This is a genomic window from Streptomyces sp. NBRC 110035, assembly GCF_000829695.1.
Taxonomy (GTDB): Bacteria; Actinomycetota; Actinomycetes; order Streptomycetales; family Streptomycetaceae; genus Streptomyces.
This window is the reverse complement of sequence record NZ_BBNN01000018.1, coordinates 286370-400048: the sequence shown is the minus strand read 5'-3', so window position 1 is coordinate 400048 and position 113679 is coordinate 286370. Positions and strand designations below refer to the sequence as shown.

Sequence of the window (113679 nt, the reverse complement as noted above, 5' to 3'; positions counted from 1 at the left end):
GCTGCTCATTCGCCGAGACCGGCCAGGTCCCGCAGTCGGCGGCCCTGGGCCGCGCGCTCGGCGGCCCGCTGCTCCTCGTACGTACGCCCCGTGGCACCGCTCAGCAGCGCCTTCGTCTCGATCACGGCGTCCCGGGGCGCGGCGAGCAGTGCCGCCGCGAGGTCCCGTACCGCCGCGTCCAGTTCGCCGCCGGGCACGGCGATGTTGGCGAGTCCGGTGTGCACGGCCTCCTCGGCGGTGACGAACCGCCCGGTCACGCAGATCTCCAGCGCGCGGGCGTACCCGACGAGCCCGACCAGCGGATGCGTGCCGGTCAGGTCCGGGACCAGCCCCAGACCGGTCTCGCGCATGGCGAACTGGACGTCGTCGGCGACGACCCGCAGGTCGCAGGCGAGGGCCAGCTGGAAACCGGCCCCGATGGCATGCCCCTGCACGGCCGCGACGGACACGATGTCGCTGCGCCGCCACCAGGTGAACGCCTCCTGGTAGGAGGCGATGGTCGCGTCGAGATCGGCCTCACTGCCGCGCGCCATCTCGACGAACGACGGGTCGCCCTCGATTCCCTCGGGGGTGAGCATCTGGCGGTCGAGCCCGGCGGAGAAGGACTTGCCCTCGCCACGGAGCACCACGACACGCACGGAGCCCGGCAGCAGCCGGCCCGCCTCGGTCAGCGCACGCCACAGAGCGGGGCTCTGCGCGTTGCGCTTGGCCGGGTTGGTCAGCGTCACCGTGGCGATCGCGTCGTCGACGGTGAGCCGTACGCCGTCCTTGTCGAGTACGGGACCAAGGTCCTGGGCGGGCGAAGCCATGGAGCGCCTCCGATGGGTGCGGTCGTCCTCCGTGCCGTACGGCGGGACCGGGCCCGCCCTGCGGCACAGCTAAGTGACTGCACAGTAACCACCCGCCCGGCCGGTCGGCCGACCGGGTGGCCACCTCGGGTCGCGGGCGCCCGGAGGGTCAGGCCGAAGCGGCCTTCTTGCCCCGGGTCGCCCCGCCACGCCCTCGGAGCGTGACACCCGACTCACTGAGCATGCGGTGCACAAAGCCATACGAGCGGCCGGTCTCCTCGGCCAACGCCCGGATGCTCGCACCGGCGTCGTACTTCTTCTTCAGGTCTGCCGCGAGCTTGTCGCGCGCGGCGCCGGTCACCCGGCTGCCCTTCTTCAGAGTCTCGGCCACCCGTGCCTCCTCATGGGAAGTGCGCTCTGGTCCCCTCATGATCACCCCTCTGGGGCCCGATGGCCACCCATTCGGCAAGGCCCGTGCGACAAGGTGGTGACGACAGGAGCACATCCCCACATACGGAATGACGTATTCCACGGGGTGCCGCGCACACCACCGGACGGGTTCCGCAGTGAAGTGCCAGGTCAGAACGGTGTCGTGGCCGAGCCCCGGACGATCAGGGACTCGGCCACGACATCGGTGCAGGACACACCTGGGTACGAGGAGATCTCACACGAATGATGGATCACCGATGGGCCGAATGATCCATACGCGGTGAATCACGCCGACGACCGGTCCCCACCGGGGCCCGGCGGCCCGGGAACCGCTCAGGCGAGGGCGACGAGGTCCGCGTAGTCGGCGCCCCACAGGTCCTCGATGCCGTCCGGCAGCAGGATGATCCGCTCCGGCTGGAGCGCCTCGACGGCACCCTCGTCGTGCGTGACCAGGACGACGGCGCCCTTGTAGGTGCGCAGCGCGCCGAGGATCTCCTCACGGCTGGCCGGGTCGAGGTTGTTGGTGGGCTCGTCGAGGAGGAGCACGTTCGCCGAGGAGACCACGAGGGTCGCGAGCGCCAGGCGGGTCTTCTCGCCGCCGGAGAGGACGCCGGCGGGCTTGTCGACGTCGTCACCGGAGAACAGGAACGAACCGAGCACCTTGCGGACCTCGACGAGATCCATGTCGGGCGCGGCGGAGCGCATGTTCTCCAGCACCGTGCGGTCCCGGTCGAGGGTCTCGTGCTCCTGGGCGTAGTAGCCGAGCTTGAGCCCGTGGCCGGGTACGACCGTGCCGGTGTCGGGCTGCTCCACTCCGCCGAGGAGGCGCAGCAGGGTGGTCTTGCCGGCGCCGTTGAGACCGAGGATGACGACGCGGGACCCCTTGTCGATGGCCAGGTCGACATCGGTGAAGATCTCGAGCGAGCCGTACGACTTCGACAGGCCCTCGGCGGTCAGCGGGGTCCTGCCGCAGGGGGACGGCTCGGGGAAGCGCAGCTTGGCGACCTTGTCGGCCTGGCGGACGCCTTCGAGGCCGGACAGCAGGCGCTCCGCACGGCGGGCCATGTTCTGCGCGGCGACGGTCTTGGTGGCCTTGGCGCGCATCTTGTCGGCCTGGGCGTTGAGGGCGGCGGCCTTCTTCTCGGCGTTCTGCCGCTCGCGCTTGCGGCGCTTCTCGTCGGCCTCGCGCTGCTGCTGGTAGAGCTTCCAGCCCATGTTGTAGATGTCGATCGTGGAGCGGTTGGCGTCCAGGTAGAACACCTTGTTCACGACCGTCTCGACCAGGTCGACGTCGTGGGAGATGACGATGAAGCCGCCGCGGTAGGTCTTGAGGTAGTCGCGCAGCCAGACGATCGAGTCGGCGTCGAGGTGGTTGGTCGGCTCGTCGAGCAGCAGTGTGTCCGCGTCGGAGAACAGGATGCGGGCCAGCTCGATACGGCGGCGCTGACCGCCGGAGAGCGTGTGCAGCGGCTGGCCGAGCACCCGGTCGGGCAGGTTGAGCGCGGCGGCGATGGTGGCGGCCTCGGCCTCGGCGGCGTACCCGCCCTTGGTGAGGAACTCGGTCTCCTGGCGCTCGTACTGCCTCAGCGCCTTGTCGCGGGTGGCGCCCTGGCCGTTGGCGATGCGCTGCTCGTTCTCGCGCATCTTGCGGATCAGGGTGTCCAGGCCGCGGGCGGACAGGACACGGTCGCGGGCGAGCACGTCGAGGTCGCCGGTGCGGGGGTCCTGGGGGAGGTAGCCGACCTCGCCGGAGCGGGTGACGTTGCCGGCGGCGGGGACGCCCTGGCCGGCGAGGACCTTGGTGAGGGTGGTCTTGCCGGCGCCGTTGCGACCGACCAGGCCGATGCGGTCGCCCTTGGCGATGCGGAAGGTGGCGCTCTCGACGAGGACACGGGCACCGGCGCGCAGCTCGATGCCGGAGGCGGAGATCACGGACAGGCTCCAGGGCGTTGGGTGGCGGTGGGCGGCTGAGGGCGTTCCCGCCGTCTAATGCGCGAGGAGAATGGCCATGGGAGCCATTCTAACGGGGCCGCGCAACCTCTTTTCCGGCGCGCGGATGTGCGGTGCGGGCGGCCCGCCGGGCCGGGGCGTTGTCGGTGGGGGGGTGCCAGACTGGGCGGCAGGTCGAATTTCTGGCGATCTTCCGGTGATTGTCCGGTTGTGGGACACAAGGGGTGATGCCCATGGCAGGCACGGGCGACGGGCGTCCGAGCGTCTTTCCGACCCTGCTGTACGCGGACGCGAAGGCGGCGATCCGGCAGCTCACCGAGGCCTTCGGGTTCACCGAACTGTCGGTGTACGAGGACGAGGGCGGCGGTGTGGCCCACGCCGAACTGGTGCAGGGCAACGGCGCGGTGATGCTGGGCTCCAAGGGCACCGGCAGCGCGTTCGACAAGGCGATGGAGGGCTCGGGCCCGGTCGGGGTCTACGTCGTCGTGGACGACGTGGACGCGCATCACCGCCGGGCGGTGGAGCAGGGCGCGGAGATCCTGATGCCCCCGACGGACCAGGACTACGGCTCGCGGGACTACATGGCCCGCGACATCGAGGGCACCATCTGGAGCTTCGGCACGTACGCGCCCGAGACGGGGGCGTGAGCGGGGAGGGCTGCGCGGGCGAGGGCCGCGCCGAGGGGCGGGGAGCGTCGGGACGGCCGACGTCCCGCAGGACCGCGCGGGCGGTCCTGCGGGACGCGCGGGGTGCCGGTGTCAGCTTCCGGTGTGCACCTGGAAGGCGGCCCGGCGGACGGCCTTGGCCAGGGCCGGATCGGGGTGCGCGGCGGCCAGGGCGACCAGGACCTGGACGGTGCGCGGGTGTCCGACGGCACGCACCTCGTTCAGCAGCGCGGGGACCGTGGGCTGGACCGCGGACTCCAGATGCCGTACCAGCAGCGGAGCCTCCCCGTGGTCGGCGACCGCCGCGGCGGTGTCCACCCACAGCCAGGTGGCCTCCGACCGGGTGAGGACCTCGTGGGCCTCCTCGGGGTCGGCGCCGTCGTGCTCGGCGAGCCACAGCAGGGCGTAGGGCCGCAGGGTCGGCTCGTCGTGGACGGCGCGGACCTCGGGTTCGGCGGGGGCACCGACGACCCGCAGCGCCTCGAAGGCGAGGCCGCGCAGCAGGGCGTCCTCACCGCGGGCGGCGTCGAGCAGCTCGGTGACGGCGCTGCCCACCGGCCGGGCGGCGAGCCAGGCGCGGTACTCGGCGCGGGCGGCGTTGGGACGCAGCTGGGCGCAGCCGCGGAGCATGTCCTCGGCACCCTGCTCGATGTTTCCGGCGGGGCTCTGGGCGGCGACGCAGATCTGCTCCAGCTTGACCCACACCGCCCAGCTGCCGAGCGGGGTGAGGGTGGCCTGTCCCTCGCCGTAGGTGAGAGCGCCCACGGCGGCGAGGGCGCGCAGGGCCCAGTCGAGGAGCGGGGCAAGCGCGGCGGCGTCGGCACCCGGCCCGGTGGGGGCGGAGGCGGGCGCGAGGGCGGGCGCCGCCGGTCCGAGCCGGGGCTCGGGCGACGGCTCGGGGTGGGCGGGGCCGGAGGAGCGGGGCCCGTAGTCGACCTCGCAGCGTTCCGTACGCAGTTCGGTGACCCGCTGCTGCAGGAGGTCGAGAAGCTGCGGGACGGGAACCGGGCCGGCCGACAGCTGGAGGAAGGAGAGCACCTGCGGCATGGCCGAGACGACCTCGCTCACGGCGGCGGGCTCATGGCCCTCGGGCTCCGGGTGGGCGAGCGACCAGGCGTCGAACAGAGCGACCCAGCCACGCAGCACGGCGCTGTCGTCGCGGTTCCAGGCGCGCAGCCGCCAGCCGGGACGGGCGGTGTCGCCGTGCACCTCGACCAGGCCGGCGAGCCGGGCCGTGTCCCAGTCGGCGCGGACCTGAGCCGGGGTCAGGCCCAACTCGTCGGCCGCCCATTCGGCGGTCGCGTCGGAGAGGATGGCCTGGCCGGCGGCGGTGGCGCTGCCCCGGCCGGGGCCCAGGGCCGCGTCGGCCCAGCGGGCGACGCGGGCGGCACCGGCCAGACCGGAGCGCGCCATGCGGGCCAGCTCCGCAGGGGCCGGTGTGCCTTCCGGCGGGCGTGGCGCGGGGCGGCGCGAGCGTTGCTGGTTCATCGCCCTGGGGGCGGCGGCCAGGGGTCGCGGGCGGACAAGTCGAAGTCTGGAGTCGCGCGGGATACGGGACGTCACGGGTGCAGTCTCGCGGTTGACGGTCCGAAAACCCAAACGGAATGTCATACGCGGCGAAGGGGAAGGCCGACGCACCGGGGCGCACGGGCGGTCGGAGGAGGGAAACGGGCCGGGAGAGGCCGGGGACACGCCGCGGAGCGGAATCCCGGCGGTGGCCCGCGGGAGCGGCGGCCACGGCCGTCCCGCGGGCCGGCGCCGGGGTGGCCGGCGCGGTGCGCGGCGGTCACATGAAAGGGGTGAGGAAGCGGCGCAGCGCCTCTTCGTAGGCGTGCGGGTCGGCGTTCCACATCGCGCCGTGCGGAGCGTTGTCGACCGGGTGCAGGGTGACCGTGTTGGGCTGGGTGGCGGCCAGACGGCGGGAGGGCAGCCAGGGGGCCACCGTGTCGCCGGGGCCGTGGACGATCAGCGTGGGAACGCCGACGCGCTCCGGCCCCGGGGTGCCCGGGTGATGACCACCGTGGTGGTGGCCGAGATGGCCGGTGCGGCCCTGGGCTGCGCGGACCGCCAGCGGCAGCAGCGCGCCGGGCGTACGGCGGGCGGTGGCGAGGGCCCGGAGGGTCGATTCCCAGCTGAGCACCGGGGAGTCGAGGACCAGCCCGGCGACGTGGTCGCGCAGCCCGGAGCGGGCGGCGGCGCGCAGCGCCATGGTCGCGCCGGTGGACCAGCCGAGCAGGACGACCTGCCGGGCACCGGCGTCCACCGCGTACCTGATCGCCGCGTCGAGGTCGCGCCACTCGGTCTCGCCGAGGTGGCTGAGGCCGTCGGGCGAGCGCGGCGCACCCCGGTCGCCCCGGTAGGCGGGGGCGAGCACCGGGAAGTGGTGCCGGTGCAGGAACTCCATGAGGTTCATGGTGTGTTCCCGGGTGGTGCCGAGCCCGTGCACCGCCAGCACCCAGGTGTCCCGGACGCCCGGCACGAACCAGGCGGGGAGAGGGCCGAGTTCGCCGGGGACGTCCACGTCGGTGTGGTCCAGGCCCAGGGCGGTCCCCGGGTCGCCGACGTAGAGGTTCGGGGTGAACCAGACCCGGTCGCCGGGCTCGAGTGTGCCCCGTACGACGCGTTCGACCCGGCGTACGACGGTGTCGGCGGAGGACGGAACGCCGTCCAGGACGGGTCCGACGACCGCGTGTGCGCTATCACCGGCGAGGCCGTAGCGGCCGGGCCGCAGCGCGGCGAGGTGCCGGGTGAGGGTGACCTGTCCGGCGGCGATGCCGTGCACGGTGAGCCGGGGCTCGGTGGGCAGGGGTCTGCCCGGCGGCGCTTTGAGGGCTGCGTCGCTGGCAAGCCTGCCGACCGCCACCGCGGCGGCGGCGGAGGCCCCTATCACGGCGGTGACGGCAGCGGCCGTCGCTCTGACAGTACGCACCCACTCAGTGTCCCGGCGGACCGGCCGCCCGGCCACCCCGGCGGTTGCACGGGACCGGACGGCCGGGTGCGCCGAGACACCGGGCCGGGCGGCAACCGGGGTGCCCGGACGCCGGGTCGCCGAGCTGCCGAGGGCTCGGTCACGCGGTCGACGCGGTCGACGCGGTCGACGCGGTCGACGCGGTCGACGCGGTCGACGGACACTACGCCCGGAAGCCGTCGCCGGTGGCGGCCGGCCGCTCCGGGCGACACCACCACCGCCCTCCGGCACCGGCCGGTCCGGCCTCACTGCCCGGGAACCCGTGAACCCGTGGACGGTCCGGGACTTCCACCGGCCGACAGGACCGGAACCCACCCACCCGACCGGTGGACGCCCCACCCGGTGGACTCCCCACCGCGGGAGACGCCACCGGTGGCGGCCGGCCGGTCCGGGCGACACCACCGCCGCCCGGCGCCAGCCGGTCAGCCGTACTGGCCGTAGCTCTGCAGGCGGTTCGTGACCTCTGCGAGCCGGTCGGCCGACAGGAGGTTCGGGGAGCGGCCGGGGACGGACGAGGCGGTCAGCCAGAGCCTGCACATCCACTCGAGCTGGGCGGTGCGGTCGTAGGCCTGGTCGAGGGTCGTGCCGTGGGTGACGGTGCCGTGGTTCTGGAGGAGGCAGCCGGTGCGGTCCTCGAGGGCGCGCAGCATGTTCTCGGCCAGTTCGTCGGTGCCGTAGGTCGCGTACGGGGCCACCCGTACGGGACCGCCGAGCGCGGCGGTCATGTAGTGGATCGGCGGGAGTTCGTCGACGAGGGTGGAGACGGCCGTCGCGTGCACGGCGTGGGTGTGCACCACCGCGCGGGCGCCGGTCGTGCGGTACACCGCGAGATGCATGGGCAGCTCGCTGGTCGGGACCAGGGTGCCGAGGACCTGCCGGCCGGCGAGGTCGACGCCGGTGACGTCGTCCGGCGTCAGCCGGTCGTAGGGCACGCCGGAGGGGGTGACCAGCACGGTCTCCCCCACCCGCAGGGAGACGTTGCCGGAGGTCCCGACGACGAGCCCGTCCGCGACGGTCCTGCGGGCCGCCCCGACGAGGACGGTCCAGGCGCGGGCCTCCTCGTCGCTCGCCTGCCGCCCCCGCCGCTTCCCCGCGCCCCGTCGGTCGACCTGTCGCTCAGCCATGCCGTGATCCTGCCGGGTGACCGGAATCTCTTCAACGGCACGCCTTCTGCCCCCGGCCGTCCCCCCGCCCCCGACTGCCCGTCCGCAACCGCCTCCGGCCGGCTATGGAGCCGTCGGATTCGTCACAGTCACCCCAATGCCCATCCCAGTTCATCTTCCGTTCATCCAGGTTGCCTACGTTCAACGCGCCAATGACTTCGAACGATTGCCTGGGTAAATGGAAAGCTTCTCGCTGATCCTCGCGATTGTGGTGGTAACCGCACTCGCGTTCGATTTCACGAACGGTTTCCACGACACCGCGAACGCGATGGCGACGACCATTTCGACCGGTGCTCTCAAGCCCAAGGTGGCGGTGGCCATGTCCGCCGTACTCAACCTGGTGGGCGCCTTCCTCTCCGTGGAGGTCGCCAACACGATCTCCAAGGGCCTCGTCGACGAGGCCGGCATCCGTCCCGAGGTCATCTTCGCCGCACTGGTCGGCGCGATCCTCTGGAACCTCCTGACCTGGCTGGTCGGTCTGCCGTCCAGTTCCTCGCACGCCCTGATGGGCGGCCTGATCGGCGCCACCGTCGCCTCGGCGGGCTTCGGCGCGGTGCACGGCGACGTCCTGGTCACCAAGGTACTGATCCCCGCGATCGCCGCGCCGCTGGTCGCCGGTCTGGCCGCGATGTTCGCGACCCGGCTGACCTACCGCATGGGCCGCCGGTCGGCCGACAGCAAGTCCTCCGAGAAGGGCTACCGGGCCGGACAGATCGCCTCGGCCGGCCTGGTCTCCCTGGCCCACGGCACCAACGACGCCCAGAAGACCATGGGCATCATCACCCTGGCCCTGGTCGCCGGCGGCACCCTCGCCCCGGACTCCGACCCGCCGATGTGGGTCATCCTCTCCGCGGGCATCGCCATCGCGCTCGGCACCTACCTCGGCGGCTGGCGCATCATCCGCACCATGGGCAAGGGCCTGACCGACCTCCAGCCGCAGCAGGGCTTCGCCGCCCAGACGAGCGCCGCGACCGTCATCCTGGCCTCCTCCCACCTCGGTTTCTCCCTGTCCACCACGCACTCGGTCTCCGGTTCGGTGATGGGTGCGGGCCTGGGCCGCAAGGGCGGTGTCGTCCGCTGGTCGACGGCCACCCGGATGTTCGTCGCCTGGGGTCTGACGCTGCCGGCGGCGGCCCTGGTCGCGGCGATCGCCGAGTGGGTCTGCGGCTTCGGCAGCTGGGGCACCGCCCTCGTCGCCGTCTTCCTGGTCGGATCCAGCGCGGCGATCTGGAAGATCTCCCGGCGCGAGGTCATCGACCACACCAACGTGAACGGCACCGACGAGACGGACGAGGAGCAGAGCGGCGTCGTGACCGCGGCCATGGCCGCGGTGGCCACCCCGCCGGCGGGCCACGTGAGCGACGAGCTCTCGGCCACCATCCCGGCCCCCACCGACCCGACGGCCCCTCCGGCCAGGACCACGGTCTGACCCCGCAGCAGGACGCGAAGGAAGAAGAGCACCATGAAGATCGACTGGGCCGCCCTCGGTTCCGTCTTCGGCGTCAGCCTCGTGGTCACCGTGGCTCTGGTGGCCCTGTTCACCCTGGGCATCACCGGCCTGTCCCGCCGTGAACGGACCGCCGCCCAGGGCGGGTCCGCGGTCCTCGCGGTCACCGGCGCCTACGCCTGCTTCGCGGCATGCGCGGCGGCGGTGGCGTACGGGATCTACCTGATCATGGCCTGACGGTCCGTCCGACGGGCGGTGCGGGGCGCGTCGCCTCCGTACCGCCCGTTCGCCGTGCCCGTGCCGCTTTCGGGGTTCACCCCCCGGAAGCCCTCTGTGGGCCTCAGCACACTTCAGCCCCGCAGGTCAACGGCAAGTTGACGGTTCTTCCGGACCGTGGTGAACTGCCGGAGCCAATACGGGCGGCAGGAGAGGAAGCCGGTGCGATTCCGGCGCGGTCCCGCCACTGTCACCGGGGTGAACCACCCCGGGAGCCAGGAACTCTCGCCGCCGGTCTCGTCGAACCAGGGCGCGGACACCCTGAGTGAGGACATATCACCATGCCCGGCTGCCTGTCGAGGTCGACCAGCGACACCCCGCCCCCGCTCGGGGCGACCGCCCGCACCGGATCCCTCCCCGGCTGAACCCATGGGTGCCGATCGCGCGTTCGCGTACGGCGCCGCTGCCGGCCTCCTCGGCGACCTCCTGCTCGGCGATCCCCGCCGCGGGCATCCGGTCGCCGCTTTCGGACGGGCCGCGGCTGCCGTGGAACACATGCTGTGGCGGGACGACCGGGGCCGGGGCGCGCTGCACACCGCCGTCTGCGTCGGCGGGGCCGTCGCTCTGGGGACCCTGGCCGCCCGCTGCGTACGCTCCTCCCCCGCCGCCTCGGTCGCCCTGACCGGCGCGGCCACCTGGGCCGTCGTCGGAGGGACGTCACTGGCCCGGGAGGCCCGCGCCGTCGGGCGTGCCCTGGAGTCCGGGGACCTCGCGGCGGCACGGGCACGGCTGCCGCACCTGTGCGGGCGGGACCCGCAGGCGCTGGACGCCGACGGGATCGCCCGCGCGGTCGTGGAGTCCGTCGCCGAGAACACCTCCGACGCCGTGGTGGGCGCCCTGGTGTGGGGGGCCGTCGCCGGCGTGCCGGGGCTGCTCGGGTTCCGGGCCGTCAACACCCTGGACGCCATGGTCGGCCACAGGTCCCCCCGCCACCTGCGGTACGGCTGGGCCTCCGCGCGCCTCGACGACGTCGCCGGGTGGCCCGGAGCGCGACTGACCGCCGTCCTCGCCTCGGCCGCCGGGCCGGACCCCCGGGGTGCGGTGCGGGCCTGGCACGCGGATGCCGCCCGTCATCCGAGTCCCAACGCCGGGCCCGTGGAGGCGTCCTTCGCGGGCGCGCTCGGCGTGCGGCTCGGCGGGACGCTGTCCTACGCCGGGCGGGTCGAGCACCGGCCCGTCCTCAACGGCGGCGGCCGTGCCGTGACCGTGGCGGACATCGACCGCGCGGTCCGGCTCTCGCGCCGCGTCGGCTGGCTGGCGCTCGGTGCCGGCGCCGTCGCACGGCCCGCGGTGCGAGCGGTGACGCGGTCGGTGATGCGGACGGCACGCCGTGGGAAGCGTGGGAAGGGACGTACGTCATGAGCGGTGGGGGTTTGCTGGTCGCCGGTACGACATCGGACGCCGGCAAGAGCGTGGTGACCGCCGGGATCTGCCGGTGGCTCGTACGGCAGGGCGTCAAGGTCGCGCCGTTCAAGGCACAGAACATGTCGCTGAACTCGTTCGTGACGCGGGAGGGCGCCGAGATCGGCCGGGCACAGGCCATGCAGGCCCAGGCCTGCCGGGTGGAGCCGCACGCGCTGATGAACCCGGTGCTGCTCAAGCCCGGCGGGGAACGGAGCAGCCAGGTGGTCCTGCTGGGCCGGGCGGTCGGCGAGCTGAGCGCGCGCGGCTACCACGGCGGGCGGCAACAGCAGCTCCTGGGCACGGTGCTGGACTGTCTCGCGCAGTTGCGGGGCACGTATGACGCGGTGATCTGTGAAGGGGCCGGCAGCCCGGCCGAGATAAATCTGCGGCGCACCGACATCGTCAACATGGGGATCGCCAGGAACGCCGGGCTCCCCGTCCTCGTCGTCGGCGACATCGACCGCGGCGGTGTCTTCGCCTCCTTCTTCGGCACCGTCGCGCTGCTGTCCCCCGAGGACCAGGAACTGGTCGCCGGGTTCCTGGTGAACAAGTTCCGGGGCGACGTGTCGCTCCTCGAACCGGGCCTGGACATGCTGCACGGTCTGACCGGGCGGCACACCTACGGTGTGCTGCCCTTCCGCCACGGGCTCGGCATCGACGAGGAGGACGGGCTGGCCGTGTCCCTGCGGGGCGCCGTGCGGGAGTCCGCGGTCACCGCGCCGGTCGGCGAGGACGTGCTGCGGGTCGCCGTGTGCGCGGTGCCGCTGATGTCCAACTTCACGGACGTGGACGCGCTGGCCGCCGAACCGGGCGTCGTGGTCCGCTTCGTGGACCGGCCCGAGGAACTGGCCGACGCCGACCTCGTGGTGGTGCCGGGCACACGCGGCACCGTACGGGCGCTTCAGTGGCTGCGGGAGCGCGGACTCGCCGACGCGCTGGGACGGCGGGCGGCCGAGGGCCGGCCCGTGCTCGGGATCTGCGGCGGCTTCCAGATCCTCGGCGAGCGCATCGAGGACGACGTGGAGAGCCGCGCCGGCCGGGTCGACGGGCTCGGCATCCTGCCCGTACGGGTCCGGTTCGCGCGGGAGAAGACGCTCGCACGGCCCGTCGGGCAGGCCCTCGGGGAGCCCGTGGAGGGCTACGAGATCCATCACGGGGTCGCCGACGTACGGGGAGGTGAGGTGTTCCTCTCCGACGAGCGAGGACACGGCCTGGACGGCTGCCGGGTCGAGGCGGCCTGGGGCACGCACTGGCACGGCTCGCTGGAGTCGGACGGTTTCCGCAGGGCCTTCCTGCGCGAGGTGGCCGCCGCCGCGGGACGCCGTTTCGTGCCGGCCCCCGACACCTCGTTCGCCGCGCTGCGCGAGGAGCAGCTCGACCGGCTCGGCGACCTGATCGAACAGCACGCGGACACGGACGCGCTGTGGCGGCTCATCGAGTCCGGCGCGCCACAAGGACTGCCTTTCATTCCACCGGGAGCGCCCGCATGAGCACAGTGTTGTTGTTGTCGACCGCCGACACCGATCTGCTGGCGGCACGCGCCGCCACCGGCGCGTCCTACCGGATCGGCAACCCGACCCGCGTGGACGTGACGGCCGGGCTGCCCGCGCTGCTGGACGGCGCGGACCTCGCCGTCGTACGGCTGCTGGGCGGCAGGCGTGCCTGGGAGGACGGGCTCGCGGCGCTCAGGGCGTCCGGGATCCCGACGGTGCTGCTCGGCGGGGAGGCCGTGCCGGACGCGGAGCTGATGGCCGAGTCGTCGGTGCCCGCCGGTGTCGTGGCGGAGGCGCTGAAGTACCTCGTGGAGGGCGGCCCGGACAACCTGACCGAGCTGGCCCGGTTCCTGTCGGACACCGTCCTGCTCACCGGCGAGGGGTTCGAACAGCCGCAGAAGATGCCGGAGTACGGCGTCCACGGCGCCCGCGCCGTACGGGAGGGCCGCCCGACCGTCGGCGTGCTCTTCTACCGGGCCCATGAACTGAGCGGCAACACCGCCTTCGTGGACACCCTGTGCGACGCGATCGAGGCGTGCGGCGCCAACGCCCTGCCGGTGTACTGCGGTTCGCTGCGCGGCGCCGACGCCGGACTGTACGAGATCCTCGGGCGGGCGGACACACTGGTCGCCACGGTGCTCGCGGCCGGCGGCACGCACGCCTCGCAGGCGTCGGCGGGCGGCGACGAGGAGGCCTGGGACATCGGTGCCCTCGCCGACCTGGACGTGCCGGTGCTGCAGGGGCTGTGCCTGACCTCGTCGCGGGCCGCCTGGGAGGCGTCGGACGCCGCCCTCTCCCCCATGGACGCGGCGATGCAGGTCGCCATCCCGGAGTTCGACGGCCGCCTGGTCACGGTCCCGTTCTCCTTCAAGGAGCAGGGACCCGAAGACGTCCCGGTCTACGTCGCCGACCCCGAGCGGGCCGCACGCGTCGCCGGGATCGCCGTGCGGCACGCGGCGCTGAAGCACAAGGCGAACGCCGAGAAGAAGCTCGCGCTGGTCTTCACCGCGTACCCGACCAAGCACTCGCGCGTCGGCAACGCCGTCGGCCTGGACACCCCCGCCTCGGCGGTGCGGGTGCTGGACGCGCTGCGGGACGCCGGGTACGCGCTCACCGACTACCCCTCCGGCGGCGACGAGCTGATCCACCGGCTCATCGCGGCGGGCGGCCACGACGTCGAGTGGCTGACGGAGGACCAGCTGGCGGCCGCGCCCGCGCGGGTGCCGCTGGCGGACTACCGGGCGTGGTTCCGGACGCTGGACCCGGCGCTGCGGGACGCGATGACCGAGACGTGGGGCGAGCCGCCGGGCTCGCTGTACGTCGACGGCGAGGACATCGTGCTGGCCTCGCTGCGGTTCGGGAACGTCGTGGTGATGATCCAGCCGCCGCGCGGCTTCGGCGAGAACCCCATCGCGATCTACCACGACCCCGACATGCCTCCGTCGCACCACTACCTGGCCGCCTACCGCTGGCTGGAGAACAGTTTCGGCGCCGACGCGATCGTGCACATGGGCAAGCACGGCACGATGGAGTGGCTGCCCGGCAAGGGCCTCGGGCTGAGCGCGGGCTGCGCTCCGGACGCCGTCCTCGGCGACCTCCCGCTGATCTACCCCTTCATCGTCAACGACCCCGGTGAGGGCACCCAGGCCAAGCGGCGCGGGCACGCGACGGTGGTCGATCACCTCGTCCCGCCGATGGCGCGTGCCGACACCTACGGCGACCTGGCGAAACTGGAGCAGCTCCTCGACGAGTACGCGCTGGTCTCCGACCTGGACCCGGAGAAGGCTCCGGCGGTACGGGCGCAGATCTGGACCCTGGTCAAGGCCGCCGAGCTCCACCACGACCTGCATGTGGACGACCAGCCGGACGACGACGACTTCGACTCGTTCGTCATGCACATCGACGGCTATCTGTGCGAGATCAAGGACGTGCAGATCCGCGACGGACTGCACGTCCTCGGCGGCGGGCCGGTCGGCGAGCCGCGCGTCAACCTGGTGCTCGCCGTGCTGCGCGCCTCCCAGGTGTGGGGCGGGCAGGCGAACGCGCTGCCGGGCCTGCGGGCCTCGCTCGCCGAGCACTTCGGGCTGGTGGAGAAGGAGCTGCTGGCCGAGCCCGGCGCCCCGGTGAAGGTACCGGTGGAGCTGACGGAACGGGTGGACGGCCCGGCCCGCTCGGCCGCCGACGCGGTCGACCTGCTGGAGCAGCTGTGCCGGCGGATCGCGGAGGGCATGGAGGAACGCGGCTGGGCGGTCGAGGAGGGCGGGCCGCTGGTGCGCGAGGTGCTGGGCGCCGAACTCCCGGACGCGGTGGCCGTGGTGGAGTTCGCCTGCACCGAGGTCGTGCCGCGGCTCGCCCGGACGACCGACGAGATCGGGCACATCCTGCGCGCGCTGGACGGCGGTTACGTCCCGGCGGGCCCGTCCGGTTCACCGACGCGCGGGCTGGTCAACGTCCTGCCGACCGGCCGGAACTTCTACTCCGTCGACCCCAAGGCGATCCCGTCCCGGCTGAGCTGGGAGGTCGGCCAGTCGCTGGCGGACTCGCTGGTCCAGCGGTATCTGCAGGACACCGGCGCGTACCCGAAGTCGGTCGGCCTGACGGTGTGGGGCACGTCCGCGATGCGTACCCAGGGCGACGACATCGCCGAGATCCTGGCACTGCTGGGCTGCCGTCCGGTGTGGGACGACGCGTCGCGCCGGGTGACCGGCTTCGAGGTGGTCCCCCTCGAGGAGCTGGGCCGGCCGCGCATCGACGTCACGGTCCGCATCTCCGGGTTCTTCCGGGACGCCTTCCCGCACGTGGTCGGGCTGATCGACGACGCGGTACGGGCGGTGGCCGAGCTGGACGAGGCCGCGGAGTCGAATTTCGTGAAGGCGCACGCCGACGCGGACACCGCCGAGCACGGCGACCGGCGCCGGGCCACCGCCCGCATCTTCGGCTCCAAGCCGGGCGCCTACGGTGCCGGCCTGCTGCCGCTGATCGACGCCCGCAACTGGCGTTCCGACGCGGACCTCGCCGAGGTGTACGCGGTGTGGGGCGGTTACGCCTACGGGCGCGGGCTCGACGGGCGGGCGGCGCGCGGCGACATGGAGACGGCGTTCAAGCGGATCGCGGTCGCGGCGAAGAACGTCGACACGCGCGAGCACGATCTCGTCGACGCGGACGACTACTTCCAGTACCACGGCGGCATGGTCGCGATGGTGCGGCACCTGACGGGCGCGAGCCCGGAGGCGTACGTCGGCGACTCGGCGACCCCGGACCAGGTGAGGACCCGGACCCTGGGCGAGGAGACGCACCGGGTTTTCCGTGCCCGAGTGGTCAATCCCCGCTGGATGAGTGCCATGCGAAGGCACGGCTACAAGGGTGCTTTCGAGATGGCGGCCACCGTTGACTACCTCTTCGGCTACGACGCCACGGCAGGCGTCGTGGACGACTGGATGTACGAGCGACTTGCGGTGGAGTACGTGTTCTCGGCGGAGAACCAGGACTTCATGAGGAAGTCCAACCCCTGGGCTCTGCGGGGCATCACCGAACGCCTGCTGGAGGCAGCCGACCGAGGGCTGTGGGCGGAGCCGGACCAGGAGACCCTGGACCGGCTCCGGGCGACCTACCTCGAACTTGAGGGCGACCTGGAGGGAGAGCAGTGATCCCCGTCCAGTCGCCGCGTGGGCGGGGAGCAGGCAGGCGTCGTCCACGACCGGACGGGCGGGACCGGACCGCCCCCACAGGGGCGGGGAGCATGCCTGCATCCCCACCTCGCACTGATCGACTGATCGGCACGACACCTACAGACCACTCGAAGGGGTGAATTCGACGTGAGCACGCCCTATCCGTTCACCGCCGTTGTCGGCCAGAACGACCTACGGCTCGCGCTGCTACTCAACGCCGTGTCGCCGCAGGTCGGTGGCGTACTGGTCCGCGGTGAAAAAGGAACCGCCAAGTCCACGGCCGTGCGTGCCCTTTCAGCACTGTTGCCGACGGTGGACGTCGTCTCCGGGTGCCGTTTCTCCTGCGCCCCCGGCTCCCCCGACCCCGGGTGCCCGGACGGGCCGCACGAGCAGGGGGCGTTCGAGTCGAGGCCGGCGCGGATGGTCGAACTGCCCGTCGGTGCCTCCGAGGACCGGCTGGTGGGGGCGCTCGACATCGAGCGGGCGCTCTCGGAGGGCGTGAAGGCTTTCGAACCGGGTCTGCTCGCCGACGCGCATCGCGGGATCCTTTACGTCGACGAGGTCAACCTCCTGCACGACCACCTCGTGGACCTCCTGTTGGACGCCGCTGCCATGGGCGCCTCGTACGTCGAGCGCGAGGGTGTCTCCGTGCGGCACGCGGCCCGTTTCCTGCTCGTCGGGACCATGAACCCCGAGGAGGGCGAGCTGCGGCCCCAGTTGCTGGACCGTTTCGGGCTCACCGTGGAGGTCTCCGCCTCGCGCGAGCCCGACCAGCGGGTGGAGGTGGTCCGGCGGCGGCTCGCCCACGACGACGACCCGGCCGGCTTCGCCGCCCGCTGGGCCGACGAGGAGGCCGCCGTACGGGCCCGGATCGTGGCGGCGCGGGAACTGCTGCCGTCGGTGCGCCTCGGCGACGGGGCGCTGCGGCAGATCGCGGCGACCTGTGCGGCGTTCGAGGTCGACGGCATGCGGGCCGACATCGTGATGGCCCGGACCGCGACCGCGCTGGCGGCCTGGGCCGGGCGGACCGATGTGCTCGCCGAGGACGTGCGGCAGGCCGCGCTGCTGGCCCTGCCGCACCGCAGGCGCCGTTCGCCCTTCGACGCGCCCGGCCTGGACGAGGACAAGCTCGACGAGACGCTGGAGGAGTTCGGCGGCCCCGGTGAGGGCGGGGACGAGGGCGAGGGCGACGACGATCCCGACCCGGGACCCGACGGCGGCCCCGGCGGCCCCGGCGGGCAGCCGGAGCCCGACGACGGCCCGCGGAGCGACGGTGACACCGCCGCGCGGCCCGAGGCCGGGGAGGACGGCGAGCCGCAGCCGGGTTCCGGTGGCGGCGCGGGCGAGCAGACCCCGGCGCGTGCCGCCGAGCCCTTCCGTACGAAGGTGCTGAGCGTGCCCGGGCTCGGTGAGGGTGCCGCCGGGCGGCGCTCGCGGGCGCGGGCCGAGCGCGGGCGGACCACAGGGGCCCGGCGGCCCCGGGGTGCGCTGACCAGGCTGCACCTGGCGGCCACCGTGCAGGCCGCCGCGCCGCATCAGCGGGCGCGGGGGCGCAGCGGCCCGGGGCTGGTGGTCCGGCGGGACGATCTCAGGCAGGCGGTGCGTGAGGGGCGCGAGTCCAATCTCGTGCTGTTCGTCGTGGACGCCTCCGGTTCGATGGCGGCGCGGCAGCGGATGAGCGCCGTCAAGGGTGCCGTGCTGTCGCTGCTGCTCGACGCCTACCAGCGGCGGGACAAGGTGGGACTGGTGACCTTCCGGGGGTCGGCGGCCGAGGTCGTGCTGCCGCCGACGTCGTCGGTGGACGCGGCGGCGGTGCGGCTGGAGTCGCTGCCGACCGGTGGGCGTACGCCGCTGGCGGCCGGGCTGCTCAAGGCGCACGACGTGCTGCGGGTGGAGCGGCTGCGCGACCCCGCGCGGCGGGCGCTGGTGGTCGTGGTGACGGACGGACGGGCCACCGGTGGCCCGGAGCCGGTCGCCCTCGCCGGGCGGGCGGCGCGGCTGTTCGCCGCCGAGGGGACGGCCTGCGTGGTCGTGGACTGCGAGTCGGGGCCGGTGCGGCTGGGGCTCGCCGGGCAGCTCGCGGGTGAGCTGGGCGGCTCGGCGGTGACGCTGGACGAGCTGCGGGCCGACTCGATCGCCGGGCTGGTCAGGGACGTGCAGGGGGCCACCGGGGCGAGGAGGGCCGCGTAATGCCGAAGGGACAGCCGAGTGTCGTGCCGGACGACGGGATGACGACCCGTCAGCGGCGTAATCGTCCGCTGGTCGTCGTGCACACGGGCATCGGGAAGGGCAAGTCGACGGCCGCCTTCGGGCTGGCGCTGCGGGCCTGGAACCAGGGCTGGCCGATCGGGGTGTTCCAGTTCGTCAAGTCGGCGAAGTGGAAGGTCGGCGAGGAGAACGCGCTGCGGGTGCTCGGCGCCTCCGGCGAGGGCGGCAGCGTCAGCTGGCACAAGATGGGTGAGGGCTGGTCCTGGGTGCAGCGGGACGCCCAGATGGACAACGAGGAGAAGGCCCGGGAGGGCTGGGAGCAGGTCAAGCGGGACCTGGCCGCCGAGACGTACCGGCTGTACGTGCTCGACGAGTTCGCGTACCCGATGCACTGGGGGTGGATCGACACCGACGAGGTCGTCGAGGTGCTGCGCGGGCGGCCCGGGACCCAGCATGTCGTGATCACGGGGCGCAACGCGCCGGAGAAGCTGGTGGACCTCGCCGACCTGGTGACCGACATGTCCAAGGTCAAGCATCCGATGGACGCGGGGCAGAAGGGGCAGAGGGGCATCGAGTGGTGAGGGCGTCGGTGCCCCGGCTGGTCGTCGCCGCGCCCTCCTCGGGCAGCGGCAAGACCACCGTGGCCACGGGGTTGATGGCCGCGCTCACCGCGCGGGGGCTCGCCGTGTCCCCGCACAAGGTCGGGCCGGACTACATCGACCCCGGGTATCACGCGCTCGCCACCGGGCGCGTGGGGCGCAACCTGGACGCGTACCTGTGCGGGCCCGAGCTGATCGGGCCGTTGTTCCTGCACGGGGCGCGCGGGTGTGACATCGCGGTCGTCGAGGGCGTGATGGGGCTGTACGACGGGGCCGCGGGCGAAGGGGAGCTGGCGTCCACGGCCCAGGTGGCGAAGCTGCTGCGGGCGCCGGTGGTGCTGGTCGTGGACGCGTCGTCGCAGTCGCGGTCGGTGGCGGCGCTGGTGCACGGGTTCGTGTCCTGGGATCCGGAGGTGCGGATCGGGGGCGTGATCCTCAACAAGGTCGCCTCGGACCGGCACGAGGCGTTGCTGCGGGAGGCACTCGACCCCGTCGGCGTGCCCGTGCTGGGTGTTCTGCGGCGGGCCGCCCAGGTCGAGACGCCGGCTCGGCATCTGGGACTGGTGCCGGTGGCCGAGCGGCGGGCCGGGGCGGTCGACGCGGTCGGTGCGATGGCCGCGCAGGTGGCCGAGGGCTGTGACCTGGAGGTGTTGGTCTCCCTGGCCCGGGGGGCCGGGGCGTTGTCGTGTGCGGGGTGGGACGCGGGTGCGGCTCTGACTTCCTCGTCCCCGCCGCCCCTTCCCTCCCCGGCCCCGGGGGCCGCGCCCCCGGACCCCCGCCTCCGGCCTGAACGGCCTCGTCCTCAGGCTTCCCCGAGTTCTTCGAGCAGGGAGGTGCCCCCGGACGGGCTGCCGGTGGTCGCCGTGGCCGGTGGGGCCGCGTTCACCTTCTCCTATGCCGAGCAGGCCGAGTTGCTTGCCGCCGCCGGGGCCGACGTCGTCGTCTTCGATCCGTTGCGGGACGAGGAGCTGCCCGACGGGGCCCGCGGGTTGGTGGTCGGTGGCGGGTTTCCCGAGGTGTACGCCTCCGAGCTGTCCGCCAACGAACGGCTCAGGAAGGCCGTGGGCGCCCTCGCGGAGAGGGGTGCGCCGGTCGCCGCCGAGTGTGCGGGACTGCTGTACCTGTGCCGGGAGCTGGACGGGCTGTCCATGTGCGGGGTGCTGGACGCCTCCGCGCGGATGACCGGGCGGCTCACCCTGGGCTACCGGGACGCCGTGGCGGTGTCCGACAGTGTGCTGGCCGGGGCCGGGGCGCGGATGCGGGGACACGAGTTCCACCGCACCGTCGTCGAACCCGGTGCGGGGGGCGCTCCCGCGTGGGGGGTGCGGACACCGGCGCCGCGCGTCGAAGGCTTCGTACAGCGCGGTGTGCACGCGAGCTATCTGCACACGCACTGGGCGTCCGAGCCCGGTGTGGCCCGTCGGTTCGTCGAGAGGTGCCGGACGTCATGAGCGGCAGGAACAGGCTGATCGGGGTCGGGGTCGGCCCCGGTGATCCGGAACTGGTGACCGTGAAGGGGGTGAACGCCCTGCGCGCGGCCGGCGTCGTCGTCGTGCCCGTGATGGCGGCACCCGACGGGAAGGACGGCGGGGAGCGGGGGCGGGCCGAGGCCACCGTGCTGCACTACGTGCCCCGGGAGAAGGTCGTCCGGGTGGTGTTCGCGCTGAACGAGCGCACCGACCGGGCGCGGCGCGAGGCCGCCTGGGACGCGGCCGGTGAGCGGGTGGCCGGGCTGCTGCGGGAGAGCGGTCACGTCGCGTTCGCGACCATCGGTGATCCCAACGTGTACTCGACGTTCACGTATCTCGCCCAGACCGTCGCGGAGTCGGTGCCGGGGACGGTCGTCGAGACCGTGCCGGGGATCACTGCGATGCAGGACCTGGCGGCGCGTTCCGGTGCCGTGCTCACCGAGGGGACCGAGCCGCTCACGCTGGTGCCGGTGACCGCCGGGTCCGCCGTGCTCAAGGACGCGCTGGCCGGGCCCGGCACGGTCGTCGCCTACAAGTTCGGGCGGCGGGCGGGCGAGGTGGCCGAGGCGCTGAGGGAGAGCGGGCGGCTCGGGGACGCCGTGTGGGGGGCGGCGCTCGGGCTGCCGGAGGAGTTCGTCCGGCCGGCCGCCGAGCTGGACGGGGCGCCCCTGCCCTATCTGTCGACGCTCATCGCTCCGCCCCGGCGGGACGGCGGGCGGGGCGGCAAGTTGTGAGCGCGGTCCCAGGACCCGCAGGACCCGCAGGACCCGCAAAAACCTCAGAAACCTCAGAAACCTCAGAAACCTCAGGAGAGGATCGTTTCCCCATGGCCGACGCCCCCACCGGCAAGGTGACCTTCGTCGGTGCCGGCCCCGGTGCCGCCGATCTGCTGACGCTGCGCGCCGCGCGCGTGATCGCCGAGGCCGATGTCGTGGTCTGGGCCGCCAGCCTGGTCCAGGCGGAGGTCCTCGACCACGCGCGGGAGGACGCCGAGATCCTGGACTCGGCCACGATGTCCCTGGAGGACGTCGTGGCCGTGTACGAACGGGCCCTCTCCCAGGGGCTGAGGGTGGCCAGGATCCACTCCGGTGACCCCTCGCTCTGGGGCGGCACGCAGGAGCAGCTCGACCGGTGTGCCGAGCTGGGCATCGCCACCGAGATCGTGCCCGGTGTGTCGTCCTTCTCGGCCGTCGCGGCGCTCGCGCAGCGGGAGCTGACCATTCCCGAGGTGGCGCAGTCCGTGGTGCTGACCCGGCTGGGCGGCGGCAAGACGCCGATGCCGCCCGGTGAGGAGGTCCGGGAGTTCGCACGGCACGGCACCACCATGGCGGTCTTCCTGTCGGCGGCGCGCAGCGGTCAGCTGGTGCGGGAGCTGCTGGAGGGCGGCTACCCGACCGGTACGCCGGTCGTCGTCGCGTACCAGGCGACCTGGCCGGAGGAGCTGGTCGTGAAGTGCACGATCGGCACGCTGGAGGAGACGGTCAAGGAGCACAAGCTCTGGAAGCACACCCTGTTCCTCGTCGGCCCGGCGCTCGACGCGAGCGGCACCCGCTCGCACCTGTATCACCCCGGTCACTTCCACGGTTACCGCAAGGCCGACCCGAAGGCCCGCAGGGCGTTGCGCAGTAAGGGCGCGAGCACGTGATCACCGTCGTGGGCACCGGAACCGGGGTGCCTCCGGACGGGGCCGTCCTCGCCGGGGCGGAGCTGGTCGTGGGCGGGCGGCGGCACCTGGACGCCGTGCGGCTGCCCGAGGGGGCCGAGCAGGTCGTCCTCGGGCCGTTGGCGCCGGCGCTGGAGACCGTGGAGAAGTACGTCGCCGAGGAGCGCCGGACCGTCGTGCTGGCGTCCGGGGACCCCGGGTTCCTGGGGATCGTGCGGGCGCTGGCCGAGCGGTTCGGGCCGGAGCTGCTGGACGTGCGGCCGGGTGTCTCCTCGGTGGCCGCCGCCTTCGCACGGGTCGGGCTGCCCTGGGACGACGCGGTCGTGGTCAGCGCGCACGGCAGGGACCCGCGTACGGCCGTGAACCTGTGCCGCGCGCATCCGAAGGTCGCCGTGCTGACCGGGCCGGGCGCCGGACCGGCGGAGCTGGGGGCCGCGCTGGCCCGGCACTGCCCGGACCGCGTTCTGGTCGTCGCCTCCTCGCTGGGCGATCCGGAGCGTGAGCGGATCGAGCGGGTCGCACCCGCCCGGGCGGCGGCGCGGGACTGGGGGAACGCGGTGAGCGTCGTGCTGTGCCTGGACGAGCCGCGGGCCCTCGGTCCGGTGCGGACCGTCGCGGGCGGGGCCGCCGGCCGGCCGGGCGGCTGGGCGCTGGAGGAGACCGCGTTCGCCCACCGGGACTCGATGATCACCAAGTTCGAGGTGCGGGCACTGGCGCTGGCACGACTCGGGCCGCGCCCCGGCGAGTCGGTGTGGGACGTCGGCGCGGGTTCGGGGTCCGTCGCCGTGGAGTGCGCCCGGTTGGGCGCCGCCGTCACCGCGGTGGAGAAGACCGCGGACGGAGTGGGGCGGATCCGCGCCAACGCCCTCGCGCACGGGGTGGACGTACGCGTGGTGCACGGGGCGGCGCCGACCGTGCTGTCCGATCTCGACGATCCCGACGCGGTGTTCGTCGGCGGGGGCGGGCGGGACCTGCCCGTCGTCGTCACCGCGTGCGCGCGGCGGGCACGGCGCACGGTCGTCGTCGCCCTGGCCGCGCTGGACCGGGTGCCGGCCGTGCGTGAGGCGCTGACCGGGGCCGGTTTCACCTGCGGCGGGGTGCTGCTGCAGTCGTCGCGTCTCGCGCCGCTGCCCGGGGACGTGACCCGGCTGGCGGCGACCAACCCCGTCTTCCTGCTGTGGGGCGTACGGCCCCCGGCGGAGACCGGCAACGGTTTCGACGGCATCGACAGAGAAGGAGTTGCCCAGTGATCGGCCTCATTTCCGCCACCGCGGCGGGAGCCGCCGCGCGGGACCGGCTGGCCGCCGCGTGGCCGGACCGTACCCGCGTGTACGAGGGTCCCGTCGGGGACGCCGTGCGGGCGGCGTTCGCGCAGTGCGAGCGGATCGTGTGCTTCCTGGCCACGGGCGCGGTGGTGCGGCTGGTGGCACCGCTGCTGGAGGACAAGGCGAGCGACCCGGGCGTGGTGTGCGTCGACGAGGCGGGCCGGTTCGCGGTGTCGCTGGTGGGCGGGCACGGCGGCGGTGCGAACGAGCTCGCGCGCGAGGTCGGCGAGGTGCTGGGCGCCGAGCCGGTGGTGACCACGGCGACCGATGCCGTGGGGCTGGCCGGCCTGGACACCCTGGGTCTGCCGGTGGAGGGCGACGTGGCCGCCGTGTCGCGCGCGCTGCTGGACGGCGAGGCGGTGGCGCTGCGCGCCGACGTGACCTGGCCGCTGCCGCCGCTGCCGCTCTCCGGCGAGGGGGCGTACACGGTCCGGCTCACGGACCGTGTGGTCGGACCTCGCGCAGGAGAGGTCGTCCTCCGGCCGCCGACCCTCGTCGTCGGGGTCGGCGCCTCCAGGGGCGCGCCGGCCGAGGAGGTGCTCGCGCTGGTCGAGGGCGCGCTGCGCGACGCCGGGTTGTCGGCCGCGTCGCTCGCCCGCCTGGCCACCGTGGACACGAAGGCCGGGGAGCCCGGCATCGTGGAGGCGGCCCGGCGGCTCGCGGTGCCGCTGGTGACGTACGCCGCCGAGGAGTTGGCGCGCGTGGGCGTGCCGAACCCCTCCGGCGCGCCGCTCGCCGCCGTCGGCACCCCGTCGGTGGCGGAGGCCGCCGCGCTGGCGGGCGGGGGCGAGCTCCTCGTGCCCAAGCGCAAGTCGGAACGCGGGGACGGGCGGCCCGCGATGGCGACCTGTGCCGTCGTGCGGCGGCCGGGGCGCGGGCGGCTCGCGGTGGTCGGGCTCGGGCCGGGCGCCCGGGACCTGCTCACCCCGCGTGCGAAGGCGGAGCTGCGGGGCGCGTCCGTGCTGGTGGGTCTCGACCAGTACGTCGACCAGATCCGCGATCTGCTGCGGCCCGGCACCCTGGTCCTGGAGTCGGGGCTCGGTGCGGAGGAGGAGCGGGCGCGCACGGCCGTCGAACAGGCCCGCCGGGGGCGGGCGGTCGCGCTGGTCGGCAGCGGGGACGCGGGCGTGTACGCCATGGCCTCCCCGGCGCTCGCCGAGGCGTCCGACGACATCGACGTGGTCGGCGTGCCCGGCGTGACGGCGGCGCTGGCGGCCGGGGCGGTCCTCGGCGCGCCGCTGGGCCACGACCATGTGTCGATCAGCCTGTCCGACCTGCACACGCCGTGGGAGGTCATCGAACGGCGGGTGCGGGCCTCGGCCGAGGCCGACCTCGTCGTGACGTTCTACAACCCGCGCAGCCGGGGCCGTGACTGGCAGCTGCCCAAGGCCCTCGCGATCCTCGCGGAGCACCGGCGGCCGACGACGCCGGTCGGTGTCGTGCGGAACGCCTCGCGGCCGGACGAGTCGAGCCGGCTGACGACGCTGGCCGCGCTGGACCCGGTGACCGTCGACATGATGACGGTGGTGACCGTGGGCAACACGGCGACCCGCGAGGTCGCGGGCCGGATGGTCACCCCGCGCGGCTACCGCTGGCAGGCGGCATCGACGAGCGGCTCCGCCGCGGGCCGGGAGGAGTCCCGGTGAACCGTGTCGTCCACCCCATCGAGCAGGAGTCCTTCCGGCGGCTGCGGTCCCGGCTGGACACCTCGCACTTCCCGCCGCTGACCCGGGCGGTCGTCGAGCGGGTCGTCCACTCGGCGGCCGACCTGGACTACGCGTCCGATCTCGTGCTGGACGAGGCGGAGCTGGCGGCGGCCCACGCCGCGCTGCATGCCGGGGCGCCGGTCGTCGCGGACGTGGAGATGGTCGCGGCGGGGATCACCCGCCGCGAGACCGTGTGCCGGCTCAAGGACGCCAGGTCCGGGCCCGGTCTGACGCGTTCCGCGCACGCGGTGCGGCTGGCGTACGACGAGGTGGGGCCCGGTGCCCTGTGGGTAATCGGCTGCGCGCCGACCGCCCTCGAGGAGCTGCTGACCCTGGACGCCTCGCCCGCGCTCGTCATCGGGCTGCCCGTCGGTTTCGTCGGAGCGTCCGAGTCCAAGGCCGCGTTGCGCGAAAGCGGGCTGCCCGCCGTGAGCAACGTGTCCGAGAAGGGCGGTTCGGCGGTCGCCGCAGCCGCGCTCAACGCCCTTTTGTACCACCCCACTTCGTCTGAGGAGAACGACCTGTGACCACCCAGCCCGCGCTGCTCATCGCCGGCCACGGCACCCGGGACGACGCCGGAGCACAGGCGTTCCGGGACTTCGTACGGGAGCTGGGGCGCCGGAACCCCGAACTGCCCGTCGCCGGCGGCTTCATCGAGCTGTCCCCGCCGCCGCTGGGCGAGGCCGTCGCCGAGCTGGTGGAGCGGGGCGTACGGCGGTTCGCGGCGGTCCCGCTGATGCTGGTGTCCGCCGGACACGCCAAGGGCGACATTCCGGCGGCGCTGGCCCGGGAGAAGGAACGCCACCCCGGCCTCTCCTACACGTACGGCCGTCCGCTGGGCCCGCACCCCGCCCTGCTGAGCGTGCTGGAGCGGCGGCTGGCCCAGGCGGTGGATCCCTCCTGGGACCCCGCCGAGGTGACCGTGCTGCTGGTGGGGCGCGGGTCGACGGACCCGGACGCCAACGCCGAGGTGTTCAAGGCGGCGCGGCTGCTGTGGGAGGGGCGCGGGTACGGGGCCTTGGAGACGGCGTTCGTGTCGCTGGCCGCGCCGGACGTGCCGGGCGGGCTGGACCGGTGCGTGCGGCTCGGCGCCCGGCGGATCGTGGTCCTGCCGTACTTCCTGTTCACCGGCATCCTGCCGGACCGGGTACGGCGGCAGACGGAGGAGTGGGCGGCGGCGCACCCGGAGACACAGGTGCGGTCGGCGGACGTCATCGGTCCCGAGCCGGAGCTGCTGGACCTGGTGATGGAGCGGTACGCGGAGGCGGTGAAGGGCGACCTGCGGATGAACTGCGACAGCTGCGTGTACCGGATCGCGCTGCCGGGCTTCGAGGACAAGGTGGGGATGGCGCAGCAGCCCCACTTCCACCCGGACGACGACGGCCACCACCATCACGGCCACGACCACGGTCACACGCACTCCCATGCGCACTGACTCCGCCGCCCCCAGGGCAGTCGGGCACGACCTGCGGCACCACGGGGACGCCGAGGTCCGCGACGACGGTGCCGCACTGGTCGACCTGGCCGTGAACGTCCGCGCGGACACTCCCCCGGCGTGGCTGCGCGAGCGCATCGCCGGATCGCTGGCCGGCCTCGCCGCCTACCCGGACGGGCGGGCGGCGCGGGCCGCGGTGGCGGCGCGGCACGGGCTGCCGGTGGAGCGGGTGCTGCTGACTGCGGGGGCGGCGGAGGCGTTCGTGCTGCTGGCGCGGGCGCTGAGGGTGCGCCGGCCGGTGGTGGTGCATCCGCAGTTCACGGAGCCGGAGGCGGCGCTGCGGGAGGCGGGGCACACGGTCGACCGGGTGCTGCTGCGGGAGGAGGACGGTTTCCGGCTGGACCCCGAGGCGGTTCCCGGGTCCGCGGACCTGGTGGTGATCGGCAACCCGACGAATCCGACGTCCGTCCTGCACCCGGCCGCCGCCGTCGCCCGGCTCGCCCGGCCCGGGCGGACGCTGGTCGTGGACGAGGCGTTCCTGGACGCGGTGCCCGGTGAGCGGGAGACGCTGGCCGGGCGGACGGACGTGCCGGGGCTGGTGGTGCTGCGCAGCCTCACCAAGACGTGGGGCCTGGCGGGGCTGCGCATCGGGTACGTGCTGGCCGGGCCGGAGACGGTCGAGCGGCTGGCGCGGGCGCAGCCCCTGTGGCCGGTGTCCACGCCCGCGCTGGCCGCGGCGCAGGCGTGCGTCGGGCCCGGGGCCCTGGCGGAGGCGGCCGAGGCGGCCCGCCGCGTCGCCGCGGACCGCTCCCGTCTCCTCACCGGGCTCGGGGAGTTCGCCGGCCGCGGGGTACGGGTCGTGGAAGGCGCCGAGGGTCCCTTCGTCCTCCTGCGGCTCCCGCGCGCGGCGGCGGTACGGGAGCGCCTGCGCGCCCTGGGCTTCGCGGTACGACGCGGGGACACGTTCCCGGGCCTCGACGAACGCTGGCTGCGCGTCGCGGTACGCGACCGCGCGACGACGGACGCGTTCCTGAAGGCCCTGGGCCGGGCCCTGGACACGGTCTGACCCGAGCCGGGCCGCGTAGCCTCGTACCGGCAAAGCCCTGGCCCCGCGCCCGTTCCGGGCGCCGCCGGCCGGCGACACCACGCCCCGCCGGCCCCGTGCCGACGACCGAGACCCCGGTGCCGGGGAGGCCAGGCCTCGGGGACGTGGCGGCGGGGCTTCTCACACGCGGCGCCCCCGCGGGACGGCAGGCGGCCCGCCGTCCCCGTCGCCCGTACCGCACAGGGAGGACGGGCAACCGCCCGTACGGGCCGGCCCCCGCCGGTGGAAACACCAGGCCCACCCCACCGGCACCACCCTGCCATGCCCCCCTGCCGGTTCCGGCGCCCCCCGCAGGACAGCAGGACCGCCGCGCCGCCCGCCGCGAGGAGGGCGGGGGCGCCCGTCCGCGACGCAGGGAGTCGTCGAGTCGCCGCCCGTGTGTCACACGGTGGGCCGGTTCCAGCCGCCGAGCCGTGACCTGCGGGCCGTGTCCGCCGGGCTGCGGCCCGCGGGCCGCGCCGTCCTACGCGACCACCCGCCCGTTCAGCACCACCCGGCGCGGGTCCGCCAGCACCCGTACGTCCGCGCGCGGGTCGGAGGCGTAGACGACGAGGTCGGCCGGGGCCCCCTCGTCCAGTGCGGGGCGTCCGAGCCAGGCGCGGGCCGCCCAGGTGCCGGCCGCGAGGGCGTCGACGGGCGGGATGCCGGCAGCGACGAGTTCGGCGACCTCGGCCGCCGCGAGGCCGTGCGGGAGGCTGCCGCCCGCGTCCGTACCGACGAAGACGGGAAGGCCGGCGTCGTAGGCGGAGCGCACGGTGTCGTAGCGGCGCTCGTGGAGCCGGCGCATATGGGCCGACCAGCGCGGGAACCGGGACTCGCCGCCGTCGGCGAGGGCCGGGAAGGTGGCGATGTTGACGAGGGTCGGGACGATCGCCACGCCCCGTTCGGCGAACAGCGGGATGGTCTCGTCGGTCAGGCCCGTCGCGTGCTCGACGCAGTCGATGCCGGCCTCGACCAGGTCCCGCAGGGAGTCCTCGGCGAAGCAGTGCGCGGTGACCCGGGCGCCCAGCCGGTGCGCCTCGGCGATCGCCGCCTCGACGGCGCCGCGCGGCCAGCAGGCCGACAGGTCGCCGAGGTCGCGGTCGATCCAGTCGCCGACGAGCTTCACCCAGCCGTCGCCGCGCCGGGCCTCCCGGGCGACGTACGCGACGAGGTCCTCGGGTTCGACCTCCCAGGCGTAGCCCCGGATGTAGCGGCGGGTGCGGGCGATGTGCCGGCCGGCCCGGACGATCTTCGGGAGGTCGTCGCGGTCGTCGGTCCAGCGGGTGTCGGAGGGTGATCCCGCGTCCCGCAGCAGCAGGGCCCCGGCGTCCCGGTCGGTGAGCGCCTGCTTCTCGGCGACGTCCTCGGGCACCGCGCCGTGCCGGTCGAGGCCCACATGGCAGTGGGCGTCGACCAGTCCGGGCAGCACCCAGCCCTCGACGGCCGTCACGTCGCGGGCGCCGGCGGGACGGTCGTAGGAGATCCGGCCGTCGACCACCCACAGTTCGTCGCGGACCTGGTCCTCGTCCGGTCCGACGAGGACCCGCCCCTTCACGTGCAGCACCGCGCGTTCGCTCATGCGCAGCACTGTAGTGAGCCGCTACGGGGAGGTGCCGGTCCGGTCGGAGGTCTCCTTCTCCACGTCCGCCATGGCGGGGTCGAGGAGCCGGGAGAGGAAGTGGCGGGTGCGTTCGTGCCGTGGGGCGCCGATGACCTGCTCGGGGGTGCCGTCCTCGACGATCACCCCGCCGTCCATGAAGACGACCCGGTCGGCGACCTCGCGGGCGAAGGTCATCTCGTGGGTGACGACCATCATCGTCATGCCCTCGTCGGCGAGCATCCGCATCACCGCGAGGACGTCGCCGACCAGCTCGGGGTCGAGCGCCGAGGTCGGCTCGTCGAACAGCATCACCTCGGGCCCCATCGCCAGCGCGCGGGCGATGGCGACGCGCTGCTGCTGGCCGCCGGAGAGGGAGGACGGGTAGGCGTCCGCCTTCTCCGCGAGGCCGACCCGCTCCAGGTTCGCGGCGGCGGTCCGGGCGGCCTGCGCCTTGCCCCGCCTCAGTACCCGGCGCTGCGGCAGGGTGAGGTTCTCGGTGACGGTGAGGTGCGGGAACAGGTTGAACTGCTGGAAGACCATGCCGATCCGGCGGCGGGCGGCGTCGATGTCGACGTCCGGGTCGGTGAGTTCCGTACCGCCGACGTACACCTGGCCCTCGGTGGGCTCCTCGAGCAGGTTCACGCACCGGAGCAGGGTCGACTTGCCCGAGCCGGACGGCCCGATCACGCAGACGACCTCGCCCCGGCGGATCTCCAGGTCGATGCCGCGCAGCACCTCGTTGCTGCCGAACGACTTGTGCAGCCCGCCGACCAGGATCTCCGGATTACCGGGCCGGCCCTTCGGCTGCTCGCCGGGCTGCTTGTCCGGTCGGCTCATGTGACGGCCTCCTGGGCCTTGGCCTCCATACGGCGTACGACGAAGCCGAGCGGGATGGTGATCAGCAGGTAGCACAGGCCGGCGACCAGGATCGGGGTGGAGTTGGCGGTCTGGCTGGCCAGGTCGCGGCCGTACTTGGACAGTTCGCGCTCCTCCAGCGTGACACCGAGGAACAGCACCAGCGAGGAGTCCTTGAAGAGCAGGACGAGTTCGTTGGTGAGCGGCGGCAGGATGATCCGGAACGCCTGCGGGATGATGATCGAGACCATGGCCCGCGCGGGCGAGAAGCCCAGTGAACGGGCCGCCTCCATCTGCCCCTTGGGCACCGCCTGGATGCCCGCGCGGATCGTCTCGGCCATGTAGGCGGCGGCCACCAGGCCGAGCGCGAGGGCGACCTTGCCGTAGGTGCCGCCGATGATCTCGGTGCCGGGGAAGGCGAGCGGCACGGCCACGCCGATGAAGATGAAGATCAGCAGGGCGGGCAGACCGCGGAAGATCTCGATGTAGATGCCCGCCAGCCAGCGGTACGGGCCGACCGACGACAGCCGCATCAGCGCGACGACCATGCCGAGGGCCAGCCCGACGGCGAAGCCGGTCACCGTGTAGAGCACCGTGTTCTTCAGTGCCAGGGTGATGATCTCCGGGAACATCCGCTCGGCGATGTCGGCCTGCGCGAACTGGTTCTGCAGCCTGCCCCAGTCCGCCGAGACCGCGAAGACGATCACGGCGGCGGCGAAGACGACGTACTGGGCGCCGCGCGACAGCCGGCGCTTCTGGCTCCGGGTGAGCCCCTTCTTCCTCAGCTCCGGGGGCACCTTCGTGTCGGCCATCGGATCAGGATGCGGCCGGCGAGGCGGCGGACTCGTCGTACGGGCCGATCCACTGCTCGTACAGCTTCTTGTACGTGCCGTCCTCCTTGGCGTCCGAGAGCGCCTTGTTGATGGCCTTCTGCAGCGCGGCGTTGCCCTTCTTCACCGTGAAGCCGTACTGCTCGCCGGTGTCGAGGTTGTCGACGACCTCGTAGGCGTCGGCGGTGGCCTTGTCCTTGAGCCAGCCCTGGACCACCGGGAAGTCGATGACGACGGCCTTCACCTGGCCGGCGCGCAGGCCGTTGAGGACGGCGTCGGAGGACTCGAAGGAGACCGGGTCGAAGCCCTCCCCCTTGACGTAGTCCTCGCCGGTGGTCTGCGCCTGGGCGCCGAGCTCGACGTTCTTCGACTTCACGTCGGCGAGCGAGGTGACGCCGGCCGACTTGTCGACGAGGACGGCCTGGGTGGCGTTGAAGTACGGGTCCGAGAAGTCGACGTTCTTCTTGCGCTCGTCGGTGATGGTCATACCGGCCGCGGCCAGGTCGCACTCACCGGAGTTGAGGAAGGCGCCGGTCTTGAAGTTCTCGAACGGCGTGTCGAGGATCTCCTGCTTCACTTCCAGGTCCTCGGCGACGAGGTCGACCAGGGCCACGTCGAAGCCCTGCACCTTGCCGTCGATCTCCGACTGGAAGGGCGGGTACGGGAGGTGGGTGCAGGTGGTGAGCTGCCCCGCCCTGGCGAGTTCGACGCCGCCGGCCACGGTCCTGGAGGCGCTGCCGTCCCCGTCGTCGGTGGAGGTGCAGGCGGTCAGGAGCACCAGCCCGGCCGTCGCGGTGGTGGCGGCCAGGACGCGGGTCCTGCGGCCGAGGAGCGTCTTCACTGAGGCCTCCTGGTAGGGAACAGGCGAGGTTCCGATTATAAGGAGAAGTTTGGGTTCCTCAAACCAAACCGATGGCTACGGCATCGCCCGGCCTGGGAACCGGGCGTCGGGCCGGGCCCTCGGACGCCGGGCCGGGCTGCCCTCCGGGGGGCCGGATACGCTCGAGCCCGTCGGAACCCGTAGAGCCGCGATCTGGAGAGCACCCCCGTGAGCACCCACCCCTTCCTCGGTCTGGCCCCGCTGAGCACCGCACACTTCGCCTCGATCGAGGACGGTGTGGCGCGGCTGCTGAACACCACGCAGGACGTCGTGATCATGCAGGGCGAGGCGTTGCTGCCGCTGGAGGGCGCGATCCGCGCGGCCGCCGGACCCGGCACGACCGCGCTGAACGTCGTCACGGGCCCGTACGGGCAGACCTTCGGCGACTGGCTGCGGGACTGCGGCGCCACGGTGATCGACCTGACGGTGCCGTTCCACACGGCGGTGACGGCCGGGCAAATCCGCGAGGCCTTCGCCGCGCACCCGGAGATCGACTTCGTCTCCCTGGTGCACGCGGAGGCGGCCACCGGCAACACCAACCCGGTCGCGGAGATCGGCGAGGCGGTGCGGGCGCACGGGGCGCTGTTCTACCTGGACGCGGTGGCGTCGATCGGGGCGGAGCCGGTGCTCCCGGACGCGTGGGGTGTGGATCTGTGCGTGATCGGGGCCCAGAAGGCGATGGGCGGCCCGGCCGGCGTGTCGGCGGTGTCGGTGAGCGGGCGGGCATGGGCCCGGATGGCGGCGAACCCGCGGGCACCGCGTCACTCGTACCTGTCCCTGCTGGACTGGAAGCAGCGCTGGATCGACGGGGGCCGCACGGCGTTGCCGCACGCGCCGGCGCAACTGGAGATGCTGGCGCTGGAGGCGTGCGTGGAGCGTATCGAGGCCGTGGGCCTGGACGCGGTGACGGCACGGCACGCGGCGGCCGCGGCGGCGACCCGGGCGGGTGCACTCGCACTGGGCGGCGGCCTGGAGCCGTACGTCCACGACGCGGCCCAGGCGGCCCCGGTCGCCACGACCCTGCGGGCCCCGTCGGGCTCGGTGGCCTCCGGTCTGGTGGCGCGCGCCCTGGCCGTGGACCCTGCGCCGCCCCTGGCCGCGGGGGGCGGGGCACTGGCCGGCGAGATGATCCGCGTCAACCACTACGGCCCCGACGCGACCCGGGGTGCGGTCCGGGCGAGCCTGACGGCCCTGGGCACGGCGCTGGCGGATCAGGGCCTGACGGTGGACGTACCCGGGGCCCTGCGGGCCGCCGACCGCGGCTGGCACCGACCGGGGTCCGGGCAGTCGGCGGGCGAGTAACCGGAGCGTGAATTCCATGGGATTACCAGAAGCCCTCGAGGGGTATTCCCCTCCCTCTTCTCCCGCTTATTTCAATATTACTTTCCAGGGCAGCTTCCCATCTTCTTCTGCCCGCTTTTTTGAAGCGTAAACACATCGATTCGGGCAGGCGGGAGCAGCACGCCCGGGCCGCCCTCACGGGAGTTACACACTTGTGACCGGCTCCACAAAGTGTCCGCTTCGCGGCTTAAGTACTACCCAAAAAGGGGCATTCCGCCAGGCTTCCACTTGCGGCCTCACGCCCGCGCGATAACATAGACGAGTCGCTCAGGTAACCCCGGCAGCCGATGCAATTTCGAATTTACCTGGGTAAGTTCAATTCACATGACTGCCGCACAAGCAGACCCGCAAATCGACCGCCCCGCCCTGGCGGACGGAGCCGCGCTGTGGCGGATAGCAAGGGACTCGAAAACCCTCGACCTGAACTCGTCGTACAGCTATCTCCTGTGGTGCCGGGACTTCGCCGCCACATCCGCCGTCGCGCGTGACGCCGGCGGGGAGCCGATCGGCTTCGTCACCGGCTACGTACGGCCGGACAGCCCGCACACCCTGCTCGTCTGGCAGGTCGCGGTGGACGAGACGCACCGCGGCCGTGGCCTGGCCGCCGCTCTGCTCGACGGTCTGGTCGCACGGACCATCGCGGAACACGGAGTGACCACCGTGGAGACCACCATCACACCGGGGAACACCGCGTCCGAGCGCCTGTTCACCGCGTTCGCCGAGCGCCACGGGGCCCGGCTGGAGCGCGAGGTGCTGTTCGAGGCGGAGCAGTTCCCCGACGGGCCGCACGACCCCGAGGTCCTGTACCGCATCGGTCCCCTCTCCCCCTGACCGCCGGCCCCGCGCGCAGGGGCCCGTGCGTCACTCCGCTTCCCCCTGACTCCCTCTGACCTCCCACGCCACCGAGGAGCGATTCGTCGTGACCATCACCCAGCCCGATCTGAGCGTCTTCGAGACCCTCGAGTCCGAGGTACGCAGCTACTGCCGCGGCTGGCCCACCGTGTTCGACCGCGCGCACGGCAGCCGCATGTACGACGAGGACGGCCACGAGTACCTCGACTTCTTCGCCGGAGCCGGATCACTCAACTACGGCCACAACAACCCCGTACTGAAACGAGCCCTGATCGACTACCTGGAGCGGGACGGCGTCACGCACGGGCTCGACATGTCGACCACCGCCAAACGCGTGTTCCTGGAGTCCCTCCAGAACTGGATCCTGCGTCCGCGCGACCTGCCGTACAAGGTCATGTTCCCGGGCCCGACCGGCACCAACGCCGTGGAGTCGGCGCTGAAGCTGGCCCGGAAGGTGAAGGGCCGCGAGGCGATCGTCTCGTTCACCAACGCCTTCCACGGCATGTCGCTGGGCTCGCTCGCCGTCACCGGCAACGCCTTCAAGCGCGCCGGCGCGGGCATTCCGCTGGTGCACGGCACACCGATGCCGTTCGACAACTACTTCGACGGCCAGGTCCCCGACTTCCTGTGGTTCGAGCGGCTGCTGGAGGACCAGGGCTCCGGCCTCAACAAGCCCGCCGCGGTGATCGTCGAGACCGTGCAGGGCGAGGGCGGCATCAACGTCGCCCGGACCGAGTGGCTGCGGGCCCTGGCCGAGCTGTGCGAACGCCAGGACATGCTGCTGATCGTCGACGACATCCAGATGGGCTGTGGCCGCACCGGCGCCTTCTTCTCCTTCGAGGAGGCCGGCATCACGCCCGACATCGTCACGGTGTCCAAGTCGATCAGCGGCTACGGACTGCCGATGTCGCTGTGCCTGTTCAAGCCCGAGCTGGACGTCTGGGAGCCGGGCGAGCACAACGGCACCTTCCGCGGCAACAACCCCGCCTTCGTCACGGCGACCGCCGCCCTGGAGGCGTACTGGGCCGACGGGTCGGCGATGGAGAAGCAGACCCGCGCCCGCGGCGAGCAGGTCGAGCAGGCGATGGCCGCCATCGCCGAGGAGAACCCCGCCGACGTGAAGGAGTACCGCGGTCGCGGGCTCGTGTGGGGCATGGAGTTCCACGACAAGGCGCGGGCCGGGCGCATCGCCGCGCGCGCCTTCGAGCTCGGGCTGCTGATCGAGACGTCCGGCCCGGAGAGCGAGGTCGTCAAGCTGCTCCCGGCCCTGACGATCACCCCGGAAGAGCTGGACGAGGGACTGACCACGCTGGCCCGCGCCGTCCGCGAGACCGCCTGACCGCCCCGACCGCCCCGACCGCCCGGAGGACCGCCGGAATGATCCGGCCGATCCGGGCCACCCGGACCAGGGTGACCACCTGAATCGTCTGCTGAACCGTCCGGGTCCCGGGCCTCGGCCCGGGACCCGGACGGCCCGCAGGCAGTACCAGCACCACCACCGAGGAGGCATCGCAGCACCGTGATTGTCCGTTCCTTCAAGGAGATCGAGGGTACCGACCGGCACGTGAAGTCCGCGTCCGGTACCTGGGAGAGCAAGCGCATCGTCCTCGCCAAGGAGAACGTGGGCTTCTCCCTGCACGAGACCGTCCTGTACGCCGGTACGGAGACATCGATGTGGTACGCGAACCACATCGAGGCCGTCGTCTGTGTGGAGGGCGAGGCAGAACTCACCGACCACGAATCCGGGCTGACGCACACGATCACGCCCGGAACGATGTACCTCCTCGACGGGCACGAGAAGCACACGCTGCGGGTCAAGAAGGACTTCCGCTGCCTCTGCGTCTTCAACCCGCCCGTCACCGGACGGGAGGACCACGACGAGAACGGCGTATACCCGCTGCTCACCGAGGAGGTGTGAGGTTTCCATGACCACCGCTACCACCAGTACCCAGACACACGTCCCCGACCTCTATCCCACCCGGGGCCACACCGAGGTGCTCACCCCTCGGCAGGACCCGGTCGTCTGGGGCGCCCCCGACGCCCCCGGCCCGATCGCTCCGGTCGACCTCGGCTCGTTCGAGCGTGACGGCTTCCTCGCCATCGATCAGCTGATCACCGACGACGAGGTCGCCGTCTACCGGGACGAACTGAACCGGCTGGTCTCCGACCCGGCGATCCGGGCCGACGACCGGTCGATCGTCGAGCCGCAGTCCAAGGAGATCCGGTCCGTCTTCGAGGTCCACCGGATCAGCGAGGTGTTCGCGCGGCTCGTGCGCGACGAACGCGTCGTCGGCCGGGCCCGGCAGATCCTCGGCTCCGACGTCTACGTCCACCAGTCGCGGATCAACGTCAAGCCGGGTTTCGGGGCCAGTGGCTTCTACTGGCACTCGGACTTCGAGACCTGGCACGCCGAGGACGGTCTGCCGCGGATGCGGACGGTGTCCGTGTCGATCGCGCTCACCGAGAACTTCGACACCAACGGCGGCCTCATGATCATGCCGGGGTCGCACAAGACGTTCCTCGGGTGCGCGGGGGCCACGCCGAAGGACAACTACAAGAAGTCGCTGCAGATGCAGGACGCGGGCACGCCCTCCGACGAGGGGCTGACCTCGCTGGCGTCCGAGTACGGCATCAAGCTGTTCACCGGCAGGGCCGGCTCGGCGACCTGGTTCGACTGCAACTGCATGCACGGCTCCGGGGACAACATCACGCCGTTCCCGCGCAGCAACGTGTTCGTCGTGTTCAACAGCGTCGACAACACGGCCGTGGAGCCGTTCGCGGCGCCGGTCCGGCGGCCCGACTACATCGGGGCCCGGGACTTCACTCCGGTGAGGTGAGCACATCGGCGTGAGCTCGCCGGCGTGAACGGGCCGGCGAGGCCATGACCGCGGGCCGGGCCTCCTCGTGTGGGACGGGAGGCACCGGCCCGCTGCCGTGGGCGCGGGCCGGCTCAGCCGGGCAGCGCCTCCAGCAGCCGGTCCACGTCCGCCGGGGTGTTGTAGAGGTGGAAGGACGCCCGCAGATGGCCCGCCCGGTCGGACAGGGCCAGGCCCGCCCTGCTCAACTCCGGCTGGAGACGGCCCAGGCCCGGCACGGACACGATCGCCGAACCGGGCGAGTCCACGGGCCCGTGGCCCCGCGCGACGAGCCCCGCGCGGAAGCGGTCGGCGAGGGCCACGTCGTGGGCGTGGACGGCGCCCACCCCGATCTCCTCGACGAGTTCGAGTGAGCTCCGCAGCCCCGCGTAGGTGAAGAGGGCGGGGCTCACGTCGAACCGGCGGGCGGAGCGGGCGAGTTCGGCGACGGGTCCGTAGCAGCTGTTCCAGGGCTCCTCCGCCGCGGCCCACCCCGCCTGTACGGGGACCAGGTCCCCGAAGTCCTCCGGTACGGTCAGGAAGGCTCCGCCGTGCGGGCCCAGCAGCCACTTGTAGACGATGGTGACGGAGTAGTCGAAGGCACCGGCCTCGACCGGCAGCCAGCCGATCGCCTGGGAGAAGTCGACGTAGGTGCGTGCTCCGTGCTCCCGGGCCGCCTCGCGCAGCGCGGGCAGATCGGCGATCCGGCCGTCGGCGGACTGCACGGCGCTGAAGGCGACGAGAGCGGTCTCGGGGCCGACGGATTCGGCGAGCCGCTCCAGCGGCACGGCCCGCACCGTGAGGTCGCCGCGGACGTGGAACGGGTTGAGCACCGACGCGAAGTCGTTCTCGACGGTGATCACCTCGGCCCCCGGCCGCAGTGAGGCCGCGATCAGCCCGGTGTACAGGGTGACGGTCGCCCCGACCGCCACCCGCTCGACGGGGACGCCGGCCAGCCGGGCGTACGCGGCCCGGCTCGCCTCGACGTCGTCGTACAGCGGATCCAGCGGACCCCCCTCGGCCCTCAGTCGCGCGGCACCCTCGAGGGCGGTCACGGTGCGGGCGGGCAGGAGGGCGTTGGCGGCGGTGTTCAGGAAGGTGTTCTTCGGGGTGAACTCGGCACGGACGAGATGCTCGAAGGTCTCCATGGGATCACTCTGCGGTCCCAGGCTCTCCCCGTCCATCGGCCTGTTCTGCATGGAACCGCGAAGGAACCCTTATGAGTACGCCCTGACCTGCGAGGACGAACGAAGGCAGCAGCGCTGCCGGGCGTGGATCGGCGGTGGGGGCACGGCCGGTTCGGATCGTGGGCGCGGCCGGTTCAGGTCTGCGGGACCGCGCAGCCGTCGGGACCGCAGGCCGCCGCGTCACCCTCGACGGTCCTCAGCGGCGTCCGCTCGCCCCAGGCCCGGGTCAGCGCCTGGGTGAACACCTCGGCGGGCTGGGCGCCGGAGACTCCGTACGTGCGGTCGAGGACGAAGAAGGGCACGCCCCGCGCGCCGAGTTCCGCGGCCTCCCGCTGGTCCTCGCGCACCTCGGCGGCGTACGCCTGCGGGTCGGGCTGCGCCGGTGCCGAGGCCGGTGGCGGTGGCGAGTTCGAGGAGGCGGTCGTCGTCGCCGAACACGGACCGCTCCTCGGCGAAGTTCGCCGTGTGGAGCAGGTCGAGAAGCTCCACCTGACGTCCCTTCTCGCGGGCGAAGTGGAGCAGGCGGTGCATGTCGAAGGGCCGGGCGGACCGCGAGGGGCCCGTCCGGCGGGTCGTGCCGGACGGGCCCCTGCGGCTGCCTGCCGTGCGCGGTCAGCGCTCCAGCCGGCCGTTGAACCGGCGCGGCAGCCCCTGCGGGTTGTCGTCGCGCAGTTCCGGCGGCAGGAGGGCCTGCGGGCTGTTCTGGTAGGCGACGGGACGCAGCCAGCGCTCGATGGCGGTGCCGCCGACCGAGGTGGAGGTGGAGGTCGTCGCCGGGTAGGGGCCGCCGTGGTGCTGGGCCGGGGCGACCGCGACACCGGTCGGCCAGGCGTTGACCAGCACCCGGCCGGCGAGCGGGGTCAGCTCGCCGAGGATCTCCGCGCCCCGCCCCCGGCCCGCGCCCTCCTCCTCGGAGAGGTGGACGGTGGCGGTGAGGTTGCCGGGGAGGCGGGAGAGGACGGAGCGGACCTCGGCGTCGTCCTCGTAGCGGACCAGGACGGTGACCGGGCCGAAGCACTCCTCCAGGAGCAGGTCGTGCTCGCCCTCCGTGGCGAGCCTGCTCGCCGGGACGGTGAGGAAGCCGGCACTGACGGTGTGCTCGCCGCCCGCGCCGGGCGTCACCGGGGACTCCACGCCGGGCAGCTGGGCCCGCTCGGCGACCCCGGCGACGAAGTTGTCGCGCATGCGGTGGTCGAGCAGGACACCGGGGTCGGTGTCGCTGACGGCGTCGGTCAGGGACTTGACCAGGCGGTCGCCGGCCGCGCCCGCCGGGGCGAGGACGAGCCCCGGCTTCACGCAGAACTGGCCGACGCCGAGCGTCATCGACCCGGCGAGCCCGGCGCCGATCGCCTCGGCGCGCTCGGCGGCGGCGGCCTCCGTGACGAGGACCGGGTTCAGGGAGCCCAGCTCGCCGTGGAACGGGATGGGGACCGGGCGGGCGGCCGCCGCGTCGAAGAGGGCCCGGCCGCCGCGTACCGAACCGGTGAAGCCGGCCGCCGCGACCAGCGGGTGCCGGACCAGCTCGACGCCGGCCTCGAAGCCGTGCACCAGGCCGAGCACGCCCTCGGGGATGCCGTGCAGGGCCGCCGCCCGGCGCAGCACCCTGGCGGCCAGCTCGGACAGGCCGGGGTGGTCGGGGTGGGCCTTGACGACCACGGGACAGCCGGCCGCGAGGGCGCTCGCGGTGTCGCCGCCGGGGACGGAGAAGGCGAAGGGGAAGTTGGAGGCAGAGTAGACGGCGACGACGCCCAGCGGGACCTTGTAGCGGCGCAGGTCCGGGACGGGCGGGGTCGCGGTGTCGTCGGGGTGGTTGATGACGACGCCGAGGAAGGCGCCCTCGTCGACGATGTCGGCGAAGGCCCGCAACTGGTAGCAGGTGCGGGCCAGTTCGCCGGTGAGACGGACCGGGCCGAGAGCGGTCTCGGCGTCGGCGACCTCGACGAGCGTGTCCTTGGCCGCCTCGAGTTCGTCGGCGGCCGAGCGCAGGAAGGAGGAGCGCACGGTCCGGTCGGCCAGCGCGCCCCGCGCCTCGTGGGCGGCCCGGACCGTGGCGTCCACCTCCTGGGCCGTGGCCTCCACCGCGACCTGTTCCCGCTGCTTCCCGGTTCGGGGGTCGACACTCCAGACTGGTGCTGCTGCCACCGCGAGTCCTTCCGCTTGACTGCCGCTTGCAATGCCGCAGTATGTACGTCGTCCACCAGGAGTGTTCTATATACTGAACGCTGTCTCTGATGATGAATAGGCTGTTGGAGACTATAACTTCAGCTTCTCGTCGAACGAAGGGTCAAGGGCATGTCGGCTGGCGAGACGGGCGGCGGCGCGCAGGTCAAGTCCGCGGTGCGGACCGTTGAACTGCTCGAGTACTTCGCCGGGCGCCCCGGCATGCATTCCCTGGCGGCGGTCCAGGAAGCCGTCGGGTACCCCAAGTCGAGCCTCTACATGCTGCTGCGCACCCTCGTCGACCTCGGCTGGGTGGAGACGGACTCGACGGGCACGCGGTACGGCATCGGCGTGAGGGCACTGCTCGTGGGCACGTCGTACATCGACGGGGACGAGGTCGTGGCGGCGGCCCGGCCCACGCTGGACCGGCTGTCGGACGACACCACGGAGACGATCCACCTCGCCCGGCTCGACGGCACCAACGTGGTGTACCTGGCCACCCGGCAGTCGCAGCACTACCTGCGCCCGTTCACCCGGGTCGGCCGCCGGCTGCCCGCGCACTCGACGTCGCTCGGCAAGGCACTGCTGAGCACGTACACGGACGAGCAGGTGCGCAAGATGCTCCCCCAGCCACTGCCCGCCCTCACCGAGCACACGGTCACCGACCGGGAGAAGCTCATCGAGGAACTGCACCAGGTACGGGAGCAGGGCATCGCGGTGGACCGCGAGGAGAACACGCTGGGGCTGCGCTGCTTCGGTGTGGCGATCCCGTACCGCACACCCGCACGGGACGCGATCAGCTGCTCGGTGCCGGTCGCCCGGCTCACCCCCGCGCACGAGCAGATGGTCAAGGACGCGTTGTTCGACGCGCGCGACCGGCTGACGCTGGCCACCCGGAGGCTCTGACCGCGGCCGGCCCACAGGTCGCCCTGCGCACGGTGCACGACAGTGATCTGCCGGTCCTCCACCGGCAGTCGAACGCCCCGGAGGCGCTGTGAACGGCGGCCTTCACCGCCGAGGACCCGGCCCGCCGGGAGGCCTTCGAGACCCGCCGGGCCCGTCTTCGCACCGCGCCGGACGCCGTCGTGCGCACGGTGCCGCGCGACGGCGACGTGGTGGGGCACACGGTGGTGTACGGGACTGCGGGCGAGCGCGAGGCGACGTACCGGGCCGACCGGGCGTACCGGGGCAGGGGCGTCGCCACCGCCGCCCTGCGCGCCCTGCCGGCCGAGGTGACCGAGCGTCCGCCGCACACGCGTATGGCCGCCGGCGACGCGGGGCCGCCACGGGTCCCGGAGAAGTGCGGTTTCCGGGTCGTCGCGCGGGAGACCAGGTACGCGCCGCCCCGGGGCGCCGGGACCGACGGACCCGCCCTCGCCGTCGTGCCGGCCGGCTGAACGGCTTTCCCCTGCGCCCGGTCGGCGAGCGGCGGGTCTCGTGCGACGCGTTCGCCGAGGCGCTGAACCTTTCCGGCCGGGCAGCCGTCTGTACCGGTGACGGGCCGCCCCCCTCCCCCCGGGGGCGGCCCGTCGCCTTCCGCGCAAGCCGGTCCTGCCCTACGGCCTATCCCACGCCCAGGATCTGCTCGATCGGGTCGATCGCGAAGTACACCAGGAACAGTGCCGAGGTCCCCCACAGCAGCCAGTGCATCTCCTTCGCCCTGCCCAGCACCGACTGGATCAGCACGTAGGCGACGAAGCCGGCTCCGATGCCGTTGGTGATCGAGTAGGTGAACGGCATGACGGCGATGGTGAGGAAGGCCGGGACGGCGATGTCGTACCGGTCCCACGGGATGTGCCTGACCTGGGTCATCATCAGGAAGCCGACGGCGACCAGCGCGGGGGCCGCCGCCTGGAGCGGGACGATGGTCAGCACCGGGGTGAGGAACAGCGCCAGGGCGAACAGCCCGCCGGTGACCAGGTTGGCGAACCCGGTGCGGGCGCCCTCGCCGACACCGGCCGCCGACTCGACGTAGGAGGTCGCCGAGGAGGCGGAGGCGGCGCCGCCGGCGACGGCCGCGGCACCGTCGATGAGCAGCACCCGGCCGAGGTGGGGCACCTTGCCCTGCTCGTCCAGCAGCCCGGCCTCGGCACTGACACCGACGACCGTGCCCATGGTGTCGAAGAAATCGGACAGCACCAGGGTGAACACCAGCAGGACGATGGTGATGACGCCGGCCCGGCCGAAGGCGCCGAACAGGCTGAAGTCGCCGATGAGGCCGAAGTCGGGGGCGGAGACCACCGAGTCGGGCCACTCGGGCGTGGTCAGTCCCCAGGTGCGGACGTCGGCGAGGGCGTGGACGACGAGGGCCACCAGGGTCATGACCACGATGCTGACCAGGATGGCGCCGCGCACCTTGCGGGCCAGCAGGGCGACGGTCAGGAGCACGCCCGTGCAGAAGACGAGCATCGGCCATCCCGCGAGGGTTCCGGTGCCGCCCAGCTGAACGGGCACGGTGGTGTTCGCGGCGTCCGGGACCCGGGTGACGAACCCGGCGTCGACGAAGCCGATGAAGGCGACGAACAGGCCGATGCCGACGCCGATCGCCTGCTTCAGCGCCTGGGGGATCGCGTGCATGACGGCCTCGCGCAGGCCGGTCACCACCAGCACGCAGACGAGCAGTCCCTCCAGGACGATCAGGCCCATCGCGTCGTCCCAGCTCATCAGCGGGGCGACCTGGAAGGCGACGACGGCGTTGAGCCCGAGCCCGGCGGCGAGCGCGAGAGGGAGGTTTCCGCCGACGCCCATGACGATCGTCATGACGGCGGCCACCAGGGCGGTGGCGGTGGTGAGCTGGACGGGATCGAGCTGTTCGCCGAACTTGTCCTTCGCGCTGCCGAGGATCAGCGGGTTGAGGACGAGGATGTAGGCCATGGTGAAGAACGTGGCGAAGCCGCCGCGTATCTCCCGGCCGATGGTGGAGCCGCGCGCCGATATCCGGAAGAACCGGTCGACGGTGTTCCCCGCGGGGGGCGGGGAGGCCGGCTTGTCGGCCACCTGTTGCGAGTCGGACATGGCGAAGGCTCCTCGATACCTGAGTGGTCGTCGGCCATCACGGGTGACGGCGGTGCCTGAGTGGCACCCGGGCGGATGCTGGCTGGATTGTGCCCGGGGCGGGCCGCGTTCAGGTGTGCTGCGTGTTACGGATTCGGGTGACGGCCCGCTGTGCACCGTTCGACCCTCCAGACGGACCCGTGGATGATCACTGCTACGCTCCGGATCCCGCGCCCGGCCCGCTCCGGACGTTCACATGCCATCTACATGACACACACCGTCATATGCCGGGGCTCCTGGGCCCCGAACCCGCAGTAAGGGGAGGTGGCCCGTGGGCACGCTCATCGACGACGCCGCCTCCGTGGAGTTTCACGCCTTCTTCGAGCGTCACTACGCCGAACTCTCGCGGCTGGCCGTCCTGCTGACGGGCGAGGCGGACACCGCCGACGACCTGGCCGCGGACGCCCTGCTGGCGTTGTGGCACCGCTGGGACCGGGTGCGCGCCGCCGACCATCCGGCGGCGTACGCACGGGGCGTGGTCGCCAATCTGGCACGCACCCGCATACGCAGCGCGGTGCGTGAGCGGCGCCGGATCGCCCTGTTCTGGTCGCAGCGCGAGGAACGGGTCGAGAACCCGGACGTCGCGGGGGTCGTGGATGTGCGGGAGGCGTTGCGCCGGCTGCCGTTCCGCAAGCGTGCGTGTGTGGTACTGCGGCACGCCTTCGACCTGTCGGAGAAGGACACCGCGCTCGCCCTGGGTGTCTCGGTGGGTACGGTGAAGAGCCAGACCTCGAAGGGAATGGCCGAACTGCAGCGGCTGCTGGGCACGGCGGAGGTGCCACGAAGGGTGCACGCCGCGGCGGGGCGTCCGGGAAGGCCCGCCGGCGAGGACACGGAAAGGGACCGATGACGATGCGGCGGGACGTGCACGACGAGCTGCGTGCCCGGCTGCACGAGGTGGCCGGGGAGCACGAGCCCGACCGGGAGCGCATCCTGGCCCGGGTCGAGCGCGGCATGGCCCGCCCGGCCCGGCCCGACCGCCGGGCGACCCGCCCGCCGGTGCTCGGATGGATCCGGGTGGCGGGCACGACGGCCGCGGTGGCCGGAGTGCTCGCGGTGGGCGGCTTCGCGGTCGCCTCCGTGGTGACGGAGGAGGAGCCGCCCGCGCAGCGGCAGGTGGCGGTCTCGCCGACGCCCGGGCCCACACCGTCACCGGACGCGACGAGCCGGGCGCCCCTGCCGCCGGCGGAGCCGTCGGCGGACACCTCGGAGGGGACCGGCGGGCCGGGTTCGCCACCGGCCCGGACGCCGGGGACGGGAACGCCCGCCACGGAGACACCGGGGACCGCTCGACAGCCCCGGGGCGTCGAGGACGGGCCGTTGTGGTCGGACGGCTCGGTGGACCGGCACAGCAACGAGTTCTGGGCGCAGAGCAACGTCACCCTGAAGACCACCGAGCGGCTCACCGCGCTCACCGTGGAACTGCGGATCGCGCAGACCGGAGGCGTCTTTCCCACGGGGGCCTGGCGTTCCCTGCCCGAGAAGGACTTCAGCCTGACCACCGACGAGCGGGACGGTTTCGTCGTCTACACCTGGACCCTCAGGAAGGGCCGCACGATCGCGCCGGGCGAGTGGGTCTTCGCGGGGCAGTACGACCACGCACGCGGCGGGCGGGACGCCGGGGCCGACACCTACACCGCGACGGCCGCCACCGGCTCCGGACAGCTCCTGGTGGGCGGTGACTTCGCGGCCCAGGACGACTGACGTGCGGGGGACGTCACGCCGTTCACCGGCGGGGCGACGGCGGCCGAGGAGGAGCCGGAAAAAACCTCCCCGGTCGCGGCAACTCTTTCCCACCGTGCGGCGACCAAGAGGCGAAACGATTCTCCTCACGCAAGGAACGAGCATGACTGCACGAGCCGAACAGCCCGCCTCCCACCGCCGCCGGACCGGCAGGAGGCGGGCGGTGATCGCCGGGGTCTCCGCGCTCGGCGTCACGGGTGCGGCGATCTTCACCTCGACGATGCTGTCCACCGCGAGCGCCGCCTCCTCGTGGCCCTCGGACACCGGCAGCAAGCCGGTGCCGAAGACCGTCCCGGTCTCCGGGGTGCTCGACGGCGGCATGAAGAAGTACTACGGCACCGGCGACCTGGGCGGCGACGGCCAGGACGAGGGCCAGGACCCGGTCTTCGAGCTGGCCGACGGTGCCACGCTCAAGAACGTCGTCATCGGCACCCCGGCCGCCGACGGCGTGCACTGCAAGGGCAGCTGCACGCTGCAGAACGTGTGGTGGCTGGACGTCGGCGAGGACGCCGCCAGCTTCAAGGGCACGTCGTCCTCGGCGCAGTACAGGGTGATCGGCGGCGGCGCGAGGAAGGCCGACGACAAGGTGCTGCAGTTCAACGGCGCCGGGACGCTGACGGTGAGCGGCTTCCAGGTCGAGGACTTCGGCAAGCTGGTGCGCTCCTGCGGCAACTGCAAGACGCAGTACAAGCGCACGATCGTGCTGAAGGACATCGACCTGACGGCCCCCGGCAAGTCGGTCGTCGGCATCAACACCAACTACGGGGACACCGCCACGCTGTCGCAGATCCGCATCCACGGGGACAGCAAGAAGAAGATGAAGACCTGCACCCGCTACCAGGGCAGCAACACGGGCAAGGAGCCGAAGGACCTCGGCTCCGGCGCCGACGGGAAGTACTGCAAGTTCTCGGACTCGGACATCACCTACAAGTGACCCTGCCGAGCACATGACCGGGGCCCCGGCGGGTGAACTCCCGCCGGGGCGTCCGCGGTGCCCGCGGGACGTCGGCGAAAACCGGCGAAACCTTTCGACCCCGCCACCCCGTCCACGCCGGTTGACGGGGCCCCACCAGCCGGTGGCACTCCCAGGGCCGACTCCAACAGAATCCCCCACACTCCCACAGGAGGGGCCATGCCTCCCCGGCCCGCCCGCACGCTCCTGCCCCGCCCCCTGTCCGTCGCCGCCCTCCCGGCGCTCCTGCTCGCCCTGCTGGTCTCCCTCCTCACCGCCGGGCCCGGCGCCGCGCGATCCGGAGCCCCACCCGTGCCCCAGGCCTCCTACGCCGGATACCTCTTCGCCTACTTCACCGGTGAGGGAACCGCCGACGGCGAGCAGATCCGCTACGCCCTCAGCCGCGGCAACAACGCGCTGAGCTGGCGTGAGCTGAACGGCGGCCGGCCGGTGCTGACCTCCACGATCGGGGAGAAGGGGCTGCGCGATCCGTTCGTGATCCGCTCCCCCGAGGGCAACAGGTTCTACCTGATCGCCACCGACCTGCGGATGTACCGAGGAAGCAGCGGCAGTTGGGACGAGGTCCAGCGGCACGGCAGCAAGTCGATCATGGTGTGGGAGTCCACCGACCTGGTGAACTGGACCGACCAGCGCCTGGTGCGGGTCTCCCCCGGCACCGCCGGCAACACCTGGGCGCCCGAGGCCTACTGGGACGCGTCACGGAACGCGTACGTCGTCTTCTGGGCGTCGAAGCTGTACGCCGCGGACGACCCCGGCCACACGGGATCGACATACAACAGGATGCTGTACGCGACCACGCGGGACTTCCGCACCTTCAGCGAGCCGAAGATCTGGAACGATCCCGGCTATTCGGTGATCGACTCCACGGTGGTCGAGCACCGCGGCACCTACTACCGGTACACCAAGGACGAGCGCGAGCCGTCCTCCGGCTCCCCGTGCTCGAAGTTCATCACCGGCGAGAAGTCGGCGGACCTGGCCTCGACGTCGTACACCTTCGTCGCCGACTGCATCGGCAGCGGGGCGATGAGCCGGGGCGAGGGGCCGACGGTGTTCAAGTCCAACACCGAGGAGAAGTGGTACCTGTTCATCGACGAGTACGGCGGCCGGGGCTACCTCCCCTTCGAGACGACCGACCTCGCCTCGGGCCGCTGGACCCCGTCCACCGCCTACCGGCTGCCCGCCAGTCCCCGGCACGGCACGGTGGTCCCGGTGACGCGGGCGGAGTACGACCGGCTGCTGGCCGCGTACCCGTAGGAGTCCGGGCCGGCCGCCGTCACAGGACGGAGGCGAGCCAGGCGTGGACCTCGTCCTGCATCGCGCCGTCGAAGACGTGGCCGCGGTCCGGCCACGTCTTCAGGCGCAGTCGGTGGCCGGCGTCCTGTGAACGCCACACGGTACGCAGCCGGCTGTACGCGGTGTGCACGCCGTCGGCGGGGAACAGCGGGTCGAGCCCGCCGTGGAAGAACAGCATCGGCCGGGGTGCGGCGATGCTCGCCACGTCGGGGATGTCCAGGTGCCGGGTGAGGCCGGGGTGGAGCATGTGGAAGGCCGACTGCCCGCGCAGCGTGTTGTTGCCGGGCACCGTCATGTCCTTCAGCCCGGTCATCCAGCACACGCTCGCCGCGGCCGCGATGTGGTCGCTGAGCGCGGCCACCTGCCAGGCCCGGTAGCCGCCCATGGAGAAACCCAGGGCGGCCACCCGGCGGGCGTCCACCCTCTCGAGGCCGGCCAGGAAGGCGGCGGCGCGCTGGTCCTCGCGGGCGTGGAGCCCGGCGAGCGAGGAGCCGAGGTGGAAGAGGTTGCTCGCCAGTTCCTGCTGCCGCTCGTAGGCCAACGGCCCCCGCTCGCCCCAGCCCAGGGCGTCCAGACAGAGCACGACGTAGCCGTGCCGGGCGAGTTCGTCGCCGACGAAGCGTCCGCCGAAGTGCCGCGCGGCCCACTGCTCGGCGGAGGCGAGACGGGTGCCGGTGTCGTCGTACCAGGGGCGGACGCACTTCTCCTTGCCGATGTCGAAGCGGGAGCCGTGGTCGTGCAGGAGCAGCACGGCGGGGAAGGGGCCGGTACCGCGCGGGGTGAGCAGCGCGCCGCGGACCCTGCCGTAGCGGGTGAGGGAGAGGGTCACCACCTCGCGCGTGCAACCGTCCTCCTGCCCGCTTCCGGCGGGGCCCGCGGTGAACTCGGGTGCGTACGGGGTGTCCGTCTGGTCGTCCACGACGAGCAGGTCCTCGACCTTGTCCCGGGCCGCCCGCCGCCACGCGTCGAAGTCCCGGACGGGCGAGGTGCCCCAGGCGAGGGGGAACGTCAGGTCGTCCTTGAGCGCCCGGTGGAGGCCGGGCGGGCCCGGGACAGGGATGCGGGCGGGGGCGGAGGTCACTTCGCGGCCGGCCGGGGGTGCCAGTCGCCGAGGTAGGCCCCGGGAGTGTGGGCGGCGGCCTGGGCCCGGGTGAGCCGGGGCCGGTTCTCCGGGACGGTGACCGCGGCACCGGGACCGCTGTTGCGGTACTCGGCGAAGCGCTGGTCCTGCCAGGGATGGCCGGCTGCCATGTCGGTGCAGGGCGCGACCGCGTCGATGCCGGGGCCGAGGTGGGTGTCGCGGACGGTGAGCATCGGGCGGGCGGTGGGGTCGGAGCTGGGCACCCAGGGGCGGGCCAGCTTGTAGTAGCCGTCGGGCGCCTCGCTGCTGACCCTGCTCTGCGTGACGAGGTAGCCGCGCGGGTTGGCGCCGGCCGTGGAGGGTGCGAAGACGAAGCCGTACGGGGCGCCGGTCAGGTCCGGGCGGGTCAGGGTGCGGAAGTGGCAGTGTGCGAAGACGGCGGTCGCCCGGCCGAAGACGAAGTCGACGTCGCCCTCGGCGTAGCAGTGCGAGAAGTACTGGCGGGCGAAGGTGTCCCGGGAGAGGGAGTCGGCGTACAGGGTGTCCTGGTGGCCGAGGAACCGGCAGTGGGTGAAGGCACTGCGGTCGCCCTGCACCTTGAGGGCGACGGCCTGGGTGCCGCTGGTGCCGGGGAGGTCGGTGCGCAGCCAGTCGTTGGCGAAGGTGATCCACCGGGCGGTGAAGCCGTCGGGGCGCACGGTGGTGGTCGCGGAGCCGGAGGTGCCGTGGGTGCCGGAGCCGTCCGGCTTCGGAGTGCCGGCCGCGTTGTCGTACACGATGACCACGTCGCGCGGGTCGTGCGAGGCGCCGATCCAGGTCATGCCGGTGCGGTCGGCCTCCACGGAGACCGTCTCACGGTAGGTGCCGGGGGCCAGGACGAGGACGCGTCCGGTGCCGGTCGCGGCGGTCACGGCCGCCTGGACGGAGGTGAAGTCGCCGGCACCGCCGGGGTGGACGTACAGGGTCTTTGGGGTCAGGCGGTCGGCGGGCGAGCCGTACCGGCCGAACGGGCGGCGCGGGTGACCGGTGGCCCGGGCGGCCTGCGCGGGGGCGGCGGCCAGGGCGAGCGCGGTGGCGGTGGCGGTGGCGGCCGAGGCGCCCGCGAGCAGGAGGCCCCGCCGGGAGACGGGCACCGACGTGTGCGGGGACGACGGCAGCGGACGGCCGTGGGGCGAGGGCATGCGGATGCTCCTTCGGTACGGGACCGGGCGGACCGGGGCGGAGGGGAGCGGGAGGGACGGACCGGGGCGGGCGCGCGCCACAGTGGGGGCGGCACGCGCCCGCCCCGGCGTCAGGGGTGCGCGGAGCGGGGGAGGTCAGCGCAGACGGCCCGCTCCCGCGCCGTGCTTGACCAGCGCCGGGACCGCCCGCACCCGGTCGACGTCGGCGCGCAGGGTGGGTGTCCAGCCGGCACCGGACCGGAGGGGCTCCTCGGGGATCTCCGCGTTGTGCACGGCGATCAGGTCGACCCGCTTGCCGTTGACGAGGTTGTTCCGGGCCGTGAGCGGCGAGTCGTTCCACCGCTTGAGGATCTTCCCCGGAGTGACGCCCTTCGCCAGGGTGAACGCGTTGTGCTCGGCGACGAGCTGGGACTCCTTGCCGATGCCGAAGCTGTAGGAGAAGCCCTGTTCCGCCACGAAGTGGTTGTTGTAGACGTCGACCTGTCCGAAGCGGACCCGCGGCGCGCGCTCGACCAGCTTCGAGAACAGGTTGTGGTGGAAGGTCGCCTTCAGCCTGCCCCGGTCTCCGGCGGCCGTGGACTCGCTGTCGCTGTTGCCGATCAGGATCGTCTTGTCGTGCTCGGTGAAGACGTTCCAGGAGGCGGTGACGTAGTTGGCGCCGCGGACGATGTCCAGCTCGCCGTCGTGCTGCTGGTACAGCATCCCGAAGTGGGTGGGGGCGGCGCTGTCGGGGTGCTCGCCGTCGGTGAAGGTGTTGTGGTCCAGCCAGACGTGGGTGGAGTTGTACACGACGGCGGTGTCGTACTCGGAGTTCCAGTTGCCCCGGTCGCCGTCGGTCGGGTCCCACTGCGGGAAGCAGTCGAGGGGGCTCTCGAGGGTGAGGTTGCGGACGATGACGTTGTCGACGTCCTTGATCTGCAGGCTGGCGCCCTTGAACCCGGCGTTCCTCCCGATGCCGATGATCGTGGTGTTGGCGGGGACGTTCGCTTTGATCTCGGTGTTCTGGTTCGCCGCCGAGGCCCTGCGCAGGCCCTCGGGGCTGTCGTCGCCCTCGTCGCTCAGGTCCTGTTCCAGGCCCCAGGTCTCGGGCGCGTACTTCTCCAGGTAGGCGTCGAAGTCGTAGCCGGGGGCGGCGAGCGAGTCGCAGCCCGCGGAGACCGCGTCGATGGTTTCCCGCACCTTGATGATCTTCGGTGCGCTGCCGCCGTCCGCCAGGGCCGCCTTGAACCCGGCCCAGTCGCTGACGGTGTAGACGTGCTCGGGGGCGGCGTCGGCGCCTCCGGTGGTGCCGGTGCCGTGGGACGCCCAGCCGTCGTTCGCGCCGAGGGTCTGCCGGGCGGGGTCGCGGTGCTTGCCGGGGTGATCGCCGTGGTGAGGGCCGTGGGCCTGGGCGCCGGTGCCGGTCAGGGCCAGTACGAGGGCGGTGCAGCCGGCCAGCGTGGCGGCCTTCGTCGTGGCATGCGCATGCCATGCAGGTCTGTTCATGGTGCGGCTCTCCCTTTTTCTCGTTCGGTCGGTCAGGCGGTGGCGCCGGCGTCCGGCCAGGTGATCCACGCTTCGGGGATCACGTCGTTCAGCCGGCGCACCTCCCGCGGCGCGAGCACCCGGGTGCGCAGCAGTTCCCGGGCGACCAGCCGCGCCACGGCGATCGCGCCGGGCGGGTTGAAGTGCGTGTTGTCCTGCTCGGTCGCGGTCCAGTTGAAGTACTTCTTGGTCTCCTCGACGCCGAGCTCCTGCCACAGCGCCAGCGACAGGGCCTGGGTGTCGAGCAGCGCGACCCGCTCCTCGCCGGCCAGCGCCCGCATCGCCGCCGGGTAGTCGCCGTGGCTCGGCACGGCGGCACCGTCCGCGTCGAACCTCCGGCGTTCCACGGCGGTGGCCAGCACGGGCCGCGCCCCGCGGGCCCTGGCCCCGTCGACGTACAGCCGCAGGTAGTCCTGGTACGTCGTCCAGGGCTCGGTGTGGCGGGCCGGGTCGGTGGCCTTCTCGTCGTTGTGCGCGAACTGGATCAGCAGGAGGTCGCCGGGCCGGACGGCGGCGAGGATCGCGTCCAGCCGCCCCTCGTCGACGAAGCTCTTCGAACTCCGCCCGTTCACGGCATGGTTGACGACATCCAGGCCGGGGCGGAGCAGGAAGGGGAGCGTCGTGCCCCATCCGGTCTCGGGGGCGGCGTCGGCGTATTTCCGGGCCGCGGTGGAGTCCCCGGCGATGTACAGGGTGCGGGGGCGGGGGCGCCCGGGGGCGGCCCGGGCGGTGCCGGTCACGGCGAGGGCGAGGGGAAGTCCGAGACCGGCGGCGGAAACCTGTCTGCGAGTGAGCGACACAAGCCTGTGCCTTTCAGCAAGGGTCCGGGAGGCGCCGTGCGGGGCGCGGGACTGTACCTGTGTGCGGGGCCGCACCGGGGCGGGCGCGGCTGGTCGCGGGGGCGGCCCGTGGCCCGGAAGGGACGGGCCGCCCCCGCGGTATCACCGGATACCGGGGACCGGACATGCGGCACGGGACACCGGATCCGGTGGTGCTGCCGGCTGCCGAACGCCGCTCAGGCCATCTGCTCCTGCCACTCGGCCTGGGCCTCGTTCAGCTGCTCGGCCAGGTTGTCGAGGAAGTCCTTGGCGCTCATGTCCCCGAGCAGCACCTTCTGGAAGCCGGGCTCGTTGTCGGCCTTGGAGATGGTGTTCCAGTCGGGCAGGTAGTACGGCAGCTGGACGATCGTCGTCGACCCGTCGCTCAGCGCGTCCGCGGCCAGCTTCGTCGGCTCCGCCTTCCGGATCCAGTCGTCCTCGGCGGCGTCGAGGTGGGCCGGCACCTGTCCCGCGGACTCGTTGAACTTCGAGTTGGCCTCGGCCGAGGTGGCGTACTCGATGAACTTCCAGGCGGCGTCCTTGTTCTTGGAGCTCTGGAACACGCCGAGCCCGTCGACCGGGTTGGAGACCTGGACGCGGGCCCCGTCGGGTCCGGTCGGCTGCGGGATGCCCCGGAACGTGTCGGCACCGAGCGCCTTCACGTGGTCCTGGTAGGAGCCGAGGTTGTGGTTGAGCATGCCGATGGTGCCCGAGTCCCACTGCGCGACCATCTTGGTGAAGTCGTTGTTCAGGTCGGCGGCGGGAGTGACCTTCTTGAACAGGTCCGCGTACTTCTCCAGGGCCTCGACGTTCTTCGGGTCGTTGACCGTGGTCTTCTCACCGGTGGAGTCCCAGAACGTGGTGATGCCGGACTGCCCGTACATCGCGTCCAGGGCCTGCGCGACGGAGCCGGCGCCGCCGCGGATGGTGTAGCCGAACTCGTTCTCGCCCTTGTTGGTGAGCTTGCCCGCGGCCTCGAAGAAGCGGTCCCAGGTGGTCGGCTCCTCGAGACCCGCCGCCTCGAACAGGTCGGTGCGGTAGTAGAGGACTCCGTTGTTCGCGGAGGTCGGGATCGAGTACAGCTTGTCGTCACCGCCGCCGGCGGCCCGCAGCGACTCGGCCATGTCCTTGTTGAGCTTCCCGTCGAGGGACGACTCCCCCAGCCGGTCGTCCAGCGGGGCGAGCGCCTGCTGGGCGGCGAAGCCCGCGAGCATCGCCGCGCCGACACCGCCGACGTCCGGCAGGCCGCCGCCCTGGATGGCGGTGTCGACCTTGGACTGGTACTCGGTGGACGCGATCCCGACGTAATCGACCTCGATGTCCGGGTTGGCCTTCTCGAAGTCGGCGATGATCTCCTTCCAGATGTCGGTACGGATACCGCCGTTGTTGTCCCAGAAGGTGATCTTGCCCGTGCCGTTGCCCTCGGCACCCTGGTCGCCGCCCGCGCCGCTGCCGCTGTCGCCGCAGGCGGTGACGGTCAGCGCGAGCACGGCGCCCAGGGCGACGGCGGCCGACGTCCGGCGCCTGCCAGTGCTGCTGCTTCTGCGATTGCTGATCTTCATTGGTCGGCTCTCTTCCTGCTTCTGGTTCTTCTGGTTCCAACGGGACTTTCTGGACTTGCTGGACTGCAGGTGGGGGCGTACGGAGGCCGGTGGTTACGTGGGGCTGATCCTGAACCGCGTGAAGGTCGCCGTCCCGGCGTGCCCCTGACCCGTCGGGGCGAGGGCGGTCAGGCCGAGCAGGGCGCCGACCCAGCGCCACGGGGTGGCGGCGAAGACCTGCCCGGAGGGACGAAAGCCGTCCCCGGTGTCGTACGAGAAGCGGCAGCGGGCTCCGGGGCCGGCCTCGATCCGCAGCCGGGCCCGGCCCTCGGGGGCGAGCCGGGGGTGACCGGCGTCGCGTTCGCTCTCGGCGACCGTCTCGGCGAACCGGTGCACGAGGCGCGCCGTGCCGTCCGCGTCGCGCTGGAGTCCGATCCAGGCGTAGGCGTCCCCGAGGACGGCGAGGCCCGCCCGTGCTCCGGGCTCCTCGCTGTCGAGCCGCAGTTCCACCTCGACGGTGCACGGGGTGCCGGGCAGCCGCTGGGTGAGGACGTTGGGCAGTGTGCGCAGGTCGTGCGCGTCGGCGGTGCGGACGCAGGTCAGCCGCAGACCGTCGGCGGAGTGCTGGGTGGCCCAGCCGTCCCGGGGGTTGGCCGTCCACTGCCACTGACGGCCGTGCCGGCCGCCCGGGAAGTCGTCGTCGGTGGCGGGCGCGGCGGCGGGCTGGGCGGGCAGGTCCGGGCGGCGGTGCTCCGCGACCGGGGCGCCGTCGTCCCCGATCACCGGCCAGCCGCCGGCGCTCCCCCTCCCGCCTTCGCCCGGCCCGGAGGTGTCCGCGGCCCGCTCCCAGCGCATCGGCTGGAGGTGCACGACCCTGCCGTACGCCCCGCGCTGCTGGAAGTGCAGGAACCAGTCCTCACCCGACGCAGTGCGCACCCAGCCGCCCTGGTGGGGTCCGTTGACGTCGGTGTCCCGCTGTTCCAGGACGACCCTCTCCTCGTACGGACCGAAGAAGTCGCGCGACCGGAAGGCGCCCTGCCAGCCGGTCTCCACTCCCCCGGCGGGCGCCAGGATCCAGAACCAGCCGTCGTGCCGGTAGAGCTTGGGCCCCTCCAGGGTGAACCAGCCGGGGATGCGGTCGGCGTCGACGATCACCTTGCCCTCGTCGAGGAGTCCGGTGCCGTGGGGGTGCATGCGGTGGCCGGTGAGACGGTTCTTGATGCCGGAGCGGGACCTCGCCCAGGCGTGCACGAGGTACGCCTCGCCGGTCTCCTCGTCCCACAGCGGGCACGGGTCGATCAGGCCCTTGCCCGCCTTCACCAGGTGGGGGCGGGTCCAAGGGCCGCGGATCCCGGGGGCGTTGATCTGGAAGACGCCCTGGTCGGGGTCGCCCCAGAAGATCCAGAAGCGGTCGTCGTGGTGGCGCAGGGAGGGCGCCCAGACCCCGCGGTCGTGCCGGGGCACCGCGAACTCGCCCTCGGGTTCCAGGCGTTGCAGCGCGTGGCCGACGAGCGTCCAGTTGACCAGGTCGCGGGAGTGCAGCAGCGGCAGCCCGGGGGCCCGGCCGAAGCTGGAGGCGGTCAGGTAGAAGTCGTCCCCGACGCGGATCACGTCCGGGTCGGACCAGTCGGCGTCGAGCACCGGGTTGCGGTAGATGAGGTCCGTCGGCGGGGCGCTCACGGGCTCACCGCCTTGCGGACCAGGGCGGCGGCGGCGTCCCTGCCGAGGCGGCCGTCGGCGACAACGGTGACGACGCGGCGGACCACCGTCTCCCCGGGCGGGACGGGCAGCCGTGCGTCATGGGCGAGGGAGGATCCGACGCCGGGGTACTCGGCGGTGCGCACGAACCAGGGGTCGCGGCGGGTCGCCGCGGTGGCTCCGGCGAACACCAGCGTCCAGTCGGCGCCGGCCAGGGCCAGCCAGTCGGCCGGGCGCCCGTGTGCCGTCTCCGCTCCCTGGGCGGAGGCGGTGAAGACGTCCGGCTCCGGCTCCTCCTTGCGGGCCCGCCAGAAGAAGCCTCCGTAGGCGGCGCCGGGGCGGCCGTTGGTGGCCGGGCTGCCGACCGAGAGGGGGTCCGTGGTGACGTTGGTGAGGGAGAAGGTGAAGTCCAGCGCCCAGGCGGTGTCGGTGAGTTCGGTGGCGGCGACGGTGCGGCGCTCCCGCAGCAGCTCGCCCGGGGCGGCGATCCAGCGCAGCTCCTCCACGAAGCCGTCGGGGTCCCGGAGCTGGAAGCCGGAGTGCCGCTGGGAGCCGTGGTTGTCCAGCTCGGTCGGGCCCCGGTCACGGACGTAGGTGCGCCCGCCCCAGAAGTTGTTCCCCTCGACGTCGGGAACGGCGACACCGACGCCGAGGTGGTGGGTGTGGTCCGCGGGCGACAGTTCGGTGACCACCGTGCCCGCCAGGGTGGTGACGGGGTGCAGATACGGGCGCGGGGAGAGCCTCGGGGGCAGCTCGGGCCGGGTGACGTACCGGCCGACCGGCCGGCCCGCGACGCGCAGGACCGCGAAGTCGTCGCTGGTCATCGGGTGCTCACCTCTTTCGGTGGGTGCGGTGCGGACGGTTCCTCGGACTGCCGTACGGACTCGGGTACGTCCTGTGGTGCGGGCAGGGCCCAGGAGGCGCCGAGTTCGGAGTAGAGGGACAGGGTGTCGGCGGCGGCCGCGACGAGGCCGTCGACGCCGGGGACGACCCGGCGGTTCTCGCCGGGGACGTGGTGCCAGGCGCCGGCGGGCAGCGGGGCGGGGTCGGGGGCGCGCCGGATCGCCTCGACGACCTTCATGAAGGCGCCCGTCCCGTCCGGCGTGACGAGCAGCGGGGCGCCGGTGACGAGGTGGTCGACGAGGTTCTCCAGCAGGTCGGTCCGGCCGAAGCGGAGTTCCTCGGGACCGTGGCCGGCACGCTGGACCAGGACGCGGTCCTGCTTGTACCAGAAGGTGATCCGGCCGCTGGTGCCGTGCACGAGGACGTACGGCTCGTCGGCCCGCTCGGCGCACAGGGTCGCGGCGACGGTGACCGGCAGGCCCTGTGCGGTGGTGACGCGGACGCAGGAGGTGTCGTCGGACTCGATGTCGTTGGCGCGCAGCAGTTCGGTCTCGATACCGGTGGCGTCCTCGGCGCGGGTGCTGCCGGCCAGCGCCAGGGCGGTGGCGACGGCGTGGGCGAGGGGGTTGGTCAGCGCCCCGTCGATCACGTCGACGCCGTCCAGTCGGCGCCGGCCCGCCCAGGGCGCCCGCCGGAAGTAGTCCTCCGGGCGTACCCAGGCCCCGGCGGCGCCGATCCCGGTCGGCCGGCCGATGGCGCCGTCGGCGACCAGGGCGCGGATGGCGGGCACGGCGTGCGAGCCCAGTGACTGGAAGCCGATCTGGCAGGCGACCCCCGCGGCGGCGACCCCGTCGGCCATCCGCAGGTACTCGGCGCAGGACGGCGCCGGCGGCTTCTCCAGCAGGAGGTGCACGCCCCGTCCGGCCGCGGCGAGGGCGAGGTCGGTGTGGGTGTGGATCGGGGTGCAGACGACCGCGATGCGGGCCCCGGTGGACTCCAGCAGGGCGCCGAAGTCGGCCGACTGCTCGGGTGGCCGGCCCCCGGGCCGGCCACCCCCGAACTCGTCCTCGGTGAGCGGGGTGAGCTCGCAGATACCGGCCAGCCGGACGAGCCCGTCCTCCTGGAGCCTGCGGATGTTCGCCAGGTGCCAGCGGCCGTGGCCGCGGGCACCTGCGAGCACGACGGGCAGCGGTTCTGCCGGCGGCTCGGGCCGGGAGGTGGCACCGGAGGGAGCCCCCAGAGCGGCCCGAGCTGCGGCGTCGGGTGCGGTCATCCCTTCACCGCCCCCGCGCTGAAGCCGGTGATCAGCCACTTCTGGATGAAGGCGAACACGATCACGACGGGCACGGCCGCGATGATGCCGCCCGCGGCGAGGGCGCCGAGGTCGACGCTGTCCGCGCTCATCAGGGTGTTCAGACCGACGGGGATGGTCTGCTTCTCCTGGTTGTTGAGGAACATCAGGGCGAACAGGAAGTGGTTCCAGGAGTGGACGAAGGCGAAGGAGCCGACGGCGATCAGTCCGGGCCGCAGCAGCGGCAGGACGACCACCCGGAACGCCCGCATCCTGCTGCACCCGTCGACCCAGGCGGCCTCCTCCAGGGAGTACGGCACGTTCTTGATGAAGTTGCTGATCAGGATCATCGACAGCGGGAGCTGGAAGACCGTCTCGGCGATGATGACGCTGCCGAGCGAGTTGATCATCTGCAGTCCGGCGAAGATCTCGAACAGCGGGACCAGGAGCAGCGCGCCGGGCACGAACTGGGAGCACAGCAGGGCGAGCATGAAGACCCGCTTGACGCGGAAGTCGAACCGAGCGAGCGCGTAGCCGCCGGCCAGGGCGACCAGCGTCGTCGTGATCAGGGTGGCGACGCCCACGAGCACGCTGTTCTGGAAGAAGGTGCCGAAGGCCCGGTCCGTCCACACCTTCTCGAAGTGGGCGGTGGTCATCGGCCAGGGCACCAGCGAGGTCGAGCCGGCCGGGCGCAGGGCGAAGAGCAGGATCCAGTAGAAGGGGACGAGGGTGAACAGGAGGTAGATGCCCAGGGGGAGGTAGATGTGGCAGCGGGGCACCTCGTCCCAGGCCCGGTGCTTCTTCCTCGCGGGGCGGCTCGGCGGCTCGGCGGCGGAGCGCGCGGGGGCGGGGGCGGCCGGGGCGGCCTCTTTGGTGATCACTTGCTTTCGCCTCCGAACTTGCTCAGCCGCAGGTAGACGATCGAGCAGAAGAGCAGGATCACGAACGCGACCGTGGTGAGGGCCGACGCGTAGCCGAAGTCGTGGGCGTCGACGCTGGTGTTGGCGATGTACAGCGGGAGCGTCGTGGTCACGCCGGCCGGTCCGCCGCCGGTGAGGGTGTAGAGCAGGTCGACGTTGTTGAACTCCCACACCGCGCGCAGCAGCGTGGACAGGATGATGGCGTCCTTGAGGTGGGGCAGCGTGATGTGCGTGAACTGCTGGAAGCGGCTGGCCCCGTCGACCTCGGCGGCCTCGTACAGGTCCTTGGAGACGGACTGGAGGTCGGCGAGGATGAGGATGGCGAAGAAGGGGACGCCGCGCCACAGGTCGGCGACGACCACCGCCGAGAAGACGGTGGAGGTGTCCGAGAGCCAGCTGGTGCCGTAGTCGCCGATGCCCATGTCGGCGAGGTAGCGGGTGATGCCGGTCTGGGAGTTGTAGAGGAGCACCCAGATCGCCGAGGTCAGCACGCCGGAGACGGCCCACGGGGAGAAGACCAGCGCGCGGCCGATGCCCCGGCCGATGAAGGTCTGGTTGACGATGAGCGCCAGCGCGAGCCCGAACATCAGCTGGAGGCCGACCTCGACGACGACCCACTTGGCGCTGAAGACCAGGGTGTCCCAGAACAGCGGGTCCTCGGTGAAGAGGTGGACGAAGTTGTCGAAGCCCGCGAAGCCGTTCCGCCACGGCTTGGTGGGGTTGTACTCCTGCAGGCTGTAGTAGAAGACGCTGATGACCGGGTAGGCGATGAAGCCCAGCATGAGCAGGCCTGCCGGGGCGATCAGCAGGTAGGGAAGTCTGCGCGGCGTGGCGGAGGCACGGCGCCGCCTCGGTGGCGTGGGCGGTTTCGCCACGGCTGCGGCTTGGGCCATGACTGTTCTCCGTTTCTCGGTGTACGTCGTGCATGCGGTGCGGAGGTGAAGCGCTTTCTCCTCGGATGTGCGGGGGTCCACGCGGTCCGGGGCCGGACCCCGCTGTGCGGGGGTGGTGCTCGCGGTCAGCCCGCGTAGGGGTCCTGCACCGTGCCCGGCCGGGCGAGGAACTCGAAGTCGCAGCCGGTGTCGGCCTGGGTGATCTGCTCGTTGTAGAGCGCGCCGTATCCGCGCTCGTACCGTGCGGGCGGGGGCGTCCATGCGGCCCTGCGCCGGTCCAGCTCCTCGTCGTCGATCTCGAGCCGGAGCAGCCGGCGTTCGACGTCGAGGGTGATCAGGTCCCCGGTGCGTACGAGGGCCAGCGGTCCGCCGACGTACGACTCGGGGGCGATGTGCAGCACGCAGGTGCCGTAGCTCGTGCCGCTCATCCGGGCGTCGGAGATCCGCACCATGTCCCGTACCCCCTGCCTGAGCAGGTGGTCGGGGAGCGGCAGCATGCCGTACTCGGGCATGCCGGGTCCCCCCTTGGGGCCGGAGTTGCGCAGCACCAGCACGTGGTCGGCGGTGATGCCCAGGTCCGGGTCGTTGATGGTGCGCTGCATGGTCCGGTAGTCGTCGAAGACGACGGCCGGGCCGGTGTGCCTGAGCAGGTGCGGTTCGGCCGCGATGTGCTTGATGACGGCGCCGTCGGGGCAGAGGTTGCCGCGCAGGACGGCGACCCCGCCCTCGTCGGCGACGGGCTTGTCCCGGGGCCGGATGACGTCGTCGTGGTGCACCTGCGCGCCGGCGATCTGTTCGCGCAGGGTGTCGTGGGAGACGGTGGGCCTCTCCAGGTGGAGCAGGTCCTCGATCCGGGAGAGGAACCCGGGCAGGCCCCCCGCGAAGTGGAAGTCCTCCATCAGGTAGGTCTGTCCGCCGGGCCGTACGTTGGCGAGCACCGGGACGGTGCGGGCGATGCGGTCGAAGTCGTCGAGGGTCAGGGAGACACCCGCGCGGCCGGCCATGGCGATCAGGTGGATCACGGCGTTCGTGGAGCCGCCGAGGCCCAGGACGGTCGTCACCGCGTCCTCGAAGGCGTCCGCGGTGAGGATGTCGCTCAGCTTCCGGCCCCGGTGGACCAGTTCGACGATGCGCAGCCCGGCCGCGGCGGCCATCCGGTCGTGCCCGGAGTCGACGGCCGGGATGCTGGAGGCGCCCGGAATCGTGACGCCGAGGACCTCGGCGGCGGCGGTCAGTGTGGACGCCGTGCCCATGGTCATGCAGTGGCCGGGCGAGCGGGCCAGACCGCTCTCCAGCTCCTGCATCTCGCAGTCGCCGATGACGCCGGCCCGCTTGTCGTCCCAGTACTTCCACATGTCGGTGCCGGAGCCGAGCACCTCGCCCCGCCAGTGCCCCGGCAGCATGGGGCCGGCCGGCACGAACACCGTCGGCAGGTCGACGCTGGCCGCACCCATGAGCAGGGCGGGCGTGGACTTGTCGCAGCCGCCCATCAGCACGGCTCCGTCGACCGGGTAGGAGCGCAGCAGTTCCTCGGTCTCCATGGCGAGGAGGTTGCGGTAGAGCATCGGGGTCGGCTTCTGGAAGGTCTCGCTGAGCGTGGAGACCGGGAACTCGAGCGGGAAGCCGCCCGCCTGCCACACCCCGCGCTTCACGGCCTGCGCGCGGTCGCGCAGGTGGACGTGGCAGGGGTTGATGTCGGACCAGGTGTTGAGGATCGCGACGACGGGCTTGCCCAGGTGCTCCTCGGGCAGGTAGCCGAGCTGGCGGGTGCGGGCGCGGTGGCTGAAGGAGCGCAGGCCGTCCGTGCCGTACCACTGGTGGCTGCGCAGTTCCTCGGGCCGCTTCCTCGGTGTGCTCGCCGGTGTGTTCACACGGACCACCCCGCGGCTATCGCGGCGACCTCGGCCCGCTCGTCCTCGGGCAGCGGCCTGCTCGGCGGGCGGACCTCGCGGCGGCACAGGCCGAGCGAGGCGAGGGCCTCCTTGACGACGGTGACGTTGTTGGCGGAGCCGTTGGCGGCGCGCAGTTCCTCGAAGCGGCGGATCTGCTCCCAGACCTTCATCGCGGTCGCGTAGTCACCCGATCTGAGCGCCCCGATCATGTCGAGCGACACCGACGGGGCGACGTTGACCAGACCGGAGGTGAAGCCGGTGGCGCCCGCGGAGAAGTAGGAGGGGGCGTACGGCTCGGCGAGCCCGGCGACCCACACGAACCGCTCGAGGCCGGCGTCCCGCGCGAAGGCGGCGAACCTCGCCGCGTCCGGCACGGCGTACTTCACGCCGATGACGTTGGGGCAGGAGTCGGCGAGTTCGGCGAGGCGGGCGCCGGTGAGCTGGGGGTTGCGGATGTAGGGGACGACGCCCAGGTCGGGCACGGCCTCGGCGATGGCGCGGTGGTAGTCGACCCAGCCCCTCTGGGAGACGTAGGGGTGGACGGGCTGGTGCACCATCACCATCCGCGCTCCGAGGTCACGGGCGTGCCGTGCGGAGGCGACGGCGGTCGGCACGTCGTGTCCCACGCCGACCAGGACGGACGAGCCGTCGCCGGTCTCCTCGAGGGTCAGCCCGGTGACCGTGCGCCGCTCCTCGGGGGTGAGGGCGTAGAACTCGCCGGTGTTGCCGTTGGGCGTCAGGGTGGTGATGCCGGCGTCGAGGAGGCGGCGCAGCAGGGCCCGGTATCCGGCCGGGTCGACGGAGCCGTCCTCGGCGAACGGGGTCACCGGGATCGCCACCACGTCGGCCAGGGCCGCCCGCTGGGTCTCGAACGTGGTCGTCATGCCTGACCGTCCTCTTTCTGGGCTGCCGGGGCGGCCGTCGCTTCGGGGGTGTCCGTGGCTTCGAGGATCTCCTGGGCTTCCCGGATTCCCAGGCCTCCCAGGCCTTCCTCGGCTCCGAGTTCCGCACCGGGGAAGGCCCGTAGTACGAAGGAGGCGATGTGCGCGTGCAGGGCGCGCGCCGCGCCGCCCGCGTCGCCGGCCAGGGCGAGCCGCAGGATCTCGCGGTGCTCGCTCGCCTCCCGCTCCCAGGAGGGGTCGGCGGCCCAGGCGACGGCGGAGACGAGTGCGGCCTGGTCGCGGACCTCGTCGAGCATCCGGCTGAGCAGCGGGTTGCCGCACGGCAGGTACAGGGCGCGGTGGAACTCGCGGTTGGTCAGGGAGCGTTCGGCGGTGTCGGTGGCCTCGTCGGCCCGCGTCAGCGCGTCGCGGGCGGCGTCCAGGGAGGCGCCTCGGCGGACGGCGCGCCGCAGCGCCTCGGGTTCGAGGAGCAGCCGCACGTCGTAGACCTCGCGTGCCATGTCCGCGTCGACCATGCGCACCGTGACGCCCTTGTACTGGCTCATCACGACCAGTCCGGTGCCGGCCAGGGTCTTGAGCGCCTCCCGCACCGGGGTCTTGGACACCCCGAACTGCGCGGCGAGTTCGGTCTCGACCAGAGCCTGGCCCGGCGTGAGCCGGCCGGTGAGGATGCGTCGTTTGATCTCTTCCAGCACGTACTGCGTGCGGGAGGGGATCGGCATGGGCACAGAGGTCATGCGCGCCTCTCGGGATCTCGCATATCGCGTCTCATATATGACGTACGAAGTACGACGCGATGAAACTAGGAGCGGCCCGGGGTTTCGTCAATGCTTCCGACAAAGGAAGTTCGGGTTTCGTCGCCGCGCGCATGCGCCGGCCGGGCACCCGCGGCGGCCGGGCACCCGTCCTGCCCGGCCGCTCGGGAGACCTCCCGGTCAGACCCCGGGCGCCCACCCCGGATCGCGGCCGCTCAGCCCCACTGTCCGGTCCAGCAGCGGGGCGTCGGGCGGTACGGGCACGACGGGGCCGAAGACGCCCTCGCCGCCGTCCCGGCCGGGTTCCGCCGCCGCGGCGAGGAGAAAGGCGTGCGCGGCCTCCAGTGCGGCGGGGTCGGGGGCGTAGTCCCGGCCGGTGGCGCGGGCCAGGTCCCAGCCGTGGATCACCAGTTCGTCGGCCGCCACGGCTCCGGCCACCCCGCCGGGCAGGTCGACACCCCCGGCCCTGGTCGTACCGGTCCAGGCCCCGGGGTCCCGCCACGCCTCGGCGAGTTCGCCGAGCACCACGGGCAGGTCCTCGCGCCAGCCGGGGTCGAGGTCCGGCAGGGCGGCGTCGGGGCTGGTGTCGGTGGTGGCGCCGAAGTTCCTGCGCCCCGCGTCACGGAAGGCGACGCACAGTCCGGCGAGGTGGCCCAGCAGGTGGCGCACCTCGTACTCCGGGCAAGGCGTCCCGTCCGTCAGCTGCTCGTCGGTGACGTCCTGGGCGAGACGCGCCACGATCCGCACCTGCGGTCCGAGGTCGAGGGTCGGGATCGCAGTCGGGATCGCAGTCGCAGTCGGGGGCGGGGTCGGGGTCGGGTCGGTCATGGGGTACTCACTCCTCGCGTTTTCCCTCACGGCGTCGCGTGCCCGGATCCGGGTACGGCGCCGCCGGCGGTTCGGTTCCTGGAGGGTGGACCGGCCCCGGCCCCGGAACTCATCGCCTCAGAGGGTGGCGAGTGCCCCCCTCACCTGCTCCAGATCACCGTCCGAGGCCAGTCCCACGTGGTACAGCCGCAGTTCCGTCGCGCCGAGGCGGCGGGCCTCGGTCGCGTCCGCGGCGAGGGTGGCGGGGCTGCCGCCCACGCCGGAGACGACGGTGAGGTTGGCGGCGAGGACCGTGGCCGGACGGTTCGACTGCGCCTCCCCTGCCCCCCGTGCCTCCCGCGCGAACGGGGTCAGCGAGGCGGGGCTTCCCGTGCAGGGGACGACCACACCGTCGGCGACGGAGAGGATGTGCGCGGGGTCGACACCGGCGTTGGCGCCGCAGTGGTAGGAGACCGGGTCCGCGTGCAGCAGGACCTGGAAGCCCTCGGGGGCCGCGTCGCGTACCGCACGGACCGCTGCCTCCTGGAGCGTGCGGGCCGTCGCGTCGCGCCACGCGCGCGTGGCGGCCGCCGTGTCCTCGCCGAGGAGCTCGCCCACCCCCGCCCAGCCTCCGCCGGAGGGCGCCCCCCGCCACACCGGCTCCAGGGCGGCCCGTACGGTCGCGGCCAGTTCACCGGCGTCCAGGCCCTGAGCCCCGTAGCCCTCGCGGCAGGACGGACAGAAGCACAGGGACATCAGGTACTGCCCGGCGTCGCCCAGGCCGACGCCGGCGGTCTTGTCGTGGGCGTGCAGGTGGGCGAGGCCGTACCAGCCGAGGGACTCCAGTTCGGTGCCGCTCGCCCCGGGCCGTACCGCGGCTTCCGCGGCCAGGGCGGTGAGGTAGGCGCGCGTGGCGGGCTGCGCGATGCAGGGGGCCCAGGGGTAGCGGTCGCCGTAGGCGTTGACGACCGAGGTGTCCGGATGGTCGGCGCCGAGGCGGGAGTTGTGCGCGAGCACGACCCAGGTGTTCACCTGGAGGCCGGCGGCCGCGAGCGCGTCGGCGGCCTCGCCGAAGGCGTCGCCGGGCGCCCAGTCGCCGGACGGGTACGGGCGCGGGGTGCGGCCGGCCCAGCGGGCGCCGGGCGGGTAGAGCACGGCCGCGTGCTCGGCGGTGACGATGCGGTGGCGCGGGTGACGGGGAGTCAGCGCGCGCGTGGAGTGGTAGGCGGAGGCGAGCGTCACCTGCGCCACGCCGAGCCCGGCGATCCGTGCGGGGGCCTCCGGATCCCCGTTGACGTCCCAGGGGTAGACGAACGCCGATGCCCTCACTTGGCCTCCTCGATCAGTGCGAGTCCCCGCTCGATCAGCCGAGCGAGTCGCCTGACATGATCCCCGGCCGGCTCGTCGAGTGGCGGCCGGACCTCGCCCACGTCCAGGCCGCGCAGCCGCACCCCCGCCTTGACCAGGGAGACGGCGTATCCGTGGCCCTGGTCGCGCAGTTCGACGAAGGGCCGGTAGAAGCCGTCGAGCAGGCGGTCCACGGTGGCCCGGTCGCCGGTGTGCAGGGCCCGGTGGCAGGCGAGGGCGATCTCGGGGACGAAGCAGAACACCGCGGACGAGTAGAGGGTGACACCGAGGGCGCGGTAGGCGAGCTGGGTCTGCTCGGCGGTGGGCAGGCCGTTGAAGTACAGGAACTCGCCCGGGACTTCGGTGCGTACGGCACTGACGATCCGCTGCATGTGGTCGAGGTCGCCGTGGCCGTCCTTGAGGCCGATGATCCCCTCGGTGCGGGCCAGGTCGACGACGCCCTCGGGCGTGAACAGGGCGTTGTCGCGCTGGTAGACGATCACCGGGAGGGTGGTTGCCGCGGCGAGTGCGCGGTAGTGCCGGACCAGGCCCGCCTGGCCGGCCCGCACCAGGTAGGGCGGCATGGCGAGCAGCCCGTCCGCCCCGGCCCGCTCGGCGATCCCGGCCCAGCGCACCGCGAGGCCGGTGCCGTATCCGGCGCCCGCGACGACCGGGACGCGTCCGTCGGCCGCCTCGACGGCGACCCGCACGCACGCTTCGAACTCCTCGGGTGTCAGGGCGTGGAACTCCCCGGTGCCACAGCAGGCGAAGACGGCGGCGGCCCCGGCCTCGACCCCGCCGCGCACATGGAGCCGGTAGGTCTCGAGGTCGACGGAGCCGTCGGGTCCGTAGGCGGTGACCGGGAAGAACAGCGGTCCGCTGGGGATGCCGAGTCGGGCGGCGAGAGGGGCTGGTGTCACAAGCTCTCCCAGGTCCACATTCTTGACTGATGTCTATATTTCTGAACGAGGTCACGCTAGGGCGCTCCCGGGGCGCCGGTCAAGCGCACCGACCTGTCACGCGCCGGCCGATTTCCCCAGCCCACGAAAGGACGGGGGATACTTGACGGGCGACGGAACACCTCCTTACCGTGTCCACGCATATGAATGCCGTGCACGCACATGCACGGCCGGTGACGCAAGGAGATCCTCGATGCCCGCTCCCCGCACCGTCCTGCTCACCGGCGCCGCCGGCGGTCTCGGCACCCTGATGCGGGCCCTGCTCCCGGACTACGGCTACGAACTGCGCCTGCTCGACCTGCGGCCGGTCGAGGGCGAGCCGGACGCGGTCGTCGCGGATCTGGCCGACCGGGAGGCCGTGCGCGAGGCGGTCCGCGGGGTCGACGCGATCATCCATCTCGCGGGCATCTCCCTGGAAGCCCCGTTCGAGAAGATCCTCACGGCGAACATCGAGGGCACGTACCACCTGTACGAGGCCGCGCGCGAGGAGGGCGTGGAGCGCATCGCCTTCGCCTCCTCCAACCACGCCGTCGGATACACCCCGCGCCCCCGGGGCGACGACCCCCTGATCCCCGTCGACACCCCGCGCCGCCCGGACACCTTCTACGGGCTGTCCAAGTGCTTCGGCGAGGACCTCGCCCAGCTGTACTGGGACAAGCACGGCCTGGAGACCGTCTCCGTACGCATCGGCTCCTGCTTCCCCGAGCCGACCAGCGTACGGATGCTCTCGGTGTGGATGAGCCCCGCCGACGGCGCCCGCCTCTTCCACGCGGCCCTGACCGCCGAGGACGTCGGCCACACGGTCGTCCACGGCTCGTCCGCCAACACCCGGCTGTGGTGGGACCTCACCTCCGCGCGCGCCCTCGGCTACGACCCGCAGGACGACTCCGAGCCGTTCGCCGCGAAGCTCGTCGCCGAGCAGGGCGAACTGGACCCGGCCGACCCGGCGCAGGCACGCCTGGGCGGACGCTTCGTCACCGATCCGCCGATCTGGCCGCACTGACGACATCTGCGGCACGGCGCCGGGGGTACGGCGGCGGAAAATCGACGTCCACAGCGGCGGGCGGGCACCGAACGGGCCCGCCCGCCGCCGCATTCGGGCACCCGCGGCGCCCGCTTCCCCGCCCCCCTCCGCCCCCGTCCAGGTCCGAGGCGGACCCCTCCCGAGCCGAACGGGCACAAACGGGCAGGACCGGTCACTCAACAGGCCTGGTCAGCTCCGCACACCCGCTGTACAACTTCCTGCAGGCCCTCAAGGGGCCCGAACGGGCAACCGACGCAGGAAGCAGGTGTGCGGCCATGAGCGACAGAACGGCCGAGGAGCGCCAGCGCGAGATCGTACGGGTGGCACGCGCCACCGGCTCGGTCGACGTGACGACGCTCGCCGCCGATCTGGGCGTGGCCAAGGAGACCGTACGGCGGGATCTGCGCGTCCTGGAGGACCACGGCCTGGTGCGCCGCACCCACGGCGGCGCCTATCCCGTGGAGAGCGCCGCCTTCGAGACCACGCTCGCCTTCCGTGCCACCAGCCATGTGGCCGAGAAGCGGCGGGTCGCGAACGCGGCGGCCGAGCTGCTCGGCGACGCGGAGACGGTGTTCGTCGACGAGGGCTTCACGCCGCAGCTCATCGCCGAGGCGCTGCCCCGGGACCGGGCACTGACCGTGGTCACCGCCTCCCTGCCGGTCGCGGGCGCGCTCGCCGAGACCGGCACCGTGTCCGTCCTGCTGCTCGGTGGCCGGGTCCGCTCCGGCACCCTCGCCACCGTCGACCACTGGACGACGAGGATGCTCTCCGGTTTCGTCATCGACCTGGCGTTCATCGGCGCCAACGGCATCTCGCGCGAACACGGCCTGACCACGCCCGACCCGGCGGTCAGCGAGGTCAAGACACAGGCGCTGCGGGCCTCGCGCCGGGTGGTGTTCGCGGGCGTCCACAGCAAGTTCGGGGCGGTCAGCTTCTGCCGGTTCGCCGACGTCGGCGCGCTGGAGGCGATCGTCACGAGCACGCTGCTCCCGGCGGCCGAGGCCCACCGCTACTCCCTGCTGGGCCCCCAGGTCATCCGCGTCTGACCGACGACGACCCGGCGGCCCCCACCGCACCACCGCACCGATTCACCAGCTCATCCATTCAGCAGTTCACAGCAGAAGGTTTACCTCCCCCGCGGGCAGAGCCGCCCCAGGCGACGCCCGGTACCTCCCTCTAAGTCCAGGAGCGATCCATGCGAACCCAGAGCCGACGGAGGCCGCCGCGAGCCACACTCGCCGCGGTCGCCGCAGGGACGCTACTCGCCCCGCTGCTCTCCGGCTGCTGGGTCGGAGCAGGCGGGGCCGGATCAGGCGGTGACGCCATCAACGTCCTGATGGTCAACAACCCCCAGATGGTGGAGCTGCAGAAGCTCACCGCCGCGCACTTCACCAAGGACACCGGCATCAAGGTGAACTTCACGGTGCTGCCGGAGAACGACGTCCGCGACAAGATCAGCCAGGACTTCGCCAACCAGGCCGGCCAGTACGACGTCGCCACCCTGTCCAACTACGAGATCCCGATCTACGCCCGCAACGGCTGGCTCAAGGAGATGGACTCCTACGTCGACGAGGACCCCGACTACGACCAGCAGGACGTCCTCGAGCCGATGCGCCAGTCCCTCACCGGGGACGACGACAAGCTCTACGGCCAGCCCTTCTACGGCGAGTCCTCGTTCCTGATGTACCGCAAGGACCTCCTCGAGCAGGAGGGCCTGACGATGCCCGCCAACCCCACCTGGCAGGAGGTGGGCGAGATCGCGGCGAAGCTCGACGGGGCCGAGCCCGGCATGAAGGGCATCTGCCTGCGCGGTCTGCCCGGCTGGGGCGAGGTCATGGCACCGCTGACGACCGTGGTGAACACCTTCGGCGGCACCTGGTTCGACGAGGACTGGAACGCCCGCCTGGACTCCCCGGAGTGGCAGGAGGCGGTGAAGTTCTACGTCGGCCTGGTGCGCGAGCACGGCCAGGCCGGCGCCGCCCAGTCCGGCTTCGCCGAGTGCCTGAACAACACCACCCAGGGCAAGACCGCGATGTGGTACGACGCCACCTCCGCGGCGGGCTCCCTGGAGTCCGCCAACTCCCCCGTCAAGGGCAAGATGGGCTACGTCCCCGCCCCCGTGGAGAAGACGGAGTCGGCCGGCTGGCTCTACACCTGGGCCTGGGGCATCCAGAACGCCTCCCGGAACCCGGACAACGCCTGGAAGTTCGTCTCGTGGGCCTCCAGCAAGGAGTACGAGCAGCTGGTCGGCGACGAGATCGGCTGGTCCAACATCCCGGCCGGCAAGCGCGCCTCCACCTACGAGAACCCGGACTACCGCGCGGAGGCCGGTGCCTTCCAGGAGATGACCAGGAAGGCCATCGAGCAGGCCCGTCCGGACGACCCGGGGGTGCAGCCGCGCCCGGCGCCCGGCATCCAGTTCGTCGGCATCCCCGAGTTCACGGATCTCGGCACCCAGGTCTCCCAGGAGATCAGCGCGGCCATCGCCGGACGCCAGTCCGTCGAGTCGGCCCTGAAGAAGTCCCAGCAGCTCGCCGAAGAGATCTCAGAGGAGTACGAGGGCCGATGACCGCCACGACAACGGCCCCCGTGGCCGCCCCCGACCTCCGCCCCGGCGGCGGACGGCGCTCCGCCCGACTGCGCGGCTGGGCCACCAGGGCCCCGCTGCTGCCCGCCCTGATCTTCATGATCGCGGTGACCCAGCTGCCCTTCGTGGCGACGCTGGTGATCTCCTTCTTCGACTGGAACTCCCTCTACCCCGACGCCCGGGAGTTCGCCGGCTTCGCGAACTACGGGGAGGTCCTCGGCGATTCCGACCTGCGCCAGTCGGTGTGGACGACGATCCTGCTGACGGTGGCGGTCGTCCTCGCCAGCCTGGTCCTCGGACTGCTCCTCGCCCTGCTGCTCGACCGGAAGTTCCGCGGCCGGGGCATCGTCCGCACCCTGCTCATCGCCCCGTTCCTGGTGGTGCCGGTGGCGGCGGCCCTGCTGTGGAAGCACGTCCTCTACAACCCCGAGTACGGCCTGTTCAACGGCCTGCTGCACTACGTCGGCGGCCCGCAGCCCGACTGGATCTCCGACATGCCGCTGCTCGCGGTGGAGGCCGCGCTGGTGTGGCAGTGGACGCCGTTCATGATGCTGATCCTGCTCGCGGGCCTGCAGAGCCGGGACCAGGAGCAGATCGAGGCGGCCCGGGTGGACGGAGCCGGCGACTGGCAGATCTTCCGCCATCTGACCCTGCCCCACCTGCGCCGCTACCTCGAACTGGGCGCCCTGCTCGGGTCGATCTACATCGTGCAGAACTTCGACGCGGTCTTCACGATCACGTCCGGTGGCCTGGGCACCGCCAACCTCCCGTACACCGTGTACCAGACCTTCTACCAGGCCCACGAGAACGGTCTGGCCTCGGCCGCCGGTGTCCTGGTGGTCATCGGCTCGATCATCATCGCGACCTTCGCCCTGCGCGTCGTGTCGTCCCTGTTCCGCGAGGAGGCGTCCCGCGCATGAGCACCATCGCTGCACCCGAACGCGGCCGGCCGCGGACCCGGCTCCGCAAGGGAGCGGGACTCGGCCTGCTGGCCTGGCTGACCGGCATCGTCTTCTTCCTGCCGATCGCCTGGATGGCGCTGACGTCCTTCCACTCCGAGGAGGACGCGGCCACCAACCCGCCGTCGTTCACCGCCGCCCTCACCCTGGACGGATACCGGGAGTTCTTCGGCGCGGACGGCGGCGCGAGCCCCTGGCCGTCGCTGATCAACTCGACGGTGGCGTCCGTGGCCTCGATGATCCTGGTCCTGCTGCTCGCGCTCCCGGCGGCATACGCCCTGTCCATCCGGCCGGTGAAGCGGTGGACGGACGTCCTGTTCTTCTTCCTCTCCACCAAGATGCTGCCGGTCGTGGCGGGCCTCCTGCCGATCTACCTGTTCGCCAAGAACGCCGGGATGCTCGACAACATCTGGCTGCTCGTCCTGCTCTACACCTCCATGAACCTGCCGATCGCCGTGTGGATGATGCACTCGTTCCTCTCGGAGATACCGGTCGCGGTGATCGAGGCCGCCCAGATCGACGGCGCCCGGCTGCCGACGGTGCTGACCCGCATCATCGCCCCGATGGCGCTGCCCGGCATCGCGGCGACGGCCCTGATCTGCTTCATCTTCAGCTGGAACGAACTGCTGTTCGCCCGGGTCCTGACGGGTGTGGTCGCCGAGACCGCCCCCGTCTTCCTGACCGGCTTCATCACCAGCCAGGGCCTGTTCCTGGCCAAGGTGTGCGCCGCGTCGCTCGTCATCTCCCTGCCGGTGCTCGCCGCGGGATTCGCCGCCCAGGACAAACTCGTCCAGGGCCTGTCGTTGGGAGCCGTGAAATGAAGGCCGCCGTCATCGAGTCCGCGGGCAAGGCCGTCGTCGCCGAGGTCCCGGACCCGACGCCAGGGCCCCGCGAGGTGGTCGTCGAGGTCGCGGCCTGCGGACTGTGCGGCACGGACCTGCACATCCTGCAGGGCGAGTTCGCTCCCACACTGCCGATCGTGCCGGGACACGAGTTCGCCGGCGAGGTGGTCGGCGTCGGCTCCCAGGTCACCGAGGTGTCGCTCGGCGACCAGGTCGCCGTGGACCCCTCCCTGTACTGCTACGAGTGCCGCTACTGCCGTACCGGCCACAACAACCTGTGCGAGCGCTGGGCGGCGATCGGTGTCACCACGGCGGGCGGGGCGGCCCAGTACGCGGTGGCCCCGGTGGCCAACTGCGTCAGGCTGCCCGAGCACGTCCGCACCCAGGACGCGGCCCTGATCGAGCCGCTCTCCTGCGCGGTGCGCGGCTACGACGTCCTGCAGTCCCGCCTCGGCGCGCACGTCCTCATCTACGGCTCCGGGACCATGGGACTGATGATGCTGGAGCTGGCCAAGCGGACCGGCGCGGCGAGCGTGGACATGGTGGACCTGAACCCGGCCCGTCTGGAGACCGCCCGGCGGCTGGGCGTCTCCGCCTCGGCGGCGAACCCGGACGAACTGGACCGCCCCCAGGGCTGGGACCTCGTCATCGACGCCACGGGCAACGCGGCGGCGATCCAGGACGGCCTGGACCGCGTGTCCAAGGCGGGCACCTTCCTGCAGTTCGGCGTCGCGGACTACGCGACCCGCGTGACGATCGACCCGTACCGCATCTACAACCAGGAGATCACGATCACGGGGTCGATGGCGGTGCTGCACAGCTACGAGCGGGCCGCGGAACTCTTCGCGACGGGCGTCCTGGACCCGGACGTCTTCATCAGCGACCGCCTGCCGCTGGACCAGTACCCGCAGGCGCTGGAGCAGTTCGCGGCGGGGGTCGGCAGGAAGATCGTGGTGGTGCCGTAGGGAGAACGGGTCCGGGGCTCCGCCCCGGACCCGGCAAAGGGCAGGAACGGTGAGGGCGGAAAACCCCTGGGACGCCCCGCCCTCACCGCCGTACCATCCCCACATGCCCCGACCCCACGGCTTCGCCTACCGGGCGCACACCAACGGCAGCGTGCGCATCACCCACCACGACCGCCCCGCGACCGCCCTGAACGGCGACCGGGCCGCCCGTTTCCTCGGGGAGGTCACCGCCGGCGGCGACCCCCAGCTCGTCATGGCCCGCTGGACCGGCGCCTGCAAGCACGGCAACGAACGCACCGCCCGCGACCACCCCCGCAACCGGCGCTGACCGGGCCGCCACACGGCCGGAAACCGACTGCGCCGAACGGGTCACAGGTAAGGGAACGGTAAAACCCCCTCGCTCGTTCACCCGGCATGACAGCTATGACCCCTGGCTCGAACATCCCTCTCCCCACCGCCCGCGTGACGGTGGACGTCGCCGCCCCGGTGCGGCTCGACGTATCGGGCCTGCTGCTCACCGCCGACGGCAAGGTGCGCTCCGACGACGACTTCATCTTCTACAACCAGCCCGCGGGCCCCGGCGTGACCTACCGCTCCGGTGGCGGCGGCGCTCCGGACGCCATCACGATCGACACCGCGGCCGTTCCGCCCGGCATCGAGAAGATCGTCGTCACCGCGAGCCCCGACGCCCAGGGCCAGACGTTCCGGGGCATCGAACCGACGGCCACCCTCCGGGGCGCGGACGACAACGCGGTCCTGGCCACCTTCACTCCCCCGCGCCTCGGCGACGAGACCGCCCTGGTGATCGTCGAGGTCTATCTGCGCAACGGCGTCTGGAAGGCCCGTGCGGTCGGCCAGGGCTACTCCAACGGCCTGGCCGGCATCGCGACCGACTTCGGCGTCACGGTCGAGGAACCGGCCGCGCCCGCCCGGCCCGCCGCTCCGGCCCAGCCGGCCACTCCTCCGGCGCCGGCGCCCCCGGCCCCGCCGACGGCCGCCCCGCAGGCTCCGCCCGCCCCCGCCGCGCCCCCGGCGCCCCCCGCCCCCGCGCCGGGCACCGGGAAGATCAACCTGGACAAGGGCCGGGTCAGCCTCCAGAAGAACCAGACCGTCTCCCTGATGAAGGGCGGCCGGCCGCTGCTCTCGCAGGTCCGGATGGGCCTCGGCTGGGAGCCCGCGTACCGGGGCAAGGACATCGACCTCGACGCCTCGGTCATCGCGTACGGCCCGCAGCGCAACCACATCGACAGCTGCTACTTCGGCAAGCTGCAGATCGTGAACGGCGCGATCCGGCACTCCGGCGACAACCTCACGGGCGAGGGCGGCGGGGACGACGAGACGATCACGGTCGACCTCGGCCGGCTCCCCCAGGACGTCTCCGGGCTGGTCTTCACGGTCAACTCGTTCTCCGGCCAGAAGTTCACCGAGGTCGCCAAGGCGTACTGCCGCCTCCTGGACGCCGCCACCGGCGAGGAACTGGTGCGCTTCGACCTCACCGCCGCCGAGCCGCAGACGGGCGTCATGATGGCGAAGCTGATCCGCCAGTTCTCCGGCGAGTGGGAGATGACCGCGATGGGCGACTTCGTGAAGTCCCGCACGGTCAGGGGCATGGTCAAGCCGGCCGCCCAGGCGCTGTAAAGCGTTCCCCGGTCCGGGTGCGCCCGAGGACGAGGGCGCACCCGGACCCGCCTGCTGCGGCTGCCGTGCCCGCTACGGCTGCCGCGGCCGCAAGCCCTCCGTCAGCAGCCCCAGGTACCGACGGATGTGCTTCCCCTCCCCGTCGGCCAGTTCGGAGGCCGTGGCGACCCCGTGTGCCAGGCGCAGCACGTCGACCGGCTCGATGTCCCGGCGCAGGGTCCCCGCCGCCTGGGCCGCGCCGACCAGCCGCGCCACCGCGCCCTTCAAGGGCTCGCAGCAGTCGGTGGTGCCGCCGGCCGGACCGCCGTCGTCGCCGCCCCCGTCTCCGTCTCCGTCGCCACCGACGGCGGGGCCCAGCAGGGCCCGCAGACCTCGGATCCGGATCATCCCGGTGCCGAGTTCGTACAGCCACTCGGTCAGCGCCTCACCGGGCGGCAGCCGTTCGGCGAGTTCGCCGGCGCGCCCGGCGATCGCGTCGATGCGGTCGGCGTAGGCGGCCTCCAGCAGGGCCCGGCGGGTGGGGAAGTGCCGGTAGAGCGTGCCGGAGCCGACCCCTGCCCGCTTGGCTATGTCGTCGAGCGAGGCACCCTCGCCGTACGTGGCGAACGCCTCGACGGCCACTTCCAGCAGCCGCGCGTGATTGCGTCTGGCGTCCGCCCGCATGGCCCTGGCCCGCACCATCAGCCCTCAGCCCTTCCCCCGACCCGGCAACCCTCTCCGTACCCTACCGAGGGCCCGGGGCGGTCAGAACAGCGCGCTGTACGCGGTCGGTGCCGGCCGGCCGCCGAGGTCGGCGGAGAGGACGGTGGAGCCGCGGCCGGTCCCGGGTCGCGAGCTCCCCGGCGAACCCTGCCCCCGACGCAGGAGCAGATCCCCCCTCGGGCATCTCGTCCGTAAGGAATCGGTCCCGGCCGGGACCGGTACCTCCTCGGAGGGGCCGCGGAACATCGTCACGAACAGTCCGGGATGCTCCTGCGCGCACCGCACGTACGCCCCGCCCAGCCGCGGCAGCCGCTCCCCCGGACCACTGGCGCCGGCCGCCACCTGTCCGAGGTGCTGGCACAGCGTCGCGCAGCCGTCCGCCGCCACGGCCTCCAGCAGCTCGTCCCGGCCGTCGAAGTGGCGGTACGGCGCGGGAAGCACTCACACCGACCCGGCGCGCCACCTCGTTGAGGCTGGACTGCTCGTGCCCCCGCTCGGCCAGGATGTCCCTGGCGCCGTCGACCAGCGTCTGCCGAAGCGCTCCGTGGTGACAGCTCGTGCGCACCACCTGCTTGGATTCCCTCCGTCCACGCTGGCAACGGGCGTCGCCGACGCGAGTCCGGGCAGAGCCGGGCACCGTCCCGGCCCCGGGGAGAAGGGCAGGGACGACCGCGGGCCGGACCGGCGGAATGGTGCCGTGCCGTGGGGTCAGCCGCGCTTCTGGCGCTTCCAGGGGCCCGTGATGGCGAGCATGATGCCCGGTTCCTGGATGTTGGCGTACAGGGTCTTCCCGTCGGGCGAGAAGGTGACGCCGGTGAACTCGCTGAACTCCGGTTCCTGTTCGGTTCCGATGTTCAGGTCGTTGCGGGCGATGGGGTAGGTGCGTCCGCTGTCGGTGGCGCCGAACAGGTGCTGCACGCCGTCACCGTCCTCGGCGATGACCAGGCCGCCGTACGGGGAGACGGTGATGTTGTCGGGTCCGTCGAAGGCACCGTCCCGGGAAGGGTCCGGGTTCACGCCGAGCAGGACCTTGAGGGTCACGGTGCGGCGCCGCGGGTCGTAGAACCAGACCTGCCCGTCGTGCCGGCCGGGGCTCTCCTCACGGGCGTACGAGGAGACGAAGTACGCCCCGCCGTCGCCCCACCACATGCCCTCCAGCTTGCGGCCGCGGGTGATCTCTCCGTCCCCGAACTGCTCGCGCACGGAGAGGGTCCGCGCGTCGCGGTCGGGCACGTCCACCCAGTCGACGCCGTACACCGTGCCGGTCCGGGTGGCGCGGGAGAAGTCGTCGACGAACCGGCCGCCGGAGTCGTAGCACTTGGGCGCCTGGAGGACGCCCGCGTCGTCCGCGAGGGTGCGGAACCTGCCGGGACCGTGGCGGAAGTCCTTCGGCGGGGTCCAGCGGAAGAACAGGCCGTTGGGCTCGTCGGCGTCCTCGGTGAGGTAGACGTGGCCGCGCTTGGGGTCGATGACGACGGCCTCGTGGTCGTACCGGCCGAAGAACTTCAGGGGCTTGGGGTCGCGGTTGGCGCGCCGGTCGGCGGGGTCGACCTCGAAGACGTAGCCGTGGTCCTTGGTCATGCCGTTCTCGCCGGCCCGGTCGGAGTTCTCCTCGCAGGTGAGCCAGGTGCCCCAGGGGGTGCTGCCGCCCGCGCAGTTGTTGGCGGTGCCGGCGATGCCGACCCACTCGGCGACGCTGCCGTCGGGGCGCACCTCGACGACCGTGCAGCCGCCGGGAGCGCCCGGGTCGTAGACGAGGCCCTCGGCGAGGGGGACCGGGTGCTCCGCCTCGTCGCGCGGGCCGTCGATCTCGTGGTTGTTGACCAGCAGGGTGGTGCCGCGGGGGCCGTCGAAGGCGGCGGTGCCGTCGTGGTCGGAGGGGGTGTACTCGCCGGACTCCAGCCGGGTCTTCCCGGTGTGCGTGAGGGTGCGGTAGGTGAAGCCGGCCGGCAGGGCGAGGATGCCGGCCGGGTCCGGGACCAGGGGGCCGTAGCCGACCGTGGGGTGGGGCGGCCGGGCCGCCTCCCGCTCCTCACCTGCGCTCTCGGTGTCGTGGGACGCGAGGGCGCCCGGGGCGGAGGCGAGGGCGCCTACGCTGCCCACCAGTGCGACACCGCCACCGGCGACCGCGGATGTCCTGGCGAAGTCCCTGCGGGTGAGCGACATGAAGCCTCCTGTGACGGTGGATTGCCGTGAGGGGGTGACGGGCCGGGCCTCGTTCGCCGTCACGCTTCCGCCCCTGCCTGAACGCCGGTTGAACTCCGCGGAGCCCTCCGGCGGCCGCTTCGGTGAACCGCGCGCGGCCACATCGGCGCACACGCGCGCGAACACGCCGGTGAGCCGCACGCGACCGCTTCGGTGGGCCGCGCACGACTGCCCGCTCTACCGGCTCTGCCCGCGCCCGTCCTGCCCGCCGACCGGTGTGCGGCACCCGCCCGTCCGGTCAGCTCCCCGTGCCGCGCGCGGCCACGTCGGCGCACACGCGCGCGAACACGCCGGTGAGCCGCACGCGACCGCTTCGGTGGGCCGCGCACGACTGCCCGCTCTACCGGCTCTGCCCGCGCCCGTCCTGCCCGCCGACCGGTGTGCGGCACCCGCCCGTCCGGTCAGCTCCCCTGCTGCGAGCGCGCCTTGAAGGCGGCCTTGCGTGCGGCCTTGGCGATCGCCTTGTCCGGGTGCAGCCGTCCCATCGCCTCCAGCACGTCCGCCGTGGCCGGGTGCTCCACCCGCCAGGCAGTGGCGAAGAAGCCGCTGTGCTGGCGGGCCAGGCCCTCCACCAGGGCCTGCAGTTCCTCGGAGTTGCCCTCGGCCGAGAGCTGTGCGGCCACCGTGTCGATGGTCAGCCAGAAGACCATGGCCTCGGAGGGCGGCGGTACGTCCGTCGCCCCGTGCTCGGTCAGCCACACCCGGGCCAGCCCGCCGAGTTCCGCGTCGTCGAGCACCTCGCGCAGGGCGGGCTCCGCCGAGAGGCCGACCAGCGACAGCGCCTGCTGGCACTGCAGCCGCCGCAGCGGCGCGTTCCCGTCGGTGCCGCGCGCGGCGGCCAGCAGCTCCCGGGCCGCGGCGAGGGGTTCGCGGCGGGCGAGCCACTGCTCGGTCTCCGCGTGGGCCGCCGCCGCCGGGAACACGGAGGTGCCGTCGAGCAGCGCGTCGGCGCCCTTGTCCGTGAGGTCCCCGACCGCCGGGGCGTCGAACCCGGCCTCCAGCAGGCGGGCGCGCAGCCCGTACAGGCCGAGCGGGGTAAGCCGCACCACGCCGTAGCGGGTGACGTCGGTGTCGTCCTGGGGCGGCGCGGGTTCCTCGTCGCCCTCGGCCAGCAGCGCCTCGTCGACCGGCTGGTACTCCACGAGTCCGGCCGGTTCCAGCAGGCGGAACTGGTCGTCCAGCCGCATCATCGCGTCGGAGACCTGCTGGAGCATGTCGTTGGTGGGCTCCGGCACGTCGTCGGGGACGATCACGGAGGCGGCCAGCGCGGGCAGCGGCACCGGCGGGCCGACGGGTTCCGCCTCGCCGGCGGTCAGGAGATACAGGTTGCCGAGGACCTCGTCGAGGAACTCCGCCTCGGCGTCCGGGTCCCAGTCGACCGAGGAGAGGTCGAGTTCGCCGGAGTCGTCCCCGGCGGCGAGGGCGTCGACGAGCCCGTCCAGGTCGGGCACGCTCGCGTCGGCGAGCACCGTCTCCAGAGCGGCGAGCCACACGGTGAGGACGTCCTGCGGCGAGCCTCCGGTGAGCAGTGCCAGGTCGGCACCCGCGGTGACGGTGCCCTCCTCCTCGTCGACGACGTCGACGAGCCCGGCGTCCACCGCGACGCGCCATGCGGCACTGGCGTCGGCGGTGGCGTCCTCGCCGGTCAGCCCGAGCGCCTCGGCCGCCGCGAGCAGCTGCTCGTCGACGAGTCCGGCGCCGGCGTCGACCCGTGTTCCGGGCCCGGCCCAGCGGGCGAGCCGGGCGGCCCGGGACAGCAACGGCGTGGACAGTGCTTCGCGCGCCAGCTCCGCTTCGGGGTGCAGCCGCGCCGGCGGCATGGAGCTGTCTGACATCGGCTGTTCTCCTCCGGAAAGACCCAGGCCCTGACCTCGGCGCCTTCTACGACTCAGCCGCTCAGCCTAGACGGATCTCCACCCGATCCGCCCGCTTCACCGCTGCCCCCGCCTCCGTACATGGCCGAAACCTTGACAAGTGGCCCGGCCAGGCTGGAGATTGACGCGCGTAGAAGTCGGCGGACAGTTGTTCACCGGAGCGGAATCCCCCCACGGACGTCTTCCGCGGAGGCATCCTGGGGGTACCCGCAGGGCTCGCGGGACCGCACCCTCTACGCGCGTCACACCTGTCCGGCCCGCCCCACACGTCCCCTCGGTCCTCTCAGCCCCATCGGCCCCACCGGCCCCACCGCTCCCGCCGTCCCAGCACGTCGCACGTTCTTCCACCCTCGTCCCGGCACCCATCACGTTCCCGGAGGGAATCCGTTGCCGAGCAAGTCGTCCGCGCGTCTCGCCGCGCTCACCGTCGCCGCCGTGTGCGCGGCGTCCACGATCGTCCTCACCTCGCCCGCGCACGCGGAGTCCGTACGCATCCACGACATCCAGGGCAACACCCGGATGTCTCCTTACGTCGGACAGCAGGTCACCGATGTGGCCGGAATCGTCACCGGCGTCCGCACCTACGGATCGTCCCGCGGATTCTGGATCCAGGATCCGGCTCCGGACGCCGATCCGGCCACCAGTGAGGGCGTCTTCGTCCACACGGGTTCGACCCCCCGGGGGATCGCCGTCGGCGATGCCGTCACGGTCTCCGGCACGGTCACGGAGTACGTCCCCGGCGGCACGTCCTCCGGCAACCAGGCGCTGACGGAGATCACCCGCGCCACGTTCACCGTCGTCTCCGGCGGCAACCCGGTCCCGGCCGCCACCAGGATCGACGCCGGGTCCGTCCCCGCCGCCTACACCCCGGCCGGGGACAGCGCGGCGAACGGCTCGGTCAACGCCCTGCCGCTGCGTCCGGGCCGCTACGCCCTGGACTTCTACGAGTCCCTCGAGGGCATGAACGTCCAGGTCTCCGACACCCGCGTGGTCGGTGCCACCGACCCGTACACCGAGCTCTGGGTCACGGTGAAGCCGTGGGAGAACCGCAACCACCGCGGCGGCACGGTCTACGGCTCCTACGGAGACCAGAACACCGGGCGTCTGCAGATCCAGTCCCTGGGCCGGGCCGCGGACTTCCCCGACGCCGACGTCGGCGACACCCTCGCCGGCACCACCACGGGGCCGCTGGACTTCAACCAGTACGGCGGCTACACGCTGGTGGCCGGCGAACTCGGCACGCTCGAGAGCGGGAACCTGCGGCGCGAGTCGACCCGCGCGCAGCGCTCCGGCGAGCTGGCGGTCGCCACGTACAACGTGGAGAACCTCGACCCGTACGACGGCACGTTCGCCGCGCACGCCGAGGCGATCGTGGGCAACCTGAAGTCGCCCGACATCGTGTCCCTGGAGGAGATCCAGGACAACAACGGCGCCACCGACGACGGCACGGTCGCCGCCGACCTGACGGTGACGAAGCTGACCGACGCGATCGAGGCGGCGGGCGGCCCGCGCTACGACTGGCGCGGGATCGACCCGGCCGACAGGACCGACGGCGGCCAGCCGGGCGGCAACATCCGTCAGGTGTTCCTCTTCAATCCGGAGCGGGTCTCCTTCACCGACCGCGCGGGCGGCGACGCCACGACGGACACCGGCGTCACCAAGGTGCGCGGCAGGGCGGCCCTGACGGTCTCCCCCGGCCGCGTCGCCCCGCGGTCCGAGGCGTTCGAGGACAGCCGCAAGCCCCTGGCCGGCGAGTTCGTCTTCCGCGGCCGCACCGTCGTCGTGGTCGCCAACCACTTCGCCTCCAAGGGCGGCGACCAGGCCCTGACGTCGCAGTACCAGCCGCCGTCGCGCGGTTCGGAGACGCAGCGCCACCTCCAGGCGAAGGAGGTCCACGACTTCACCGCGGAGATCCTCGCCGTCCAGAAGAACGCGGACGTCGTCGTCCTCGGCGACATCAACGACTTCGAGTTCTCCACGACGACGAAGATCCTCGAGGGCCGGGGCACTCTCTGGTCGGCGGTCAAGTCCCTGCCGAGGGGCGAGCGCTACTCGTACGTCCACCAGGGAAACAGCCAGGTTCTGGACCAGATCCTGATCAGCCCGTCGATCCGCCGCGGCGGGGCGTTCACGTACGACAGCGTGCACCTCAACAGCGAGTTCCACGACCAGATCAGCGACCACGACCCGCAGATCCTGCGCTTCCGCCCGTAGGACGTACACGCCTACCGCCGTACACCCGTACCGGCCGGGGGCCGGCCGGACGTCCCCGTCCGGCCGGCCCCCGGCCGTGCCCGCCCGACCCGGTCCGCCGTCAGTGCGCGCCGCGCCGCCGCAGCACCGCCGTCGCCGCCAGTCCGGCCACCGTCCCGCCGGCGACCATCGCCGGCCACGGCTTGCGCGTCCCGGCCAGCCGGACCTGCGTGGCGTTGCTCCGCAGCTGCACGGTCATCGCCCCGGCCCTGTCGCGCAGGTCCTCCACGCGGGCCATCGCGTTCCCCTTGACGTCCATCTTCCCGGCCAACTGCTCGACCGTGTCACCGAGTTCGTGCCGCGTCCGCTCGATCTCCCGCCGCAGCTCGTCCGGCCCCTTGGCCCCGCGGGCGGCACCCTGTTCGACCTCGACCTCGATGTGGGCCCCGGAACCGGAACCCACCGTCTTCGCAGGCGCGTTCACGCCGTTCACGTCCCGCGTCATCGGTGTGCCCTTCCCTTGATCTCCTCCACGTCGGCCTTCACGCTGTCCAGGGTCCGCTCCGGCGTCGCCGGGGTGGCCTTCCGCAGCTGCCCCCGACCGACCAGGGCCAGCACGCCGGCGATCACGAACAGCACGGCCGTGACGATCAGCGCCGCCGCCCACACCGGCAGGACGAGAGAGAGCGCGGCGCCCCCGGTGAAAGCCGCCGCGAGCAGGCCCGCGTAGGCGAAGGCACCCGCGCCGCCCAGCATGCCGCCGCCGATTCCGGCCCGGCGGCCCTTCTCGGCCAGCTCCACCTTGGCCAGGGCCACTTCCTGCCGTACCAGTCGGGAGACCTGCTCGGTGGCCTGTCCGACGAGTTCACCCACGCTGTGCTCGTCATGGCTGTGGCCATCACGCACGCGTGTGCCACCGCTGTACTCGCGGCTCTGCCGGTCACGGCTGTGTGCGTCGCGGGCCGGACGTTGCTCGATGGTTGCGGTCACGGCGTTCCGCCTCCTCTCGGTCGGGGCCGTCCGGGTACCCGGACGGCCCCGCTCTTATCCCGAGCCGCCACCGATTACCCATGCTTACCCAAAGCAGGTAGCAGATATAAGTGGGGCTACGCATTGAGCGCACCGGGACCACCCCCATGACCACCCCGTTCCCCTCCTCGCCCCCTCCGTGCCCCGTCCGTGCCCCGTCCCCCTTCGGCCGTGCCCGCTGCGCCGTGGTCACGCCCTCCACCCCCGCCGGCGCCCCGGGCCTGGACGGCGCCGCGCGCCTGGCCGGCCACCTGGTGAGCCGCGGCTGCGACGGCCTGGTCCCGTCCGGTACGACGGGAGAGTCCCCGACCACGACGGACGCCGGGAAGTCCGCCCTCGTCACAGCCGTGCGGGAGGCCGTGGGCGGCCGCGCCGCGATCGTCGCAGGAGTCGGCACCGCCGGCACCGCGCACACCGCCGGACTCGCCCGAGAGGCCGAGAAGGCGGGCGCGGACGGCCTCCCCGGCACGGTCACCACGAAGGCCCTCGGCCTGCCCGTCTCCCGGTCCGCCGGCCCCTGGGGCCGGCGGACCGGGAGACGGCCGACAGCCTCAGGCCGCCCCACGAGAACCTCACGGCGGGCTGACCGTCACCGCCCGCCGCGCGCTCCCCTCAGTCGAGGGCGTGGGCGAACATGCCCGGCTCGTACGCCCCTCCCTTCCGGTGGACGATCGCGGCGAGCCGGTTGGCCGCGTTGATCAGGGCGACCAGGACGACCAGGGCCGCGGTCCGGTCGTCGTCGTAGTGCTTGCGCACCCGGGCCCAGGTCTCGTCGGACACGCCGTGGTGGGCGTCGCCGAGCCGGGTGCCCTCCTCGGCGAGGGCCAGTGCGGCCTGCTCGGCCTCGGTGAACACGGTGGACTCGCGCCAGGCGGCCACCAGGTTGAGCCGGACCGCGCTCTCACCGGCGGCAGCGGCCTCCTTGGTGTGCAGGTCGACGCAGTGGCCGCAGCCGTTGATCTGGCTGGCGCGCAGCGACACCAGCTCCTGTGTGGACCGGGGCAGCGGCGACTGCTGGATCAGCAGGCCGGCACCGGCGAACCGTTTGGCGAACGTGAGGCCGAGCTCGTTGGCGAACAGGTCGAATCGGGCATCCATGGTGTCGTCCTCACTCGTGCTCACTCGTGCTCACTCGTGCTCACTCGTGGTGTCGTATCGGACGAACACGAGATGCCGGCCGCCGGCTTCGTGTGACAGAACCGTGCTGTGACACAAGCCATGACGGACAGGTGTCACAGGACCGCGGGGGCCGGTGTCCTGTGCGCACGACGTGGTCGGAAGCGAAGGAGCGTCAGGTGAAGAGCGAACGAAGCGAGCCCACGGCCGGGCGCCCCGCGGGCGGCGCGGGACCGGATGCCGCCACCGAGGCGTTCGTCGGCCACCGCAATCTCCTGTTCACGGTCGCCTACGAGATGCTGGGCTCGGCCGCCGACGCGGAGGACGTGCTGCAGGAGACCTGGCTGCGGTGGGCGGGGGTCGATCTCGGCACGGTGCGGGACCGGCGGGCGTACCTGGTCCGGATCACCACACGCCAGGCGCTGAACCGGCTGCGTACGCTCGGCCGCCGCAAGGAGTCCTACGTGGGCTCGTGGCTGCCCGAGCCGCTGCTCACCACGCCCGACGTGGCGGAGGACGTGGAACTGGCCGACAGCGTCTCGACGGCGATGATGCTGGTGCTGGAGACGCTCACGCCGACGGAGCGGGCGGTGTTCGTACTGCGCGAGGTGTTCGCCCTGGAGTACGACGAGATCGCGGGGGCCGTCGACCGGAAACCGGCGGCGGTCCGCCAGATCGCACACCGCGCACGCGCCCACGTGGCGGCCCGCCGGCCGCGCGAACACGTGTCGTCGGCGGACTCCCGGAAGGCGCTCGACGCGTTCCGCCGGGCGGTCGAGACGGGAGACCTCCGGGACCTGCTCGACATCCTGGCACCGGACGTCGTCCTGCTGGGCGACGGCGGCGGTGTCAGGCAGGCCGTCCTGCGGCCCGTCGTCGGTGCCGACAAGGTGGCCCGTCTGCTGGCCGCCGGCCTGGGCAGGATCCCCGCCGGTTCGTCGTTGCTGCCGGCCCAGGTCAACGGCCGCCCGGCACTGCTCCTGCGGGTCGACGGCGAACTCGACACCGTCCTGACGGTCCGCGTCGAGGGCGGCCTCGTCACCGGCCTCTACGCCGTACGCAACCCGGAGAAGCTCTCCCACATGCGCCGGGAGACGGCCCTGAGCCGCTGAGGCCCCGCTCCGAGGCCCTCATCAGCCACCGGCCCGGCCGGACGACGGACAGCGGTCCGACGGTTCCCGACTCGGCCCTGCGGAGAACGGCTGACACGCCGGCGCCGGCAGTCCGGCTCGGTGTCCGGGGAGTCGGTCGATTTCCTGGCCGAGTGAGGTGCTCAGGTCGGCGATGAGTCCGGCTCGGTGTCCGGGGAGTCGATCCTGCCGGATCAAAGAACCCTCGTGCGGTGCTCACGCGCGAGCGCCCTCCCCGACCGGTCCGGAGGCGGGGAAGGGCGCTCGACGTCGGCCGGTGCCGACAGCCGTGGACAGCTCGACGGTGGTGGCGTCGGGCGACGGGGCCGCCGCACGGCAGGGCCGGACACCGGTGATCAGTTGTGGCTGTGCAGGACGTCGTTCAGGCCGCCCCAGACCGCGTTGTTCGGGCGGGCCTCGACCGTGCCGGTGATCGAGTTGCGGCGGAAGAGGATGTGGGAGGCGCCGGACAGCGCGCGGGCCTTGACGACCTCGCCGTCGGGCATGGTCACGCGGGTGCCGGCGGTGACGTAGAGGCCGGCCTCGACGACGCACTCGTCGCCGAGCGCGATGCCGACGCCCGCCTCGGCGCCGACCAGGCAGCGCTCGCCGATGGCGATGATCACACTGCCGCCGCCGGACAGCGTGCCCATGGTGGAGGCACCGCCGCCGATGTCCGAGCCGTCGCCGACGACGACGCCCGCGGAGATGCGGCCCTCGACCATGGAGGTGCCGAGGGTGCCCGCGTTGAAGTTGACGAAGCCCTCGTGCATGACCGTGGTGCCCGCGGCGAGGTGGGCGCCCAGGCGGACCCGGTCCGCGTCGGCGATGCGGACGCCCTTGGGGACGACGTAGTCCGTCATCCGGGGGAACTTGTCGATGGACGTGACGGCCAGGTGCAGGCCCTCGGCGCGGGCGTTCAGCCGCGCCTTCTCGACGTCGTCGACGGCGACGGGGCCGAGCGAGGTCCAGGCGACGTTCGCGAGGAAGCCGAACATGCCCTCCAGGTTCTGGCCGTGCGGCTTGACCAGACGGTGCGAGAGAAGGTGGAGACGCAGGTAGACGTCGTGCGCGTCGGTCGGCTTCTCGTCGAGCGAGGAGATGACCGTACGGACCGCGACCACTTCGACGCCCCGGCGCGCGTCCGGTCCGATCGCCGCACTCGCGCCGGCGCCGAGGAGTTCGGCGGCGCGCTCGGCGGAGAGCCGCTCGGTGCCGGACGGGCCGGGCGCGGCGGCGAGTTCGGGGGCGGGGAACCAGGTGTCGAGGACGGTTCCGTCGGCGGTGAGGGTGGCGAGGCCGGCGGCCACTGCGCCGGTGGTGCTCTGAGCAGTCGAGTCGGTCATGAGGGCAACCTAACCGGCGCGGGCCCGGCGATGCGAACCGGTGCCGCGCCGTCTCGGGTACCGGGCGGGGCCTCCCTGCCGGCCGGTCACTGTGCCGGGACGAGGACTTCCGGGTCGTCGGCGTGCAGCACGGGGTGGCTGTGGAGCAGTTCCTCCGGCACGTCGAACCCTCCGACCAGCGTCAGCGCGTGGGGCTCCAGGGCGGCGACGACATGCTCGACGGCGTCGGGCAGCTGCTGCACCTGGTCGGTGGTGAGCCGCCCCCGGGCCAGCAGGTCACCGCTGTGTGCGGCGACGCGGCGCAGCGTGAACAGCCGGTGCAGGTCGGTGAGGACCTGCCGGGCCGCCGCGGTGCCGGCCCGGGTGGCCGCGTCGAGGAGGGCGTCGCCGGCCAGGCGGTGGGCGTGTGCGTCGACGAGCTGGAGGGCGGGGGTGACGGTGGCGTTCCACCGGGCCAGGGGGGAGGGGGGCCGGCCGCCGCGCAGCCGGGTGCGGGCCCGTTCGTGCCATATCCGCTCGATGTCCGTCAGGAGGTCCTGCAGGTGGTGCGGGTCCTCCAGCACACGCGGCCCCGGCGGGATCTCACTGGTCGGTTTCGGGGCGAAGCCGCCGAGGAGCATTTCGCCTGCGGCCTTGACCCAGATGACCTTGTTGTCGCCTTCGGCGGTGATGGTGCCTTCGTTCGCGGCGAGCTGGCCGGCGATGCCGTTGGCGAGGATCAGGCCCTGGGCGCCGCAGCGTTCGCGGCATTCGGTCATGATGGCGCGGGCCTGCCAGGTGATCCATCCCTTGGTGACGGCGACGAGCCGTTCGCAGTCCTGCAGGTCGTCGTCCGTCGCCTGTGTCCACTGCTGGGTGACGCCGCGTTGCAGGAGGGTGGCGGCGTAGGCGGTGGCGGTGGCCTCCAGCAGCGGGGCGTGATGGCTGCGGTGCGCGAACAGCGGCACCCTGTGGCCGCTGGTCATGCCGGAGGTGTGGCGGCTGTGGGCGTGGCGGGTGGCGACGGTCAGGGCATGGCGGGTGGTGCCGAGGCTGTAGGCGCTCATGCAGAGTTTGCCCATGGTGACGCGTCCGATGGAACGGAGGAAGCGTTTGCGGGGGTTGCCGAGGCTGCTGGTGAAGCGACCGTCGGGGGTGAGGCGGCCGTGGTCGCCCTGGAGCAGTGCGGTGTAGGGCAGGTCGACCCGGTCGAAGGTGGTGGCGCAGTGGTCGACCGGGCTGCTGGCCGTCCGGGGCAGGCGGCGTATCCCGATGCCGGGCATCGGCGTGCCATGGGCGTCGTGCAGCGGGGTCAGGAACAGGAAGACGCCCAGGTCCCGGTCGTCGACGAGGAGGCGGGCGGCGACCACGGCGTCCTTGGGCCCGCCCACGGGGCTGGTGTTGGGCATCCACTTGCAGGCCTCGGGGCGGGGGGTGTGGAGGACGAAGCCGCCGGTGGCCCGGTCGAAGGTGCAGGTGGTTTCCATCTGGGCGGCATCGTTGCCGTGCGTGAGTTCGGTGCACAGAAACGTTCCGACCCGGGCCATCCGCAGATACTCCGTCAGGTCCCGCTGGTCGTGGTCGTGATCGAGGAGGCTGCCGAGGAAGAGGTTGTAGTGGATGCTGGCGCAGGTCGCCATGCCGGCGTCGGCGACGCCGGCCCACTCGTGCATCGCGCTCAGCGCGGCAGGGTCGGCCGCGAAGACCGACGGGTGGTCGATGGCGTCGTTGACCAGTCGCAGACGCTCGTACGACAGCCGGATACGTTCTTCGTGACCGAGACCCTCCTGGTAGGAGAACGGTGCAGAGCTGAACAGCCGCTTCCAGGGGTGGTGGAGACTCGCGGCGCGGGTACCGAACAGTGCGGTGGCGAGTTCGTCGGACACGTCCTGCTGGCGAGAGAGCTGAGTGTCAATCACAGGGGCACAAGTTACTGCTGATGGTCACATCATCGCATCATGATCATCGACACGATTGAGAGGGCGCGGGAGGTGGAATCTACCCTTCCCCCGGCACCGCGATGCATGGAAAAGGAACGAACGTGCGGCGGGTGAAGTGCCGCGTCCCCGCCGGGAGATGCTCTCGTCGCCCCCGTGTCACCGTGGGTCATGCCACTGACACCGCGGCCGGCCCGCCCCCCGCGTACGGGTGCTTTGGACTCCTGCGGGGAGGAGGGCCCGGGCAGGGCAGCGGACTGACGCCCCCTCACTCCCCGGGCAGGATCCGGCCGAACATCTCCCGCGCGTACTCCTCGTCGTACGGCGTTCCGGTCAGCAGGGTCTGGAGGCCGATGCCGTCCATCAGGGCGACCAGGGCGCGGGCGGTGACCGGGTCGGTGCGGCGGGACAGCAGGTCGGTGACGCCCTCGCACCACTCGGCGGCGACGGGACGCAGGGCGGGGCGCCGCAGGGCGGCCAGATACAGCTCGTACTCCAGCTCGACGCCGGTGCGTTCGCCCGCGAGCCACTCGCCGAGCAGACCGGCGAGTCCGGCCGCCAGGTCGGTGCCCGGGTCCCCCAGGCCGCCATGCGGGGCGACGGCCCGGGCGAAGCCCTCGTTCGCCTGGCGCAGCGCGGCCACCAGCAGCTCGTCGAGGGTCTTGAAGTGGTACGTCGTGGAGCCGAGCGGCACGTCGGCCTCGGCGGCGACGCTGCGGTGACTGAGCCCCGCGATGCCGCTCCTGCCGACGACGCGGATCGCCGCGTCGATGATCCGCCGGCGCCGCTCGGGGTCGTACCGCCGGGCCATCAGGGCGCGCCGCCGAGGTTGAGCACGACCACGCCGACGATGATCAGCGCGATCCCGGTGGCCTTGACGACGGTGAGGCCCTCCCCCATGAACAGGACGCCGATCGCGGCGACGGCGGCCGTGCCCACCCCCGCCCAGATGGCGTACGCGGTGCCGATGGAGAGGGTGCGCAGCGTCTGCGCGAGCAGGGTGAAGGAGACCACGTAGCCGAGCAGGGTCAGCAGCGAGGGCCAGAGCCTGCTGAAGCCCTCGCTGTACTTCATGGCGGTGGTGGCGCCCACCTCCGCGGCGATCGCCCCGGCGAGCAGCAGGTATCCCATGTGTACGAGCGTACACAACGGCCCGGCGCCCGGATGCGGAACGCGTATGCGACCTCCCGCGTGCACAGAACGGCGACACCCGTGTCGGGTGTCGCCGTTCTGCGGCAGAACCGGTGCCCGGCGGACGTCTCAGACGTTGAAGCCGAGTGCCCTCAGCTGTTCGCGGCCGTCGTCCGTGATCTTGTCGGGGCCCCACGGCGGCATCCAGACCCAGTTGATGCGCAACTCGCTGACCAGGCCTTCGGTGGCGGACTTGGCCTGGTCCTCGATGACGTCGGTCAGCGGGCAGGCCGCGGACGTCAGGGTCATGTCGACGGTCGCCACATTGGAGTCGTCGACGTGCACGCCGTAGATCAGGCCGAGGTTGACGACGTCGATGCCCAGTTCGGGGTCGACGACGTCCAACAGGGCCTCACGGAGCTCCTCCTCCGAGGCCGGCTTCATCTCCACGGTCTCGCTCATGCCGTTGTCCTTTCGGCGTCGGAGCCCAGGGCCTGGGCTGTCGCGTCCTTCCACGCCATCCAGCTCAGGAGGGCGCACTTGACGCGGGCGGGGTACTTGGACACCCCGGCGAACGCGACCGCGTCCTCCAGGGTCTCCTCCATCGCGTCGTCCGGCTCGATCTTGCCCTTGGACTGCATCAGCTCCAGGAAGGTCTCCTGGATCCGCTGCGCCGTGGCGAGGTCCTTGCCGACCAGCAGGTCGTTCAGCACGGAGGCGGAGGCCTGGCTGATGGAGCAGCCCTGCCCCTCGTAGGAGACGTCGCTGACCGTCGTGCCGTCGTACTTCACCCGCAGCGTGATCTCGTCGCCGCACGTCGGGTTGACGTGGTGCACCTCGGCGTCGCCGTCCCGCAAGCCCCGCCCGTGCGGGTTCTTGTAGTGGTCCAGGATGACTTCCTGGTACATCGAATCAAGCTTCACGCCCAGCCCCTCAGCCGAAGAAGTTCCGTACGTGCTCCAGGCCGTCGACCAGTGCGTCGATCTCGGCCGGTGTGGAGTACAGGTAGAACGACGCTCGCGTGGTCGCGGGAATTCCGTACCGCAGGCAGACCGGCCGCGCGCAGTGGTGGCCGACCCGGACCGCGATGCCCTGCTCGTCGAGGACCTGGCCCACGTCGTGCGGGTGGATGTCGCCCAGCGCGAACGAGATCGCGGCGCCGCGGTCCTCGGCCGTGTCGGGGCCGATGATGCGCAGGTCCGGGACCTCGGCCAGCCGCTTGACGGCGTACTCGGTGAGCGCGTGCTCGTGCGCGAGGATCTTGTCCATGCCGATGGCCGACAGGTAGTCGATCGCGGCACCGAGACCGACCGCCTGGGCGATCGGCGGGGTGCCCGCCTCGAACTTGTGCGGGGCCGGCGCGTAGGTCGACGAGCTCATCGACACGGTCTCGATCATCTCGCCGCCGCCGAGGAACGGCGGCAGGTCCTCGAGCAGCTCCTGGCGGCCCCACAGGACGCCGATGCCGGTCGGGCCGCACATCTTGTGGCCGGTGAAGGCGACGAAGTCGGCCTGGAGGGCCTGTACGTCCACCGGCATGTGCGGGGCGGCCTGGGAGGCGTCGATGCACACCAGGGCGCCGACCTCCTGTGCGCGGCGCACGATCGCCTCGACCGGGTTGACCGTGCCCAGGATGTTGGAGACCAGCACGAAGGAGACGATCTTCGTCTTCTCGGTGATGACCTCGTCGATGCGGGACAGGTCGAGGCGGCCGTCGTCGGTGAGGCCGAACCACTTCAGCCTGGCGCCGGTGCGCTGCGCGAGCAGCTGCCACGGCACGATGTTGGAGTGGTGCTCCATCTCCGTGATGACGATCTCGGTCTCGTGGTCCACCCGGTAGGGCTCGTCGGCCCAGCCGAGCATGTTCGCCACGAGGTTGAGCGACTCCGAGGCGTTCTTCGTGAAGATCACCTCGTCGCGCGAGGGCGCGTTGACGAACTCCGCGACCTTGTCGCGCGCACCCTCGTACAGCGCCGTGGCCTCCTCGGCGAGCACGTGCACACCGCGGTGGACGTTGGCGTTGTAGCGCTCGTAGTACTCGCTGAGTGCGTCCAGCACCTGGCGCGGCTTCTGGCTGGTCGCCGCGTTGTCCAGGTAGACGAGCTTCCGGCCGTCGTGGATCTGGCGGTCCAGGATGGGGAAGTCCTTGCGGATCGCCTCGCCAAGGAGCCTGGGCTCGGTGAGGAGGCCCGGCAGCTGTGTCACTCGGATGCGCCGCCCTTCACGTATGCCTCGTAGCCCTCGTTCTCCAGCTTGTCGGCGAGCTCGGCGCCGCCGGACTCGGCGATCCGCCCCTCGGCGAACACGTGGACGTAGTCGGGCTTGATGTAGCGCAGGATGCGCGTGTAGTGCGTGATCAGCAGGGTGCCGACCTCGCCGGACTCGCGGACGCGGTTGACGCCCTCGGAGACGATGCGCAGCGCGTCGACGTCCAGGCCGGAGTCGGTCTCGTCGAGGATCGCGATCTTCGGCTTGAGGAGCTCCAGCTGGAGGATCTCGTGGCGCTTCTTCTCACCGCCGGAGAAGCCCTCGTTGACGTTGCGCTCGGCGAAGGCGGGGTCCATGTGGAGGCGCTCCATGGTCTCCTTGACCTCCTTCACCCAGGTGCGCAGCTTGGGGGCCTCGCCGCGGATGGCGGTGGCGGAGGTGCGCAGGAAGTTGGAGACGGAGACGCCGGGGACCTCGACCGGGTACTGCATGGCGAGGAACAGGCCGGCGCGGGCGCGCTCGTCGACGGACATCTCCAGGACGTCCTCGCCGTCGAGGGTGACGCTGCCGCCGGAGACGGTGTACTTGGGGTGACCGGCCAGGGCGTAGGCGAGGGTCGACTTGCCGGAGCCGTTGGGGCCCATGATGGCGTGCGTCTCGCCCTGCTTCACGGTGAGGTCGACGCCCTTGAGGATTTCCTTCGTGGCGTTGTCGGCCTCGACGGTGACGTGCAGGTCTCGGATTTCAAGCGTTGCCATGGATGCCTCAGGACTCCTGGGTGAGGGAGACGAGCACGTCGTCCCCTTCGATCTTTACGGGGTATACGGGGACGGGGCGCGTGGCCGGAAGACTGTCGGGCTTGCCCGAGCGCAGGTCGAAGCGCGAGCCGTGCAGCCAGCACTCGATGTGACAGTCGTCGACCTCGCCCTCCGAGAGGGAGACGTTCGCGTGCGAGCAGATGTCGTTGATCGCGAACACCTCGCCCCCGGTGTGTACGAGGGAGACCGGCGTGCCGTCGAGTTCCACCCGTTTCGGGGTGTCCTCCTCCAGCTCGCTCAGCCCGCAGGCACGTTGGAAGGTCATGCGACCGACGCCTCCAGCTCCTCCTCGATCTTGGCGATCAGACGTTCCTCGATGTCCGGGACGCCGATCTGCTGGACGAGTTCGGCGAAGAAGCCGCGGACGACCAGACGGCGGGCGTCCTGCTCGGCGATGCCGCGGGCCATCAGGTAGAAGAGCTGCTCGTCGTCGAAGCGGCCGGTCGCGGAGGCGTGGCCGGCGCCGACGATCTCGCCGGTCTCGATCTCCAGGTTGGGCACGGAGTCGACACGGGCGCCGTCGGTGAGGACGAGGTTGCGGTTCATCTCGTAGGTGTCGGTGCCCTCGGCCCGGGCTTCGATGAGCACGTCGCCGATCCACACGGCGTGCGCGTCGTCGCCCTGCAGCGCGCCCTTGTAGACGACGTTGGACTTGCAGTGCGGGACGTTGTGGTCGACCAGGAGGCGGTGCTCCTGGTGCTGGCCGGCGTCGGTGAAGTACAGGCCGAACAGCTCGGCCTCGCCGCCGGTGCCGGCGTAGGCGACCCGCGGGTGCAGCCGGACCAGGTCGCCGCCGAAGGTGACGACGACGGACTTGAAGGAGGCGTCGCGGCCGACGAGGGCGTTGTGCTGGGCGACGTGCACGGCCCGGTCGTCCCAGTCCTGGACGGAGACGACGGTGAGCTTGGCACCGTCGCCGAGGACGTACTCGACGTTGGCGGCGAGCACCGCGTCACCGGTGTGGTCGATGACGACGACCGCCTCGGCGAAGGCGCCGAGCTCGATCACCTGGTGGCTGTAGGCGGTGCCGCCGTCGCCGTGCACCGCGATGCGGATCGGCTCGGTGAGCACGGTCTCCTTCGGCACGGTCACGACCGAGGCCTGCTCGAAGGCGCTGTACGCCTGCGCGGCGACGCGGTCCACCGGCTTGCCCGCCCGGCCGAGCCGCGCGTCGTCACGGCCGACGGCCTCGACACGGACGCCCTCGGGCGCCTCGACGGCGATCTTGACGCCCGCGGTGGCGACGGCGGTGCCGTCGTGCAGGCCGCGCAGGCGCTCGAGCGGGGTGAACCGCCATTCCTCCTCGCGGCCGTGCGGGACCGGGAAGGACGCCACGTCGAAGGACGGGGGCGCGCTCATACGGGTGGCGACGGTCGACTCCGCGGCCACCGCGATCGAGCCGGCGGTGGTGGAGCCCACCGGTAGGGGTCCCCCCGCCGCAGCGACACCGGAGGTGGGGGAATTCTGAGCCTCAGCCATGGCTGTCGTAGTGCTCTCTTTCTGAGTGGGACGTGTGCTGTCCGGCGGGGCGGGCCGACCCGGCCCGCCCACGGGCGGGTCGGGTCGGCCGGCCGGGGCGGGGCGGCGGGTCAGCCGACCGCGCCTTCCATCTGCAGCTCGATCAGCCGGTTGAGCTCCAGCGCGTACTCCATCGGCAGCTCCTTGGCGATCGGCTCGACGAAGCCGCGGACGATCATCGCCATCGCCTCGAACTCGGACAGGCCGCGGCTCATCAGGTAGAAGAGCTGGTCCTCGGAGACCTTGGAGACGGTCGCCTCGTGGCCCATGGACACGTCGTCCTCGCGGACGTCGACGTAGGGGTAGGTGTCCGAGCGGGAGACGGTGTCCACGAGGAGCGCGTCGCACAGCACGTTGGACTTGGCACCGGGGGCGCCCTCACCGATCTCGATCAGACCGCGGTAGGAGGTGCGGCCGCCGCCGCGCGCCACCGACTTGGAGACGATGTTCGACGAGGTGTTCGGAGCCATGTGGACCATCTTGGCGCCGGCGTCCTGGTGCTGGCCCTCGCCGGCGAAGGCGATGGAGAGGGTCTCGCCCTTGGCGTGCTCGCCCATGAGGTAGACGGCCGGGTACTTCATCGTCACCTTGGAGCCGATGTTGCCGTCGACCCACTCCATGGTCGCGCCCTCGTAGGCCACGGCGCGCTTGGTGACCAGGTTGTAGACGTTGTTCGACCAGTTCTGGATGGTCGTGTAGCGGCAGCGGCCGCCCTTCTTGACGATGATCTCGACGACGGCGCTGTGCAGCGAGTCCGAGGTGTAGATCGGGGCGGTGCAGCCCTCGACGTAGTGGACGTAGGCGTCCTCGTCGACGATGATCAGCGTCCGCTCGAACTGGCCCATGTTCTCGGTGTTGATCCGGAAGTAGGCCTGGAGCGGGATGTCCACGTGGACACCCTTGGGAACGTAGATGAACGACCCGCCGGACCACACCGCCGAGTTCAGCGACGCGAACTTGTTGTCGCCGACCGGGATGACGGTGCCGAAGTACTCCTGGAAGAGCTCCGGGTGCTCCTTCAGCGCGGTGTCCGTGTCGAGGAAGATGACGCCCTGCTCCTCCAGGTCCTCGCGGATCTGGTGGTAGACGACCTCGGACTCGTACTGCGCGGCGACACCGGCGACCAGGCGCTGCTTCTCCGCCTCGGGGATGCCGAGCCGGTCGTAGGTGTTCTTGATGTCCTCGGGCAGGTCCTCCCAGGAGGCGGCCTGCTGCTCGGTGGAGCGCACGAAGTACTTGATGTTGTCGAAGTCGATGCCCGACAGGTCCGAACCCCAGTTGGGCATGGGCTTCTTGTCGAACAGGCGCAGACCCTTGAGCCGCAGCTTCAGCATCCACTCCGGCTCGTTCTTCTTCGCGGAGATGTCACGGACGACGTCCTCGCTCAGACCACGCTTGGCCGCGGCGCCTGCCGTGTCGGAGTCGGCCCAGCCGAATTCGTACGTACCCAGGCCCTCGAGTTCGGGGTGGGCAGTCTCCGTGGGGAGAGTCATGCGGGGTTCCTCCCGGCCGTGCTTGCGGATGCGGATTCGTTGCGGATGTGGAGCGAGGTCTTCCCGGCCTCCGTGCCCGCCGGACCGGTCGGGGCCGTCGAGGACTTCGGGATGAAGGTGGTGCAGACGCCGTCGCCGTGGGCGATGGTGGCGAGCCGCTGGACATGCGTACCGAGCAGCTCGGCGAAGAACTCCGTCTCCGCCTCGCAGAGTTGCGGGAACCGCTCGGCGGCGTGGGCGACCGGGCAGTGATGCTGGCACAGCTGCTCGCCCTGCTGCGGGTGGGGTGCGCTGCGCGCGGTGGCAGAGTACCCGTCCGCGGTGAGCGCCCTGGCCAGGGCCCGGGCCCGCTCCTCGGGGGCGGCCGCCTCCACCGCCGCGCGGTACGCGCCGGCCTGGGCGGCGATCCGGGCGCGGGCGAACGCGGCGATCGCCTCGTCGCCGCCCTCCTGCTCGCCGATCCAGCGCAGGGCGTCCACGGCCAGTTTGTCGTACGACTGGTCGAAGGCGTCCCGCCCGCAGTCGGTGAGGGCGAAGACCTTGGCGGGGCGTCCGCGGGTGCGTGCGCCGTAGACCCTGCGCTCGCGCGCCTCCACGATTCCGTCGCCCGCCAGGGCGTCGAGGTGCCGGCGGACGGCCGCCTGGGTCAGTCCGAGCCGCTGGGCGAGTTCGGAGACGGTCGAGGGCCCGTGGTTCAGGACGGACCTCGCGACCCGGTTGCGGGTGGACCGCTCACCGGTCGCGAGTTCCTCCTGGGGAGCCTCGCCGACGTTTTTCACAACGCCATTGTTGCGTAATTCATCCGGGCCGGGCAACCCACGCACGATCCGCCCCGGGTGCGCTGCATCACTTAGGTAAACCTAAGATGACCTGCGGAAACGATCTCCGGTCGATCGGGGCACCGAGGAAACCGGTGGCGGCCCGAGGACCCTTCCGGGACACTCCCGATCCTGCCGGCCCCCTTCCGACCGGCCCTCTTGCCACCCGGGGCACCCCCGCCGCCGGACTCACCGACTCACGGACCCGGTCACCGCACCGTCCCCGCACACGGGAGTTCCTGAACCCCGCGACCCGACACCCCGGTCCCGTACCTAGACTCGTGCACCATGCGAAGTGAGCCCGTGGTCCAGGTGCAGGCCCTGGTGAAGCGGTACGGCACGAAGACCGCGGTGGACGGCCTCGACCTGGTGGCACGACAGGGCGTGACGGCCGTGCTCGGCCCCAACGGGGCGGGCAAGACGACCACGGTGGAGACCTGCGAGGGATACCGGCGCCCCGACTCCGGCACGGTGCGCGTCCTGGGCCTGGACCCGGTGCGGCAGTCGGCCGCGCTCAGGCCCCGCGTCGGCGTGATGCTCCAGTCCGGCGGCGTCTACTCGGGCGCGCGGGCCGACGAGATGCTCCGGCACACGGCGAAGCTGCACGCGCACCCCCTGGACGTGGACGCGCTGATCGAGCGCCTCGGCCTCGGTTCCTGCGGCCGTACGACGTACCGGCGGCTCTCCGGCGGCCAGCAGCAGCGGCTCGCGCTGGCGATGGCCGTGGTCGGCCGCCCGGAGCTGGTGTTCCTGGACGAGCCGACCGCCGGACTCGACCCGCAGGCCCGCCGCGCCACCTGGGACCTCGTACGGGATCTGCGCGCCGACGGGGTCTCCGTCATCCTCACCACGCACCACATGGACGAGGCCGAGCAGCTCGCCGACGACGTCGCGATCATCGACGCCGGCCGGGTGGTGGCCCAGGGCAGCCCCGAGCAGCTGTGCCGGGGCGGCGCCGAGAACACCCTGCGCTTCTCGGGCCGGCCGGGGCTGGACGTGGTCTCCCTGCTCAAGGCGCTGCCCTCCGGCTCCCAGGCCGACGAGGTGACCCCGGGCTCGTACCGGGTGGTCGGCGAGGTGGACCCGCAACTGCTCGCCACCGTCACGTCCTGGTGCGCACAGCACGGCGTGCTGCCGGACCGGATCTCGGTGGAGCGGCACACCCTCGAAGACGTTTTCCTCGAGCTCACCGGCAAGGAGCTGCGCTCGTGACGGCCACCGGAACCTACTCACCGAAGCCGGGCGCGGCGCCGCTCCCCCGCATGATCGCGGCGCAGGCGGCGCTCGAGACGAAGATGCTGCTGCGCAACGGCGAGCAGCTGCTGCTCACCGTGGTCATCCCCACGCTGCTGCTGGTGCTGTTCAGCACGGTGGACATCGTGGACACCGGCGAGGGCGAGGCCGTGGACTTCCTCGCCCCCGGTGTCCTCGCGCTGGCGGTGATGTCGACGGCGTTCACCGGGCAGGCCATCGCCACCGGCTTCGAGCGCCGGTACGGGGTGCTGAAGCGGCTGGCGTCCTCGCCGCTGCCGCGCTGGGCCCTGATGACCGCGAAGACGTTGTCGGTGCTGGTCACCGAGGTGCTCCAGATCGCCCTGCTGACGGGGATCGCGTTCGCGCTGGGCTGGTCGCCGCGGGGCGGTCCGTTCGCGGTGCTGGTGCTGCTGGTGCTGGGCACGGCCGCCTTCTCGGGGCTCGGTCTGCTGATGGCGGGCACCCTGAAGGCCGAGGCGACGCTCGCTGCCGCCAACCTGGTGTTCCTGCTGCTGCTCGTCGGCGGCGGGGTCGTCGTGCCGCTGGACACCTTCCCGGACGCCGCGCAGAACGTCCTCGGGCTGCTGCCCGTCTCGGTGCTGTCGCAGGGTCTGCGGGACGTGCTCCAGGACGGGGCGGGGCTGCCGTGGGGCCAGGTCGCGGTCCTCGCCGTGTGGGCGGTCGCGGGGCTGGCGGCGGCGGGCCGGTTCTTCCGCTGGGAGTGAGCGGGTCGGCGGGCACCGCCGACCGGGACCCTCGTGAAAGCGTGCACAAGCGGCGTCCTACGATGGTCGCGTGCCAAACCTGACCCGCGCCGACGCCCAGGCGGCCCTGCGCAACCCCCTCGCCTTCATCGCCGCACGCTGGACCCCGGACCCCCGGACGGTCCGGCGGGCGGCCCTCGCCGCGCTCGTCATGTCGGTGGTCATCGTGGTCACCGGCGGTGCCGTGCGGCTGACCGGTTCCGGCCTGGGCTGCCCGACCTGGCCCAAGTGCACCGAGGACTCCATCGCCTCCACGCGCGAGATGGGCGTCCACGGTCTGATCGAGTTCGGCAACCGGCTGCTGACGTACGTGCTGTGCGCCGCCGTCGGCTGGGCGATCGTCGCCGCGCGCTCCCGAAAGCCGTACCGGCGCGGCCTGACCCGGCTGGGCTGGGCGCAGTTCTGGATCGTGATGGGCAACGCGGTCCTCGGCGGCATCGTGGTCCTGGTCGGCCTGAACCCGTACACGGTCGCGGCGCACTTCCTGCTCTCCTCGGCGCTGATCGCGGTGGCCACCCTGATGTGGCACCGCGTCGGCGAGGGCGACGGGGAGCCCCGGCCGCTGGTCGGCAAGCCGGTGCGGCAGCTGGTGTGGTTCCTGGTGGCGGTCTCCGTGCTGCTGATCGCGGTCGGCACGGTGGTGACCGGCGCGGGGCCGCACGCGGGTGACTCCAGCGAGGTCGAGCGGATGCCGCTGGACTGGGAGACGGTCAGCAAGCTGCACGCCGTGCTGGCGTGGATCGTGGCGACGCTGACGTTCGCCCTGTGGTTCGTCCTCAAGGCGGTGGACGCCCCCGGTGGCCCGCTGAGCCGCACCCGCGAGCTGTTCCTGATCATCCTCGCGCAAGGCGTGATCGGCTACGTCCAGTACTTCACGGACCTCCCCGAGGTCCTGGTCGGCGCCCACATGTTCGGCTCCTGCGTGATGTGGATCTGGGTGGTGCGGGTCCTGCTGTCGCTGCGCGAGCGGCCGGACACGCCGGTGGCCGAGGTGCCGGTGCCGTCCGCTCAGCCGTCCCGCGCCACAAGCGAGTCGATCGCCGGGCCCAGGTAGTCCCGGGTCAGCCCGACCCGGTGCTGGATCCACTTTTCGGTGGTCGGCGCGGGGGCGGTCGGCGCGGGATCGGCGTAGCGCCGCCTTCGGACGTCCTCGACGACCTCACCGGGGGCACCCAGGCCGGGCAGTACCTCCAGGGCCTCCCGCTTGGAGATCAGGCGGCCCTCGCGCAGGGTGACCGTGGCACGGGCGAAGGCCAGCAGTCCCAGGTCGACCCATACGTCCTGCGTCCAGTTCGCGGCCCGGTCCACCTCCCTGCGCCAGAAGTCGCGCTGGTCGCGCACCACGAACGCGGCGAGTTCGCCGTCCGGCACCGGCGGCAGCGCGTCCACGGGCGGCACGCCGTGCAGGACCCGTCCGAAGCTGTGCAGCTCGGTCCGGGTGACCGGGGTGACCGTTCGGCGGAAAAGCTGCTCGTGTGCCCAGGTCAGGTGGCGCCGCTCGGCGTCTCCCGCGGTGTCGCGCGCCAGGTAGGTGCAGTGCAGCCGGTCGGCGAGCGGCTCGCCCCGCAGGCGGGCGTGCAGCAGCGCCACCCTCCACACCGTGCGCGCCGTGACCGGGCGGTCCAGGACGGTGATCAGATCCAGGTCGCTGCGGCCCTCCCGGTAGTCGCCGCCGGCCAGCGAGCCGTGTGCCCAGACGGCGACGGGGGTGAGCGGTACGAGGCCGGTGAGGAAGCGGTCGAGCAGGGCGTCGGTCGGCATCCCTCCAGTCTTCACGCACCGGTCCGGCCCGTACACCCTGCGTCCCGTCCTCACGTCTCACTCGGGCCCGTACCCCCTGCCCGCGTTCTCCGAGGCGATCATCGCGGCCACCCGCCGCGCGTCGCCGAGTGCCCACGCGCCTTCGGCGACCCGGCCGCCGAGGACCCGGGCGAGGGCCTCGCGGAACAGGCGTGCGCCCACGGCGTGCAGTCCGGGCAGCCCCTGGACGCCGCTCGGCCGGGAGGGCGGTGCGGCTCCAGGCCCAGCAGGGGCGGGCACCAGCGGCGTACGGCGGAACCGGTCCGGGGGGCGAAGAGGGTGGTGCCCGGGGCGGGCGGGCCATCACCGCGGGCGGGCCGGGCCTCGAAGGTGCCGAGGCCCGGCCCGGTGTGCGGCACGCCGTGGCAGTACTGGTCCACGAGGGACGGCGGGGCGGTCATCCGGGCTCTCCAGGTGGGCGCTGCGCCGGTGTCGCGGGGCCTGACGGCGAGCCGGTGAGCAGGTGTTGCCCGGCCACGGCCCCGCCGCGGCGCCGGCCCCGTGGGACGCGCGGGGCCGGCGCCGCCCGGGGGCGGGGTTCAGCCGTTGGCCGGGCCGCCGATCTGGAGGCCCGCCATGCGGGTCCACTCGTACGGGCCGGTCCTGACCTTGGACGCGAACTCGCCGTCGAAGTCCTCGTGGAGGGTGAGGCCCGCCCGCTCGGCCGCCTTCCGCGCGATCGGGTAGGAGTGGGCGACCAGGTCGCCCCAGTCTCCGTCCTCGCCGACCAGTACGATCCGGGCGCCGCGCTGTCCGAGGTACGCGATCTGGCCTTCGGCTCCGCCGTGGGCCGTGGCGAAGCCACTGATCCGCCGGGCGAGCTTGGCCGCCTCCCGGTCGGCCTTGCGCTCGGCCTTCTGTGCGGCCCGCTGCTCGGAGGTCTGCTCGGCCTTCGGGTCCGACTGCTGCGTGTCTGCCATGACCAGGATGCTACCGACGGGTAGACCGAACGGCGACGGGCGGGGTCCGTGGCCTCGGCCACGGACCCCGCCCGTCGGACGGAGAGCAGACGGTCTACCGCAGGAAGGGGTCCACCGCGACGGCCACGAAGAGCAGCGACACATAGGTGATGGACCAGTGGAACAGGCGCATCTCCTTGAGCTTTCCGCCGGTCACCTCGGACCTGGCCCGGTTGAGGAGCGCGTGCGCCTCCCAGAGCCACCAGCCGCCCGCGGCCAGCGCGACCGCGGTGTAGAACCAGCCGGTGTAGCCAAGCGGGGTGAGCAGCAGCGACACCGCGACCATGACCCAGCTGTAGGCCACGATCTGCTTGGCGACCACCTTGTTGGAGGCGATGACCGGAAGCATCGGCACGCCCACGCGCGCGTAGTCGTCCTTCACCTTCATGGACAGCGGCCAGTAGTGCGGCGGCGTCCAGAAGAAGATGACGAGGAAGAGGACGACCGGCGCCCAGGACAGCGAATCGGTGACCGCGGACCAGCCGATCAGCACCGGCATGCAGCCGGCGATGCCGCCCCACACGATGTTCTGCGACGTACGCCGTTTGAGGATCATCGTGTAGACGACGACGTAGAAGAGGAGCGCGCCGAGGGAGAGCCAGGCGGACAGCCAGTTGACGGTGAGACCGAACAGCAGGGTCGAGACGACGGCCAGGGCGATGCCGAAGGCCAGGCACTCGCGCGGGCCGACCATGCCCGTGACCAGGGGGCGCTGCGAGGTGCGGTCCATCAGCGCGTCGATGTCGCGGTCGATGTACATGTTGAGCGCGTTGGCGCCGCCCGCCGACAGGTAGCCGCCGAGGCAGGTGAGCAGTACCAGCTGCAGATCGGGCACACCCTGCTGCGCAAGGAACATCACCGGAACGGTGGTGATGAGCAGCAGCTCGATGATCCGCGGCTTGGTCAACGCCACGAACGCCTTGACACGGGCCCCGATCGGCCGGTGGCTCGGGCTCTGGCTCGTCCCGATAACCCCCGCAGGACGGGATTCAACGGCCGTCACTCGCACCCCTGACAGAGACATCCCAGCGAGCCCTCCCGGATGAAGTGGCGGTAGGGGATCGCGCGTACCACGCCACCTTAGACGTTGCCCAGACCCGGACATTCGCGGGGGGTCCGCTCGTGTTGGACGCGGCCGCTCACGGCACGGATGCCGGCTCGATTGAGCAACCGGATGAACGGCCCCGTATTCATCTGCCGAATGCGCATACTCCCCCGTCAGAAGGCGGACCGCCGGGAGCCCGGGGCCGTCTGGAAGGGCTCGGGGGAAGCACCTCCTCCGGGGGTAGGCTCGACTTCGCCGGTATGGACTCGTCCGGCATCCGAAGACATGTGGAGAGGAGCCCTGACCCAGGGTGAGCACCAAGCCGACCACCACAGATCTCGAGTGGACCGAACTGGACCAGCGGGCCGTGGACACCGCCCGCGTCCTGGCCGCCGATGCCGTACAGAGGGTCGGCAACGGCCATCCCGGTACGGCGATGAGCCTGGCGCCCGCCGCTTACACCCTCTTCCAGAAGGTGATGCGGCACGACCCGGCGGACGCCGACTGGGTCGGGCGGGACCGTTTCGTCCTGTCCGCCGGCCATTCGTCCCTGACCCTCTACACCCAGCTGTACCTGGCCGGTTTCGGTCTGGAGCTGGACGACCTCAAGGCGTTCCGCACCTGGGGTTCGAAGACACCGGGTCACCCCGAGTACGGGCACACCACCGGCGTGGAGACGACGACCGGGCCGCTGGGCCAGGGTGTCGCCAACGCGGTCGGCATGGCGATGGCCGCCCGCTACGAGCGCGGCCTGTTCGACCCGGAGGCCGCCGCCGGCACCTCCCCGTTCGACCACTTCGTGTACTGCGTCGCCGGTGACGGCTGTCTGCAGGAGGGCATCTCCGCCGAGGCGTCCTCGATGGCCGGCCACCAGAAGCTCGGCAACCTGATCCTGCTGTGGGACGACAACCACATCTCGATCGAGGGCGACACCGAGACGGCCGTCTCCGAGGACACCGTCAAGCGGTACGAGGCCTACGGCTGGCACGTGCAGCGTGTCGCCCCGAAGCCGGACGGCGACCTGGACCCGAGCGCGCTCTACGACGCGATCGCCGAGGCGAAGAAGGTCACCGACCGGCCGTCGTTCATCGCGATGCGCTCGATCATCGCCTGGCCGGCGCCCAACGCGCAGAACACCGAGGCCGCGCACGGTTCGGCGCTCGGCGACGACGAGGTGGCCGCCACCAAGCGGGTGCTGGGCTTCGACCCGGAGCAGACCTTCGAGGTGGCCGACGAGGTCATCGGCCACACCCGCGGGGCGCTGGAGCGCGGCAAGCAGGCGCGGGCCGAGTGGGAGAAGTCGTTCCGGGAGTGGCGGAGCAACAACGCGGAGCGCGCGGCCGAGTTCGACCGGATCGCGGCCGGTGAGCTGCCCAAGGGCTGGGAGGACAAGCTTCCGGTCTTCGAGCCGGGCAAGGCGGTCGCCACGCGCGCCGCGTCCGGCAAGGTGCTCCAGGCGCTCGGCGCGGTCGTCCCGGAGCTGTGGGGCGGCTCGGCCGACCTGGCGGGCTCCAACAACACGACGATCGACAAGACGTCGTCGTTCCTCCCGGCGGACAACCCGCTGCCCGAGGCGAACCCGTACGGCCGCACGGTCCACTTCGGCATCCGCGAGCACTCCATGGCCGCGGAGATGAACGGCATCGCGCTGCACGGCAACACCCGGATCTACGGTGGCACCTTCCTGGTGTTCTCCGACTACATGCGCAACGCGGTGCGGCTGTCCGCCCTGATGCACCTGCCGGTGACGTACGTGTGGACGCACGACTCCATCGGTCTGGGCGAGGACGGCCCGACCCACCAGCCCGTCGAGCACCTGGCCTCGCTGCGCGCCATCCCCGGTCTGAACGTGATCCGCCCCGCGGACGCCAACGAGACCGCGATCGCCTGGCGGGAGATCCTGCGGCGCTGGACGAAGGAGTTCGGCAAGGGCGCCCCGCACGGTCTGGCCCTCACCCGCCAGGGCGTGCCGACCTACGAGCCGAACGAGGACGCCGCGCGCGGTGGCTACGTGCTGTTCGAGGCCGAGGGCGGCGCTCCGCAGGTCGTTCTGATCGCCACCGGTTCCGAGGTGCATGTCGCCGTCGGGGCGCGCGAGCGGCTGCAGGCCGCCGGCGTGCCGACGCGTGTGGTGTCCATGCCGTCGGTGGAGTGGTTCGAGGAGCAGGACCAGGAATACCGGGACAGCGTCCTGCCGCCGGCGGTGAGGGCCCGCGTCGCCGTCGAGGCCGGCATCGGCCTCACCTGGCACACGTACGTGGGGGACGCCGGGCGCATCGTGTCCCTGGAGCACTTCGGCGCGTCCGCCGACGGCAAGGTGCTGTTCCAGGAGTACGGCTTCACCCCCGAGAACGTGGCCGACGTCGCCCGGGAATCGCTGACCGCCGCCCAGCGCTGACGCTCACATACGACACGAGACGTAGGAGATGGAATTTCCATGACAGACGCACTCAAGCGCCTTTCCGACGAAGGCGTCGCGATCTGGCTGGACGACCTGTCGCGCAAGCGGATCACGTCCGGCAACCTCGCCGAGCTGATCGACCAGCAGCACGTCGTGGGCGTCACCACCAACCCGTCGATCTTCCAGAAGGCGATCTCCGAGGGCGACGGCTACGAGCAGCAGCTCGCCGACCTCGCCGCCCGCGGGGTGACGGTCGAAGAGGCCATCCGGATGATCACGACGGCGGACGTCCGCGACGCCGCCGACATCCTGCGCCCGGTCTTCGACGCCACCGACGGCCAGGACGGCCGGGTCTCCATCGAGGTCGACCCGCGTCTTGCGCACAACACGCGCTCCACCGTGGCCGAGGCCAAGCAGCTGGCCTGGCTGGTGGACCGGCCCAACACCCTGATCAAGATCCCGGCGACCGAGGCCGGCATCCCGGCGATCGCCGAGACCATCGGCCTGGGCATCAGCGTCAACGTCACGCTGATCTTCTCCCTGGAACGCTACCGCAAGGTCATGGACGCGTTCCTGGCCGGCCTGGAGAAGGCCAAGGAGCGCGGCCTGGACCTGTCGAAGATCCACTCGGTGGCGTCGTTCTTCGTGTCCCGGGTGGACACCGAGATCGACAAGCGCATCGACGCGCTCGGCACCGACGCCGCCGGGGCGCTGCGCGGCAAGGCCGCCGTCGCCAACGCGCGCCTGGCCTACCAGGCGTACGAGGAGGTCTTCGCCACCGACCGCTGGAGCGCACTGGAGCGCGCCGGTGCCAACAAGCAGCGTCCGCTGTGGGCCTCCACCGGGGTGAAGGACAAGGCATACAAGTCCACGATGTACGTCGACGAGCTGGTGGCACCGAACACGGTGAACACCATGCCGGAGGCGACCCTGGAGGCCACCGAGGAGTCGGGCGAGATCACCGGCAACACCATCGCCGGCACCTACGCGCAGGCCCGCGCCGACCTCGACGCCGTGGAGAAGCTCGGCATCGCGTACGACGACGTCGTGCGGCTGCTGGAGGACGAGGGCGTCCAGAAGTTCGAGGCGTCCTGGACCGACCTGCTGAAGTCGACCGAGGCGGAGCTCGCGCGCCTCGCCCCTTCGGAGGGCTGACACCTTGTCGAGCAGCAATCCGCTGCGTGATCCGGCGGACCGGCGGCTCCCGCGTATCGCGGGGCCGTCGGGCCTGGTCATCTTCGGGGTGACGGGCGACCTGTCACGCAAGAAGCTGATGCCGGCGGTGTACGACCTCGCCAACCGGGGGCTGCTGCCGCCGGGCTTCTCGCTGGTCGGTTTCGCCCGCCGGGAGTGGGCGCACGAGGACTTCGCGCAGGAGGTGCACGACGCGGTCAAGGAGCACGCCCGCACGCCCTTCCGCGAGGAGGTCTGGCAGCAGCTCATCCAGGGCATGCGGTTCGTCCAGGGCACCTTCGACGACGACGAGTCCTTCGAGCGGCTGCGCGGCACGATCGAGGAGCTGGACAAGGCGCAGGGCACGGGCGGCAACTTCGCGTTCTACCTGTCGGTGCCGCCGCGTTCCTTCCCGGTGGTCATCCAGCAGCTGAAGAAGCACGGGCTGGCCGACCAGTCGAGCGGTTCCTGGCGGCGCGCGGTGATCGAGAAGCCGTTCGGCCACGACCTGAGGTCGGCCGAGGAGCTCAACGCGATCGTGCACGAGGTGTTCGCCCCGGACCAGGTCTTCCGGATCGACCACTACCTGGGCAAGGAGACCGTCCAGAACATCCTGGCCCTGCGCTTCGCGAACACGATGTTCGAGCCGATCTGGAACCGGTCCTTCGTCGACCACGTGCAGATCACCATGGCCGAGGACATCGGCATCGGCGGCCGGGCCGGCTACTACGACGGCATCGGCGCCGCCCGCGACGTCATCCAGAACCACCTGCTCCAGCTGATGGCGCTGACCGCGATGGAGGAGCCGGCCTCCTTCGACGCGGACGCGCTGGCCGCGGAGAAGACCAAGGTGCTCGGCGCCGTGCGGCTGCCGAAGGACCTGGGCCGGGACACCGTGCGCGGGCAGTACGCGGCGGGCTGGCAGGGCGGCGCGAAGGCGGTCGGGTACCTGGAGGAGGAGGGCATCGACGCCTCCTCGAACACCGACACCTACGCGGCGATCAGGCTGGGCGTCGACAACCGCCGCTGGGCGGGCGTCCCCTTCTACCTGCGCACCGGCAAGCGGCTGGGCCGCCGGGTCACCGAGATCGCGGTCGTCTTCCAGCGGGCACCGCACTCCCCCTTCGACACCACGGCCACCGAGGAGCTCGGGTCGAACGCCATCGTCATCCGCGTCCAGCCGGACGAGGGTGTCACGGTGCGGTTCGGCTCGAAGGTGCCCGGCACCTCGATGGAGATCCGGGACGTGTCGATGGACTTCGCCTACGGCGAGTCGTTCACGGAGTCCAGCCCGGAGGCCTACGAGCGCCTCATCCTCGACGTGCTGCTCGGCGACTCCAACCTCTTCCCGCGCACCGAGGAGGTCGAGCTGTCCTGGAAGATCCTCGACCCGATCGAGGAGTACTGGGACAACCACGGCAGGCCGGCCCAGTACCCGGCCGGTACCTGGGGGCCGGTCGAGGCGGACCACATGCTCGAGCGAGACGGACGGAGCTGGCGCCGGCCATGAAGACAGCCCTCACGGACACCACGGCCAGCAAGATCAACAAATCGCTGGTGCAGGCCCGCCGGGCCATCGGCACCCCGGCCGTGGGCATGGTGCTCACCCTGGTCATCGTCACCGACGAGGAGAACGCCTACGACGCGCTGAGGTCCGCCGGGGACGCCTCGCGCGAACACCCCTCGCGCACCCTGGTCGTCATCAAGCGCGTCTCCCGCCCGCACCGCGGCCGTACGCAGTCCCGGCTGGACGCCGAGGTGCTGGTCGGCGCCGACGCGGGCGCCGGCGAGACGGTCGTGCTGCGGCTGTACGGCGAGGTCGCCGACCACGCCCAGTCCGTCGTGCTGCCGCTGCTGCTGCCCGACGCCCCGGTGGTGGTCTGGTGGCCGGTCGACGCACCACCGGACCCGGCCGGCGATCCACTGGGCGCACTGGGCCAGCGCCGCGTGACCGACACCTACGCCTGCGAACAGCCGGTGCGGGAGCTCGCCGCCCGTGCCGACTCCTACACCCCGGGCGACACCGACCTGTCCTGGACCCGGATCACGCCCTGGCGTTCGATGCTGGCGGCGGCCCTGGACCAGGTGACCTGCGAGGTACAGGGCGTCGAGGTGGAGGGCGAGGAGTCCAACCCGAGCTGTGAGCTGCTGGCCATGTGGCTCGCGGACCGGCTGGACGTCCCCGTGAAACGTTCGCTGTCCGCCGGCCCCGGGCTGACGGCGGTCCGTCTGACGACCGACTGCGGTCCGATCGTGCTGGACCGGGCCGACGGTTCACTGGCGACGCTGTCGATCCAGGGTCAGCCGGGGCGTGCGGTGGCGCTCAAGCGCCGGGCCACGTCGGAGCTGATCGCGGAGGAGCTGCGCCGGCTCGACCCGGACGACACGTACGCGTCGGCGCTGCGGTACGGGGTCGAGCGGCTGAGGAACCCGGCGCACCGGCCGGCGGTGGATCCGAAGGCGCCGTCGGGCCGGCGGCCGGAGGCGGTGTCGCGGGTGCTGACCGAGGCGTCCGGCGCGCTCGACGAGGTGTCGCGGGCGCCGGACGACGCGTCCGGTGACTCCGGGAAGCGGTCGGCGGGTGAGTCGCCGGCCAAAGGAGCAGGAGCGGAAGAAGCAGGAGCGGAAGGAGCGGGGAGCCCCGCTCCCGGCGAAGCGGCTGCGGAAGGTTCCCGGTCCGCCGAGGCGGCGCAGGCACCGGTGAAGGGGGCGGCGGCGACATGAGTACGGCACCGCAGCTCGTCGTGCACCGCGACAAGGAGCTGATGGCGCAGGCCGCGGCGGCCCGGCTGATCACCCGGGTCGTGGACGCGCAGGCCTCGCGGGGCTCGGCGTCCGTGGTCCTGACCGGCGGCCGCAACGGCAACGGCCTGCTGGCCGCGCTCGCGGCGGCGCCCGCCCGGGACGCAGTCGACTGGGGCCGGATCGACCTGTGGTGGGGCGACGAGCGGTTCCTGCCGGACGGCGACCCGGAGCGCAATGTCACCCAGGCGCGCGAGGCGCTGCTCGACGCGGTGCCGCTGGACCCGGAGCGCGTGCACGCCATGCCCGCGTCCGACGGACCGCACGGCACCGACGTGGACGCGGCGGCGGCCGCGTACGCCCAGGAGCTGGACCGTGCCGCGGGACCGACGAACCACGGAGGGGTGCCGGAGTTCGACGTGCTGATGCTGGGCGTCGGCCCGGACACGCACGTGGCGTCCCTCTTCCCGGAGCTGCCCGCGGTCCGGGAGACGGAGCGCGCGGTGGTCGGCGTCCACGGCGCGCCCAAGCCGCCGCCGACCAGGGTGACGCTCACCCTGCCGGCGATCCGTACGGCCCGCGAGGTGTGGCTGCTGGCGGCCGGTGAGGACAAGGCGAAGGCCGCGGCGATCGCTCTGTCGGGCGCGGGCGAGATCCAGGCCCCGGCGGCAGGCGCATACGGCCGGGCCCGCACCCTGTGGCTCCTGGACACGGCGGCGGCCTCGCACCTGCCCCGGTCGCTCTATCCGTCGGCGTCGGCCTGATCAGCCCGTCCGGGGACGCCCCCCTGCTCGTAGGGCTTGGGGGAGGGAAGGGGCGGCGGGGGCGAAGAACCCCTTGCCGCCCCGCCTCACACCCGCCCCTCACTTCACCGACCCCGCCATCACCCCCTGCACGAAGTGCCGCTGGAAGGCGAAGAACACCACCACCGGCACCACCAGCGACAGGAACGCCCCCGGTGCGAGCACGTCGATGTTGCTGCCGAACTGGCGGATCTGCGACTGGAGTTCCACCGTCAGTGGCTGCGCGGAGCTGTCGGCGAAGAGCAGGGCGACCAGCATGTCGTTCCAGACCCACAGGAACTGGAAGACGGCGAGGCCGGCGATCGCCGGGCGGCCCACGGGCAGGACGAGCCGGGTGAAGACACGCCACTCGCTGCCGCCGTCCATCCGGGCGGCCTCCAGCATCTCCTTGGGCATCTCGGCGAAGTGGTTCCGCAGCAGGAACACCGCGAACGGCAGCCCGTACGCCACGTGGAACAGCACGACTCCGGGGATGGTCCCGAACAGTCCCAGCTGGCCGAAGAGTTTGGCGACCGGCAGCAGCCCGATCTGCACGGGCACGACCAGCAGCGCCACCACGAGGAGGAAGACCGCCTCACGGCCGGGGAAGTCCAGCCAGGCGAAGGCGTATCCGGCGAGCGCCGCGACGGCCACGACCAGGACCGTGGTCGGCACCGAGATCAGCACGGTGTTCCAGAGTGCCTGGGTCATGCCCGAGTTCTTCAGCAGGGCCGCGTAGTTGTCGAAGGACAGCTGCCCGGGGCTGGTGAACACGGTCCACCAGCCGCCCTCGGCCGTGTCCTCCGCGGAGCGCATCGAGGACAGGAACAGGCCGGCCAGCGGGGTCATCCACACCAGGCCGATCACGACCAGGAACGCCTGCACCACGGCGTTGCCCAGGCCGCGCCGGATCGCGTTCATCGCTGACTCCTTCGGAAGCGGCGGACGTTGAAGACCATGGCGGGGACGACCAGCAGCAGGAGCAGCACGCCGAGGGCGCTGCCCAGCCCCTGGTTGTTGCCGCCGCCGAACGACACCAGCCACATCTGGGTGGCGAGCACGGTCGCGTCCTCCTGCACGGGTCCGGGCGCGATGATGTAGACGAGGTCGAAGACCTTCATCACGTTGATCACCAGGGTCACGAAGACGACGGTGAGGACGGGCGCGAGCAGCGGGACGGTGATCCGGCGGAAGATCTGCCACTCGTTCGCGCCGTCCATCCGCGCGGCCTCCAGCGCGTCCCGCGGCAGGGTGGAGAGGCCCGCGCCGATCATCACCATCGCGAAGCCGGTCCAGATCCACAGGTAGGCCCCGATGATCGCCGGGGTGACCAGGGCGGGGCCGAGCCAGGAGATGCCGTCGTAGGGGGGCGCGAAGTTGGCGGCGGGCAGCTCGATGGCGTACGGGCCGCCGGCCAGGCCGGTGAAGGAGAACGAGCCGTCGGCGGCGGTCGTCGTGCTCGCGACGGTGCGTCCGTCACGGACCGCCTCGACCTTCATCCCGGGCAGTCCGCTCTCCTCCCGGTCGACGACCCCCGGTTCTCCTCCGCCGCCGGGGGTGAAGTCGAGGTAGACCACGCCGCGGACCTCGTCGGCGCCGGCCTCCCGGCCGGTGGCCGCCGGGAGCGCGGGGGCGGCGCCGTCGGGGAGGTCCTTGGGGGCGACGCCGACCAGGCCGAGGGCCGTGACGGTGCCCGGTGAGACGTCCGCGCCGGTCGCGTACGCGCCGTCGGCCTGCTGTGTCAGGCCCGCCCCGGCGCCCCCTCCCCCGCTCCCGTCCCCGCCGCCGGTGTCCTCGCGGGCGCGGGCGGTCGGGTAGGAGGAGCTGCCCTTGAAGGCGTCGTGGAGGGAGACGGCGGCGGCGTTCAGCACGCCCTTGTCGGGGTCGTCGTCGTAGGCGAGCCGGAAGATGATGCCGGCCGCCAGGAAGGACACCGCCATCGGCATGAACAGCAGCAGTTTGAAGGCGGTGGCCCAGCGGACCTTCTCCACCAGCACGGCCAGGACCAGGCCGAGGCCGGTGAGCAGGGTGGGGGCGATCACCACCCAGATCGCGGTGTTGCGGACGGCCTTGAGGGTGGCGGGGTCGCGGAACATCTCGGTGTAGTTCCCGGCGCCCACGAACCGGGTACCGGAGGCGTCGAAGAGGCTGCGGCCGACGGAGAACAGCACCGGGTACACGACCAGCGCGCCCAGCAGGAGCAGCGCGGGCAGCACGAACAGCACGGCGACGAGGCGCCCCCGCAGGCGCCGGCGGCGGGCGTCGTCGGGGGGCGGGGGCGCCGGAGGGCTCGCCTCTTTCACCAGGGTGGCGGTCATGGCCGTCAGTTCCCGTACGCCTTGGCCGCCGCCTTCTCCAGCTCGGCCGCGGTCTTCTCCGGGTCGGACGGGTCGCGCAGGAAGTCCTGGAGGATCTTCCACTCGCCGGTGCCCTTGGTGCCGCCGAAGGCCGCCGGGGCCTGGTCCGACATGTCGAAGCGGACCGAGTCGCCGGCCTCGACGAGGGACTCGGCGGTGGCGCGGGTGACGTCGTCGCCGTAGGAGGCGAGGTCGAGCTTCGTGTTCGGGGAGAGGAAGCCGCCTGCCTCGGCCCACACGGCGGCGGCCTCGGGGGTGGCCAGGTACTCGAGCAGCGCCATGCCCGCCTCGGCGTTCTTGCCGTCCTTGAGCACCACGGCCGCGTCGCCGCCGCTGACCACCGGTGCCTCGCCGTCGCCGACCGGCGGGAACGGGAAGAAGTTCGCGTCGGTGCCGATGTCCTTGCCGAACTGGTCCTTGGCGACGCCGGCCACGAAGTCGCCCTCGTAGACCATGGCGGCGTCGGGGTCGGGGCCGAAGACCTTCTCCACCGAGCCGGGGAAGTCGGTGTTCAGCGCTTCCTTCCGACCGCCGGCGATGAGCTGCTCGTCCTTGAAGAGGTCGCCGAGCGTGGTGAGCGCCTCGACCACCGTCGGGTCGGTCCACTTGATCTAGTGCGCGGCGAGGGCGTCGTACTTCTCGGGGCCGGCCTGGGAGAGGTAGACGTTCTCGAACCAGTCGGTCAGTGTCCAGCCGTCCTGTCCGGCGACCGAGAAGGCGGCGAGGCCGGAGTCGGAGATCGTCCGCCCGTCCTCCAGCAGGGCGTCGTAGGTCTTCGGCGGGGTGACCCCGGCCTGTTCGAGGGCCTCGGGGCTGTACCAGACGGTCGACTTGTGGGCGGCCTTGAAGTAGAGGCCGTACAGGGTGCCGTCGACGCTGCCGTAGGTGCGCCAGACTCCGGCGAAGTTGGCGTCGACGGTGCCCTGGACCTTCTTGTCCAGCGGCTTGAGCCAGCCCTGCTCGGCGAACTGCTTCAACACTCCGACCTGCGGGACCATCACGACGTCGGGGGCGTTCCCGCCCTCGATCCTGCTGCCGACGACGGTGGAGACGTTGTCGCCGGTGGACACGAACCGGGTCGTGGCGCCGGTCTTCTCGGTGAAGGCGTCCAGCACCTTCTGGAAGTTCTTCTGCTCGCTGCCGGACCAGACGCCGGCGACCGAGACGGTCTGACCGCCGAGCGCCTTGTCGCCGCCGCCGGCCGCGACGGGCTCGCCCGAGCCGCAGGCGGTGGTGCCGAGGGCGAGCACGAGGGCGGTGCAGCCGGTGAGCAGGGTGGTACGTCGTCGCGTCATCGTCGGTGTCCCTTCGGGATACGTTCCGGGTACGTGGAGCGGGTGGGGTTCGGGATACGTGGAGCGGGCGGGGTTCAGGAGCCGTTGATCCACCAGGCGGCCGTGGAGCCGGGCAGGACCCCGGGCGGGCACGGGCCGCTGGCGAGCAGCGGGGTGCCGAGGACCGGGGCGGACACGGGGGTGGTGCCGAAGTTCACGGCGCACACCAGGTCGTCGGCGCGGACGAAGGCCAGGACGTCCGGTCCGGTCTCCAGCCAGCGCAGCGTGCCCTCGCCCAACTGGGGCAGTGCGGAACGCAGCTGCAGGCCGTCGCGGTAGAGATGCCAGGAGGAACGGGTGCCGGCGAGGGCCCGGTCGGTGGCGTGCTCGGCGAACCAGTCGGGTTGCGGCAGCCAGGGGGCGGCCCCTTCGGCGCCGGAGGTGAAGCCGAACGGGGAGGCCTGCCCCGACCGGGGCAGCGGCACCCGGCACCCGTCGCGGATCCGGGCGCGGCTGCCGGTGCGGCGGAAGATCGGGGCGGTGAGCACGTCGTCGGGGAGGTCGACGACCTCGGGCAGGCCCAGCTCCTCACCCTGGTAGATGTACGCGGCGCCGGGCAGCGCCAGCATCAGCAGCGCGGCGGCGCGGGCGCGGGCGGTGCCGAGGCCGCTGCCCTGGGGGGCGGGTTCGCCGTAGCGGGTGACGGTGCGGACCTGGTCGTGGTTGTTGAGGACCCAGGTGACGGTCGAGCCGGTGCCGGCGATGTCCTGCATGGCCTCGGAGATGACCTTGCGGAAGGCGTCGGCGTCCCAGGGCGCGCCGAGCAGGTCGAAGAAGAAGGCCTGGTGCAGCTCGTCGGGGCGGACGTACGTGGCGTGTTCGCGGGCGCTCGGGACGGAGACCTCGCCGACCAGGAGCCGTTCACGGCCGTCGCGCCGCGTGTACTCCTCGCACACCGCGCGCCAGTGCCGCCACACCTCGTGCACCTCGGGCTGGTTCCAGGCCAGCGGGTTGACCGAGTCGCGGGCGCGGGCGTCGGCCTCGGGGTCCGGGGAGTCGGGCAGGTCCGGGTGTTTGAAGAGTCCGGCGGCGACGTCCACGCGGAAGCCGTCGGCGCCGCGGTCCAGCCAGAACCGCAGGGTGCGGTCGAAGTCGGCGGCGACCTCGGGGGTGCGCCAGTTCCAGTCCGGCTGTTCGGGCGTGAACATGTGCAGGTACCACTGGCCGGGCCGGCCGTCCGGCTCGGTGACGCGGGTCCAGGCGGGCCCGCCGAACATGGCATGCCAGTTGTTGGGCGGTTCGGCGCCGTCCGGTCCGCGGCCGTCGGCGAAGTGGAAACGGGCGCGCTGCGGGCTGCCGGGCGGCGCGGCGAGCGCTTCGCGGAACCAGGGGTGCTCACTGGAGCAGTGGTTGGGGACGATGTCCAGCAGCACCTTGACGTCGAGCCGCCGGGCCGCCCCTGCGAGCAGGTCGAACTCCGCGAGGTCGCCGAAGACCGGGTCGACGTCACGGTGGTCGGCGACGTCGTAGCCGTGGTCGTGCTGCGGCGAGGGGTAGACGGGGCTCAGCCGGATCCCGTCCACACCCAGTTTCTTCAGGTACGGCAGGCCCGCCCTGACCCCGGCGAGGTCGCCGATGCCGTCGCCGGTGCTGTCCAGGAAGCTGCGGACGTACACCTGGTAGATCACTGCGTCGCGCCACCAGCGGTGGGTGTCGATGTGCTCGGAGCTCACCACGTCGACCTGTCTGTGCGTGCGGAGACCCGGGATTCCCGGGCCGACGGCGCCGTCGCCGTTAT

99 protein-coding genes, 5 pseudogenes and 1 riboswitch are annotated in these 113679 nt (G+C 72.3%); of the genes and pseudogenes, 46 read left to right on the top strand and 58 right to left on the bottom strand.

What is annotated here, in order from left to right; all coding sequences use genetic code 11:
• Positions 1 to 5: 5 nt before the first annotated feature.
• From TU30_RS08150 to TU30_RS08140, 3 genes are all read right to left on the bottom strand, one after another.
• Complete coding sequence (locus TU30_RS08150; RefSeq protein WP_042166431.1) at positions 6 to 809, bottom strand: enoyl-CoA hydratase/isomerase family protein; 804 nt, start codon at positions 807 to 809, stop codon at positions 6 to 8.
• A 148-nt stretch (positions 810 to 957) separates the two neighbouring features.
• Positions 958 to 1179, bottom strand: a complete 222-nt coding sequence (locus TU30_RS08145) for a helix-turn-helix domain-containing protein (protein ID WP_018567695.1) — start codon at positions 1177 to 1179, stop codon at positions 958 to 960.
• 371 nt (positions 1180 to 1550) lie between these two features.
• The gene (locus TU30_RS08140) at positions 1551 to 3149 is read right to left on the bottom strand and encodes an ABC-F family ATP-binding cassette domain-containing protein (protein ID WP_042166427.1); all 1599 of its coding nucleotides are present in this window, start codon (positions 3147 to 3149) and stop codon (positions 1551 to 1553) included.
• A 251-nt stretch (positions 3150 to 3400) separates the two neighbouring features.
• Between TU30_RS08140 and TU30_RS08135 the strand changes: the two genes are divergently transcribed.
• Positions 3401 to 3814 (top strand): VOC family protein, encoded by a 414-nt coding sequence (locus TU30_RS08135; protein ID WP_042166425.1) that lies wholly within the window; start codon positions 3401 to 3403, stop codon positions 3812 to 3814.
• A 111-nt stretch (positions 3815 to 3925) separates the two neighbouring features.
• Here the strand turns inward: TU30_RS08135 and TU30_RS08130 are convergent, their stop codons facing one another.
• From TU30_RS08130 to TU30_RS08120, 3 genes are all read right to left on the bottom strand, one after another.
• A complete protein-coding gene (locus TU30_RS08130) occupies positions 3926 to 5320 on the bottom strand; it encodes a hypothetical protein (protein ID WP_107068394.1) in 1395 nt (464 codons plus the stop codon).
• Between the two features lie 298 nt (positions 5321 to 5618).
• The gene (locus TU30_RS08125; protein WP_042166650.1) at positions 5619 to 6761 is read right to left on the bottom strand and encodes an alpha/beta hydrolase; all 1143 of its coding nucleotides are present in this window, start codon (positions 6759 to 6761) and stop codon (positions 5619 to 5621) included.
• A gap of 461 nt (positions 6762 to 7222) precedes the next feature.
• The gene (locus TU30_RS08120; RefSeq protein WP_042166413.1) at positions 7223 to 7924 is read right to left on the bottom strand and encodes a class II aldolase/adducin family protein; all 702 of its coding nucleotides are present in this window, start codon (positions 7922 to 7924) and stop codon (positions 7223 to 7225) included.
• A 217-nt stretch (positions 7925 to 8141) separates the two neighbouring features.
• Here TU30_RS08120 and TU30_RS08115 point away from each other — a divergent pair, with 217 nt between their 5' ends.
• The 15 genes from TU30_RS08115 (at position 8142) to cobC (ending at position 27722) form a co-directional block, all read left to right on the top strand.
• On the top strand, positions 8142 to 9392 hold the full coding sequence (locus TU30_RS08115) for an inorganic phosphate transporter (RefSeq protein WP_042166411.1): 1251 nt from the start codon (positions 8142 to 8144) through the stop codon (positions 9390 to 9392).
• A gap of 33 nt (positions 9393 to 9425) precedes the next feature.
• Positions 9426 to 9647: a hypothetical protein gene (locus tag TU30_RS08110; protein ID WP_042166409.1), complete on the top strand. Its 222-nt coding sequence runs from the start codon at positions 9426 to 9428 to the stop codon at positions 9645 to 9647.
• Positions 9648 to 9771: 124 nt separating this feature from the next.
• A riboswitch (cobalamin riboswitch) is annotated at positions 9772 to 9934 on the top strand.
• Between the two features lie 121 nt (positions 9935 to 10055).
• A complete protein-coding gene (locus TU30_RS08105; protein ID WP_042166407.1) occupies positions 10056 to 11048 on the top strand; it encodes a cobalamin biosynthesis protein in 993 nt (330 codons plus the stop codon).
• Entirely contained in the window at positions 11045 to 12580 is a 1536-nt protein-coding gene (locus tag TU30_RS08100; protein WP_042166405.1) for a cobyric acid synthase, read from the top strand. Before TU30_RS08105 ends, TU30_RS08100 begins: the two co-directional genes overlap by 4 nt.
• Entirely contained in the window at positions 12577 to 16230 is a 3654-nt protein-coding gene (cobN, locus tag TU30_RS08095) for a cobaltochelatase subunit CobN (RefSeq protein WP_042166403.1), read from the top strand. Before TU30_RS08100 ends, cobN begins: the two co-directional genes overlap by 4 nt.
• A 168-nt stretch (positions 16231 to 16398) precedes the next feature.
• Positions 16399 to 18441, top strand: a complete 2043-nt coding sequence (locus tag TU30_RS08090) for a putative cobaltochelatase (RefSeq protein WP_042166402.1) — start codon at positions 16399 to 16401, stop codon at positions 18439 to 18441.
• Entirely contained in the window at positions 18441 to 19040 is a 600-nt protein-coding gene (gene cobO / locus TU30_RS08085) for a cob(I)yrinic acid a,c-diamide adenosyltransferase (RefSeq protein WP_042166398.1), read from the top strand. Before TU30_RS08090 ends, cobO begins: the two co-directional genes overlap by 1 nt.
• Positions 19037 to 20509 (top strand): cobyrinate a,c-diamide synthase, encoded by a 1473-nt coding sequence (locus TU30_RS08080; RefSeq protein ID WP_042166647.1) that lies wholly within the window; start codon positions 19037 to 19039, stop codon positions 20507 to 20509. Before cobO ends, TU30_RS08080 begins: the two co-directional genes overlap by 4 nt.
• Positions 20494 to 21261 (top strand): precorrin-2 C(20)-methyltransferase, encoded by a 768-nt coding sequence (gene cobI, locus TU30_RS08075; RefSeq protein ID WP_370626586.1) that lies wholly within the window; start codon positions 20494 to 20496, stop codon positions 21259 to 21261. Before TU30_RS08080 ends, cobI begins: the two co-directional genes overlap by 16 nt.
• A 92-nt stretch (positions 21262 to 21353) precedes the next feature.
• Entirely contained in the window at positions 21354 to 22172 is an 819-nt protein-coding gene (cobM, locus tag TU30_RS08070; RefSeq protein WP_042166394.1) for a precorrin-4 C(11)-methyltransferase, read from the top strand.
• The gene (locus tag TU30_RS08065; RefSeq protein ID WP_042166392.1) at positions 22169 to 23440 is read left to right on the top strand and encodes a bifunctional cobalt-precorrin-7 (C(5))-methyltransferase/cobalt-precorrin-6B (C(15))-methyltransferase; all 1272 of its coding nucleotides are present in this window, start codon (positions 22169 to 22171) and stop codon (positions 23438 to 23440) included. Before cobM ends, TU30_RS08065 begins: the two co-directional genes overlap by 4 nt.
• The gene (gene cobJ / locus TU30_RS08060) at positions 23437 to 25161 is read left to right on the top strand and encodes a precorrin-3B C(17)-methyltransferase (protein WP_042166389.1); all 1725 of its coding nucleotides are present in this window, start codon (positions 23437 to 23439) and stop codon (positions 25159 to 25161) included. The genes TU30_RS08065 and cobJ overlap by 4 nt, the downstream gene beginning before the upstream one ends.
• Complete coding sequence (locus TU30_RS08055) at positions 25158 to 25748, top strand: precorrin-8X methylmutase (RefSeq protein ID WP_042166388.1); 591 nt, start codon at positions 25158 to 25160, stop codon at positions 25746 to 25748. Before cobJ ends, TU30_RS08055 begins: the two co-directional genes overlap by 4 nt.
• Entirely contained in the window at positions 25745 to 26656 is a 912-nt protein-coding gene (locus tag TU30_RS08050; RefSeq protein ID WP_042166385.1) for a sirohydrochlorin chelatase, read from the top strand. Before TU30_RS08055 ends, TU30_RS08050 begins: the two co-directional genes overlap by 4 nt.
• A complete protein-coding gene (cobC, locus tag TU30_RS08045; protein WP_042166383.1) occupies positions 26646 to 27722 on the top strand; it encodes an Rv2231c family pyridoxal phosphate-dependent protein CobC in 1077 nt (358 codons plus the stop codon). The genes TU30_RS08050 and cobC overlap by 11 nt, the downstream gene beginning before the upstream one ends.
• Positions 27723 to 28224: 502 nt before the next feature.
• Here the strand turns inward: cobC and TU30_RS08040 are convergent.
• From TU30_RS08040 to TU30_RS08025, 4 genes are read right to left on the bottom strand one after another with little or no spacing between them, the layout of a single operon-like run.
• Positions 28225 to 29322, bottom strand: coding sequence for an amidohydrolase family protein (locus TU30_RS08040; RefSeq protein ID WP_042166645.1), 1098 nt, complete (start codon positions 29320 to 29322; stop codon positions 28225 to 28227).
• 21 nt (positions 29323 to 29343) lie between these two features.
• Positions 29344 to 30180, bottom strand: a complete 837-nt coding sequence (locus TU30_RS08035) for an amino acid ABC transporter ATP-binding protein (RefSeq protein WP_042166381.1) — start codon at positions 30178 to 30180, stop codon at positions 29344 to 29346.
• On the bottom strand, positions 30177 to 31010 hold the full coding sequence (locus tag TU30_RS08030) for an amino acid ABC transporter permease (protein ID WP_042166379.1): 834 nt from the start codon (positions 31008 to 31010) through the stop codon (positions 30177 to 30179). Before TU30_RS08030 ends, TU30_RS08035 begins: the two co-directional genes overlap by 4 nt.
• Before the next feature lie 4 nt (positions 31011 to 31014).
• Positions 31015 to 31869 (bottom strand): transporter substrate-binding domain-containing protein, encoded by an 855-nt coding sequence (locus tag TU30_RS08025; protein ID WP_042166377.1) that lies wholly within the window; start codon positions 31867 to 31869, stop codon positions 31015 to 31017.
• A gap of 207 nt (positions 31870 to 32076) precedes the next feature.
• Between TU30_RS08025 and TU30_RS08020 the strand changes: the two genes are divergently transcribed.
• The 5 genes from TU30_RS08020 (at position 32077) to thpD (ending at position 36938) form a co-directional block, all read left to right on the top strand.
• Positions 32077 to 33210, top strand: a complete 1134-nt coding sequence (locus TU30_RS08020) for an alanine--glyoxylate aminotransferase family protein (RefSeq protein ID WP_042166375.1) — start codon at positions 32077 to 32079, stop codon at positions 33208 to 33210.
• A gap of 363 nt (positions 33211 to 33573) precedes the next feature.
• Complete coding sequence (ectA, locus tag TU30_RS08015; RefSeq protein WP_042166373.1) at positions 33574 to 34080, top strand: diaminobutyrate acetyltransferase; 507 nt, start codon at positions 33574 to 33576, stop codon at positions 34078 to 34080.
• Between the two features lie 88 nt (positions 34081 to 34168).
• Positions 34169 to 35440: a diaminobutyrate--2-oxoglutarate transaminase gene (ectB, locus tag TU30_RS08010; protein WP_042166371.1), complete on the top strand. Its 1272-nt coding sequence runs from the start codon at positions 34169 to 34171 to the stop codon at positions 35438 to 35440.
• 180 nt (positions 35441 to 35620) lie between these two features.
• Positions 35621 to 36019: an ectoine synthase gene (locus TU30_RS08005; RefSeq protein ID WP_042166369.1), complete on the top strand. Its 399-nt coding sequence runs from the start codon at positions 35621 to 35623 to the stop codon at positions 36017 to 36019.
• Between the two features lie 7 nt (positions 36020 to 36026).
• On the top strand, positions 36027 to 36938 hold the full coding sequence (thpD, locus tag TU30_RS08000; RefSeq protein WP_042166367.1) for an ectoine hydroxylase: 912 nt from the start codon (positions 36027 to 36029) through the stop codon (positions 36936 to 36938).
• Between the two features lie 113 nt (positions 36939 to 37051).
• On the opposite strand, the gene TU30_RS07995 is transcribed toward thpD, so the two are convergent.
• The 3 genes and pseudogenes from TU30_RS07995 to TU30_RS07985 form a co-directional block, all read right to left on the bottom strand.
• A complete protein-coding gene (locus tag TU30_RS07995) occupies positions 37052 to 38104 on the bottom strand; it encodes an aminotransferase class V-fold PLP-dependent enzyme (protein WP_042166365.1) in 1053 nt (350 codons plus the stop codon).
• Positions 38105 to 38277: 173 nt separating this feature from the next.
• Positions 38278 to 38689, bottom strand: a pseudogene (locus TU30_RS07990) (DsbA family protein); the annotation flags it as partial.
• Positions 38690 to 38755: 66 nt separating this feature from the next.
• Positions 38756 to 40285: an aldehyde dehydrogenase (NADP(+)) gene (locus tag TU30_RS07985; RefSeq protein ID WP_078878169.1), complete on the bottom strand. Its 1530-nt coding sequence runs from the start codon at positions 40283 to 40285 to the stop codon at positions 38756 to 38758.
• A gap of 150 nt (positions 40286 to 40435) precedes the next feature.
• Between TU30_RS07985 and TU30_RS07980 the strand changes: the two genes are divergently transcribed.
• Complete coding sequence (locus tag TU30_RS07980; protein ID WP_042166360.1) at positions 40436 to 41209, top strand: IclR family transcriptional regulator; 774 nt, start codon at positions 40436 to 40438, stop codon at positions 41207 to 41209.
• Between the two features lie 179 nt (positions 41210 to 41388).
• Positions 41389 to 41700 carry a GNAT family N-acetyltransferase gene (locus TU30_RS38240; RefSeq protein ID WP_370626584.1) on the top strand — a complete coding sequence of 104 codons (312 nt, stop codon included), beginning with the start codon at positions 41389 to 41391 and terminating at the stop codon, positions 41698 to 41700.
• A 166-nt stretch (positions 41701 to 41866) separates the two neighbouring features.
• On the opposite strand, the gene TU30_RS07970 is transcribed toward TU30_RS38240, so the two are convergent.
• Complete coding sequence (locus TU30_RS07970) at positions 41867 to 43318, bottom strand: NCS2 family permease (RefSeq protein WP_042166358.1); 1452 nt, start codon at positions 43316 to 43318, stop codon at positions 41867 to 41869.
• Positions 43319 to 43628: 310 nt separating this feature from the next.
• Here TU30_RS07970 and TU30_RS07965 point away from each other — a divergent pair, with 310 nt between their 5' ends.
• The 4 genes and pseudogenes from TU30_RS07965 to TU30_RS07950 all read left to right on the top strand — a co-directional run.
• Positions 43629 to 44207, top strand: a complete 579-nt coding sequence (locus tag TU30_RS07965; RefSeq protein WP_042166356.1) for a SigE family RNA polymerase sigma factor — start codon at positions 43629 to 43631, stop codon at positions 44205 to 44207.
• Positions 44204 to 45061, top strand: coding sequence for a hypothetical protein (locus TU30_RS07960; protein WP_042166353.1), 858 nt, complete (start codon positions 44204 to 44206; stop codon positions 45059 to 45061). Before TU30_RS07965 ends, TU30_RS07960 begins: the two co-directional genes overlap by 4 nt.
• A gap of 142 nt (positions 45062 to 45203) precedes the next feature.
• Entirely contained in the window at positions 45204 to 46034 is an 831-nt protein-coding gene (locus TU30_RS07955) for a pectate lyase (RefSeq protein WP_042166350.1), read from the top strand.
• Positions 46035 to 46232: 198 nt separating this feature from the next.
• Positions 46233 to 47324, top strand: a pseudogene (locus TU30_RS07950) (glycoside hydrolase family 43 protein); the annotation flags it as partial.
• Between the two features lie 22 nt (positions 47325 to 47346).
• On the opposite strand, the gene TU30_RS07945 reads toward TU30_RS07950, so the two are convergent.
• The 16 genes from TU30_RS07945 to TU30_RS07870 all read right to left on the bottom strand — a co-directional run bounded on the left by TU30_RS07945 (position 47347) and on the right by TU30_RS07870 (position 65779).
• Positions 47347 to 48447: a dienelactone hydrolase family protein gene (locus TU30_RS07945; RefSeq protein WP_078878168.1), complete on the bottom strand. Its 1101-nt coding sequence runs from the start codon at positions 48445 to 48447 to the stop codon at positions 47347 to 47349.
• Positions 48444 to 49628 carry a pectinesterase family protein gene (locus tag TU30_RS36975; protein WP_042166348.1) on the bottom strand — a complete coding sequence of 395 codons (1185 nt, stop codon included), beginning with the start codon at positions 49626 to 49628 and terminating at the stop codon, positions 48444 to 48446. Before TU30_RS36975 ends, TU30_RS07945 begins: the two co-directional genes overlap by 4 nt.
• Positions 49629 to 49763: 135 nt before the next feature.
• Complete coding sequence (locus tag TU30_RS07935; RefSeq protein WP_042166346.1) at positions 49764 to 51113, bottom strand: polysaccharide lyase family 1 protein; 1350 nt, start codon at positions 51111 to 51113, stop codon at positions 49764 to 49766.
• A gap of 32 nt (positions 51114 to 51145) precedes the next feature.
• Positions 51146 to 51952, bottom strand: a complete 807-nt coding sequence (locus TU30_RS07930; protein WP_042166343.1) for a rhamnogalacturonan acetylesterase — start codon at positions 51950 to 51952, stop codon at positions 51146 to 51148.
• 215 nt (positions 51953 to 52167) lie between these two features.
• Positions 52168 to 53532 (bottom strand): sugar ABC transporter substrate-binding protein, encoded by a 1365-nt coding sequence (locus TU30_RS07925; protein ID WP_042166339.1) that lies wholly within the window; start codon positions 53530 to 53532, stop codon positions 52168 to 52170.
• Between the two features lie 93 nt (positions 53533 to 53625).
• Positions 53626 to 55191 carry a glycoside hydrolase 43 family protein gene (locus tag TU30_RS07920; RefSeq protein WP_042166336.1) on the bottom strand — a complete coding sequence of 522 codons (1566 nt, stop codon included), beginning with the start codon at positions 55189 to 55191 and terminating at the stop codon, positions 53626 to 53628.
• Positions 55188 to 56033 (bottom strand): PmoA family protein, encoded by an 846-nt coding sequence (locus tag TU30_RS07915; RefSeq protein WP_042166334.1) that lies wholly within the window; start codon positions 56031 to 56033, stop codon positions 55188 to 55190. Before TU30_RS07915 ends, TU30_RS07920 begins: the two co-directional genes overlap by 4 nt.
• Entirely contained in the window at positions 56030 to 57325 is a 1296-nt protein-coding gene (locus TU30_RS07910; protein ID WP_078878167.1) for a Gfo/Idh/MocA family protein, read from the bottom strand. Before TU30_RS07910 ends, TU30_RS07915 begins: the two co-directional genes overlap by 4 nt.
• Positions 57322 to 58224: a carbohydrate ABC transporter permease gene (locus tag TU30_RS07905; protein ID WP_042166332.1), complete on the bottom strand. Its 903-nt coding sequence runs from the start codon at positions 58222 to 58224 to the stop codon at positions 57322 to 57324. Before TU30_RS07905 ends, TU30_RS07910 begins: the two co-directional genes overlap by 4 nt.
• Positions 58221 to 59156, bottom strand: coding sequence for a carbohydrate ABC transporter permease (locus tag TU30_RS07900; RefSeq protein ID WP_042166330.1), 936 nt, complete (start codon positions 59154 to 59156; stop codon positions 58221 to 58223). The genes TU30_RS07905 and TU30_RS07900 overlap by 4 nt, the downstream gene beginning before the upstream one ends.
• Before the next feature lie 125 nt (positions 59157 to 59281).
• Entirely contained in the window at positions 59282 to 61027 is a 1746-nt protein-coding gene (araD, locus tag TU30_RS07895; protein ID WP_042166636.1) for an L-arabinonate dehydratase, read from the bottom strand.
• Positions 61024 to 61932, bottom strand: a complete 909-nt coding sequence (locus TU30_RS07890) for a dihydrodipicolinate synthase family protein (protein ID WP_042166327.1) — start codon at positions 61930 to 61932, stop codon at positions 61024 to 61026. The genes araD and TU30_RS07890 overlap by 4 nt, the downstream gene beginning before the upstream one ends.
• The gene (locus TU30_RS07885; protein ID WP_042166324.1) at positions 61929 to 62687 is read right to left on the bottom strand and encodes a GntR family transcriptional regulator; all 759 of its coding nucleotides are present in this window, start codon (positions 62685 to 62687) and stop codon (positions 61929 to 61931) included. Before TU30_RS07885 ends, TU30_RS07890 begins: the two co-directional genes overlap by 4 nt.
• Before the next feature lie 198 nt (positions 62688 to 62885).
• A complete protein-coding gene (locus TU30_RS07880) occupies positions 62886 to 63533 on the bottom strand; it encodes a TIGR03086 family metal-binding protein (RefSeq protein ID WP_078878166.1) in 648 nt (215 codons plus the stop codon).
• Positions 63534 to 63650: 117 nt separating this feature from the next.
• Positions 63651 to 64841 (bottom strand): hypothetical protein, encoded by a 1191-nt coding sequence (locus tag TU30_RS07875; RefSeq protein WP_042166322.1) that lies wholly within the window; start codon positions 64839 to 64841, stop codon positions 63651 to 63653.
• Positions 64838 to 65779, bottom strand: coding sequence for a 5-dehydro-4-deoxyglucarate dehydratase (locus tag TU30_RS07870; protein WP_042166320.1), 942 nt, complete (start codon positions 65777 to 65779; stop codon positions 64838 to 64840). Before TU30_RS07870 ends, TU30_RS07875 begins: the two co-directional genes overlap by 4 nt.
• Positions 65780 to 66011: 232 nt before the next feature.
• Here TU30_RS07870 and TU30_RS07865 point away from each other — a divergent pair, with 232 nt between their 5' ends.
• From TU30_RS07865 to TU30_RS07830, 8 genes are all read left to right on the top strand, one after another.
• Complete coding sequence (locus TU30_RS07865; RefSeq protein ID WP_042166318.1) at positions 66012 to 66821, top strand: NAD(P)-dependent oxidoreductase; 810 nt, start codon at positions 66012 to 66014, stop codon at positions 66819 to 66821.
• A 296-nt stretch (positions 66822 to 67117) separates the two neighbouring features.
• Complete coding sequence (locus tag TU30_RS07860) at positions 67118 to 67888, top strand: DeoR/GlpR family DNA-binding transcription regulator (protein WP_042166315.1); 771 nt, start codon at positions 67118 to 67120, stop codon at positions 67886 to 67888.
• Between the two features lie 149 nt (positions 67889 to 68037).
• On the top strand, positions 68038 to 69411 hold the full coding sequence (locus TU30_RS07855; RefSeq protein WP_042166312.1) for a sugar ABC transporter substrate-binding protein: 1374 nt from the start codon (positions 68038 to 68040) through the stop codon (positions 69409 to 69411).
• Positions 69408 to 70349: a carbohydrate ABC transporter permease gene (locus TU30_RS07850; RefSeq protein WP_042166310.1), complete on the top strand. Its 942-nt coding sequence runs from the start codon at positions 69408 to 69410 to the stop codon at positions 70347 to 70349. The genes TU30_RS07855 and TU30_RS07850 overlap by 4 nt, the downstream gene beginning before the upstream one ends.
• The gene (locus tag TU30_RS07845) at positions 70346 to 71209 is read left to right on the top strand and encodes a carbohydrate ABC transporter permease (protein WP_042166307.1); all 864 of its coding nucleotides are present in this window, start codon (positions 70346 to 70348) and stop codon (positions 71207 to 71209) included. Before TU30_RS07850 ends, TU30_RS07845 begins: the two co-directional genes overlap by 4 nt.
• The gene (locus TU30_RS07840; protein WP_042166305.1) at positions 71206 to 72195 is read left to right on the top strand and encodes a zinc-dependent alcohol dehydrogenase family protein; all 990 of its coding nucleotides are present in this window, start codon (positions 71206 to 71208) and stop codon (positions 72193 to 72195) included. The genes TU30_RS07845 and TU30_RS07840 overlap by 4 nt, the downstream gene beginning before the upstream one ends.
• A gap of 103 nt (positions 72196 to 72298) precedes the next feature.
• The gene (locus TU30_RS07835) at positions 72299 to 72523 is read left to right on the top strand and encodes a hypothetical protein (RefSeq protein ID WP_042166303.1); all 225 of its coding nucleotides are present in this window, start codon (positions 72299 to 72301) and stop codon (positions 72521 to 72523) included.
• A gap of 95 nt (positions 72524 to 72618) precedes the next feature.
• Complete coding sequence (locus TU30_RS07830; protein ID WP_107068392.1) at positions 72619 to 73833, top strand: TerD family protein; 1215 nt, start codon at positions 72619 to 72621, stop codon at positions 73831 to 73833.
• Between the two features lie 72 nt (positions 73834 to 73905).
• On the opposite strand, the gene TU30_RS07825 is transcribed toward TU30_RS07830, so the two are convergent.
• The 4 genes from TU30_RS07825 to TU30_RS07810 form a co-directional block, all read right to left on the bottom strand.
• Entirely contained in the window at positions 73906 to 74514 is a 609-nt protein-coding gene (locus TU30_RS07825) for a TetR/AcrR family transcriptional regulator (protein ID WP_042166298.1), read from the bottom strand.
• 63 nt (positions 74515 to 74577) lie between these two features.
• On the bottom strand, positions 74578 to 74976 hold the full coding sequence (locus tag TU30_RS32825) for a TetR/AcrR family transcriptional regulator (protein WP_052479756.1): 399 nt from the start codon (positions 74974 to 74976) through the stop codon (positions 74578 to 74580).
• A gap of 267 nt (positions 74977 to 75243) precedes the next feature.
• On the bottom strand, positions 75244 to 76701 hold the full coding sequence (locus TU30_RS07815; RefSeq protein ID WP_042166633.1) for an alkaline phosphatase PhoX: 1458 nt from the start codon (positions 76699 to 76701) through the stop codon (positions 75244 to 75246).
• A gap of 440 nt (positions 76702 to 77141) precedes the next feature.
• Entirely contained in the window at positions 77142 to 78575 is a 1434-nt protein-coding gene (locus tag TU30_RS07810; RefSeq protein ID WP_042166296.1) for a hypothetical protein, read from the bottom strand.
• A 426-nt stretch (positions 78576 to 79001) separates the two neighbouring features.
• Between TU30_RS07810 and TU30_RS07805 the strand changes: the two genes are divergently transcribed.
• A complete protein-coding gene (locus TU30_RS07805) occupies positions 79002 to 80828 on the top strand; it encodes an endonuclease/exonuclease/phosphatase family protein (protein ID WP_042166293.1) in 1827 nt (608 codons plus the stop codon).
• 100 nt (positions 80829 to 80928) lie between these two features.
• Here TU30_RS07805 and TU30_RS07800 read toward each other — a convergent pair whose 3' ends face one another.
• Positions 80929 to 81312, bottom strand: coding sequence for a DUF3618 domain-containing protein (locus TU30_RS07800; protein WP_042166290.1), 384 nt, complete (start codon positions 81310 to 81312; stop codon positions 80929 to 80931).
• The gene (locus tag TU30_RS07795) at positions 81309 to 81797 is read right to left on the bottom strand and encodes a phage holin family protein (RefSeq protein ID WP_107068391.1); all 489 of its coding nucleotides are present in this window, start codon (positions 81795 to 81797) and stop codon (positions 81309 to 81311) included. The genes TU30_RS07800 and TU30_RS07795 overlap by 4 nt, the downstream gene beginning before the upstream one ends.
• Before the next feature lie 146 nt (positions 81798 to 81943).
• Here TU30_RS07795 and TU30_RS36970 point away from each other — a divergent pair.
• Positions 81944 to 82297 (top strand): annotated as a pseudogene (locus tag TU30_RS36970) (dihydrodipicolinate synthase family protein); the annotation flags it as partial.
• Between the two features lie 151 nt (positions 82298 to 82448).
• Here TU30_RS36970 and TU30_RS07790 read toward each other — a convergent pair.
• The gene (locus TU30_RS07790; protein ID WP_042166629.1) at positions 82449 to 82934 is read right to left on the bottom strand and encodes a carboxymuconolactone decarboxylase family protein; all 486 of its coding nucleotides are present in this window, start codon (positions 82932 to 82934) and stop codon (positions 82449 to 82451) included.
• A 197-nt stretch (positions 82935 to 83131) separates the two neighbouring features.
• On the opposite strand from TU30_RS07790, the gene TU30_RS07785 reads away from it, so the two are divergent.
• Complete coding sequence (locus TU30_RS07785) at positions 83132 to 84064, top strand: RNA polymerase sigma-70 factor (protein ID WP_042166289.1); 933 nt, start codon at positions 83132 to 83134, stop codon at positions 84062 to 84064.
• Positions 84065 to 84438: 374 nt separating this feature from the next.
• Here the strand turns inward: TU30_RS07785 and dapD are convergent, their stop codons facing one another.
• The 12 genes from dapD to TU30_RS07725 form a co-directional block, all read right to left on the bottom strand.
• Positions 84439 to 85428 carry a 2,3,4,5-tetrahydropyridine-2,6-dicarboxylate N-succinyltransferase gene (gene dapD / locus TU30_RS07780; RefSeq protein ID WP_042166287.1) on the bottom strand — a complete coding sequence of 330 codons (990 nt, stop codon included), beginning with the start codon at positions 85426 to 85428 and terminating at the stop codon, positions 84439 to 84441.
• Between the two features lie 86 nt (positions 85429 to 85514).
• On the bottom strand, positions 85515 to 87326 hold the full coding sequence (locus TU30_RS07775; RefSeq protein WP_042166286.1) for an acyl-CoA dehydrogenase: 1812 nt from the start codon (positions 87324 to 87326) through the stop codon (positions 85515 to 85517).
• 286 nt (positions 87327 to 87612) lie between these two features.
• On the bottom strand, positions 87613 to 88155 hold the full coding sequence (locus TU30_RS07770) for a TetR/AcrR family transcriptional regulator (protein WP_042166285.1): 543 nt from the start codon (positions 88153 to 88155) through the stop codon (positions 87613 to 87615).
• Positions 88155 to 88475, bottom strand: a complete 321-nt coding sequence (locus TU30_RS07765; RefSeq protein ID WP_042166283.1) for a multidrug efflux SMR transporter — start codon at positions 88473 to 88475, stop codon at positions 88155 to 88157. Before TU30_RS07765 ends, TU30_RS07770 begins: the two co-directional genes overlap by 1 nt.
• Before the next feature lie 129 nt (positions 88476 to 88604).
• Positions 88605 to 88937 (bottom strand): metal-sulfur cluster assembly factor, encoded by a 333-nt coding sequence (locus TU30_RS07760; protein ID WP_042166281.1) that lies wholly within the window; start codon positions 88935 to 88937, stop codon positions 88605 to 88607.
• On the bottom strand, positions 88934 to 89398 hold the full coding sequence (sufU, locus tag TU30_RS07755) for a Fe-S cluster assembly sulfur transfer protein SufU (protein ID WP_042166278.1): 465 nt from the start codon (positions 89396 to 89398) through the stop codon (positions 88934 to 88936). Before sufU ends, TU30_RS07760 begins: the two co-directional genes overlap by 4 nt.
• 10 nt (positions 89399 to 89408) lie before the next feature.
• Positions 89409 to 90680, bottom strand: a complete 1272-nt coding sequence (locus tag TU30_RS07750; protein ID WP_042166275.1) for a cysteine desulfurase — start codon at positions 90678 to 90680, stop codon at positions 89409 to 89411.
• Positions 90677 to 91441: a Fe-S cluster assembly ATPase SufC gene (sufC, locus tag TU30_RS07745; RefSeq protein ID WP_042166273.1), complete on the bottom strand. Its 765-nt coding sequence runs from the start codon at positions 91439 to 91441 to the stop codon at positions 90677 to 90679. Before sufC ends, TU30_RS07750 begins: the two co-directional genes overlap by 4 nt.
• 7 nt (positions 91442 to 91448) lie before the next feature.
• Entirely contained in the window at positions 91449 to 91766 is a 318-nt protein-coding gene (locus tag TU30_RS07740; protein WP_042166271.1) for a non-heme iron oxygenase ferredoxin subunit, read from the bottom strand.
• Positions 91763 to 92980, bottom strand: coding sequence for a Fe-S cluster assembly protein SufD (gene sufD, locus TU30_RS07735; RefSeq protein ID WP_052479755.1), 1218 nt, complete (start codon positions 92978 to 92980; stop codon positions 91763 to 91765). Before sufD ends, TU30_RS07740 begins: the two co-directional genes overlap by 4 nt.
• Positions 92981 to 93090: 110 nt before the next feature.
• Positions 93091 to 94512, bottom strand: a complete 1422-nt coding sequence (sufB, locus tag TU30_RS07730) for a Fe-S cluster assembly protein SufB (RefSeq protein WP_042166267.1) — start codon at positions 94510 to 94512, stop codon at positions 93091 to 93093.
• A complete protein-coding gene (locus TU30_RS07725; protein WP_042166265.1) occupies positions 94509 to 95291 on the bottom strand; it encodes a metalloregulator ArsR/SmtB family transcription factor in 783 nt (260 codons plus the stop codon). Before TU30_RS07725 ends, sufB begins: the two co-directional genes overlap by 4 nt.
• A gap of 327 nt (positions 95292 to 95618) precedes the next feature.
• On the opposite strand from TU30_RS07725, the gene TU30_RS07720 reads away from it, so the two are divergent.
• The 3 genes from TU30_RS07720 (at position 95619) to TU30_RS07710 (ending at position 98402) form a co-directional block, all read left to right on the top strand.
• Positions 95619 to 96542: an ABC transporter ATP-binding protein gene (locus TU30_RS07720; RefSeq protein WP_078878164.1), complete on the top strand. Its 924-nt coding sequence runs from the start codon at positions 95619 to 95621 to the stop codon at positions 96540 to 96542.
• Entirely contained in the window at positions 96539 to 97309 is a 771-nt protein-coding gene (locus TU30_RS07715; RefSeq protein WP_234307805.1) for an ABC transporter permease, read from the top strand. Before TU30_RS07720 ends, TU30_RS07715 begins: the two co-directional genes overlap by 4 nt.
• 79 nt (positions 97310 to 97388) lie before the next feature.
• Positions 97389 to 98402, top strand: a complete 1014-nt coding sequence (locus TU30_RS07710; RefSeq protein ID WP_042166624.1) for a heme A synthase — start codon at positions 97389 to 97391, stop codon at positions 98400 to 98402.
• Here the strand turns inward: TU30_RS07710 and TU30_RS07705 are convergent.
• The 5 genes and pseudogenes from TU30_RS07705 to TU30_RS07695 all read right to left on the bottom strand — a co-directional run bounded on the left by TU30_RS07705 (position 98357) and on the right by TU30_RS07695 (position 101131).
• A complete protein-coding gene (locus TU30_RS07705; RefSeq protein ID WP_042166260.1) occupies positions 98357 to 99109 on the bottom strand; it encodes a nucleotidyltransferase domain-containing protein in 753 nt (250 codons plus the stop codon). The two genes, TU30_RS07710 and TU30_RS07705, sit on opposite strands and share 46 nt — an antisense overlap.
• Positions 99110 to 99166: 57 nt before the next feature.
• On the bottom strand, positions 99167 to 99310 hold the full coding sequence (locus TU30_RS35935; RefSeq protein WP_158719302.1) for a hypothetical protein: 144 nt from the start codon (positions 99308 to 99310) through the stop codon (positions 99167 to 99169).
• A 20-nt stretch (positions 99311 to 99330) separates the two neighbouring features.
• Positions 99331 to 99549, bottom strand: a pseudogene (locus TU30_RS36965) (amidohydrolase); the annotation flags it as partial.
• Positions 99550 to 99687: 138 nt separating this feature from the next.
• Positions 99688 to 100068, bottom strand: coding sequence for a hypothetical protein (locus TU30_RS07700; RefSeq protein ID WP_042166258.1), 381 nt, complete (start codon positions 100066 to 100068; stop codon positions 99688 to 99690).
• A 94-nt stretch (positions 100069 to 100162) separates the two neighbouring features.
• Positions 100163 to 101131 carry a heme o synthase gene (locus TU30_RS07695; protein WP_370626578.1) on the bottom strand — a complete coding sequence of 323 codons (969 nt, stop codon included), beginning with the start codon at positions 101129 to 101131 and terminating at the stop codon, positions 100163 to 100165.
• A 331-nt stretch (positions 101132 to 101462) separates the two neighbouring features.
• Here TU30_RS07695 and tkt point away from each other — a divergent pair, with 331 nt between their 5' ends.
• Genes tkt through pgl form a run of 5 tightly spaced genes read left to right on the top strand, consistent with a single transcriptional unit; the run spans position 101463 to position 108232 of the window.
• Positions 101463 to 103550, top strand: a complete 2088-nt coding sequence (gene tkt / locus TU30_RS07690) for a transketolase (protein WP_042166253.1) — start codon at positions 101463 to 101465, stop codon at positions 103548 to 103550.
• Between the two features lie 39 nt (positions 103551 to 103589).
• Positions 103590 to 104708 carry a transaldolase gene (tal, locus tag TU30_RS07685; protein WP_042166251.1) on the top strand — a complete coding sequence of 373 codons (1119 nt, stop codon included), beginning with the start codon at positions 103590 to 103592 and terminating at the stop codon, positions 104706 to 104708.
• Positions 104709 to 104712: 4 nt separating this feature from the next.
• A complete protein-coding gene (gene zwf / locus TU30_RS07680; protein ID WP_042166248.1) occupies positions 104713 to 106236 on the top strand; it encodes a glucose-6-phosphate dehydrogenase in 1524 nt (507 codons plus the stop codon).
• On the top strand, positions 106233 to 107450 hold the full coding sequence (opcA, locus tag TU30_RS07675) for a glucose-6-phosphate dehydrogenase assembly protein OpcA (protein WP_042166245.1): 1218 nt from the start codon (positions 106233 to 106235) through the stop codon (positions 107448 to 107450). The genes zwf and opcA overlap by 4 nt, the downstream gene beginning before the upstream one ends.
• Positions 107447 to 108232: a 6-phosphogluconolactonase gene (gene pgl / locus TU30_RS07670; protein ID WP_042166243.1), complete on the top strand. Its 786-nt coding sequence runs from the start codon at positions 107447 to 107449 to the stop codon at positions 108230 to 108232. The genes opcA and pgl overlap by 4 nt, the downstream gene beginning before the upstream one ends.
• 99 nt (positions 108233 to 108331) lie before the next feature.
• Here the strand turns inward: pgl and TU30_RS07665 are convergent, their stop codons facing one another.
• The 4 genes and pseudogenes from TU30_RS07665 to TU30_RS07650 all read right to left on the bottom strand — a co-directional run bounded on the left by TU30_RS07665 (position 108332) and on the right by TU30_RS07650 (position 113599).
• Positions 108332 to 109171, bottom strand: coding sequence for a carbohydrate ABC transporter permease (locus tag TU30_RS07665; RefSeq protein WP_042166240.1), 840 nt, complete (start codon positions 109169 to 109171; stop codon positions 108332 to 108334).
• A complete protein-coding gene (locus TU30_RS07660) occupies positions 109168 to 110568 on the bottom strand; it encodes an ABC transporter permease subunit (protein WP_042166237.1) in 1401 nt (466 codons plus the stop codon). Before TU30_RS07660 ends, TU30_RS07665 begins: the two co-directional genes overlap by 4 nt.
• Before the next feature lie 5 nt (positions 110569 to 110573).
• A pseudogene (locus TU30_RS07655) lies at positions 110574 to 111902 on the bottom strand (ABC transporter substrate-binding protein).
• Between the two features lie 74 nt (positions 111903 to 111976).
• Complete coding sequence (locus tag TU30_RS07650; RefSeq protein WP_042166621.1) at positions 111977 to 113599, bottom strand: glycoside hydrolase family 13 protein; 1623 nt, start codon at positions 113597 to 113599, stop codon at positions 111977 to 111979.
• Positions 113600 to 113679 lie beyond the last annotated feature (80 nt).

What these genes read in the sequence shown, in the direction of transcription:
- TU30_RS07955 (WP_042166350.1), top strand. Translation starts at nt 45,204, where the DNA reads ATGACTGCACGAGCCGAACAGCCCGCCTCCCACCGCCGCCGGACCGGC.
- TU30_RS07705 (WP_042166260.1), bottom strand. Translation starts at nt 99,109, where the DNA reads ATGCCGACCGACGCCCTGCTCGACCGCTTCCTCACCGGCCTCGTACCG.
- cobM (WP_042166394.1), top strand. Translation starts at nt 21,354, where the DNA reads ATGGCCGACGCCCCCACCGGCAAGGTGACCTTCGTCGGTGCCGGCCCC.
- TU30_RS07890 (WP_042166327.1), bottom strand. Translation starts at nt 61,932, where the DNA reads ATGACGACCACGTTCGAGACCCAGCGGGCGGCCCTGGCCGACGTGGTG.
- sufB (WP_042166267.1), bottom strand. Translation starts at nt 94,512, where the DNA reads ATGACTCTCCCCACGGAGACTGCCCACCCCGAACTCGAGGGCCTGGGT.
- TU30_RS07995 (WP_042166365.1), bottom strand. Translation starts at nt 38,104, where the DNA reads ATGGAGACCTTCGAGCATCTCGTCCGTGCCGAGTTCACCCCGAAGAAC.
- TU30_RS07970 (WP_042166358.1), bottom strand. Translation starts at nt 43,318, where the DNA reads ATGTCCGACTCGCAACAGGTGGCCGACAAGCCGGCCTCCCCGCCCCCC.
- TU30_RS08120 (WP_042166413.1), bottom strand. Translation starts at nt 7,924, where the DNA reads ATGGCTGAGCGACAGGTCGACCGACGGGGCGCGGGGAAGCGGCGGGGG.
- TU30_RS07760 (WP_042166281.1), bottom strand. Translation starts at nt 88,937, where the DNA reads ATGAGCGAGACCGTGGAGATGAAGCCGGCCTCGGAGGAGGAGCTCCGT.
- TU30_RS07835 (WP_042166303.1), top strand. Translation starts at nt 72,299, where the DNA reads ATGCCCCGACCCCACGGCTTCGCCTACCGGGCGCACACCAACGGCAGC.
- TU30_RS07960 (WP_042166353.1), top strand. Translation starts at nt 44,204, where the DNA reads ATGACGATGCGGCGGGACGTGCACGACGAGCTGCGTGCCCGGCTGCAC.
- TU30_RS08130 (WP_107068394.1), bottom strand. Translation starts at nt 5,320, where the DNA reads ATGAACCAGCAACGCTCGCGCCGCCCCGCGCCACGCCCGCCGGAAGGC.
- TU30_RS07925 (WP_042166339.1), bottom strand. Translation starts at nt 53,532, where the DNA reads ATGAAGATCAGCAATCGCAGAAGCAGCAGCACTGGCAGGCGCCGGACG.
- tal (WP_042166251.1), top strand. Translation starts at nt 103,590, where the DNA reads ATGACAGACGCACTCAAGCGCCTTTCCGACGAAGGCGTCGCGATCTGG.
- TU30_RS07825 (WP_042166298.1), bottom strand. Translation starts at nt 74,514, where the DNA reads ATGGTGCGGGCCAGGGCCATGCGGGCGGACGCCAGACGCAATCACGCG.
- TU30_RS08040 (WP_042166645.1), bottom strand. Translation starts at nt 29,322, where the DNA reads ATGAGCGAACGCGCGGTGCTGCACGTGAAGGGGCGGGTCCTCGTCGGA.
- TU30_RS07885 (WP_042166324.1), bottom strand. Translation starts at nt 62,687, where the DNA reads ATGACCTCTGTGCCCATGCCGATCCCCTCCCGCACGCAGTACGTGCTG.
- TU30_RS07980 (WP_042166360.1), top strand. Translation starts at nt 40,436, where the DNA reads ATGTCGGCTGGCGAGACGGGCGGCGGCGCGCAGGTCAAGTCCGCGGTG.
- opcA (WP_042166245.1), top strand. Translation starts at nt 106,233, where the DNA reads ATGAAGACAGCCCTCACGGACACCACGGCCAGCAAGATCAACAAATCG.
- sufC (WP_042166273.1), bottom strand. Translation starts at nt 91,441, where the DNA reads ATGGCAACGCTTGAAATCCGAGACCTGCACGTCACCGTCGAGGCCGAC.
- TU30_RS07720 (WP_078878164.1), top strand. Translation starts at nt 95,619, where the DNA reads ATGCGAAGTGAGCCCGTGGTCCAGGTGCAGGCCCTGGTGAAGCGGTAC.
- TU30_RS07770 (WP_042166285.1), bottom strand. Translation starts at nt 88,155, where the DNA reads ATGGCCCGGCGGTACGACCCCGAGCGGCGCCGGCGGATCATCGACGCG.
- ectA (WP_042166373.1), top strand. Translation starts at nt 33,574, where the DNA reads ATGACTGCCGCACAAGCAGACCCGCAAATCGACCGCCCCGCCCTGGCG.
- TU30_RS07845 (WP_042166307.1), top strand. Translation starts at nt 70,346, where the DNA reads ATGAGCACCATCGCTGCACCCGAACGCGGCCGGCCGCGGACCCGGCTC.
- TU30_RS07765 (WP_042166283.1), bottom strand. Translation starts at nt 88,475, where the DNA reads ATGGGATACCTGCTGCTCGCCGGGGCGATCGCCGCGGAGGTGGGCGCC.
- sufD (WP_052479755.1), bottom strand. Translation starts at nt 92,980, where the DNA reads ATGGCTGAGGCTCAGAATTCCCCCACCTCCGGTGTCGCTGCGGCGGGG.
- TU30_RS07935 (WP_042166346.1), bottom strand. Translation starts at nt 51,113, where the DNA reads ATGAACAGACCTGCATGGCATGCGCATGCCACGACGAAGGCCGCCACG.
- TU30_RS08135 (WP_042166425.1), top strand. Translation starts at nt 3,401, where the DNA reads ATGGCAGGCACGGGCGACGGGCGTCCGAGCGTCTTTCCGACCCTGCTG.
- TU30_RS07700 (WP_042166258.1), bottom strand. Translation starts at nt 100,068, where the DNA reads ATGGCAGACACGCAGCAGTCGGACCCGAAGGCCGAGCAGACCTCCGAG.
- TU30_RS07855 (WP_042166312.1), top strand. Translation starts at nt 68,038, where the DNA reads ATGCGAACCCAGAGCCGACGGAGGCCGCCGCGAGCCACACTCGCCGCG.
- TU30_RS07810 (WP_042166296.1), bottom strand. Translation starts at nt 78,575, where the DNA reads ATGTCAGACAGCTCCATGCCGCCGGCGCGGCTGCACCCCGAAGCGGAG.
- TU30_RS08035 (WP_042166381.1), bottom strand. Translation starts at nt 30,180, where the DNA reads ATGAGCCGACCGGACAAGCAGCCCGGCGAGCAGCCGAAGGGCCGGCCC.
- TU30_RS07900 (WP_042166330.1), bottom strand. Translation starts at nt 59,156, where the DNA reads ATGGCCCAAGCCGCAGCCGTGGCGAAACCGCCCACGCCACCGAGGCGG.
- TU30_RS08150 (WP_042166431.1), bottom strand. Translation starts at nt 809, where the DNA reads ATGGCTTCGCCCGCCCAGGACCTTGGTCCCGTACTCGACAAGGACGGC.
- TU30_RS07815 (WP_042166633.1), bottom strand. Translation starts at nt 76,701, where the DNA reads ATGTCGCTCACCCGCAGGGACTTCGCCAGGACATCCGCGGTCGCCGGT.
- TU30_RS08105 (WP_042166407.1), top strand. Translation starts at nt 10,056, where the DNA reads ATGGGTGCCGATCGCGCGTTCGCGTACGGCGCCGCTGCCGGCCTCCTC.
- TU30_RS07790 (WP_042166629.1), bottom strand. Translation starts at nt 82,934, where the DNA reads ATGGATGCCCGATTCGACCTGTTCGCCAACGAGCTCGGCCTCACGTTC.
- cobO (WP_042166398.1), top strand. Translation starts at nt 18,441, where the DNA reads ATGCCGAAGGGACAGCCGAGTGTCGTGCCGGACGACGGGATGACGACC.
- TU30_RS07695 (WP_370626578.1), bottom strand. Translation starts at nt 101,131, where the DNA reads ATGTCTCTGTCAGGGGTGCGAGTGACGGCCGTTGAATCCCGTCCTGCG.
- TU30_RS08115 (WP_042166411.1), top strand. Translation starts at nt 8,142, where the DNA reads ATGGAAAGCTTCTCGCTGATCCTCGCGATTGTGGTGGTAACCGCACTC.
- TU30_RS07830 (WP_107068392.1), top strand. Translation starts at nt 72,619, where the DNA reads ATGACCCCTGGCTCGAACATCCCTCTCCCCACCGCCCGCGTGACGGTG.
- TU30_RS07860 (WP_042166315.1), top strand. Translation starts at nt 67,118, where the DNA reads ATGAGCGACAGAACGGCCGAGGAGCGCCAGCGCGAGATCGTACGGGTG.
- TU30_RS07915 (WP_042166334.1), bottom strand. Translation starts at nt 56,033, where the DNA reads ATGACCAGCGACGACTTCGCGGTCCTGCGCGTCGCGGGCCGGCCGGTC.
- TU30_RS07800 (WP_042166290.1), bottom strand. Translation starts at nt 81,312, where the DNA reads ATGACGCGGGACGTGAACGGCGTGAACGCGCCTGCGAAGACGGTGGGT.
- TU30_RS08110 (WP_042166409.1), top strand. Translation starts at nt 9,426, where the DNA reads ATGAAGATCGACTGGGCCGCCCTCGGTTCCGTCTTCGGCGTCAGCCTC.
- TU30_RS07880 (WP_078878166.1), bottom strand. Translation starts at nt 63,533, where the DNA reads ATGACCGACCCGACCCCGACCCCGCCCCCGACTGCGACTGCGATCCCG.
- TU30_RS36975 (WP_042166348.1), bottom strand. Translation starts at nt 49,628, where the DNA reads ATGCCCTCGCCCCACGGCCGTCCGCTGCCGTCGTCCCCGCACACGTCG.
- cobC (WP_042166383.1), top strand. Translation starts at nt 26,646, where the DNA reads ATGCGCACTGACTCCGCCGCCCCCAGGGCAGTCGGGCACGACCTGCGG.
- TU30_RS07850 (WP_042166310.1), top strand. Translation starts at nt 69,408, where the DNA reads ATGACCGCCACGACAACGGCCCCCGTGGCCGCCCCCGACCTCCGCCCC.
- dapD (WP_042166287.1), bottom strand. Translation starts at nt 85,428, where the DNA reads ATGACCGACTCGACTGCTCAGAGCACCACCGGCGCAGTGGCCGCCGGC.
- cobN (WP_042166403.1), top strand. Translation starts at nt 12,577, where the DNA reads ATGAGCACAGTGTTGTTGTTGTCGACCGCCGACACCGATCTGCTGGCG.
- TU30_RS07840 (WP_042166305.1), top strand. Translation starts at nt 71,206, where the DNA reads ATGAAGGCCGCCGTCATCGAGTCCGCGGGCAAGGCCGTCGTCGCCGAG.
- TU30_RS07660 (WP_042166237.1), bottom strand. Translation starts at nt 110,568, where the DNA reads ATGACCGCCACCCTGGTGAAAGAGGCGAGCCCTCCGGCGCCCCCGCCC.
- TU30_RS07910 (WP_078878167.1), bottom strand. Translation starts at nt 57,325, where the DNA reads ATGACCGCACCCGACGCCGCAGCTCGGGCCGCTCTGGGGGCTCCCTCC.
- TU30_RS07665 (WP_042166240.1), bottom strand. Translation starts at nt 109,171, where the DNA reads ATGAACGCGATCCGGCGCGGCCTGGGCAACGCCGTGGTGCAGGCGTTC.
- TU30_RS08100 (WP_042166405.1), top strand. Translation starts at nt 11,045, where the DNA reads ATGAGCGGTGGGGGTTTGCTGGTCGCCGGTACGACATCGGACGCCGGC.
- pgl (WP_042166243.1), top strand. Translation starts at nt 107,447, where the DNA reads ATGAGTACGGCACCGCAGCTCGTCGTGCACCGCGACAAGGAGCTGATG.
- TU30_RS07740 (WP_042166271.1), bottom strand. Translation starts at nt 91,766, where the DNA reads ATGACCTTCCAACGTGCCTGCGGGCTGAGCGAGCTGGAGGAGGACACC.
- thpD (WP_042166367.1), top strand. Translation starts at nt 36,027, where the DNA reads ATGACCACCGCTACCACCAGTACCCAGACACACGTCCCCGACCTCTAT.
- TU30_RS07865 (WP_042166318.1), top strand. Translation starts at nt 66,012, where the DNA reads ATGCCCGCTCCCCGCACCGTCCTGCTCACCGGCGCCGCCGGCGGTCTC.
- TU30_RS08030 (WP_042166379.1), bottom strand. Translation starts at nt 31,010, where the DNA reads ATGGCCGACACGAAGGTGCCCCCGGAGCTGAGGAAGAAGGGGCTCACC.